We start from the raw sequence: 111,203 nt of genomic DNA, 5'->3' as shown, positions 1-111,203 counted from the left end.
GAGCTTGATCATCGCGCGCCAGGAGTCCACGTACTTGCCGACGCGGGGCAGCGGCCAGTGGATGAGGTAGAGGTCGACGTACTCGACGCCGAGACGCCGCCTCGACGCGTCGAAGGACTTCAGCGTCTCCTCGTAGCCGTGGTCGCGTCCAGGGAGCTTCGTCGTGACGTACAGCTCCTCGCGCGGCAGTCCGCAGGCCGCGATACCGCGTCCGGTACCGGTCTCGTTGCGGTAGTTGACCGCGGTGTCGAAGAGGCGGTAGCCGGAGGCCGCCGCGGTGCGGACCGCGCTCTCGGCTCCGGCGTCGTCCAGCGGGTAGGTGCCGAGGCCGAGCGCGGGCAGGCGGTGGCCGTCGCTCAGGCCGCGCAGCGGGGCGGGGGTGGTCATACGGGCGCGCTCCTCGTGCCGGGGCCCGGCGGGCCCGTTCCCCTCCTCACCTACCACGCGTCCCGGACGCCACACGCGAACGGGGCCGCTCTCCCTCCGAAAGCGGGTGAGCGGCCCCCGGACGGCGCGTCAGCAGACGCTGTCGGCGGGCTTCGGGTTGCCGAGGCCGAAGAGCGGGCGCAGCTTGAGGCCCACGTACGTGCCGAGGAGCGCCACGGCGCCCCAGATCCAGCCGTGCAGGCTGCCCGAGGCGATGCCCGCGAGGTAGGCGCCGATGTTGCAGCCGCCCGCCATGCGCGCGCCGATGCCCATGAGCATGCCGCCGAGCACGCCCGCGAGAGCGGTGCGTGCCGGGATCGACCGGTGCAGGGTCCACACCCCGCCGGCGGCGGCCGCGACGCCCGCGCCGACCATGATGCCGATGTCCGTGAGGCTGTTCTTGTCGGCCAGGATCGGGCCGTGCAGCTGGGCGGCGTTGCCCGCCTGCCGCCAGTACGCCCAGCCCGAGGGGTCGGCCCCGAGGAAGTCGGCGATGCGGCTGCCCCACAGCACGAAAGCGCTCGTGACCCCCCAGGCGCCGCCCGAGACGAGGAGCACTCCCGCGCCGAGGACGGCGAGGACGAGGGCGCCGGCCCACAGCGTCCAGGAGCCGCGCAGCACCCGGACGGCGGTCGTGCGCGCGGAGGGCGGCACACCGATCGGCGGCGGGTTGCGACGGGCCTGGACGCGGCGGGCGACGACGTACACGACGGCGAGGGCGGCGAGCGTCACGGCGAGGGAGCCGCCCCAGCCGCCGAAGTGGTCCGAGAAGAGGAAGGGATCGGCGGCCGGGAGGTCGCGCCACAGCTCCCACTGCCAGGCGGCGAGCGTCGAGCCCGCGACGAAACCGGCGAGTGTGAGGACGATCGTGCTCTGTCCCGAGCCGACCGCGAAGAGCGTCCCTGAGGCGCAGGCGCCGCCGATCTGCATCCCGACGGCGAAGAGGAACGCGCCGATGAGCAGGCCGAGCCCGATCGGTCCCGCGCTCGGTGCCGGCGTGGTGCCGAAGAGGCCGGTCCCGGTGCCGATGACGAGCGCGAAGAGCGCGGCGGTCGCGCCGAGGAGGAGAGTGTGGGCGCGCAGGCCGGTGCCGTTGCCGACGGCGATGAGCTGTCGCCAGGCGGAGGTGAAGCCGAAGCGGGAGTGGAAGAGCGCGACGCCGAGGGCGATGCCGAGCAGGAGCAGTACGGCGGGCTTGGCGCCGTGCTCGGACCAGGTCCAGGCGGTGAGCCCGGCGCCGAGGACGGCGGCGACGGCGAGCGGGACCTTGTTGACGGGCGGCAGGGGCTCGGCGGCAGGGGACGGGACGCTCGTGGGTACGGGGGCGAGCGGTCCCCTGCGGCTTGCCGGGGTGTCCGCCGTGGGAGCGGGGGCGGTGGTCACGGGGGTGCCTTTCGGGCGGGAGAGTGCGGCGCGACGCGGCGGCCGACCGGGGACGGGGCGGCCCGCTGGGTGGACACGACTGTCCGGATGACGGGACGCGTGGGGTGCGGGGGCGTCTCCGGGGGCGCGGGGAAGGGCGGAGGCGGGTGTCAGCGACGACACAGAGCGTCGTCGACGCTCCAGGAAGTGGCGGCGAAGAGCGCCAGGCTGAGAGTGCGTGCCGGTCCGTGCATGCGGACACGATAATCAGACAGATGGCCGACGTCGCCCCCTCGTCTCGCCATGCGGGACGAAAACCGTTGAGGAGTGAGACGACTCACGACGCGCGGCCGAAATCCGCTCGCCGGGGCCCGGGTCAGCCGGTAGACAGTGCGGGTGACGGACTCGAGACGCGCCGCGCCCCGGCTGCGCCCGGCGCGCGAGGCGGACGCCCCCTTCCTGGAGCGGATGCTCCTGGAGGCGTTCAACTGGGACCGGCCCCGCTTCACCCTCGCCGGGCTCCTGGCCCTGCCGCGGGCGGCGCACTACGTGGGCGGCTGGCCGCGGGCCGGGGACTTCGGCGTCGTCGCGGAGGACGCGCGGGGGCGCGAGCTGGGAGCCGCGTGGGCGCTCCGCTTCCCGGCCGGGGGCCCGGGCTACGGGCATGTGGCCCCGCACATACCGGAGTTGACCCTCGCCGTGGACGCCGGTGCGCGGGGCGGGGGCGTGGGCGGCGCGCTGCTCGACGCGCTGATCCCGGCGGCGGAGGAGAGGGGGTGCGCCGGGCTGAGCCTGAGCGTCGAGGACGGGAACCGGGCGCGGGGGCTCTACGAGGGACGCGGATTCGTGCCCGTGGGGCGTACGGGGGAAGCGAACATGATGCTGCTGCGCACCCGTACCCGCCTCAGATCCGCCAGCCCCGCAGCCGGTCCGCCACCGCGTACAGGTCCGCCCGGTCCGTGCTGATCTCCTTGATCAGCTCCGAGAGCGCCCCGTACGGCGGGTCTATGCCCTCGCCGCACTGCCCCATGTACTGGGCGGCGACCTGCGCCGCGTACAGGGAGTTGCGGTGCGGGAGGGGTTCGAGGCGGACGATCGTGTGGAGGAGGGCCGCCGCGCGCCAGGCCGCGTCGGGGTCCGAGGCGGCGAGGGTCGGCATGGTGGTGCGGTGCCGGGAGACGGCGGCGACGAGGGCCGAGTAGTCGGCGACCGAGACGTCCTCGGGTACGGCCTGCTCCTGGACGTCGAGGAGCCAGGCCACGTCCACGAACAGGGCCATCAGGCGACGCTCTTCCCTCCGCCGTGACCGCGCCCGTGCGGCTGCGCGCCCCCGTGGCCGGGTGCGCGCCGCCGCGGGGGTATCTCCGTGGGGAAGGCCGCGTCGAACTCCTCGCGCAGCCGGTCGCCCCAGTCCAGCGCCCCCGAGACGAACTGCTTGCGCTGGTGCTCCCGGACGCCGAGGTCGTGGAGGTACTGCTTGAGGCTCTTGCCCTCGGCCGCCGCGGCGGCCCTGACGCCCTCCAGTTCCTCTTCGGTGAAGGACACGTTGAGTGACGGCATGAGGGCCAGGGTACCTAGTCGGTACCAGCCCGTGAAGGGTAATGAGCCATCAAGTAAACCAGGGCACGGACAAGTTCGGTCCCGACGTGGTGGGATTCCGGTCATGACGGGTGACAGGACGACAGACGGGGCCGCGGACGGAGCGACGGGCCGGGCCGCGGGCGAGCTGATCGGTTCGGGACGCAGCGCCGACGTGTACGCGCTCGGCGAGGAATGGGTGCTGCGCAGGTACCGCTCGGCGCGGGACACCTCGCAGGAGGCGGCCGTGATGCGCCGCGTCGCCTCCTACGGCTATCCGCTCCCCGCCCCGCACCCGGGCCCCTTCGCCGCGAACGAGATGGTCGTGCGGCGGATCGCGGGGCCGACGCTCGCGCGCTCGCTCATGACCGGCGGCACGAGCGCGGCGGAGGGGGCCGCGCTGCTCGCCGGCCTTCTGCGCCGCTTGCACCGCGTCCCGGCACCCGAGGGCGCTCCCGCCGGACACCGGCTCCTCCACCTCGACCTGCACCCGGAGAACGTGCTGCTCTCCCCCACCGGTCCCGTCGTCATCGACTGGGAGTCGGCGGCGGTGGGCCCACCGGGTCTCGACTGGGCGTCCAGCGCTTTGATCCTCGCCGAGGCGAGCCTGCGGCTCGACGTCGCCGCTCTCGTCGAGCTGCTGCTGCCGGACTTCCTCGCGCTCGCCCCGCCGGAACTGGGCACGTACCTGACGGCGGCCAGGGAGCGTCGCGAGGCGATACCGGGGCTCACGGCGGAGGAACGCGCGCTCCCCGGTCGGGCGTTCGCGCTCCTCCCCCCTCTCTGACCGGGTGCGCGTGCTCGCTACGATGCCGAGCGGCAGCCGTAGACCGACCGACGCCCCCAAGACCGTAGGAGAGCCGGTTCGTGCGAGACATCGCCGTCTTCAGTGGTAGTGCCCATCCCGAACTCGCGGCGGAGGTGTGCCGGCACCTGGAAGTGCCGCTCTCGCCCGCGCGGATCAACCGCTTCGCCAACGACTGCCTGGAGGTGCAGCTGGAGGCGAACTGCCGGGAGCGGGACGTGTTCCTGATCCAGCCGCTCGTCGCGCCCGTGCAGGAGCACCTCGTCGAACTGCTCATGATGTGCGACGCGGCGCGTGGTGCCTCGGCGGGGCGGATCACCGTCGTCATGCCGCACTACTCCTACGCCCGTTCCGACAAGAAGGACATGCCGCGCATCTCGCTCGGTGGGCGGCTCGTCGCCGATCTCCTCGTGACGGCCGGTGCGAGCCGGGTCCTGGCGCTGACCCTGCACTCCCCGCAGGTGCACGGCTTCTTCTCGGTCCCCGTCGACCACCTGCACGCGCTGCGCGAACTCGCCACGCACTTCCGCAAGCTGGACCTGTCGAACACGACGGTGGTCTCGCCCGATCTCGGCAACGCGAAGGAGGCGGCGGCCTTCGCGCGGCTGCTCGGCACGCGGGTCGCCGCGGGCGCGAAGCAGCGTTTCGAGGACGACAAGGTGTCGATCAGCGCGGTCATCGGTGACGTCGCCGACCGCGACGTCATCGTCCTGGACGACGAGATCGCGAAGGGCAGCACGGTCATCGAACTGCTGGAGCGGCTGCGGGAGCTGGGGGCGCGTTCGGTGCGGGTCGCGTGTACGCACGGGCTCTTCGCCTCGGGCGCGCTCAAGCGGCTGAGCGAGCAGCCGGAGGTCCTGGAGATCGTGTGCACCAACTCGGTACCGGTCCCCGAGGCCGAGCGCACCGAGAAGCTGACGGTGCTCTCGGTGGCGCCCGCGCTCGCCGAGGCGGTGCGGCGCATCCACAACGGCGAGTCGGTGAGCGCGCTCTTCGACGGGCTGTAGGAGCCGGTCGGGCGGCGTGGCCGCGTCCAACGTCCCAGGTCGCGGCGGGTCACGGGTGGCGGCACGGGATGGTCCGTACGGGGGACGGGGCGAAACCAGGAGGGCGCTGAGCGGTTGTGCAGCGTGCCCCGCTCACGGGGCACCGGCCGCCCGGCCCCCCGGGTCCGCCGGGTGGTCACGCAGTCCGACTCATCAGGAGCACGTTTCATGAAGAAGTACCTCGCCGCCGCCGCGCTGTCCGCGTCCGTCGCCGGTGTCGCGCTGGCCGCGGCCCCCGCGATGGCGCTCGCCGACGACGGCGGCACCACCTCGGCGAGCGGCAACGGTGCCGTCGACGCGGTCGGCAACTCGACGACCGCCGGTGACCAGAGCCCGCAGGCCAGCCTCGTGAGCGACAGCCTCAACAAGCTGTGCCTGGGCGTTCCGGTCAAGGCCAACGCCGGTTCCCTCGTCGGTCTCCTCGTGCCGGTCGCCGTCCAGGACGTCAACGTCCTGTCCTCGCCGCAGAACCAGCAGTGCGCGGACAACTCCACGCAGGCGAAGGGCGACGAGCCCCTCTCGCACCTCGTGGAGGACATCCCGGTCCTGTCGGCGAACGGCGTGCGCAACGGCTGACCGCCCGCGGAGCCCGGTGGCCGGCTCCCTCCCGTACCCACGCCGTACGGGAGGGAGCCGGCCACCGGCGTTTCAGCCCCGCGCCGCCCGCGTCCGCGGCTCCCCCGCGCGTTCCGCGAGCCGCGCCCGCTGGGGCTCCACGACGTAGCGCGGGTCCTCGGTCGAGGCGACTCCGGCGGCGAAGACGCCGAAGCGGGTGCAGGCGGAGCCCGCGAGGAGCGCGAGGCCGCCGAGCGCGGTCCCCCTCCGGCCGAGGCGCGGACCGGCGAGCGCGGCGGCGGCGCCCGCGACGGTGAGCGCCCGGGCGGTACGGAGCAGGGTGCCCGCGCGGCCCTCGCGCCAGGTCGCCGCGACCGGCTCCCCGAGCGCCCGTTCCGCGCGGCGGCTCGCGAGGACGTCCCCGGCTGCGGCGAGGGCGGCGGCGCAGCGCGCGGGGCCGTGCTCGCGCGGGGGGCCCAGGACGAGGGCCGCGCCCGATGCCGCGGCGGTCGCCGAGGCGGCGAAGAGGTAGGGGAGTTCGCGGTGGACGCCGTGCCAGGCGGGCACGGCGGTGTCGGCCGCGAGCACGGCGGTGTACGTGGCGACGGCGGAGCCGGTGAGCGCGGCGCCGAGTGTCGCGGCGGTGCCCAGTGACCTCACGGCGCCGCGCGTCGCGAAGGGGCGCAGGCGCGGCGCACGACCCGCGACGTCGGTGAGCGCGGCGAGGCCCGCGCAGCCCCCGTAGCCGCTCAGGAGCCAGGAGCCGACGCTCATCGGCGAGGTGGGCTTGAGGACGCGCAGCATGTTGACGAAGCGGGCGGGGCGTCCGAGGTCGTGGACGAGGGCGGCGGCCGAGAGCCCGATGGCGCCGAGGGAGGAGAGCTTGAGCGCGCTCGCCGTCGTGTGCCGTCCGGTGAGATGGGCCCCGGCGGCGAGCACGGACCCCGCGCCCGCGAGGCCGCCCAGGAAGAAGTATCCGGCGATGTCGCTCGCGGCCCAGGACGGCCTCTTGAGAATGGGGCGCCCGTAGTACGAGGTGAACTCTGCCTTGGGCACGACGAGTTGTTCGCCGCGCTTGCCCTTGCGGCGGCGGGGACGCTCTGGCCTGCTCTCGGCGGGGGCGGTCATCGGCGGGCCTTCCGGAGTGCGGCGAGGGCTGCGGGCAGGGCGTGGGCCGTGGTCATCGTGGTGAGCAGGCCGAGTGCGGCGAGTCCGGCGTGCTTCCACATCGCGGGCAGGTCTCGGGTGGTGACGACGGGGTCCGGCGGGAGCCCGTAGACCTCGGGTTCGTCGAGGAGGAGGAAGAAAGCGCCGTCGCCGCCGACGCCGTCGTCCGGTTCGTGGCCGTAGAGGCGGGCCTCGGTGACGCCCGCCTCGTGGAGCTGGTCGACCCGCAGTGCCGCCCGTTCGCGGAGTTCGTCGAGCGGCCCGTACTGGATCGACTCCGTGGGGCATGCCTTGGCGCAGGCGGGTTCCTGCCCGGCGCCGAGCCGGTCGTAGCACATCGTGCACTTGAAGGCGCGGCCGTCGCCCTCGCGTTGCTCGATGACGCCGTAGGGGCAGGCGCTGACGCAGTAGCCGCAGCCGTTGCAGATGTCCTGCTGGACGACGACGGTGCCGAACTCGGTGCGGAAGAGGGAGCCGGTGGGGCAGACGTCGAGGCAGGCGGCGTGCGTGCAGTGCTTGCAGACGTCCGAGGACATGAGCCAGCGCACCCCCTGCGCGGGCGGTCCCTGCGCCGGGTCGGCGAGCGGGAGGCTCGTGCGGTCGCCGGGCCCTGGCGGCTCGGTGACCTCGACGGGACGAGCCTGTTCGACGAAGGCGACGTGCCGCCAGGTCGAGGCGCCGAGGCCCTGCGTGTTGTCGTAGGACATGGCGCTCAGGCTCAGTCCGTCCTCGGGGACGGTGTTCCACTCCTTGCACGCCACTTCGCAGGCTTTGCAGCCGATGCACACGGAGGTGTCGGTGAAGAAGCCGACGCGGGCGGGGGCTTGCTCGTAGCCCGCGTCGGCCGCCGGGTCGGGTTCGGGGCCGGAGAGAAGGCGGTCCGTGGTCGTGTCGGTCATCGGGTCTCCTCGGCGTGCGGGCGCTCGGTGCCGGTGCGCGCGGTGATCCCGGCGCGGCGGCGGTAGTCGGCGACGAGGGCGGGCAGCGCGGGCCCGCGGGGGCGGCGGCCCGCGCGGATGTCGGCGGTGAGCGCCTTGTCCTCCTGGATGTGGGCGTCGGCGTCGAGGCTGATCGCCATGAGTTCGTTGGCGGCGTCGCCCGTGACGACACCGTTGGGGCCCCAGTGGAAGGGCATCCCGATCTGGTGGATCGTGCGGCCGTGCACGCGCAGGGGTTTCATGCGCTCGGTGACGAGGACGCGGGCCTCGATGGCGTTGCGGGCGGTGATGAGCGTCGCCCAGCCGCCGTGCGTGAGGCCGCGCTCCGCCGCGAGTTCCGGCGAGAGTTCGCAGAAGAACTCCGGTTGCAGTTCCGCGAGATAGGGCGACCAGCGGCTCATGCCGCCCGCCGTGAAGTGCTCGGTGAGGCGGTGGGTCGTCAGGATGTAGGGGTAGACGTCGCTGCCCGGTTCCTCGCCGCTCGGGTGGTAGCGGTTGCCCTCGTGGGAGAAGACCTTGCGGGCGGGGGCGCGCGAGACGGCGCCGTAGAGGGGGTTGCGGAACGGCGAGTCCTGCGGCTCGTAGTGCGTGGGCAGCGGCCCGTCGTCGAGCCCCGCCGGGGCGTAGAGCCAGCCCTTGCCGTCGGCCTGCATGATGAACGGGTCGTCCCCGGCGAGCGCTTCGACGCCCTCGGCGTCCTCGGGCGGTACGTGCCCGGGGGCGAGGCCCGCGGGGAAGTCGGGCACGTCGTCGCCGGTCCACTCGCCGGCCTCGGCGTCCCACCACACGTACTTCTTGCGTGTGCTCCACGGCGTTCCGTCCGGCGCGGCGGAGGCGCGGTTGTAGAGCATGCGGCGGTTGGCGGGCCAGGCCCAGGCCCACTCCCCCGCGACCGGGCCCTGCTCCGCGGCGGGAGGGCGGCGCGCGGCCTGGTTGACGCCGTCGGCGTAGATGCCGCAGTAGATCCAGCAGCCGCAGGAGGTGGAGCCGTCGTCCTTGAGCTGGGTGTACGCGGACAGCGGCCCGCCGCCGCGCACCTTGCCGTTGATCTCGGCGAGGACCGCCTCCGCCACCGGTTCCTTGAGAGGGCCTTCGACCGGGTAGTCCCAGGTGACGTCCTGGACCGGCTTGTCGCGCGGGTCCGTGGAGGCGGCGAGGCGTTCCTTGACGCGGCGGCCGAGGTGGTACATGAACCACAGGTCGCTGCGGGCGTCGCCCTCGGGTTCGACGGCGGCGTGCCGCCACTGCACCCAGCGGTTGGTGTTGGTGAAGGACCCGGACTTCTCGGTGTGCGCGGCGGCGGGGAAGAAGAAGACCTCGGTGGGGATCTGCTCGGTGCGCAGTTCCCCCGTCTCGATCTCGGGGCCGTCCTGCCACCAGGTGGCGGACTCGATGAGGCTGAAGTCGCGTACGACGAGCCAGTCGAGCTTCGCCATGCCGAGGCGTTGCAGGCGGGTGTTGGCGGAGCCCACGGCGGGGTTCTCGCCCATGAGGAAGTAGCCCTTGCAGGTGCCGTCGAGCTGCGCCATGACGGTCTCGTAGGTGTTGTGCGCGCCGGTGAGCCGCGGCAGGTGGCCGAAGCACCACTCGTTCTCCTCGGTCGCCGCCTCACCGAACCAGGCGGTGAGGAGGCTGACCATGTAGGCGCGCATGTCGGCCCAGTAGCCCTTGTCCGTGCGGGTCGCCTCGATGAACGTGTCGAGTGTCTGGTGCGCGTGGGCGTGCGGCATGGGCAGGTAGCCGGGCAGGAGGTTGAAGAGCGTCGGGATGTCGCTGGAGCCCTGGATGGAGGCGTGGCCGCGCAGCGACATGATGCCGCCGCCGGGGCGGCCGATGTTGCCGAGGAGGAGTTGGAGGATGCTCGCGGCGCGGATGTACTGCGAGCCGACCGTGTGCTGGGTCCAGCCGACCGCGTAGCAGAAGGCGGTGGTGCGCTCGGGGCCCGAGTTGCTCGTGACGGCCTCGCACAGTTCGTCGAAGAGGGCGCGCGGGATGCCGCACGTCTCCTCGACGAGTTCGGGCGTGTAGCGGGCGAAGTGCCGCTTCAGCACCTGGTAGACGCAGCGCGGGTGCTGGAGGGTCTCGTCGCGGGGCGGGCTGCCGGGGGCCTTGGCGCCGCCCGAGCCGTGCGCCTCGGAGCCCGCGTAGTTGCGCGCCCGCTCCTCGTACAGCTCGTCGGCGTCGCCGGCCGGGGCCTGCACCTCGACGCCCTCGTACTGCCAGCTCAGCGGGTCGTACCGCCCGGTGTCCGGGTCGTAGCCGGAGAAGAGCCCGTCGAGGTCCTCGGTGTCGCGGAAGTCCTCGCTCACGAGGCTCGCGGCGTTGGTGTAGTGGACGACGTACTCGCGGAAGTCCTTCTCCTCGGTGAGCACGTGGCTGATGAGCGCGCCGAGCAGGACGATGTCGGTCCCGGCCCGGAGCGGGATGTGGGTGTCGGCGAGGGCGCTCGTGCGGCTGAAGCGCGGGTCGACGTGGATGACCTTCGCGCCGCGCTTCTTCGCCTCCATGACCCACTGGAAGCCGACGGGGTGGGCCTCGGCGAAGTTGGAGCCCTGGATGACGATGCAGTCGCTGTGCCGCAGGTCCTGGAGGAACGTCGTCGCGCCGCCGCGGCCGAAGGACGTGCCGAGCCCGGAGACGGTGGAGCTGTGGCAGACACGGGCCTGGTTCTCGACCTGCACGACGCCGAGCGCGGTCAGGAACTTCTTGATGAGGTAGTTCTCCTCGTTGTCGAGCGTCGCGCCGCCCAGGCTCGCGATGCCCATCGTGCGCGCGGTGCGCACCCCGTCGCGCTCCCACTCCCAGGTCTCCTCGCGGGTGCGGACGACGCGCTCGGCGACCATGTCCATGGCCGTCTCCAGGTCGAGCGGCTCCCAGTCGGTGCCGTACGGCCTGCGGTAGAGGACCTCGTGGCGGCGCGCCGGGCCCGTCGTGAGCTGGAGCGAGGCGGAGCCCTTGGGGCACAGGCGGCCCCGGCTGACGGGCGATTCGGGGTCGCCCTCGATCTGCACGACCTTCTCGCCCTTGACGTAGACCTGCTGGCCGCAGCCGACGGCGCAGTAGGGGCACACCGAGCCGACGACGCGGTCCGCGCTCGCGGTACGGGGCCGCAACCGCTCGCTCGCGGGCGAGCGCGCGGCATGCCCCCGGCCGAGCGGGTCGGTGCCGGTGAGCTGCCGGTAGACCGGCCAGTCGGTGATCCAGGTGCGCAGGCCCATCGCGTACTCCCGTGACGGCGGCTCCGGCCGGGGCCGGACTGTTCCCCTCCCGACCCTCCCCGTGAGCGCGGGGTCCTGCGAGCGGGCGGGCCCCGGGCGGGTGGCGCGGCTTCGACCCGCGCCCGGGGACGGGGTGGCGGGTGCCCGCTCGTGGGGCGCCGAATCCCGGCCGGGACGAATTCGTGGCAGATGCATGAATCCTGGCGGTCGTCAGGCCGAACGGGTGGGGGTCGAGTGTCGCTTTCGCACGCGCGCCCGTGTCACGTTTCGGTTACTTCGCCGTGCCCTTCGTCTGTCCCGCTGGGCATCGCTCGTGTCCGGGGACGCGGCGCAGAGCGGGACGGGACGGGACGGGACGGACGTTTCACCAGGTGAGAGGGGCCTTGCCGGACCCACCGGTCACAGGACGGGAACGGCGACCCCATAGAGTGCCCGTCATGACGGAGGGGATACGCACCGCCCCCGGCGGTGTGCAGGCTCGGGGGCGGCACAAGAAGAAGAGCGGACTCGCACGTTCCTCGCTGCTCATGGCGGCCGGCACGATGGCGTCCCGCGCGACGGGACTGATCCGCCAGGTGCTCCAGGGGGTCGCACTCGGCACGGGTCTGCTCGCGAGCACGTACAACACGGCGAACACGGTTCCCACGAGCTTGTACACGCTGCTCATCGGCGGCGCGCTCAACGCGGTCCTCGTGCCGCAGCTGGTGCGTGCCAGGATGCGGGACGCCGATGGCGGTCTCGCCTACGAGCAGCGACTCGTCACGCTCGTCCTGGTGGTGCTCGGCATCGGCTCGGTGGCGGCGGTGCTCGCGGCGCCGCAGATCGTCAGCGTGTACCTGCCCGACACCCCGGACCAGCACGAGGCGTACCAGCTGACGGTGACGTTCGCGCGGTACCTGTTGCCGCAGATCTTCTTCTACGGGCTGTACGCGATCTACGGGCAGGTGCTCAACGCGCGCGAACGCTTCGGCGCGATGATGTGGACGCCCGTCCTCAACAACTTCGTCCTCATCGCGATGTTCGGCGGCTACCTGACGCTGCTGACGGTGCCCTCGGACGTCGCGGGTGTGACGGCGCTGCACGTGCGCTGGCTCGGGATCGGCACGACGGGGGCGCTCGCCCTGCAGGCGCTCGCGCTCATCCCCTTCGCGCGCGCCGCCGGTTTCCGGTTCCGGCCGCGCTTCGACTGGCGCGGCACTGGTCTGGGCCCGTCGCTCGCCGCGGCGCGGTGGACGCTGCTCTTCGTCCTCGCGAACCTGACGGCGATGACGGTCGTGACGCACTACGCGAACCTCGTCGACACGCAGGCCCCGGACGCGGGCGCGGGGTACTCGGCGTACTCGTACGCGCAGACGATCTGGATTCTGCCGCAGTCGCTCGTGACGGTGTCCGTGGTGACGGCGCTGCTGCCCCGGCTGAGCCGCGCGGCGGCGGCGGGCGAGCTGAGACAGTTGCGCGGGGACCTCGCGCGGGCGCTGCGCATGACGAACGCGTTCATCGTGCCGGCCGCCTTCCTCTTCGCGGCGCTCGGCCCGGAGATCGCCGTGCTGCTCTTCCAGCACGGCGCGGTGAAGACGACGGTGCCGCTCGGTCAGATGCTCCAAGTGCTCGGGCCCGGGCTCATCCCCTTCTCGATGCAGTTCGTGCTCCTGCGTGGTTTCTACGCCTTCGAGGACACGCGGACGCCGTTCTTCATGGCCGCGCTCATCGCGGCGGTGAACATCGTGCTCGCCTACGCGTGCCACGTGCTGCTCCCGGCGAAGTCGGCGGTCGTCGGGATGGCGGCGGCGTACGGCGTGAGCTACCTCGTGGGGCTCGTGGTCACGACCAAGCTGCTGCGCAAGAAGACCCGCAGACGGCTCGGCGGCAAGCTCGTCTCGGCGCACCTGCGCCTCTTCGTCGCCTCGGGCGTGGCCGCGATCGCCGCGGCGGCGGTGGTACGGGTCGCCGAGCGGCCGGGCACGGTGGGCCTCGCGATCGCCCTGGTGGCGGCGCTGCTCGTGGCCGGGATCGTGTACCTGCTGTTCGCGCGGGTCCTCGGCATCCGCGAGCTGGACCGCTTCACTCGCAGGAAGACGGCCTGAGGGGGCGGGGGCGGCCGGCTCCCGCGCCGGGCGCCGGGACCCGCGGTCCGCACCCGCGACCGCCCCGCGCGGAACGCATGGTGCACCCTTCACACGGGGTCGGTTCGGCGGAGCGTCCACGGGGCGCGCTCTCGGTGGGCGTGATCACGGTCACGTCCAGCAGGCAGAGCTGCTACTGACGGAGTTTCGCCAGCAGGTCCCGCGGGCTCGGTGTCCCGGCCATGCGCGTTCCTCTCTGTCTCAGCCGTTCCGGAGGGTGATCTCACTGGTGATCTCGACGCATCCGCCGATGCTGCGGGCGACCGGGCAGTAGCGGGCGTGGACCTCGTGGGCCCGGCGCGCTTTGGCCTCGTCGACGCCCTCGCCGAGCGCCAGCGTGTAGACGACGTGGATCGCCTGAACCCGGATCACGCCCCCGTCGACGACGAGCGAACCCGTTCCCTCGGCGGTGAGTTCGCCGTCGGCGGTGCTCTGCCCCAGCGCACCGAGGCGCCCCCCGAGGGTGCCGGCGAGGCAGGCCACGGTGGCACCGACGAGGTAGTCCAGCGTGGTTGCCATCGGCTCGAACTGACCCTCGGTCAGCTTGTAGTGCGCGGCCACCTCGTCCCGGACACCCATGGGGACCTGCCGCGCGGTCAGCGGCAGGCCGACGAGTTTCGCGCGGCCGGGGGCGCTGGTGACACGGACGATCGAGGTGCCGAGTAGTTCATCGGACGTGGTCACTGCGAGTCCTCCATCGAGGTGGCGGATGCGGGGTCGCCGACGAGCGGAAGCGCTAAAGTACGCCTCGGGGCGTACCTAGGAAGGTACGCATCGACGTGTACCTTGTCCAGGGGATGGAAGTGATGGCGAAAGACGAGTTGGCGCATCCGCCCGTCGAGGAGTTGCGGGTGGGGCCGATCCTCTCGGCGCTGGCCGACGCCAAGCGGCGCCGCGTCGTGGCCGAACTGGCCGAACGGCCGGACGAGGAGCGGCTGTGCGCCTCCTTCGAGCTCACGGTGAGCAAGTCCAGTCGCACCCGGCACTGGCGAGTGCTGCGCGAAGCGGGCCTGGTGTACCAGCGGGACGCCGGTAACGGCCTGTACATCCGGCTGCGCAAGGCGGACCTGGACCGCCGGTTCCCCGGCCTCATCGAGGCGGTGGTCGCGGCCGACTGACGGCGGGCGCAGGCCTTAGGCGGGTGACGCCGTCGAGGTGGCCGAGGCTCGTCGCCGGTGCCGGGTGGCCGGGCGCTGGGCTTAGGCTCGCGCCCATGACCGCTGACGCCGCGCCCGCTCCCGCACTCCCCCGCTATCAGGACGTCGTGGCCGCCGCCGCGCGCATCGCCGGTGTCGCGCACCGCACGCCGGTGCTGCGCTCGCGGCTGCTGGACGAACGCACGGGCGCGGAGGTGCACTTCAAGTGCGAGAACTTCCAGCGGATGGGCGCCTTCAAGTTCCGCGGCGCCTATCACGCGCTGTCCCGGCTCGACGCCGGGCAGCGGGCCGCGGGGGTCGTCGCGTACTCCTCGGGCAATCACGCGCAGGCGGTCGCGCTCGCGGCGCGGCTGCTCGGCATCGAGGCGACGATCGTGATGCCCGAGGACGCCCCGGAGAGCAAGCTCGCGGCGACGCGGGGCTACGGCGGCAAGGTGGTGCTCTACGACAGGTACGCGGGTGACCCCGCCCCCATAGCGGCGGACCTCGCCGCCCGGCACGGGCTCGTCTTCGTGCCGCCCTTCGACCACCCCGACATCATCGCGGGCGCGGGCACGGCGGCCCTGGAGCTGTTCGAGGAGACGGGACCGCTCGACGCGCTCTTCGTGCCGCTCGGCGGGGGCGGACTGCTCTCGGGGACCGGGCTCGTCGCGCGCGAGGTGGCCCCCGGGTGCGCGCTGTTCGGGGTGGAGCCGGAGGCGGGCGACGACGGCAGGCAGTCGCTCGCGCGCGGCGAGATCGTGACGATCGAGCCGCCGCGCACCCTCGCGGACGGGGCGCAGACCCTCGCGCTCGGCCAGCTGACCTTCCCGCTCGTCAGGGAGGCGGTGACGGACATCCTCACGGTTCCCGACGAGGCGCTCGCGCCGTGCGTGCGGGACGTCGCGACGTATCTCAAGCTCGTCGTGGAGCCGACCGGCGTGCTCGGGCTCGCCGCGCTGTACGCGGAGGCGGAGCGGTGGCGCGGGAAGCGGGTCGGGGTGGTGGTGAGCGGCGGGAACGTGGACCTCGCGCGGTACGCGGGGCTGCTCGCGTCGTAGCCTCGAAGGCGCGGGGTGCCACGGGGCACGCCGCGCCCGAGGAAAGGCTTGGAATGACGACGCAGGTGCAGACGCCGGGGGCCACCGGCGGCGACGAGGGAGCGGCGGGGCTGCCGACGCTCGCCGATTTCGCGCTCGACCCGGAGGTGCGCCACCTCAACCACGGTTCCTTCGGTACGGTGCCGCGCCCCGTGCTCGGCCGTCTCGCCGCGCTGCGCGCCGAGATGGAGAGCAACCCGGACGCGTGGTGGCGGACGCTGACCGGGCGGATCGCCGCGGCGCGCGCCGAGGTCGCCGCCTTCCTGCGCACCACGCCCGACGCGCTCGCCTTCGTGCCGAACGCCAGCTCGGGCGCGAGCACGGTCCTCGCCTCACTGCGCTTCCCGCGCGGCGCGCGCATCCTCATGACGGACCACACGTACGGCGCGGTCGCGATGGGCGTGCGCCGCGTCGCCGCGCTGCACGGCGCGGTCGTGGACACCGTGCACGTACCGCTCGACGCGTCCACGGAGCACGTCGAGTCGCTGTTCGCGCGGAAGCTGGCCTCGGGGGCTCCGGTGGCACTCGTCGTCGTGGACCAGATCACCTCGCCGACCGCCCGGCTCTTCCCGCTCCCGGAGATCGTCGCCGCCTCGCACGCGGCGGGGGCGCGGGTCCTGGTCGACGGGGCCCACGCGCCCGGGCTGCTCTCCGATCCGCTGGGGCACGCATCGGGTGCCGACTACTGGACGGGCAATCTGCACAAGTGGACGTGCGGCCCGCGCGGCACGGCCGCGCTCGTGGCCGCCGAGGACGTGGCGCAGGAACTGGTGCCGCTCGTCAACTCGTGGGGCGCCCCGAACCCGTACCCGCACCGCTTCGACGAGCAGGGCACGCAGGACGTCACGGGCTGGCTCGCCGTGCCCGCCTCACTCGCGTTCTTCGCGGAGCGCGGGGGCTGGGACGCGGCGCGCGCGACGATGGACCGCACGATCACCGCGGCGCAGGCCCTGGTCGCGGAGGCGCTGCACGCCGAGCTCTCGGGCGTCAGCGCGCACGAAGCGCCCGCGATGCGCCTGATACCCCTCGCGCCCGTGCTCGCGACGGACCCGGACCGCGCGGCGGCGCTCCAGCGGCGCATCGCCGCGGAGCTCCGCTGCGAGGTCTCCATCACGTCGTGGGACGGTCGTGGATTCCTGCGGCTGTCGGCGCACGTCTACAACCGTCCCGAGGAGTACGAGTACCTCGCCGAGCGACTGCCCGCGCTGCTCGCCGCGGCGGAGCGCGAGGCGGACTGACCCCGGGCGACGGTCACCGCCCGCGCCGGGGAGGGTATCCCGTCCCCGGCGCGGGCCCCACCTCCTTGCCCGTCCCGTCCGTGAGGCGCGCCGCCCCTCCCGCCACGCGCCCGCGGGTCGCCCGTCCCGCCACGTGCCGTACCGCCGCGCCCGTCTCACCGGCCCGCAGGGAGCGCAGGGCGAGGAGGAGGACGCCGATGTCGTCGAGGTAGACGGGGTCGGGAACGAGGTCGGTGGGGAGGACGAGATAGAGGAGCGCGCCCCAGAAGACCCACCGCTTGCCGGCCGGGAGACCGGCCGCGCGCAGCGTCCTGCGGGTGCGCACGAGGCGCACGGCGAGGACGAGGGCGATGGCGAGCACGGCCACCGCGAGCAGGGCCAGCACGATCAGCAGGTCCCGTGTGTCGTCACTCATGCCAGGCTCCCTGCCCGCCCTCGCGAGGACCCGTGCCCCCGCTCCTGGGGACCGTGTACCCGCCGGGCCGGGGGTTGAGCGCGGGCCGTTCAGGTCCTCGCCCCCGCCGCGGGGACGCGTGATCCCGCGTGCGCGCGGACGCCGCGGCAGGGGCGCGGCGGCCGGGGCTCAGTGGGGCAGGTCGACGACCGCGCCCACGGACTTGCCGCCCGGGGTGAGGGCGATGCGGACCTCGCGGCTGAGCGCGCGGACGATCTCCAGTCCGTGGCCGCCCACACGGGCCGGGTCGGGGGTGAGGAAGCTCGGCGCGACGGGGCTCGTGTCGTGGACGGTGACGACGACGTGCGTCGCGTCGCCGGTCAGTTCCAGGGCGTGGAAACCGCCCGCGTGGCGCTCGGCGTTGGTGGCGAGTTCGCTGACGACGAGGTGCAGGTCCCCGGTCGTGCGCTCGGGGACGCGTGCGCACCACTCTGCGCCGAGACGGTGCAGGAAGCGCGTGGTGACGTCGCGTGCGGCGGCGACACTGCCGGGGCTGCCGTCGAAGTGCGCGAGGTGGTGCAGCGGCTGGGCGGGCGCGGCGTGCCCCGCCGCCTCGGCCCCGTCCGCCGCGCAGACGTTCCCCGAGGTGCGGTAAAGCGCCGTCGTCGTGTGCTCGTTCATGGTCTCCAGCCCCCCGTGACGCGTGTGCCACCGGGAAGCGTCGCTGTGCCCGGCTCTCGCCGGATACCCCAGTCCACGGGTCGCACACGTGGCGGCGCGTGTGAGGGGGGTCACAGGGTGGGGCGTGGATAGGCTCGGCGGCGGCCGGTGACGGATGTGCGTACGGAGCCGGTGCCGGGCGCAGGCCGCGGCGCCGGGGCCGTGCGCGGAAGGAAGGTGGGCGGATGCAGGCGCTGGCGATGTCGCTCTTCGATCCCGCGGCCGGGCAGGGGGCCCGTCAGTTCGCCGAGATCGGTCTCGCGCTGCTGCTCTCGACGCTCATCGGGGCCGAGCGGGCGGTGCAGCAGAAGAGCGCGGGCCTGCGCACCCACACGCTGGTGGGGGTGGGCAGCGCCCTGTTCATGGAGGTCTCGCAGCACGGTTTCAACGCGGTGCTCGGGCTGGAGAACGTGTCCTTCGACCCGTCGAGGGTCGCGGCGCAGATCGTCTCGGGGATCGGTTTCATCGGCGGCGGTCTGATCTTCGTACGCCGGGACGCGGTACGGGGCCTGACGACGGCGGCGACCGTGTGGCTGACGTGTGCGATCGGGATGGCCTGCGGGGGCGGGCTGCCGCTGCTCGGCATCGCGGCGACGCTCGTGCACTTCCTCGTCGTGTGGGGCTACCCCTGGCTCACGCGGTGGCTGCCCGCGCTCTCCTCGGTCGAGCAGGCGGGCCTGACGCTGAGCTACCGCTCGGGGAGCGGCGTGCTCTCGCACGTGCTCAAGGAGTGCACGGACATGGGCTTCCGGGTCGTCCAGGTGAGCGTGGAGCGGCCCGCGCGCCCCACCAGGAAGAAGGGCCCCCTGGCCGAGGAGGAGGAACTGGAGACGGGGACGCGGGCGGTGTGGCTGGAGGTCGAGGGCTCGGGGAGCGTGTACGCGCTCGTCGCCTCGCTCTCGGAGTTCGACGGGGTCCTCGACGTCACCTCGGACCGCGCGGAGGCGGCCGAGTGAGCGGCGGTACGGGCGGGGGGCGGCACCCTGCCGGACAGCACCCCGCACACCCGTACCGCGGCGTCCCACCCGGCACACCTGTGCCGCGGACCTCCCGTACCGGTCCTTGGCCCCCGCGGCGTCTCACAGCCTCCGCAGCGCCGGGAGCAGCCGCTCGCGCGCCCAGCGCAGGAAGGGTTCCTGGTGCTCGCCGCCGACCTGGATGAGGGCGATCTCGTCGAAGCCTGCCTCGGCGTAGGCGCGTACCGCTTCGACGAAGGCGTCCACGTCGTCGCCGCAGGGGATCGCGGCGGCGACGTCCTCGCGGGTGACGCTGCTGGTCGCGCCGGCGAAGGAGGCCGGTCCCGGCAGTTCGGCGTTGACCGTCCACGGGCCCAGTGACCAGCGGAACTGCTCGTGGGCGCGGGTGAGCGCGGCCTCGCGGTCGGGGTCGTAGGAGACGGGGAGCTGTCCGACGCGAGGTTTGCCGGTGCCGCCGAAGCGGTCGAAGTCGGCGAGGAGTTCCGCCTTGGGCTCGGTGGCGATGACGAGGTCGGCGAGGCGTCCCGCGAGGGCGCAGGAGCGGGGCCCGGATACGGCGACGCCGATCGGCGGGGCGGTCTCGGGCAGGTCCCAGAGCTTGGCGTCCTGGACGGTGAAGTGCTTGCCGTCGTGGTGGACGCTCTCGCCGTCGAGCAGGGCGCGGATGATGCCGACGGCCTCCTCCAGCATTTCGATGCGGACCGGGGCGGCCGGCCAGCCGCGCCCCACGACGTGCTCGTTGAGGTTCTCGCCCGAGCCGAGGCCGAGGCGGAAGCGCCCCTGGGACAGGAGCTGTACGGTCGCGGCCTTCTGGGCGACGACGACGGGGTGGTAGCGCACGGTCGGGCAGGTCACGTACGTCATGAGCGGCAGGCGCTCCGTGGCCTGCGCGACGGCGCCGAGGACGCTCCACGCGTAGGGGGCGTGGCCCTGTTCCCCCAGCCAGGGGAAGTAGTGGTCGGACATGACCGAGAAGTCGAATCCGGCCTCCTCGGCGCCGACCGCGTGCGCCACCAGCTCGCGGGGGCCTGCCTGTTCGGTCATGAGTGTGTATCCGATGCGGGGCATGGCACTCGATGTGACCGCGCGGAGGGCCCGTCAAACCCCAAACCTGCCGAGCGGGTGTCGGACAAACTTTCAGTCGGCTGCTCGGGCGGGTACGCAGGAGGGTCCTCGGACGGGTACGAGGAAGCGGGCGCGCAGGGCCGCCACGGTCGTCTCCGGGACGCCGTGCGCCGCGACGTAGGCGGCCACTCCGCCGTGGTCGCGGTCGAGGTCGTCGAGGAGGTGGCGGATGACGGCCTCGGGGGCACGCCCGTAGTGCTCCCAGCCGGGGGCGCGGCCCTCGTTGCGCGCGGACCAGTCGGCGCGCAGCCCCGCGGTGGCGTGCTCGGTGAGGGCGAAGTCGGCGGCGACGGTGTCGCGGTCGACGCCGAGGAGCGTGAGGACGAGCGCGGCGATGATGCCGGTGCGGTCCTTGCCGGAGGCGCAGTGGAAGACGGCGGGGCCCTCCTCGCGGGCGAGGACGCCGATGACCTCGGCGATCTCCTCGCCGCCGTCCGCGAGGATCTCGCCGAGTTTGTCCGCGAGGTACCGCCAGGGGTCGGGGAGCGGGCCGGTGGCGGCCTGGTCCCAGGGGCGGTGCTCGATGCTGATGTGGTGGAAGGCGAGTCCCTCGCGCTCGGGGACGCGTCCGCCGCGGGCGATCTCCCAGTCGTAGCGCAGATCGACGACGGTGCGGATGCCGAGCGCGTCGAACCGCTCGCGGTCGGCCGCGGCGGCGGGCTCGTGGAGCTTGGCGAGGTTGTCCGAGCGGTACAGGACGCGGGAGCGGGTGAGCTGTCCTCCGGCGGCGCGATAGCCGCCCAGGTCACGGAAGTTGTGCAGGCGGCCGAAGGCGAGGTGTCTGTCCACGGTCTCGATCCTAGGCACCCGTCCGGGTGAAGGGCCGGGGTAATTCGCTTGCGGGGCGCTCCCGTTCCCCCGCAAGCTTTGCCGGTCCGCGTGGGGCCCTCAGGGGCTCGGCGGGCGTCGTACCCGTATCCGTTCGAGGAGGTCCGCCATGCGCGCTGCCCACTGGTTCGTTCCGCAGGCCATCGCAGTCCCTTCCGACCTCACGGAGCACCTGGGTGCACTCGCACAACCATCTCAACCTCGGCGTTCTCGCCCACGTCGACGCCGGTAAGACCAGCCTGACCGAGCGGCTCCTGCACGCCGCCGGGCTGCTCGACGAGCCCGGCAGCGTCGACGCGGGCACGACCCGTACCGACTCGCTCGACCTGGAGCGGCGGCGCGGGATCACCATCAAGGCGGCTGTCGTCTCCTTCCCGCTCGGCGACCGCACGGTCAATCTCGTGGACACTCCCGGGCACCCCGATTTCATCGCGGAGGTGGAGCGGGTCCTCGCGGTCCTCGACGGGGCCGTCCTCGTCGTCTCCGCGGTCGAGGGGGTGCAGCCGCAGACACGGGTACTGCTGCGCACGCTGCGGCGGCTGCGCATCCCGACGCTGCTCTTCGTCAACAAGATCGACCGGCGCGGGGCGCGCGAGCTGCTCGGTGAGCTGCGGGCCAGGCTCGACCCGGCGGTCGTGCCGTTGGGTGTGCCGTACGGGGCGGGGGCGCCCGGGGCGCGTTTCCTCCCGTACGCCGTGGACGAGCCCGCGTACACCGACGCGCTCGCCGAGGTGCTGACGGCGCGCGACGACGCGCTGCTCGGCGCGTATCTCGACGGCGGCCTCTCGCCTGCCCGCCTGCGCGGCGCGCTGCGGCGCGCGGTCGCGGCGGCGCGGGTCCACCCCGTGCTGTACGGCTCGGCGCTGACGGGTGCGGGGATCGCCGAGCTGCGCGACGCGCTCGCGACGCTGCTGCCCGTCGCGCGGGGCGATGCCGAGGCACCGCTGTCGGCCTCGGTCTTCAAGATCGAGCGGGGGCGGGGCGGCGAGCGCCGCGCGTACGCGCGGCTGCACTCGGGCCGGCTCGCGGTGCGGGAGCGGGTGCTCTACGGGGCGGAGGGGAAGAGCGCCGTACTCACCGGACTCGACGTGTTCGCCGACGGTGGTCCCGTGCCGGCGCGCACGGCGCGGGCCGGGCAGATCGCGCTCGTGCACGGGCTTGCGGGCATCCGCATCGGCGACCGTATCGGCACGGGCACCGGGTCCGGGACGGACGAGTCGGGGACGGCCTTCGCGCCGCCGAGCCTGAGCAGCGTCGTCGTGCCCGAGGGCCGCCGCGACGCGCTCGCGCTGTGGCCGGCGCTCAGCGAGCTCGCCGAGCAGGACCCGCTCATCGGGCTGCGGCGCGACCCGGCGCGCGAGGAGATCTCCGTCTCGCTCTACGGCGAGGTGCAGAAGGAGGTCATCGCGACGACGCTCCTGGAGGAGTACGGGGTGCGGGCCGGGTTCCGGGTCAGCCGCCCGCTGTGCGTGGAACGCGTGCGCGGCGAGGGGGCCGCCGTCGAGGTCGGCGAGCAGGACGGCAATCCCTTCCTCGCCACGATCGGGCTGCGGGTGCGCGCCGCGGCGCCCGGCTCGGGCACGGTCTTCCGGCTCGGCATCGAGCTGGGCTCGCTGCCTCCCGCGTTCCTCAAGGCGATCGAGGAGACGGTGGGCACGGTGCTCGGCGAGGGGCTGCGCGGCTGGCCGGTCGTGGACTGCGAGGTGACGCTCTTCCGCTCCGGCTACTGGCCGCGCCAGAGCCACAGCCACGCGGTCTTCGACAAGTCGATGTCGTCCACGGCGGGCGACTTCCGGCTCCTGACCCCGCTCGTCCTCATGGCGGCGCTGCGCGCGGCGGGGACGGTCGTCGAGGAGCCCGTGCACCGCTTCCGCCTGGAGGTGCCCGCCGAGGTGTACGGGGCGGTGCTGCCCCTGCTGGGCCGGCTCGGCGCCGTCCCCGGCGCCCCGCACGCCGCGGGCGGCACGTACACCGTCGAGGGCGAGATCCCGGCGGCCCACGTCCACGAGCTGGGGCGGCTCCTGCCGGGTCCGAGCCGGGGCGAGGGCGTCCTGGAGACGGAGTTCGCCACGTACCGCCCTGTCCGCGGCGAGGTCCCCGAGCGCTCCCGCACCGACGCCGATCCGCTGCACCGGGAGGAGTACCTGCTGCGCGTCGTGCGCGGGGTGCCGGTGGACGGCAGGCGCTGAGAGGCGGCCGAGGCGGGAAGGGCCCGTACGGGTGCTCCGGGTGTGGCTCCGGGCACCCGTTCGGGCTTGTTAGTCTTGGGCCCGACGAAGGGGAGTAGTCCCGCGATACCGGTATGTCGACATACTGGCCGCGCGTACGCCGGGAGGCGGACGCGGGCCCGGCGACCGGGCCGCCCGGCGCGCCGGGCGGTGGACGAGACCTTCGGCCAGGCAGGACCGTGCCCGCGACCCCGTGGGCGCGTTCGTCGTGCCGTGGCCGAGTGGTCCTTCCCGCCGGGCGGCGCACGGATCGCGGCCGCGGCCCCGTTCACGAAAGACCGGCACCGCTTCGATGTCTCTCGATCCGCTCGCCATCGTCACGGCCTTCGGCCTCATCTTCCTCGCCGAGCTTCCCGACAAGACCATGTTCGCCTCGCTGGCGATGGGGACCCGGATGCGGCCCCTCTACGTGTGGCTCGGCACCTCCAGCGCCTTCCTCGTGCACGTCGTGATCGCGTGCGCGGCGGGCAGCCTCATCGGGCTGCTGCCCACCTGGGTCGTCTCACTCGTCTCCGCGCTCCTCTTCGGCTTCGGCGCCGTGCTCCTCTTCCGCGCCGACGCGGGGGACGACGAGGATGAGGACGCGGCCGCCAGCCGCAAGATCACGGGGTTCTGGCCCGTGTGGACGACCGCGTTCATGGCGGTCTTCATCAGCGAGTGGGGCGACCTGACGCAGATCACGACGGCGAACCTCGCCGCCTCGCGCGGCACGCTCTCGGTCGCGATCGGCTCCTGGGCGGCGCTCATGAGCGTGTCGGCGCTCGCGCTGCTCGCCGGGCGGTTCATCGCGAAGCGCGTGCCGCTGAAGACGGTGCAGCGGGTCGGCGGGGTCTGCATGGCGGGACTGGCGATCTGGTCGCTCGTGGAGATCTTCACCGGGTGACGCCCGGCGCCCCGGCCGGAGCGCCCGTCCGCGGACGGACGGGGTTCAGGCCGGGGTCAGCCGTAGCTGGATCTCCTTCTCCTGGTCACCCGAGGCCGAGCCCAGCACCTCGACCGCGTAGACCTCGTCGAGGGCTTCCTTGAGGTCGGTGACCGCGTGGTAGCCGCCCTGTGCGGTGAGGTCGAGCGCGGCGTCGATGCGCACCGGTGAGGTGCGGCCCCTGCGGTCGGAGGTGTCGAAGGTGGCGCTCCAGACCGTGGGCCGCTCCCCCGGTGTTTCGCTCGGGGTGTCGCTCGCGGCGCGGTCGGTGCCGAAGGCTCCCGCGAGGGCGGTGAGGACGGCGTCGGCGTCGCGCGCCGAGCAGCCCTCCAGCTCCACGACAACCTGTGCGGACTGGTCCTGATCCATGGTGGTGCTCCCTCCCGTCGTCAAGGCGTGACGGTGGCCGTTCCCGCTTCCTGTCCAGCGTGCGCCGCCGGGCGGCGGCGCGCGACCGGGGCCGTCAGCCACTGGGCTCCTGCGGGGCGGGGTCGTTCCCGTGGGCGTCCCCCGTGTGCGGACGGCCCGCCCGCCCCGTACCGCCCTCGTCGGTGTCGGGCAGTTCGTCGCTGCCGTCGCGCGCCGGGGGCGGGGCCACGTCGAGCGGGTCCTCGCCGGGGCCGCGCTGCTGGTCGGGCATGTCTCTGGGCACCAGGGGCCTGCCGTGCTCCCCGGGGGCCTTCGGCGGTTGCTCACCCATGCGCTTCTCCTCAGTCCAGTCCTCGTACGACGTTCCCCGCGGGCCACTCGGGGTCGGGCGGCTGCGGGGCCGCCGCCTCCTCGCCGGCCACCTCGGGCCTGCCGGACAGGTGGGTGCGCACCTCGCCCTCGAGCGGCGGGGGCGGGCTGGGTATCGGGGTGGGGTGCGCTGCGCTGTCGTGCACGGCGGCTCTCCTCTCGCTTCGCGTCCGGTGGGGACCGCGTTCAGGTACCCGCCGGGACGGCGGTCATACGAACGGGGCGGGAAGCGGTCGTCGCGTGACCGGCGCGACGAAACGCGGCCCCGCCGTGCCCTCGGGGGAAGGAGGGCGGCGGGGCCGCTGGCAGCTCGAAGGCCCGGGGGGGGAGGGCCGGTCCGAGCTTGCGTCGAGGTCCTTGTGCCCCACTCATCGTCGCACAATCCTGTGACGCGGGTCACATTTTGCTCGCGGACCCGTTCCGGGGCCCGCCGAGGAGCCCTGTCCCCGCCCGGCGGAGCACGTGGGCCACGGCGTCGGCGGTGGTGGGACGCCCGGTGAGGACGCGCAGGGCGTCGGCCGTCTCTTCGAGGCGGCGGCGTTCACGCAGGTCGGCGGGGGCGCGACGGACCCGGTGCTCCTGCCGGCGGTAGCGGCGGAGGAGGCCGTCGAGCAGCACGTCCTGGGGCAGGGGCATGAGCGGGGCACTCCGGCGAGGGGGCCGCCGCTGGGCACGGCGGGACCCGGGGACGTACTCCCCGGGGCGGATACGGGCTACGGCGCGGGCCCGGCGACCGGCACCGCCGGTCATCCTCTCCCCCACCGGGCGCGCCCGCACCCCGTACCCGCCCGTCCGGGGACCCGGCCGCCGGTGTCGCCTCCGGCGTCCTGCCCCGGCCTTTCCCGGGACGGTCCGGGCACGCGGTCAGGCGCGCGTCCGGTCCGTCCCGGAGCCTTCCGCGGTGGTCCGCGCGGCTCAGCGCCGCAGCCACACCGCCGTGTCCGTCGGGAGCAGGCCGCCCTCGTCGAGCGGGCCGCTCGCGAGCAGGACGCTCTCGTGCGCGGGCAGCGCGACGGACTCGGCGCCCAGGTTCACGAGGCACAGGAGCCCGCCAGGGCGGGCGAAGGCGAGCACACCCGGGGTCTCGGGCAGCCACTCGATCGGTCCGTCGCCGAAGCCCGCCTCGGTGGCGCGCACGCGGATCGCGGCGCGGTAGAGCGAGAGCATCGAACCGGGGTCGGCGGCCTGGACGTCGGCGGCGTAGGCCGACCAGCCCTCGGGCTGCGGAAGCCACGGCTCGGTGGTGGAACCGAAGCCGCTGTAGGGGGCGTCGGCGGTCCAGGGGAGCGGGACCCGGCAGCCGTCACGGCCCGGGTCGACGCCCTCGGAGCGGAAGTACATCGGGTCCTCGACGCGGTCGAGGGGGATGTCCGCCTCGGGCAGGCCCAGTTCCTCGCCCTGGTAGACGTAGACCGAGCCGGGCAGCGCGAGCGAGAGCAGGGCGGCGGCGCGGGCCCTGCGGGTGCCGAGCGCGAGGTCGCTCGGGACGCCGAAGCGCTTGCGCTCGAAGGCGAAGCCGGTGTCCTCGGCGCGGCCGTAGCGGGTCACGGTCCGGGTCACGTCGTGGTTGCAGAGCACCCAGGTCGCGGGGGCGCCGACCGGGGCGTGCTCGGCGAGGGTGCTGTCGATGGCCTCGCGGAGCTGGTCGCGGTCCCAGGGACAGCTCATGAAGTTGAAGTTGAAGGCGGTGTGCAGTTCGTCGGGGCGCAGGTAGCGCGCGAAGCGCTCGGCGTCCGGCATCCACACCTCGCCGACGAAGACCCCGCCGTACTCGTCCGCGACGCGGCGCCAGGAGCGGTAGACGTCGTGCAGCTCGTCGCGGTCGATGTACGGGTTCGGGTCGACACCCTCGACGTAGTCGGGCAGCGCGGGGTCCTTCGCGACGAGGGCCGCGGAGTCGATCCGTACGCCCGCGACGCCGCGCTCGAACCAGAAGCGGAGGACGTCCTCGTGCTCCTTGCGGACGTCGGGGTGGTCCCAGTTGAGGTCGGGCTGCTGCGGCGTGAAGAGGTGGAGGTACCACTCGCCGTCCTCGACCCGGGTCCAGGTGTCCCCCGAGAACTGCGAGGGCCAGTCGTTGGGCGGCAGTTCGCCGTGCTCGCCGCGCCCCGCGCGGAAGTGGAAGCGTTCGCGCTCGGGGCTGCCGGGGCCCGCCTTGAGCGCGGCCCGGAACCAGGCGTGCTGGTCGGAGACGTGGTTGGGGACGATGTCGACGATGGTGCGGATGCCGAGCGTGCGGGCCTCGTCGATGAGTTTCTCGGCCTCGGCAAGGGTGCCGAAGGCCGGGTCGATCGTCCGGTAGTCGGCGACGTCGTAACCGCCGTCGGCGAGCGGCGAGAGGTACCAGGGCGTGAACCAGATGGCGTCGACACCGAGTTCGGCGAGGTACGGCAGCTTGGCGCGGACACCCGCCAGGTCGCCCGTGCCGTCGCCGTTGCCGTCCGCGAAGCTGCGCGGATAGACCTGGTAGATGACGGCGGAACGCCACCAGTCGGGCCCTGTGTGCTCCCGGGAGCTGCCTTCCATCGTTGTATGTCCTTTCGGGCGCCGGCGGGTCGTGCCCGCGGCACCGTGACGTGAGGCGGTGTCATTCCCTGGCCGGCTTAGCGGCGTCGGTACGGCGCCGAGCCGGACGGCGTGGGCTGCGCGCCACCGCCCCCGCAGCGGGGTCGGAAAGGGGGCGGCGGCGCGCAGGGCGGAGGAGGGCTGCGGGCCGGGCCCGCCGCGGGGGGGGGCGCCGGTCCTGCGCGGTCGTCAGCCCTTGGTGGAGCCGGCGGAGATGCCGGCGATGATGTGCCGCTGGAAGACCAGGAAGACCAGGAGCATCGGGATCGACGCGATGACCATGGCCCCGATCTGCGTGGACTGCGAGATGTTCTGCGAGAACTGCACCAGCGCCACGCTGATGGGCTGCTTGTCGGTGTCCGAGAAGACCATGAGCGGCCACAGGAAGTCCTGCCAGACCGCGACCAGGCCGAGGATGGAGACGACGGCGAGCACGGGACGGGACATCGGCAGCAGGATCGACCAGAGCTGCCGGAGCTTTCCGGCCCCGTCGATCTCGGCGGCCTCCAGGACGTCCCGCGGTATCTGGTCGAAGAAGTTCTTCAGCAGGTACAGGTTGAAGGCGTTGGCCACGGCGGGGAGCCAGATGCCGAGCGGGTCGTTGAGCAGGCTCGTGTGGATGAGCGGCAGGTCCGCGACGGTGAGGTACTTGGGGACCAGCATCGCCTGGGCCGGCACCATGAGCGTGGCCAGGATGCCGCCGAGCACGACCTTGCCGAAGGCGGGCTTCAGCTTGGAGAGCGAGTACGCGGCGGCGGTGCAGAAGACGATCTGGAGGGCCCAGGCGCCGAAGGCCTGCACGACCGTGTTCCACAGATGCGTGGGCAGGTCCATCTGGTCCCACGCGTCGGTGTAGTTGGAGAACTGCCAGTGCTCCGGGAAGAGCGTCGGCGGCGTCTGGGTGAGCTCGTCGGCGGGCTTCGCCGCTCCGGTGACCATCCAGTACACGGGGAAGAGGAAGGCGAGCGCGAAGGCGATCACGACGAGCGTGAAGAACGTCCAGTACAGGACCTTACCCTTGGTGCTGGCGAGGGCCAGCGGCGAGACAAGGGTGCGGATGGACGGCCCGTTCTCACGCTTGTCGCGGCGCTTGCGGCGGCGCGTGGGGGGCACGGGGGCCGCTTCGGTGGGCGGCAGGACGGCGGTCATCTGCGCGGTCTCCTCTCAGTCCTTGGTCCGGGTGAGCCACAGGTAAACCGCGGAGAACAGGCTGAGCAGTACGAGGAGCATCGCGCTCAGGGCGCAGGCCCCGCCGAAGTTCTGGTAGCTGAAGGCGTACTTGTAGATCAGGTAGAGCACGGTGGTGGTCGATGCCTCGGGGCCGCCGCCGGTGATGACGAAGGGTTCGGTGAACACCTGCATCGTGGCGATGATCTGGAGGAGCATCAGCATGAGCATCACGAACCGCGTCTGCGGGATCGTGACGTGCCGTACGCGCTGGAAGATGTTCGCGCCGTCCAGCTCGGCGGCCTCGTACAGCTCGCCGGGGATGCCCTGGAGGGCCGCGAGGTAGATGAGGACGGTGCCGCCCATGTTCGCCCAGGTCGAGACGAGGACGAGGGACACGAGGGCGGTGTCGGCGCTGAAGATCCAGTCCGAGGTGGGCAGGTGGAGAAAGCGCAGGACCTCGTTGATCAACCCCGCGTCGGGGTCGTAGAACCACTTCCACAGCAGCGCGCTCACGACCGGGGGGATCATCACCGGGAGGTAGACGACGATCCGGAAGAAGCTCTTCGCGTGGCGCAGCTCGTTGAGCACCAGCGCCATGAGGAAGGGCACGGCGAAGCCGATGACCAGCGCGAACACGGTGAACATCGCCGTGTTCTTCCAGGCGGTCGCGAACTCCGGGTCGTGGAAGACCGCCGTGAAGTTGTCGAAGCCCACCCATTCCGGGTCGGAGCCGGGGATGTACTTCTGGAACGAGATGATGATCGCGCGGATCGCGGGGTACCACGAGAACACCGCGAAACAGACGATGCCCCCGATGAGGAAGGCGTAGGCGCGAAGGTTGTGGACGAGGGTGCGGCGCAGCCGGTCGGCGCGCCCGTGGCCCGCCGGGCGGGCCGCCCCCTTGGTGGTAGGGGGCGGCGCCGCGGCGGACCGCTGAGGTGCCTGAGCAGTCTTCATGGGTGTGGTCAGCCTCGGGCGAGAATGCCGTTGATCTTGGAGTCCGCGTCCTTGAGGAGCTTGTCGACGTCCGCGTCCTTCTTCGTGAGGACGGAGGAGACGACCGCGTCGAGGACGGTGTAGATCTGCTGGGCGTTCGCCGGCTCCAGCTTGGGCTTGACGGTGTCGGCGCCGTCGATGAACGCCTGGTAGTTCTCGACCGGCATGTTGGCGTACTGCTTCTTGAGCGCGAGGTCCTTCTGGTCGCGCTCACCGGTCCACAGGCGCGGCTCGGGCAGACCGACCGGGGCCTTGTTCGCGGCGGCGCGCTTCCAGTTGTTCAGGCCCTCACCGGGGGTGTTGGTCTGGAACTCCAGGAACTTCAGGCCGGCCTTGATCTGCGCGGGGGTGGCCTTCTTGTTGAACATGTAGCCGTCGCCGCCCGCGAGGGTGCCCTTGCCGCCGGGCATCGGGGCGAGGCCGAGGTCCTCGTACTTCGCGCCCTTCTCCTTGACGAGGATCGGGATGTTGTCCGGCGCCGAGAGGTACATGCCGAGCTTGCCGGAGCCCATCATCTGCTGCACGTCGTTGATGATGAGCAATTGCTTGCTGCCCATCGAGTTGTCGCGCCAGCGCATGTCCTTGAGGTTCTGCAGAACGGCCTTGCCCTCGGGGGTGTCGACCGCGGACTTCTTGCCGTCCTCGGTGACGAGGGAGCCGCCCTGCGAGTAGATCTCGGCGCCGAAGTGCCAGCCGCCCTGGTTCTGGGCGCTGTAGTCGGCGTAGCCGACGGTGCCGTTCCCGAGACCGGCGATCTTCTTCGCGGCGGCCTGGACCTCTTCCCACGTGGTCGGGGGCTTCTCAGGGTCGAGTCCGGCCTTCTTGAAGAGCGCCTTGTTGTAGATGAGGCCCATCGAGTAGTTGGTGCGCGGCACCCCGTAGACCTTGCCGTCGACGGTGTAGACGTCGCGCAGTTCCTGCCGTATGTCCTGGTACCACTTGAGGTCCTTGACGTACGGCGTCAGGTCCGCGGCCTGGTTGATGTCCACGACGTGCTTGGCGTCGGTGAAGTACGTGTAGAACACGTCCTCCATCTGGCCGCCGGCGAGCTTGGCGTCGAAGGTCTTGGGGTCCTGGCAGGGGAAGGCATCGTGCGCGGTGACGTCGATGTCCTTGTTGGCCTTCTCGAACGCCGCGATGTCGTCCTCGAAGCTCTTCCGGTCGATCTTGGCGCTCTTCGGCGGCTCGCAGTTGACGGTGATCTTCGTCTTGCCGCCGGCGGAGCTGCCCTTGCTGTCGTCGTCCGAGCCGCAGGCGGCCAGGCTCGTCAGCGCCAGGGCGGACACAACGGCAACGGTACAAGTACGGCGGAACCCGGAGCTTCTCATCGGTGGACCCCTCTAGGGATGGGAAACCCACAGCTGCTTCGCTGTGTGGCGGCGCTCACTCAATCACTCACCACGAATATCCGCAATATGTCGCCGCGATTTCGCAATTATTCGACAGCGGCATGGATGCGACCGCGAGCGGGTAGCCGCAGGGGTTACTCGCACGGAACCGGTGGCGTGCCGCGCACCCGGTCCGCCCGCGGGCACCCCAAGGGGGCCTCTGAGCAGCGGGTTCGGCGGCCGTGACCGCGCCGTGACCTGGCACGGCACCAGCGGAGGGGGCCCTCGGGACAAGGGGACGGCGACCCCCTCAGAGTGCCCCGGAACGTTCCCGCAAGGGGCGTGGAATGCGTCACTCCGCCCCGTTGTACACGGCCGGACAGCCGCTCCCCGGAGTGCGCGCTAGGGAGCGAAGACCTGACGGAGACCGGACGGTGTTCTGAAAGTTATGGACTCCGCGCGATCCGGGGGCTTGACGGCGCGGGCGTCGACGGCGGGCGGTGACGGCGCGGGGACCGGGCGGCGCGGGGACTCGCACGGAAGGACGGGGCGGTACGGGTGCGGGGCGGACGCCGTGCGGGGTGTCCGCCCCGCACCCGTACCGCCCCGCCCGTCCGCCCGTTCCGCTCATCCGCTCAGCCGTGGCGCGGGGCCTGTCCGGTGGAGCCGCGTACGACAAGTTCGGGCTCGAAGAGCAGTTCGCCCGGCGGGACGGTGCGCCCGCCGATCTGGAGGCTGAGGAGTTCCACGGCCGCGCGGCCCATCGCCTCGATGGGCTGGCGCACGGTCGTGAGCGGCGGCTCCGCGCAGTTCATGAAGGCCGAGTCGTCGTAGCCGACGACGGAGACCTGCCCGGGGACGTCGAGGCCGCGCCGGCGGGCGGCGCGCACCGCGCCGAGGGCGAGCGGGTCGCTCGCGCAGATGATCCCCGTGACCCCCTGGTCGAGCAGGCGCGAGGCGGCGGCCTGTCCGCCCTCCAGCGAGAACATCGCGCGCACCACGCGCTCGGGTGGCAGTTCACCCCCGGCCGCACGCGCCACCGCACGGGCCATCACGAGCTTGCGCCGCGAGGGCATGTGCCCCTCGGGGCCGAGCACGAGGCCGATGCGTTCGTGGCCGAGCGAGGCGAGGTGGCGCCACGCCTGTTCGAGCGCCACACCGTCGTCGCAGGAGACGGTGCGGAAACCGAGGGTCTCTATGGCGGCGTTGATGAGCACCACGGGGATCTGCCGGTCGGCGAGTACCCGGTAGTGCTCGTGCGAGGCGTCGGCCTGGGCGTAGGCGCCACCCGCGAACACCACCCCGGACACCTGCTGCTGGAGGAGGAGTTCGATGTAGTCGGCCTCGGAGACCCCGCCCTTCGTCTGGGTGCACAGCACGGGGGTGAGCCCCTGCTGGGCGAGGGTGCCGCCGATCACCTCGGCGAAGGCCGGGAAGATCGGGTTCTGGAGCTCGGGCAGTACGAGCCCGACGAGGCGGGCACGCTCCCCGCGCAGCTGGGTCGGCCGCTCGTAACCGAGGACGTCGAGGGCCGTCAGCACGGACTGCCGGGTGGCCTCGGCGACGCCGGGCCGCCCGTTGAGCACCCGGCTCACCGTTGCTTCGCTGACCCCGACCTTCTTGGCCACCTGAGCAATTCGTCGCGTCATGGCCGCAAGATTAACGCAGGTCTTGCTCGTTATCCGACGTCGTGCGGTGATGCGCTTCCACCGGCCTCCGGCCCGCGACAAGCGCTTCACGGTCAGGACCGGCAGGTCCGTCCGTCCTGGAAGTCCCTCGGAAGAGCGGCACGTCGGGGCGGTGGCGGAAGGGCGCAGCTCCGGGAACGAGCCTGCGAGGCGTGTCCGGGCTTCGAAAACTTCCACTACGTCAGCAAGAATTCGCGAAACCTTGTTGATCCCTTGCTGTGACGCGTACGACACACCTAGGGTGAGGCCCGCCTAGGCCGCCCCACCGTGCCCACGGCGGGCGTCCCTCCCCCCACAGGAAGGCGCACCACTCCATGCGTGCCAGCGAAGAGCGCACAGCCCTCCCGAGTGACATGCCCATGACCAGCACCCCGACGGCGCCCCCGTCCGGAGCCCAGCGGCTGCTCCCCCTCGCGGTCGCCGTCGCCGCCGCGGCCATCACCGCGGCCCTGCTCGCGCCCACCGCGAGCGCCGCTCCCCGCCCCGTCGCACCGCGGCCCTCCGCGGCCGCCGCCGGTGCCTCGCTCCCCTTCACCTCCGTGGAGGCGGAGGACGCCGAGAGCGCGGGCAGCGTCATAGGCCCCGACTACACGCAGGGCACAGTGGCCTCGGAGTCGTCCGGGCGGCGCGCGGTCCGCCTCGGGGCCGGGCAGAGCATCACCTTCACGGCGCCCGCGGCGGCGAACGCCCTCACGGTCGCGTACAACATCGCCGACGGACAGACCGGGGACCTCGCGATAGCCGTCAACGGGAAGGCGAGCGACGCGCGGCTCGCCCTCACCTCGAAGTACTCCTACGTGGACACCCCCTGGATCGTGGGGGCCACGACGCACCACCTGCTCGACAACGCGCGCGTCCTGCTCGGCCAGGATCTCGCGGCGGGTGACACCGTGACGCTCACCGCATCGGCCGAGGTGACGGTGGACGTCGCGGACTTCGAGCAGGTCGCCGCGGCCGCCACCCGGCCCGCCGGCTCGGTGTCGGTCGTCGATCACGGCGCCGATCCGAGCGGCCGGGGCGACTCGACGCAGGCGTTCCGCGAGGCGATCGCCGCTGCCAAGGGCGGCACGGTGTGGATACCGGCGGGGGACTACGCCGTGAACTCCTCGCTGAGCGGCGTCGAGGACGTGACGCTCCAGGGCGCCGGGGAGTGGTACTCCGTCGTGCACTCCTCCAGCTTCATCAACCAGTCGAACGCGGCGGGCGGGGCCCACCTCAAGGACTTCGCCGTCATGGGGGAGGTGACCGAGCGCAACGACTCCAGCCCGGACAACTTCGTGAACGGCTCGCTCGGCCCCGGCTCGTCGGTCTCGGGGATGTGGCTCCAGCACCTCAAGGTCGGCCTGTGGCTGACCGGGAACAACGACGACCTCGTGGTGGAGAACAACCGCATCGTCGACACCACCGCGGACGGCCTCAACCTCAACGGCAGCGCGAAGAACGTCAAGGTGCGCCAGAACTTCCTGCGCAACAACGGCGACGACGCCCTCGCCATGTGGTCGCTCAACGCTCCCGACACCGGCTCGGTCTTCGACTCCAACACCATCTCGCAGCCGAACCTCGCCAACGGCATCGCGATCTACGGCGGCACCGACATCACGGTGAGCGACAACCTGGTCTCCGACACCAACGCACTCGGGAGCGGCATCGCGATCTCCAACCAGAAGTTCGCCGACCCCTTCTTCCCGCTCGCGGGGACCATCACCGTCTCGGGCAACACCCTCGTGCGCACGGGCGCGATCAACCCGAACTGGGGGCACCCCATGGGTGCGCTGCGCGTCGACGCGTACGACAGCGACATCGCGGCGAAGGTGAACATCACGGACACCACCTTCACCGACAGCCCGTACAGCGCCTTCGAGTTCGTCTCGGGCAGCGGCACGGGCAAGGCGGTGCGGAACGTGACCGTCGACGGGGCCACGGTGGACACGGCGGGGACCGTCGTCGTCCAGGCGGAGACACCGGGGCAGGTCGCGATCGGCGGGGTGCACGCGAGCGGCGTCGGCGCGGCGGGTACGTACAACTGCCCCTTCCCCGAGGGCGGCGGGGCGTTCACGCTCGACGACACGGGCGACAACAGCGGCTGGGACACGACGTGGGACGACTGCTCGACGTGGCCGGAGCCGAAGTAGGGGCCCAGTCGGCGGCCCGCTGACGTGGCCCCGTTCCCGTACCTCGGTGGTACGGGAACGGGGCCGCGCCGTCTTCTCGGCCATTTTCGAGACACCGTGCATCGCATGCGTGCTACCTTTCCAGTACACACTGTCTCGAAACTTGCCCGAGAAGGATCTTCCCCGTGACCTCCACCGTGGAACGCCTCACCCTGCCCGTGCGGCGGCAGGGGCAGGTGCTCGCCTGTCTGAGCGTCTGCACCGCCCTCGTCGTCGGCTTCGTCGCCGCGATCAACCTCGCCGTGCCCCGGCTCGCCGCCTCTTCGCTCCATCCGTCCGCCGACCAGCTCCTGTGGATCGTCGACGCCTACGTCGTCGTCTTCGCCTGCCTCGTCATCCCGGCCGGTGCCGCGGGCGACAAGTTCGGGCGCAAGGGCACCCTGCTGACCGGTCTCGCCGTCGTCGCCGCGGGCGCGCTCGTCTCCGCCGCGGCGCCGAACGTCGCGCTCATGCTCTTCGCCCGCGCGCTCACGGGTGTCGGCGCGGCCTGCGTCCTGCCGAACTGCGTCGGGGTCCTCCTCCACGCGACGGCGCCCGAGCGGCGCGGTCACGCCCTCGCGGTCTGGGCCGCGGCCACCGGTGTCGGGGGAGTCGTCGGCAACCTGGGCGGCGGGGCGCTGCTCGGCGGCTCGTGGCGGACGCTCTTCGTCGCCGTCGCCGTCGTCGCCGCGGCCTGCCTGGCCTGGACGGCGGCGGTCGCGCCGCGCAGCCCGCGGCACGCGCGCCGCCTCGACGTACCGGGCACGGTCCTGTTCGTCGCGGCCGTCATCGCACTGCTGCTCGGCATCATCGAGGGCCCCGAGAAGGGCTGGTCCAGCCTTCCTGTCGGCACCGCCTTCGCGGCGTGCCTGGTGCTCGGTGCCGTGTGGGTGCTCCTGGAGGCGCGGGTACGGCAACCGATGCTCGACCCGCGCCTGTTCCGCGACGCGCGGCTGGCCGGGGCCGCGCTCGGCATGGCCATCGCCTTCTTCGGCAGCTTCGGGCTCTTCTACGTCAACGCCTCGCTGCTCCAGTACGGGCGGGGCTGGTCCGTGCTCCGGGCGGGTGTCGGCATCATCCCCGTGACGGTCCCGCTGCTCCTCGGCAGCCGCCACGTTCCCGCGCTCGTCAGGCGCTTCGGAGTACCGGCGACGCTCGCGGCCGCCTTCGCCCTCACGAGCGGCGGGCTCGCCGGGCTCTCCTTCACGACGGAGCTCGCCTACCCCTGGTACGGCGCGTGCCTGTTCGTCGTCGGCCTCGGCATCATGCTCGCCGTGCCCACGCTGACCGCCGAGATCGCGGCCGGTCTGCCGCTGGAACGCGCGGGCATCGCGGGCGGACTCCAGTCCGCGACCCGCGAACTCGGCAGTGCGCTGGGGGTCGCCGTCGTCGGCACGATCCTCACCGCGTCCTTCACCCACCACCTGCCACACGAGCTCGGCCGCTCCGGCCCGGCGCCGCGCACCGTCTCGGAGGCGCTGGGGGCGGCTCCGGGCGAGCACTCCGCGATCACCGCCGCGTTCACGCACGGCGCCGACACCGCCCTGCGCGCCGCCGCGCTGATCACCCTCGTCGCGGGCGTTCTCGTGGTGGGCGGCATCGCACGCGCCCACCGCGGCGCGCGCGCCGCCTCGTGAGGACGGGGAAGTCCCGTACGTCCGAGCAGGACGAGCGGGACGCGATCCGGCGCGGCACCCGGGCGATCGCTACGCTGTCCGCATGACCGGTTCCGCACCCCAGGGACGCCCGCGCAGTGAGACCGCCCGTCTCGCGGTGCTCCATGCCGTCGACGACCTGCTCGTCGAGATCGGCTACGCCGCCATGACCATGAAGGGCATCGCGGAGCGGGCGGGGGTCGGCCGCATGACGGTCTACCGCTGGTGGCCGACGAAGGCGCACCTCCTCGTCGAGGCGTGCGCGGCGGACATCCCCAAGGAGCTGACGGTCCCCGACGTGGCCGATCCGGTGCGGCAGCTCACCGGCTTCCTCACCGCGCTCACGGCCTTCCTGACCGGCTCGGACGCGGGCGCGGCCTACCGCGCCCTGCTCGGCGAGGCACAGCACGACCCGGAGGTGGGCAAGCTCGTGGCGGGCGCCGATCTGCTCGGCGGACCGGCCCGCGAGGTGCTCGCCCGGGTACGCGGGAAGCTCGACGCGGTGCCCGAGGACCCTTTCGCGACGGCCGAGTTGTGCGGGCCCGTGGTGCTCCTCGTCATGTCGGGCTCCCCCGCGCCGGACCCGGCGGCCCTGCGCGCGCACGCGGTCCGGCTCGCGAAGTCCTGGGCGTGAGCCCGGTACGGCGCGCGAGGTTCGAGCCCGCCCGTACGGGCGCGGGCCCGGCGCGCCGGGCTGTGGACGGCGGGCGCTCAGGCGTAGATGCCCGGCCTCGGTGCGAGCCGCACCGGCACTCGCCCGCCCGAGTGGAGCGAGGCGATGCCCGCCTCGGCGACGACGCTCGCGACGTACCCGTCCCACACGCTCGGCCCGCCGGTGGGCCCGCCCGCGCGGACCGCGGCGACCCAGTCCCGTACCTCCGTGTCGTACGCCTGCACGAAACGCGTGAGGTAGTCCTGGGCGATCTCCTGGCCCGCGCCGGCCGCGGAGTGCACGATCATCGCGTGGTCCTCGCCGATGCGCGCGCCTCCGCCCTCGCACACCGCCTCGCAGCGCACCTGGTAGCCGAAGCCGGAGTTGACGTAGATCTCCACGTCGACGAGGACGCCGCCGCTCGTCTCCATGACGACGAACTGCGGGTCCGTGAGCCCCTGCGGGGCGTGCGCCGTGGAGCGGGGGCGCAGCACGGTGACGGCGTCGATCTCCTCGCCGAGCAGCCAGCGCGCCGCGTCGATCTCGTGCGAGACCGAACTGCCGATGAGCATCTCGGAGGTGAAGTGCGGCGGCGAGGAGACGTTGCGGTGGGTGCAGTGCAGCATGAGGGGGCGGCCGAGTTTGCCGCTGTCGAGCAGGTCCTTGAGGGCCTGGTACTCGCGGTCGTAGCGGCGCATGAAGCCGACCCGCGCGAGCCGGGCGCCGCTCGCGGCCTCCGCCTCGGCGAGCCGCAGCGCGCCGCGCGCGTCGGGGGCGAGGGGCTTCTCGCACAGGACGGGCAGGCCGCGCGCGAAGCAGCCGAGGAGTGCCGCCTCGTGCGCCTCGGCTGGCGAGGCGATGAGCACCGCCTCGACCCCGGGCGCGTCGAGCGCGGCCAGCGCGTCGGTGTGCACGGTGCAGTCCGGCAGTCCTGCCGCCGCCGCCCTCGCCCGGTCCGGGTCCGGGTCGGCGACGGCCGCGACGCGCGCACCGCTCACCACCCGGTCGAGACGTCGTACGTGGTCGGCGCCCATGTGCCCGGCGCCGAGCACCGCGACTCCCAGTGCCTCGCCCATCCCTGGCCTCCTGACTGACCCTCGCGTGTCTGCCCGGCGGCCAGCGTAGATCACCACGGGCGGCGCGCGGTGGCCGCCCGCCCGCGGAGGCGCCCCGGGCGCGGGGGCAAAGCGGGGACGGGGGCACGCGCCCGTGCGAGCGCGCCTCCCGTCCGGATGCCGGGCGCCCTTTCTGTGCCGTCGCGGGCTGGAGGAGGATGGGAGGCTGTTCGATCGAGCTTCTTCCTTGGAAGGACAACAGCGCTCTTGAGGCAGAACCCTCCGCCCTCCGCGGTGCGGAAGCCGCCGCTCGACCACGCCTACGTCGGTGAGCATCCGCTGCGCACGCTGGGCTACCTGCTGCGCCCCGACCGGCGCCGGCTGACGCTCGCCGTGCTCGTCTTCGCCGTCAAGCACATACCCGTCTGGCTGCTGCCGCTGGTGACGGCCCGCATCATCGACATCGTCGTGGACCACAAGCCGGTCTCCGCGCTGTGGTGGAACACGGCGGCCGTCCTCGTCGTCCTCCTTCTCAACTACCCGCTGCACATGTACTTCTCGAAGCTGTCGAGCCTCGCGATCCGGCGCACCGGGACGGAACTGCGCGGCGCGCTGTGCCACCGGATGCAGCACCTGTCGATCGGCTACCACTCCCGGGTGAGCGCCGAGGTGCTCCAGACGAAGGTGGTGCGCGATGTGGACGCGCTGGAGACGATGCTCCAGCAGACCGCGCAGAACGGCCTCGGCGCCGTCATGACCCTGCTCGGCGGGCTCGCGGTCATCGGTTTCCAGGCACCGATCGCGCTCCCGCTCTTCATCGTCGTGGTGCCGCTCGCCGCGCTGCTCGTACGGAGCCTGCGCGGCCGCATCCGCGCGGACAACGAGGCCTTCCGGGTGGAGGTGGAACAACTCTCGGCGAGGGTCGGGGAGATGACCACGCTGATACCCATCACGAGGGCCCACGCCCTGGAGCGCACCGCGCTGCGCCGCGTGGACTCCTCGCTCCAGCGGGTCCTGACGGCCGGTTTCCGGCTCGACATGCTGGGCGGCCGCTTCGGCTCGCTGTCGTGGATTCTGCTCAACGTGATGGCGGTGGCCTTCCTGTCGGGCTCCGCGCTCGTCGCGTACTACGGCCTCTTCGGCATCTCCCCCGGTGACGTCGTCATGATCAGCACCTTCTTCACAGGTCTGACTGCCTCGTTGACCGCGCTGCTCAACCTCATGCCGATCGTCTCGCGCGGCCTGGAGTCGGTGCGTTCGGTCGGCGAGGTGCTCCAGGCGCCCGACCTGGAGGTGAACGAGGGCAAGACGGAAGCGGGCGAGGTGACCGGGACCTTCACCTTCGACGAGGTGGGCTTCCGCTACCCGGACGCGGCCGAGCACTCGGTGCGCGATTTCAGCCTGTCGGTGCGGGCCGGTGAGACGGTCGCCCTCGTGGGCGGCTCGGGCGCGGGCAAGTCGACCGTGCTCAACCTCGTCATCGGCTTCATCCGGCCGACCGCGGGCCGCATCCTCCTCGACGGCGAGGACATCGCGGGCCTCGACCTGCGCACGTACCGGAGGTTCCTGTCGGTCGTGCCGCAGGAGTCGATCCTCTTCGAGGGCTCGATCCGCGAGAACGTCTCGTACGGGATGGACGGCGAGGTGCCGGACGAGAAGATCCGCGAGGCGCTGGCCGCGGCGAACGCGCTGGAGTTCGTCGACCGGATGCCGCAGGGTGTCGAGACGGTCGTCGGGGCCAGGGGCGCGCGGCTGTCGGGCGGTCAGAAGCAGCGGCTCGCGATCGCCCGCGCCCTCGTGCGCGACCCGAGGGTCCTCGTCCTGGACGAGGCCACGTCGGCGCTCGACAACCAGTCGGAGGCGCTCGTGCAGGAGGCGCTGGAACGCCTCATGCGGGGGCGGACGGTGTTCGTCGTCGCGCACCGGCTCTCCACGATCCAGGACGCGGACCGCATCGTGGTGATGGACCGCGGGCGGCTCGTGGAGGTGGGCACGCACGAGGAACTGCTCGCCGGTAGGGGTCCGTACGCGACGACGCTCCAGCCGCGCGCGTACAGCCGCTGAGGGCGTCCGCCCGGGACCCCCGTGCGGGCCGGGGCCGGTCGCGTGCGGCCGTACGGGTCCGCTCCCGTCGCCCGGCCGGAGGTTTTCCGGCGGGCGACGGGCGCTCCGGCCCGTGGCGGGGAAGGTGCCCGCCGGGAGCCGGGCGCAGGGCCGGGCCCGTAGCGGCCGGTGCGCGGCGCGGACGAGGAGCGGCATGACCGAGGAGCAGGCCCCGGCAGGGGTGCGGGTACCCGACACCCGTCTCGCGCGCGAGGCGACGGCGCTCGTGCGCGAGGCGACGGACGACCTGATCTACGACCACTCGCGGCGCGTCTACTTCTTCGGCGCGCTCCTGGGGCGGCGCAGGGGGCTGAGCTTCGATCCCGAACTGCTGTACGTGGGAGCGATGTTCCACGACCTGGGGCTGCTCCCCCGCCACCGTGGGAGCGGGCGCCGCTTCGAGGTGGACGGCGCCGAGGAGGCGCGCGCCTTCCTGCGCGCCCACGGCGTCCCCGGGGACAGCGTGCGCCGCGTGTGGACGGCGATCGCGCTGCACACGACGCCCGGCGTCCCGGAGTTCATGGAGCCCGAGGTGGCGCTCGTGACGGCGGGGGTCGAGTACGACGTCCTCGGCATCGGGTACGGGGACCTGACGGGCGAACAGCGCACGGAGGTCGTCGGCCTCCACCCGCGCCCCGGCTTCAAGCGCCGCATCCTGGCGGCCTTCACGGAGGGCATCGCGCCGAAGCCGGGGACGACGTTCGGGAACGTGAAGGCGGATGTCCTGGAACACTTCGTGCCGGGTTTCGAACGCGGCGATTTCGTGACGACGATCGAGGACTCGGAGTGGCCCGAGTGAGGCGGCAGGCGGACCAAGAGGGCGGTGAGTGGTCCGAGCGGGGCGGTAATCGGGGCGCGCGGACTCCCTCGGTGGTCCTACTGTCTCCGCCATGACCACCTTCACGAACCGCCCCGGCACCGCGCTCCTCGTCATCGACATGCAGAACGGCGTGGTGGCGGGCGCCCATCGCCGCGACGAGGTGGTGGCGACGCTCGCGGGCCTGGTCGCGCGGGCGCGCGGCGAGGGGGTGCCGGTGGTGTGGGTGCGGCACCAGGACGCCGCGCTCGTGCCGGGGACCCGAGCGTGGCAGCTCGTGCCCGAACTCGTTCCGCTGCCCGGCGAGTCGGTGCTCGACAAGGAGTACGCGGACGCCTTCGAGGCGACGGAGCTGGAGCCCCTTCTCGCGGGGGCGGGCGTCGGCCGGATCGTGGTCGCGGGTGCCGCGACCGACGTGTGCGTCCGCTCGACGCTCCACAGCGGTTTCGCGCGCGGCTACGACACGGTCCTCGTCTCGGACGCGCACACGACGGAGGACACCGGAGCCGAGGGTGTCCCCGGACCGGCGGCGATCATCGCGCACACGAATCTCTACTGGTCCCAGCAGGTGGCCCCGGGGCGGGTCGGGGGGACGGCCGAGGCGGCGGAAGTGGTCCTCACGGCCGGGTGACGCGTTGCGTGCGCGGGCGGGCGCGGCCAACACTGCCCGGATGTATTCGGACAGCGACGTGGCCGCGCTCTACGACCTGCTCAACCCCTGGGACCCCGGGCTGAACGCCTGCGACCGCTTCTACTACCCGCTCGTCATGGGCGCGGACGCGGTGCTCGACGTCGGGTGCGGCACGGGGGCCATGCTGACGCTCGCGCGGGAGCGGGGGCACCGGGGGCGGCTCGTCGGGCTCGACCCGGACCGGGCGGCCCTGGAGCGGGCTCGGCGGCGGGGCGATGTCGAGTGGGTCGAGGGGCGGGCGGCCGACGCGGCCCCGGGCGCGGGGTTCGCTCTCGCGACCATGACGGGGCACGCCTTCCAGACCCTGCTGACCGACGACGAGGTGCGGGACTCCCTCGCGGCGATCCGCGGCGCGCTGCGCCCCGGCGGTCTGTTCGCCTTCGAGACGCGGCACCCCGCCGCGCGTGCCTGGGAACGGTGGACGCCGGCGAACCCGGACGACGTGACGGAGCTGGTGGACGGCGCGGGGCGGGCGCTGCGGTACTGGCACGGTGTCGACTCCGTCGCCGGGGACGTGGTCACGATCCGGGGGACGCTCGCCGACGCGGAGGGGAGGGTGCTCCGTGTCCTCGGCGAGAGCCTGCGCTTCCTGGGTGCCGCTCGGCTCGACGGCTTCCTCGCGGGGGCGGGTTTCGTGGTCGAGGAGCGGTACGGGGACTGGGACCGGACGGCGGTGGGCGGCACGGGGCCGGAGATCATCACGGTCGCGCGGCGGCCGTGAGCGGGCGCAGGGCGTAGAAGGCCGCGCCCGCGAGGAGGTTCAGGCTCGCGCCCGTGAGGAGCGCCGCCGTCAGGGAGTGGGCCGCCAGGGTGCCCGCGAGGGCGGCCCCGACCGCGCGGGCCGTGATCTTCAGGCTCGCGCCGGTCGTGAAGACCTGACCGCGCAGGCGGGCCGGGGCGTCGCGGTGGCGGATCGCGAGGAGCGCGGTGAGCTGCGGACCCTCGCCCGCGCCGGTGAGCAGGACGGCGGCGAGAAGGGCCCACGGCGAGGGGACGGTGGCGAGGAGGTGCGCGGCGGCGAGGACGACGACGCTCGCGCCGAGCACCGCGTCCGGGGGCAGCGCGGTGGGCCGGCGTGCGAGGACGGCGCCCGCCGCGAGCGCCGACGCTGCGCTCAGCGCGAGGAGGGAGGTGCCATGGGCGGCGCCGCCCAGCAGCCGGGCACCGAGCAGCGGCATACAGGTCACGAAGACGCCGTCCCCCGCGCAGGAGACGGTGCTCACGACGGTGGCGCGGGCAAGGGGCCGGGTGGCGCGGAGGGCGGACACGCCGTCCCGGAGCTGGGCGAGCGGGCGGGACGAGGGGCGGGGCGTGGTGAGCGCGGGGAGCCGGAGCGCCGCCGGGGCCGCGAGGAGCACCAGCGTCACGGCCGCCGCGACGGAGACGGGCGCTCCGGCGAGGCTCGCGCACAGTCCGGCGAGGGCGGGGCCCAGGAGCGAGGCGACGGTGAAGCCGAGGGCGTCGAGGGCGGCGGCGCGCGGGAGCGCGGCGGGCGCGACGAGTGCGGGGACCTGGGAGGTCCAGCCGCCGGAGAGGGCCGGGCCGAGCAGCCCGGTGAGGAAGGCGATCGCGAGGAGGAGGGGGTACGGGGCGCGCCCGAGTCCCAGGAGGAGGAGCGCGAGCCCGGCGGCGTAACCGGCGAGCGCCGCGGCGAGTACGAGGCCGGGGCGCCGCGCCCGGTCGAGCAGCACCCCGAGTACGGGCCCGCCGAGCGCCGCGCTCAGCAGGAGAGCCCCGAACAGGCCGCTCGCGCGGGCCGGACCCCCTGTGACGCCGAGCGCGAGCAGCAGCAGCGCCGGGCCCGCCATGTCGTCCCCCGTCCGGGCGAGAGCGGCGGCGAGGAGGTGGCGGGCGAGCGGGGACGGGCGCGGGAGCATGGCGGGGAGCGTAGAGACGTAACGCTGACATCTGCCAGTAGCGTTACACCCGTACGGCGAGAGGGGTACGGCATGGAGCGGGCCGAGAGGCTGCGGCAGGTCCGGGCGGCGGGGCTGGAGCGGGCGGAGTGGCGGGGAAGGCTCGCGGGCGACCGGGTCGCGGCGCGGACGGTGGCGGTGGTCAACACGCTGCACGGGGGCGCAGCGGGGCCCGCCGAGGTCGCCGCCGTGCTCCTGGAGTACGGGGAGCGGCCCCCGGTACGGCTCACGGAGGCCGATGTCGCGGCGCTGCGGGTGGCCGCCGAGGAGGTGCGGGGCGTGCTGGTCGCGCCGGACACGGAGGCGGCCGTGGCGCGGCTCAACGCGCTGCTGGCACGGTGCGCGGGCCCCCTGCGGCTCACCTCGCACGGCGGCGAGGCGCCGTGGCACCCGCACATCGACTCCAGCGACGACGCACCGTGGGACGAGTGGTTCCGCGCCACCTCCGCGATCGCGCTGCTCTCGGTGGTGTGGGAGCGGCAGGGGCCGCCCGGAGCCGTCTGTGCGGCGCGGGGTTGCGCGCGCGTCCTGATCCCGTACGGGGCGGGACCGCGGCGGCGCCACTGCTCGCGGCGGTGCGCGACGCGGGAGCGTGTGGCGGCGCACCGGGCGCGTACCACCCGGGGCGCCTCACCCTCAGCTTGAGGGTTCGAGTTCCCCCGCCCGGCCCGCCGGGCCCTCCACCGGGCCGCCCCCCAGCTCCCGCGTGGCGCGGTCGAGCGCGGCCGTGAGGCGGCCGAGGCGCTCGCGCAGGTCCTCGACCTCGTCGAGGCCGAGTCCGGTCGCCGCGGCGATGGCGCGCGGGACGCGCAGGGCGGAGGTGCGCAGCTCCGCGCCCTCGGGGGTGAGGCGGACGGCGACGGAGCGCTCGTCGCTCGCGAGGCGTTCGCGCCGGACGAGCCCCGCCGCCTCCAAACGCTTGAGCAGCGGCGAGAGCGTTCCCGAGTCGAGGCGCACGAGCGCGCCGATGCGCTTGACGGGCAGTTCACCGTGCTCCCACAGCACGAGCATCACGAGGTACTGCGGGTAGGTGAGTCCGAGGTCCTTGAGCACGAGCCGGTACACACCATTGAAGGCACGCGAGGCCGCGTTGAGGGAGAAGCAGATCTGGCGGTCGAGGCGCAGGAGGTCCTCCCCGGGCGCTGTCGTGTCTGTCATGACTCCAGCCTAGCGCCACACCCCTTTTTCGGTTGTGCACAACTTAATTGTGTGCTCTACTTCTCGCACGGCAATACACCACACGACCAGCACACCTCACGACAGCGAAGAGGGATGGACTCCATGGACGCGATCTACACGGCGGTGGCCACGGCGAACGGGCGCGAGGGCCGCGCGGTCAGCTCGGACGGTCAGCTCGACCTCGGTCTCGCGATGCCGCCCGCGCTGGGCGGCGACGGCAAGGGCACCAACCCCGAGCAGCTCTTCGCCGCCGGTTACGCGGCCTGCTTCGCGAGCGCCCTCGGCCTCGTCTCGAAGCAGGCGGGCGCCGACACCGGCGACGCCTCCGTCACCGCCGAGGTCGGCATCGGCAAGGACGGCGCGAGCTTCGGCCTCAAGGTGACCCTGCGCGTCGAGCTGCCCGACACGATCGACGCCGAGACGGGCCGCCGGCTCGTCGAGCAGGCGCACCAGGTGTGCCCGTACTCCAAGGCCACGCGCGGCAACATCGACGTGGACCTCGTCGTCGAGTGACCCGCCGTACGGGCGCGTCCTCGCCCCGTACCGACCGTGCTCCCGGGCCCGGCACGCACCCGCGTGCCGGGCCCGGAGTGTTGCGGCGGGCCCCGCCGCGCGCGCGTCCCACCAGGTGGGAACCTTGGTCCGTCCCCGCCACCCTCCGGCCGCGCCCTGCGCGGCCCGCGCCCCTTCGTGGAGCACCCGCTGAGCACCGTCCCCGCCGAGATCCTGTCCGTCGCCGTCCTGCTCGGCGTGCTCTTCTTCGCGGTCGCGCGCCCGCGCGGGCTGCCCGAGGCGGTCGCGGCCGTGCCGGGGGCCGTGCTGCTCGTCGCGGTCGGCGCGGTGTCCTGGCACGCGGCCTGGGAGCAGGTGCGCACGCTGCTCCCGGTCGTCGGTTTCCTCGCCCTGGTCCTGATGCTCGCCCAGCTCTGCGCGGCGGACGGGCTCTTCCACGTGGCCGGGGCCTGGGTGGCGCGCTGGTGCGGGGGCAGCGCACAGCGGATGCTCGGCGGCGTCTTCGCGGTCGCGGCCGTCGTGACGGCGGCACTGAGCCTCGACGCGACGGTCGTCCTGCTCACGCCCGTGGTCTTCGCGACCGCCGCGCACGCCGGGGCCCGCCCGCGCCCGCAGGTGTACGCGACCGCACACCTGGCGAACGCGGCCTCGCTCCTGCTGCCCGTCTCGAACCTCACCAACCTGCTCGCCTTCTCGGCGAGCGGCCTGAGCTTCCTCGGCTTCGCGGGACTCATGGCGGTGCCCTGGCTCGTCGCGATCCTCCTGGAGTACGGGGTCTTCCGGGCGTACTTCCGCGAGGACCTCGCCGCGGGGGTCACCGCCGGGGAGCGGCCGCCCACCCCGCGCACCCCCCGCTTCACCCTGGTCGTGGTCGGGCTCACGCTCGCCGGTTTCTTCCTCACTTCGCTCGCGGGCCTCGAACCGGCCTGGGCCGCGCTCGGCGGGGTCGCCGTACTCGGCGGGCGCGCGCTCACCCGGGGCCGTACGACGCCGCGCCGTCTCGTCGCCTCGGCCGCGCCGCTCTTCTGCCTCTTCGTCCTCGCCCTCGGGGTGGTCGTACAGGCGGTGGTGGGCAACGGGCTGGAGCACGGGCTCGGGCACCTCGTGCCCGCCGGGGACTCCTTCGGCGCACTGCTCGCCGTCGCGGGCCTCGCCGCGCTGCTCGCCAACGTGATCAACAACCTCCCCGCCGTGCTCGCGCTGCTGCCGATCGTGGCCCCGGGCGGGGCCGGGCCCGTCCTCGCCGCGCTCATCGGCGTCAACCTCGGGCCCAACCTGACGTACGCGGGCTCGCTCGCCACCCTGCTGTGGCGCCGCGTCCTGCACGAGCACGGGGAACGCGCCTCGCTCGGCGCCTTCACGCGGCTCGGCCTCCTCACCGTGCCGCTCACGCTCACCGGGGCGACGGCGGCGCTGTGGGCGGGGCTGCGGCTGGGGCTCGGCTGAGCGCCGACCGGCGATCAGTCCGCGACACACCTCATATAAAAACCGGATAAACGTAATCAAATGACTGTGCCCGCTTAATCTGCCGCCGTGAACAGGCAGCACACGAGGACGTACAGAAGACGGACCCGGCTCGGGCTCCCGGCCGCCGCACTCGGCCTCGCCGCGGCGACCGTCGCGGCCGCCTGGCCCCCGGCACAGGCGACATCCCCGCCCACCGCACCCGCGCACGTGGCCGCGCGCGGGGCGCACGCGGAACTCGCGCGTCTCACGCTCACACCGGTCGCCCCGCTCGGCATCGGCCGCTTCCACGGCACGTACGGCGTCGCGGACTCGCGCCGCGCGAACGGCTCCGGGACCGGCGACTTCACCGACCCGGACGGGGTGCTCCCGTACCTGACCCTGACCGGCCCGAAGGCCGTCCGCACCACCGGTACGAGCGCGCGGGCGCTGGTGCCGGGCGCGACCCTGAGGGTCGGCGGGACCGAGTGGGCCACGGTCCGCCCCAGGTCCGGCACGCCCGGCACGTACGCGGAGTGCGCCCCGCCTCCCGCCGCTTCCTCCGCGCGGGCGTACGCGCGGACCGACGCGCACGAGGTGGAGGTCCTCGGGCACCCCGTCCCGCGCGGCACCACGACGCTGCACGTCTCGGGCGCCGAGTTGCAGCGCTCTTCGACGGTCGGCGCCGTCACGCTCACGGTGACCTACGCGGCGTACGAGCAACCGCGGGGCGGGGCCCGGAGCGGAGCGTACGCGGCGCGTGCGGGGCTGCGTCTGCACGTGTCGGGCACGATCAGGAGCACCCGGGGCGACCTCGCCCACCAGGGCGACATCCTGGACCTGCGCCTCGGGGAGGTCGCGGCCGACTGCGCCCCTGCGACGTCGCCCTCACCGGCGCAGGCACCGGCCGAGAGCGCCCCGCCAGGGGCGGCCACCACCGGCTCGGCCTCCCCCACCCCGTCACCCACGCCGTCCCCGAGCGCGAGCGCGAGCCCGTCCCCCGCTCCGGCCGTCCCGCCCGCACCGGGCGCGCCCGGGATGCTCGGCCCCGGGGCCGGTACGTTGCCGGGCGGGCCCGGGATGCTCGCGGGAACCGGGCGCCCCGCCGCGATGTGGCTGATCGGCCTCTCGGCGACGCTGCTCCTCGCGGGCACGGGACTCGTCCTGCGGGCCCGCCGCGACATCCGCTCCTGAGAGCCCCCGACGCGCCGGAGCCCCGCACCGAGGTGGTACGGGGCTCCGGCGGAACGGCTGCCGCGCGGGACCCGCGGCCTCAGCCCTGGCGGGCCTTCTGGCGGGGGTCCTTGCGGTTGAGGACGTAGACACGGCCGCGCCGGCGGACCACCTGGGAACCAGGACGGTTCTTGAGGGCGCGGAGCGAGTTGCGTACCTTCACGGCGCCACCTTTCGCTACGGGGCGGGGCTTCGGAGACACCCAGCCGACGATGTGCATGACAACCACGCCGGGGTCCGGCGCATTCCCCGCCCGTCGGCCCCGTACCGCACCTCACCTCACCTTTCGCCGCCGGTCCGGCACCCCTCACGCCCTCGCCTGTCCGGCGCCCTTCTCGCGGTGCCCGGCGACCACGTCCGCCACCGCGACGAGCAGCGCGGCGATGACGAAACCGACCGAGACGATGAGGCCGTGGTCGTAGGCGTTCGACCAGCCGTCGTCCGCGAGGCGGCCGAAGAAGACGGAACCCACGGCCGCGATGCCGATCGCCGAGCCGACGCGCTGCCCCGTCTGGAGGGCGCCGCCCGCGCTGCCCGCCCTGCGCACCGGTACCTCCGAAAGAGTGAGGGTCTGGTTCGGCGAGATGACAAGACCGCTGCCGAGCCCGGCGAAGAGCAGCGGGGCGATGAGGGCCCAGCCGATGCCCTTGCCGGTCACCTGGTGGACCGCGAAGGCCGTGCCCGCGAGGCCGATCGCCACCATGAGCAGGCCCCCGACGACGAGCGGGCGCCCGAGCCGGTCGACGAGCCTGCCGCCGATCCCGGCCGAGAGCCCGGAGCCGAGCGCGAAGGGCGTGAGCGTGAGCCCCGCCTGGAGCGCCGTGTAGTGCAGCCCGCTCTGGAGGTAGAGCGTGCTCACGAAGAAGATCGACGTGAACCCGGCGAAGTAGAGCAGGCCGAGCGAGGAACCGAGCGAGTACGAGCGCACCCGGTAGAGCGCGAGATCGAGCAGCGGTTCGGCGCCGGAGCGGGTGCAGCGGCGCTCCCACCACGCGAAAGCGGCGAGCAGCGCGGCGGCGACGACGAGCAGCAGGTACTTCTCGTCGCCCGGCCACTGCCGGGACTGCACGAAGGGCAGCAGCAGCGCGACGACCCCGGCCCCGAGCAGCAGCACGCCCAGCGGATCGAGTTCGCGCAGCCGCACGCCGCGGGCGCCCGGCGTGTCCGGGAGCAGGCGGTGGGCGAGGACGAGGCAGAGCACGCCGATCGGGAGGTTCACGTAGAAGACCCAGCGCCAGCCCTCGTCGGCGCCCGCCGCCTGGATGAGCAGGCCGCCGAGCAGGGGCCCGACCGCCGTCGAGATGCCGACGACCGAGCCGAAGGCACCGAACGCCTTGCCCCGCTCCCGGCCCCGGAACATCTGCTGGATGAGCGCCGTGATCTGCGGCGAGACGAGCCCGCCCGCGACACCCTGGACGAGGCGTGAGATGACGAGCCACAGGCTCGACTGCGCGGCCCCGCAGGCGGCGGAGGCGAGCGTGAACAGGACGAGCCCGGCCATGAAGACGCGCCGCCTGCCGCGCGCGTCGCCGAGCCGGCCCGAGGGGACGAGGAAGAGGCCGAAGGCGAGCGCGTACCCGGACAGGACCCACTGGAGGTCGGACTCCGGCGTGTCGAGACCGGTGCGGATCGAGGGCAGCGCGACGTTCACGATCGACACGTCGAGGAGGGTCATGAACCCGGCGACCAGACAGACGGCGAGCGCCTTCCACCGGTTCGGGTCCGGGGTGTACGGCTCCTCCGGGGCCGGGGAAGCCGGTTCCTGCTGGGCCACGTGGACTCCTCTGTGCGTCGGACGGGTGGGGTTCCGTGCGTGGGGGCGGCCGCCGGTCGCGTGGCGGCCTGGCTGCGCGTACCCCGATTCTGGGCCGGTGCGCGCTCTCCCGCCCGCCGGTGGGCGCGCTCCTCGCCCGGTTCGGGACGGGCGCGTGGTGTGCTGGCCGGGCACGGGGCCGCGGGAGGTCCCGCCAAGCGGGTGCGTACTCACCCACCTCGGGACCCAGGGAGCGGAGGACCATGTGAAGGAGCCGCGGAGCGGAAACACCCGCGTCGTCACCCGGCGCGCGGCGCGCGTCCGGGTGTGGCCGCTGCTCGCGCTGAGCCTCGCGTCCGGCGCGGTCGACGCGCTCGCCGTGGTGGCGCTGGGCGGCGCCTTCGCGGGGGTCATGACGGGGAACCTGGTCTTCCTCGGCGCGGCCCTCGGCGGCGCGGGACTGCCGGAGGGTGTCGCCGCCCCGGCGGCCGCCGTCGGCGGGTACGTGCTCGGGACGGTGTGCGCGGCGCCCGTACTGCGGGCCCGGTGGGGCGGCCCGCTGCGGGTGCTCGCCGCCGAGACGGTGGTGCTCGCGGTGGTCGCGGGGGTGTGGGCGGTGGGACGGCCCACGGGGGACGAGCCGTACGCGCTGCTCGCGACGCTCGCCGCGGCGATGGGCGGGCAGGCGTCCGCCGTCCTCGCGCTCGGCCCCGCGGGCGCCCCGACGACGTTCTTCACGAGCACCCTCACGACACTCGTGCTCGACCTCGTACGCGGAGGTGGTGTGCGGCGCGCCGCCGCGCCCCTGGCCCGGCTGTGCGCCCTCGTCCTCGGCGCCGCGCTCGCCGCGCTCCTGCTCCGCACGGCGCGGGTGTGGGCCGCGGCCCTCCCCGCGGCCGTCCTCGCCGCGACGGTGACGGCTCTCGCGCTCGCACGGGCCCGGCGGCCCGGACGCGGACAGGCATCGCCGGGGGACTGACCGGCACCTCCCTTCGCGCCCGTTTTGCGCGTGCGTACGGGTGGCCGCAGCCTGGAGACATGACCCCACGCACCTCCGGCGACACCACGGACACGTATCCCGTACCCGCGCACACCTCGGGCCCGGACGGCACCGTCGTCCGCTACGGCGACGAGGGTGCGGGGCGGGTCCTGAGCGTGTACCTCGATCCGCGCTGCCCGTACTGCAAGCGCATGGAGAACGGGCTCGGCATGGTCATCCAGGAAGCGGCCGACGCGGGCCGCTTCCGCGTCGAGTACCACTTCGCGACCTTCATCGACGACGGGGCGGGAGGCAGCGGCTCGCTGCACGCGCTCGCCGCGCTCGGCGCCGCGCTCGACGAGGGCCCCGAACGGTTCGTGCTCTTCCTGCGGCTCCTCTACGCCGAGCAGCCGCCCGAGGAGGACGACCGCTTCGCCGACGACGACCTGCTCGTCCGGCTCGCGGCCGAGGTGCCGGGGCTCGGCGAGGACGGCTTCGCCGACAAGGTGCGGGCGGGGACGTACCGGCCGTGGGCGCGGTCCGTGTCCCAGGCCTTCGTGGACAGTTCGGTGCACGCGACGCCCACCGTGCTGCTCGACGGCGATCCGGTCGCGGTGCTCGGGCCCGGCGGCTACCCGGTCACGCCGGAGTCCTTCCTCGCGCAGGTGTCCTGAGCGCCCGCGGGATCTCCCCCGGCCCCGCGGGCGCTCGGCGCAGGTGTCCTCGGCCGTGCGGCGGGTAGGCGGCCCGGCACGGCCGGACGCGCCCTCCCGCCGAGTGGCCGGGTGGCGCGGGGCCGACGAAGATTGACGGACAGGGACGCGCGGCTCCCCGCGCCGCGCCGACACCGAGGAGGCCGCAGATGGCAGGCGAGAAGAAGCCGGAGGATCTGCCCCGCGTCGTCACCCCCGACGACGAACTGCACACGGGTGCGGACCAGGAGGTCACGCCCGAGGAACTCGTCCAGGCCACCGGTCGCGACGTGACACCCGAGAACCTGGAATGGGCGCGCAAGAAGCTCGCCGAGGAGGGCCGCGAGGCCATCGAGCGGCTGCTGCCCTGAGCCGGGCGGATACGGGCGAAGGGGCGGCTCCCGGAACGGGAGCCGCCCCTTCGCCCGTATCCGGGCGCGGTCAGCCGCCCGGCGTCGGCCAGGACTGGGCCGCCGCCCAGTCCGCGTAGGAGGTCCAGGGGATCTCGGGGAACGCCGTACGCAGCGCGGGGATGTCGACCTGGTAGCCGACCTCGGCGAGGTACGTGTACATGGCTCCCATGTCGGGGCTCGCGCTCGCCACGGCCTCCAGCGGGATCTGCCGGTAGTCGACCTGCCCGCCCGCCGCGCGGCCGATGTCGCGGGCCATCTCGGCGGGGGTCGGGTCGTCGCCCGCGACTTCGATGCGCTGCCCGCGCCAGCGCACGGGGTCGTCGAGCACGGAGGCGACGAGCCGGCCGAGGTCGGTGCGAGCGACCTGCTGGAGGCGGGTGTCGGGCGGCAGCGGCATCGTGATCTCGCCGTCGGCGACCTCCTGGAGCTCACCGAAGACGTTGTCGTAGAAGTACGTGGGCGCGACGACCGCGGCCGGGAGCCCGGAGGCGGCGAGGATCTTCTCGGTGTGCGCCTTGGTCTCGAAGTGCGGGATGCCGGTGTCGCGGTCGGCGCTCGCGACGGAGGCCATGACGAGGAAGGGCAGCGCGGAGCGGGCGGCGGCGTCGACGATCGCGACACCCTGCGCCTTCTCGGCTTCGAGGCCGTCCTCGAAGGGGGTCGTGACGGCGAAGGCGGCGGCCGCGCCGTCGAAGGCGGCGGCGAGCGAGCCGGTGTCGCGCAGGTCGGCGGCGACCACCTCGACTCCGGAGGCCGCGAGCGCGCGCGCCCTGGCCTCCCCCGGGTCGCGTACGACGGCGCGCACGGGCCGCCCCGCCTCGCGCAGAGCGGTGACCACGGCCCCGCCCTGCCCTCCGGTCGCCCCGAGTACGGCGATCTTCATCGCGCCACCTTCCTGCCGCTCCACACCACCGGAAACCCCCGCCGAGCCGCACCCCGTCCCACCCGAGCCCGCACGCACCCCCACCTTCGCCCCCGAGCACCCGCCGGGGCGAGAGGAACGCGCCGAACGGGCGAGCGCTGAGCCGCCCCGGCCGTACGTCGGGGACGCGCCCCGGCCGGTCCCGCTCCCCCGCGCGGACCGCGCACCGTGGGGGGCACCGCGCCGTCCCCTGTCGCCGCGAGCGGCCGCTCTGCCGGAGGCACACCACTCGCGCCCGGGCTCACGGGGCGGCAAGCTGAGCGGGACCCAGGCCGCGCCCGGCGGCGGGGGCGAGGGAGAGCGATGAGCGAGAAGTCGGCCGCGGCCGAGGTGCGCGACAGCCCCGAGGCGGACCGGTACGAGGCGACGATCGGCGGCGAGGTCGCCGGATTCGCCCAGTACATCCGTACGAAGGACCTCGTCGCCTTCGTGCACACCGTCGTCGAGCCCGCCTTCGAGGGCCGGGGCGTGGGCAGCGCGCTCGTGCGGACCTCGCTCGACGAGGCGCGCGCCGCCGGGGTCTCGGTGCTCGCGGTCTGCCCCTTCTACTCCGGCTGGATCGCCCGTCACCCCGAGTACCAGGACCTCCTGTACGCGGAGCGGAGCAAGGTCACCGACTGAGCCCGCGGGAAGCCACCGCGGCACGCGGCCGATGAGCTGAGCGATGCCGGACGCACGGCCGCGCGGCTGAGGGCCGGTCGGCCCGGTGGGCAGGGCCGGTCGGCCCCGCGTGCGGGGGCGGGTGAGGGGAACGGGGAGGGAGCGGGGTGCGGTGCGGTCATCGCCCCGGCGACCAGCGGTCATGGCCCGCGGGCCATGACCGACAGGTGTCATCAACCGCCGTGCTGAGAGGCTTGCGATGCAGGAATTCACGTACGAGACACCGGCCCCGGTGGCGCCCGAGCTTTCGGACGCGGAGCTGGACGCGCTGCTCGCGCACTGGCGGGCCGCCAACTACCTGGCGGTCGGGCAGGTCTACCTCATGGACAACCCGCTCCTGCGGGAGCCGCTGCGCCCGGAGCACATCAAGCCCCGTCTCCTCGGCCACTGGGGCACCGTCCCCGGCCTGAACCTCGTCTACACGCACGTCAACCGGCTGATCCGGCTGCGCCGGCAGCGGGCGGTGTGCATCTGGGGGCCCGGTCACGGCGGCCCCGGGGTGCTCGCCAACAGCTGGCTGGAGGGCTCGTACTCGGACATCTACCCGGACATCAGCCGCGACGAGCCGGGCATGAGGCGCCTGTTCAAGCAGTTCTCGTTCCCCGGCGGGGTGCCGAGCCACGTCTCGCCCGAGTTGCCCGGCTCGATCCACGAGGGCGGCGAGCTGGGGTACTCGCTGCTGCACGCGTACGGGGCGGCCTTCGACAACCCGGACCTGCTCGTGCCGTGCGTCGTCGGTGACGGCGAGTCGGAGACCGGGCCGCTCGCGGGCTCGTGGCACTCCAACAAGTTCCTCGACCCGGTGCACGACGGCGCGGTGCTGCCGATCCTGCACCTCAACGGCTACAAGATCGCCAATCCGACGATCCTCGCGCGGCTGCCCGAGACCGAGCTGCACGACCTCCTGCGCGGGTACGGGTACCGCCCGATCGAGGTCGCGGGCGACGAGCCCGCGCTCGTGCACCGGCAGATGGCGGGGGCGCTCGCGCAGGCGGTGGGCCGGATCGACGAGATCCAGGCCGAGGCGCGCAGGGGCCGCTCCACGGACCGCGCGCACTGGCCGATGATCATCCTGCGCACGCCGAAGGGCTGGACGGGCCCGGAGATCGTCGACGGGCTGCCGGTCGAGGGCACGTGGCGCGCGCACCAGGTCCCGCTCGCCGAGGTGCGGACCGAGCCCGAGCACCTGCGGCAGCTGGAGGAGTGGATGCGCTCCTACCGGCCCGAGGAGCTCTTCGACGAGCAGGGCAGGCCGCGCGCGCGGGTACTGGAGTGCGTCCCCGACGGGGATCTGCGGCTCGGCTCCAGTCCGCACGCCAACGGCGGCCGGCTCACCGTCTCCCTGCCCGCTCCCCCGCTGGAGGACTTCGCCGTCACGGTCGAACGGCCGGGTACGAGCACGCACGAGCCGACGCGGGTGCTCGGCCAGTACCTCGCGCGGATCATGGAGCTGACGGCGGACCGGCGGGACTTCCGCCTCATGGGGCCGGACGAGACGGCGTCGAACCGGCTGGGCGCCGTGTACGACGTGACGGCGAAGACGTGGCAGGAGGAGATCCTGCCGGTCGACGAGCACCTGACGCGCGACGGGCGCGTCATGGAGGTGCTCTCGGAGCACATGTGCCAGGGCTGGCTGGAGGGGTACACCCTGACCGGCAGGCACGGCATGTTCTCGACGTACGAGGCGTTCGCGCACATCATCGACTCGATGGCCAATCAGCACATCAAGTGGCTGGGCACCGCGCGGAAACTGCCCTGGCGGGCCCCAGTCCCGTCCCTCAACTACCTGCTCTCCTCGCACGTGTGGCGCCAGGACCACAACGGTTTCTCGCACCAGGACCCGGGCTTCATCGACCACGTGCTCAACAAGAGTCCCGAGGTCGTACGGGTCTACCTGCCGCCGGACGCCAACACCGCCCTCTCCACGGCGGAGCACGTCCTCCAGAGCCGCGAGTACGTCAACGTCGTGATGGCCGGCAAGCAGCCCTCGTTCGACTGGCTGACCCTCGACGAGGCGCGGGGGCACTGCGCGCGGGGCGCGGGGATCTGGGAGTGGGCGGGTACGGAGGAGGGGCGCCTGCCCGATGTCGTGCTCGCGTGTGCCGGGGACACCCCGACGCTGGAGATCCTGGCGGCCGCGCAGATCCTGCGGCAACGGCTCCCGGAGCTGGCGGTCAGGGTCGTGAACGTCGTGGACCTCGCGCGGTTGCTCCCGGCGAGCGAGCACCCGCACGGCATGCCGGACGCCGACTTCGACGGTCTCTTCACGAAGGACAAGCCGGTCATCTTCGCCTACCACGGCTATCCGTGGCTGATCCACCGGCTCGCCTACCGCCGTGCCGTGCACCCGCACCTGCACGTGCGCGGGTACAAGGAGCGCGGCACCACGACGACGCCCTTCGACATGGTCGTCCTCAACGACCTGGACCGCTACCGGCTCGTCATGGACGTCATCGACCGGGTACCGGGGCTCGCGCAGCGGCAGGCGGCGCTGCGCCAGGAGATGGCCGACACCCGCACGCGGCACCGGGCGTGGGTGCGGGAGCACGGCGAGGACCTGCCGGAGGTGGCGCAGTGGCACTGGGAGGGCTGAGCCCCTGGCCCCTCGGCGGGGGCGCGTGGTGAGCGCCGCCGCCGCCGGGCCGGCGCCCGGCATCGAGCTGTCCTCGGCGCGCGGGCGCTGGGTGCTCGCGTGCGCGGTGCTCGCCTCGGGGATGTCGATGCTCGACGGGACGGTCGTCAACGTCGCCCTGCCGCGCATCGGGAGCGACCTCGACGTGTCGCTCGCGACGCTCCAGTGGGTCGTCAACGCGTACATGCTGACGCTCTCGGCGCTCCTGCTGCTCGGCGGGGCGCTCGGCGACCGGCTCGGCAGGCGGCGCACGCTGGTCGCGGGGGTGGTGTGGTTCGCGCTCGCCTCGGCGCTGTGCGGCTTCGCGTGGGACGGCGGGCTGCTCATCGCGGCGCGGGCGCTCCAGGGGGTGGGCGGGGCACTGCTCACTCCGGGTTCGCTCGCGCTCGTGCGGGCCTCGTTCCGCGAGGAGGACCAGGCGAAGGCGGTGGGCGCGTGGTCGGGGCTCACCGGGGTCGCGGGGGCGGTGGGGCCCTTCCTCGGCGGGTGGCTCATCGACGGACCGGGCTGGCGGTGGATCTTCTTCATCAACCTGCCGCTCGGCGCGGTCGTCCTCGCGCTCGCGCTGCGGCACGTGCCCGAGAGCCGCGACCCGGCGGCGACGGGCCGTTTCGACTGGGCGGGCGCGGTGCTCGGCGCGGCCTTCCTCGCGGGGATCAGCTACGCGCTCATCACGGCGAAGGGCGCGAGTCCCGGCCGACTGCTTGTCCCGCTCGCGGTGGGGCTCGCGGCGGGTGCGGCGTTCCTCGTGGTGGAGCGGCGGGCGCGGGAGCCGATGCTGCCGCTCGGTCTCTTCTCCTCGCGCCTGTTCAGCGTCACGAACCTCATGACGCTGTGCCTGTACGCGGCGATCGGCGGCGTGCTGTTCCTGCTGCCCGTGCAGTTGCAGAACGGCCTGGGCTACGACGCGCTCGAAGCGGGCGTCGCGAGCCTGCCGATCACGCTGCTCATGCTGGTCCTCTCGGCACCCTCGGGTGATCTGGCGCGGCGGATCGGGCCCCGGGTGCCGTTGACGGTGGGGCCGCTGGTGGCGGCGTGCGGGGCGCTTTTGATGCTGCGGATCGCGCCGGGTGCCTCGTACTTCCCCGACGTGCTCCCGGCGGTCGCGGTGATGGGCCTCGGGATGAGTGTCTTCGTGGCGCCGCTCACGGCGACGGTGCTCGCCTCGGTGGACGCGGAGCGCGCCGGGCTCGCGAGCGGCGTGAACAACACGGCGGCGCGCATCGCGCAGCTTCTCGTCGTCGCGGCGCTGCCGCTCGCCGTCGGTCTCTCGGACAACGCGTACCGCCACGCGCCGCAGGTGAACGCGGCGTTCCACCGCGCGGCCTGGGGAATGGCCGGTCTGCTCGTTCTCGCGGCGGCCCTCGCCCTCTGCTTCGTACGACGCCCCGGCGAACCACCCCGCGACCAGGAGTCCGCCGAACCGCGCTGCCGTACGCACGCGGGCCTCACCGCTCCCCCGCTGGAGCCGGGGGACGGGAAGCGCGACTGAGGGGCCGGGGCGGCGGACGGGGCCCGGGAGCCCCGGGCCGTCTGAGAGCATCCTGATCATGGAATACCCCCAGGAGCAGGACCCGGGCGCCCCGGTGCGCGGCGGAGTGCCCGAGCACGGCCGGGTGCCGAAGTACTACGCGGTGAAGGCGCGGATCTCCGCCCTGCTCGATACGTGGGAGGGCGGCACGCCGCTGCCCACCGAGCGCGAACTCGCGGCGCGGTACGAGGTGGCGCGCGAGACGGTGCGGCAGGCGCTGCGTGAACTGCTGCTCGAAGGGCGGCTGCGGCGGCAGGGCCGTGGGACGGTGGTGGCGGGTCCGAAGCTGGAGCAGCCGTTGTCGCTGGCGAGTTACACGGAGGGGGTGCGCAGACAGGGGCGCAGGCCCGGGCGGTCCCTGATCGGGCTCGACCGGTTTCCGTGCCCGCCCGCGCTCGCGGCGGAGCTGGGACTCGCGCGGGGCGAGGCGGTGTGGCACCTGGAGCGGGTGCTCCTCGCGGACGACGAGCGGGTCGGCCTGGAGAGCACGTACGTGTCGGTGGGGCGGGTGCCCGGCCTCGACCGGGACTTCGACCCCGACTCGTCGTTCTACGCCTATCTGCGGGAACGGCTGGGCATCGTGTTCGGTGCCGCCGAGGAGCGGATCGAGACCGTGCTCGCCTCGCCGCGCGAGGCGCTGCTGATCGGGACACCGCCCGCGCTGCCGATGCTGCTGCTGCACCGCGTCTCCAAGGACGCCGAGGGGCGGCGCCTGGAGCGGGTGCGGACGCTGTACCGGGGGGACCGGTTCTCGTTCACGACCCGGCTGGGCGAGGCGGCGGAGTAGCGGCCGTACCGGGGGGAACCACCTCAGACTCCACCGCTTTAGTCACGAAAGGATAACGGGTCTGGTCCAGGATTGGCGGTCGGTTCATCCGCCGGTCGTCGGCCGGACCGCTGGGCGCCATCCGCCGCCGTGAGTCTCTCCGGCATGAAGGTCATCGTCGTAGGAGCGGGCGTCGTGGGCGCCATGCACGCCTGGCACGCGGTAGCGCGCGGCCACGAGGTCGTGCACATCGAGCGTGAGGCGGAGGCGCGGGGCGCCTCGCTGCGCAACTTCGGGCAGATATGGGTGAGCGGACGGGCCGGCGGCCCGGAGCTGGAAACTGCCCTGCGCGCCCGGGAGTTGTGGGAGGAGATCGGGGCGCGGGTGCCGGGGCTCGGCTTCCGGGCCTGCGGCTCGCTGACCCCCCTGCGCACCCCCTTGGAGCGGAGCGTGGCCGAGGCGGCGCTCGCCCGGCCGGACGCGGGTGAACGCGGCTTCAAGCTGCTCACCGCCGAGGAGGCGCGTGCGGTCAACCCTGCGCTGCGCGGCGATTTCGACGCCGCGCTGTGGTGCGAGCGGGACGCCGCCGTCGAACCGAGGACGGCGCAGCTCGCCCTGAAGGCGGAGTTGCTCGCCTCGGGCCGGTACACGTTCCTCGGCGGGCGCGAGGTGCGCGAGGTGACGGGCCCGGGGGTGGTGCGCGACGACCACGGGGACACGCACGCGGGCGACACGGTGATCCTCGCCACGGGCGCGTGGCTCGGCGGGCTCGTACGGGAACTGGCGGGCCCGGACCTGCCGGTGCGCCGGGTGCGCCTCCAGATGATGCAGACCGATCCGCTGGGCGAGACCCTGACGACCTCGGTCGCCGACCCCGACTCCTTCCGCTACTACCCGGCGTACGCGGGCGAGGCGCTCGACGCGCTCGCGGCGGGACAGCCGCAGGCCCCTGTCGCGGCGGAGCACGCGATGCAACTCCTCATGGTGCAACGGCGCGACGGGGGCCTGACGATCGGCGACACGCACGCGTACGCGCACCCCTTCCCCTTCGACACGGTCGAGGAGCCGTACGAGCACCTGACAGCGGTCGTCGAGTCCTACCTCGGCCGCCCGCTGCCCCGGATCAGGCACCGCTGGGCGGGGGTGTACGCGCAGTGCACCGACCCGTCCCGGGTCGTGCACCGGCAGGAGGTCGCCGACAGCGTGTGGCTCGTGACCGGGCCCGGCGGCCGGGGCATGACGTGCTCGCCCGCGATCGCGGAACGTACCGCAGACCTCATCGGATGGTGACCCCATGACCACAACCCCCTTCCACGCTCTGGTCGTTCTCGACATGGCGGGCACGACGGTGAGCGACGGCGGTCTCGTCGAGAGCGCCTTCACCGCCGCCGCCGAGCGGCTCGGCGTCCGCCCCGGCTCGCCGGAGCACTCCGCTCAGCTCGCGCACGTACGGGCGACGATGGGCGAGTCGAAGATCTCCGTCTTCCGGCACCTGTACGGCGAGGAGGAGCGCGCCCGGCGGGCCAACGCGGCCTTCGAGGAGGCGTACGCGCGGCTCGTCGGCGGTGGCTCCGTCACGGAGGTGCCCGGGGCGCGCGAGTGCGTGGAGCGGCTGCGCGCGGAGGGCCGGACGGTGGTGCTGACCACCGGTTTCGCGCGGCCGACGCAGGACCTCCTGCTCGACGTACTCGGCTGGCAGGCCCTCGCGGACCTGACGCTGTGCCCGGCGGACGCGGGCGGCAGGGGCCGCCCGTACCCGGACCTGGTGCTCGCCGCGCTGCTGCGCACGCACGCCGTGGACTCCGTGGCACGCGTCGCCGTGGCCGGGGACACCGCGTACGACATGCGCCAGGGGGTACGGGCCGGGGCGGGCGTCGTCGCCGGCGTACGGACCGGGGCGCACGAGGAGCCGGCGCTGCGCGCGGCGGGGGCGACGGCGGTGCTCGGCTCGGTCGCCGAACTGCCCGCGCTGCTGCGCGCGGTGGAGGAACGGGAGGCCGCCGCGTGAGCGCCGCCCAGGCGCCCGCGGGCGGCATCCGCTTCGAGCACGTCAGCGTCCGCTACGGCGGCACCACCGTGCTCGACGACTTCGACCTGAACGTCGAGCCCGGCGAGGTCATGGCGCTGCTCGGCCCCTCCGGTTCCGGCAAGACGACGGCGCTGCGCGCGGTCGCCGGTTTCGTCCGGCCCTCGGAGGGGCGGGTGCACCTGGCGGGGCGCGAGGTGACGGACCTGCCGCCGCACCGGCGCGGGCTCGGCATGGTCGTGCAGCAGTACGCGCTCTTCCCGCACCTGCGCGTGCGCGACAACGTGGCCTTCGGGCTCCGGGCCCGGCGCGTCCCGCGCGCGGAGGCGGCCGAACGGGTCGCCGAGGCGCTGGAACTGGTGGGCATGGGGGACTTCGCCGACCGGTACCCGCGCGAGCTGTCCGGCGGGCAGCAACAGCGCGTCGCGCTCGCCCGCGCGCTCGCCATCCGCCCCGGAGTGCTCCTGCTCGACGAACCGCTCTCGGCGCTCGACGCCCGCCTGCGCAGCGGAATGCTCGCCGAACTCGCCCGACTGCACCGCGAGTTCCCCCGTATGTCGATCCTGTACGTGACGCACGACCAGATCGAGGCGCTGACCCTGGCGGACCGCGTCGCGGTCCTCGACCGGGCCAGGCTCCAGGAGTGCGGTACCCCGCGCGCGCTGTACTCCAGGCCGCGCACCGCGTTCACGGCCTCCTTCGTCGGCGAGGCCAACCTCCTCCCGGTCGAGGTGGCGGACGGCGACGGCACCGCGGTCTTCGCCGGGCAGCCGATACGCGTCGCGGGCGCGGCGGCGGGCGGGACGGTCGCGGGCGCGGCCACCCTGCTCGTACGCCCGCACCAACTGCGCCTCGGCGCGGAGGGCGGCCCGGGGGCGGCGCGCGGCCCGAACGCCCTGCGCGGCACCGTCGCCGAGCGGCAGTGGCGGGGTGACGCGCACCGTCTGCACGTCCGCGTCGGGGAGCACCTCCTGCTCGTGGACGTGCCCGGGAGCGCGGAGCCCGCCGGCGTCGGCGAGGACGTGACGGTCGGCTTCGCGCCGGACGACGCGGTGCTCCTCGCGCGCGGGGGTGCCTCATGAGCGGCACCGCGATCGGATCGCCGGTCGACAAGAGCGCGGCCCTCCCCGCGCGCGTGCGCCCCGTACCGCGCTGGGTGTGGCTCCTGCCGCCCCTCGCCGCGCTCGCTTTCGCCTTCCTCTACCCGCTCGTCCTGCTCGTGCGGCAGTCGGTGACGCCGGAGGAGGGCGGGACGTCGTTCGCCGCGTACTCCGGCGTGTTCGCCTCGGGCGCGTTCCGCGAGGCACTGGTCACGACGGTGTACCTGGCGGCGGGGACGACGGCAGGGTGTCTCGCGCTCGGCTTCTTCCTGGCGCTCGTCCTCGCGTTCGTGCCCTTTCCCGGGGCGCGGCTCGTCGCGCGGTGCGTCGAGGTGTTCCTGTCCTTCCCCTCGTTCCTCATCACCCTCGCGCTGCTCTTCGTGTACGGGACGGTGGGGATGGCGAACGGGCTGTGGACGGACGTGACGGGCGCCGCGCACGGGCCCTTCGCGTTCCTCACCACACCGTGGGGCGTCCTGCTCGCGGAGATCATCTACTTCACGCCGTTCGTGATGCGTCCGGTCCTCGCGGCCCTCGCGCAACTCGACACCGCGCAGGTGGAGGTCGCCGCGTCGCTGGGCGCGCGGCCCGCGCGCATCGTGCGGCGCGTCATCCTGCCGGAGGCGCTGCCCGCGCTCGCGGCGGGCGGGAGCCTCGTCCTCGTGCTGTGCCTCAACGAGTTCGGCATCGTCCTGTTCACGGGCGCGAAGGGCGTCACGACCCTGCCGACGCTGATCTACGGCAAGGCGATCCTCGAATCCGACTACCCGGCGGCATGCGCGGTCGCCGTCGTCAACATCGTCGTCTCCGTGGGCCTGTACGGCCTGTACCGGGTGGTGAGCCGTCGTGCTGGTGCGTAGCCGGGCGGGCAGATACGCCGTGTGGGCGCTGTTCCTCGTCCTCTTCCTGCCGCTCTTCGCGCTGCCCCTCGCGGTCATCGTCGCGGCCTCGTTCGCGGGCCGCTGGTCGGGGGCGCTGCCCTCCGCGCCGACGCTCGCGCACTACGCCACGGCGACGCGCGGGGACGCGCTCGACGCGCTGACGACGAGCCTCGTGACGGCGGTCGTGGCGAGCCTGCTCGCGCTGGTCGTCGGTACGTGGGCGGCGCTCGCCGCCGAGGGACTCGGGCCGCGCGGGCGACGTGTCGTGGACGCCCTGTTCGTGCTCCCCGTCGCGGTGCCCTCGGTCGTCGTCGGGCTGTGCCTCCTGGTGGCGTTCAGCCGGCCACCGGTCCTGCTCAACGGGACGCGGTGGATCGTGATCCTCGCGCACACGGTGCTGGTCACGGCGTTCGCCTACCAGTCGGTGAGCGCGGCCACCCGGCGGCTGGACCCGGCGTTCGCGCAGGCCGCGGCGGGGCTCGGCGCCCGCCCGTTCACGGTGCTGTGGCGCGTACGCCTCCCGCTGCTGCTGCCCGCGCTCGGCGCCGCGGCCGGACTCTGCTTCGCGCTGTCGATGGGGGAGCTGAGCGCCACGATGATGCTCTACCCGCCGGACTGGGTCCCGCTGCCCGTTCTCGTCTTCTCGGCCACCGACCGCGGTTCGCTCTTCACGGGCGCGGCGACGGCGGTGGTGCTCCTGGTGACGACGCTCCTCGTACTGCTCGGGCTCTCCCGGGTCCGCACGCGGGCCTCGTACCGCTGAAACAACCTCGTACCGCTGAGGAAACCGCCTCCGCGTACCGCTGGAAAACCCCTCCCCGCCCCGCAGTTCCCTCCCCCCGGAGTACGTACGTCATGCGCACACGCCCTCTCACCCCGCTCGCCGCCCTCGCCTCCTGCGCCGTCCTCGCCGCCACGCTCTCGGCGTGCGGCGGCTCGGCCGCCGCCGACGACAAGACCGTCACCGTGTACAGCGCGGACGGGCTGAAGGGCGAGAACGGCGACGGCTGGTACGACAAGGTCTTCAGGGACTTCGAGAAGAAGACCGGCATCAAGGTCAGGTACGTGGAAGGGGGTTCGGGCGAGATGGTGCAGCGCGCCGTGCGCGAGAAGTCCCACGCGCAGGCCGATGTCCTTGTCACGCTCCCGCCCTTCATCCAGCAGGCCGACGGCAAGGGCCTGCTCCAGAAGTACGCGCCCGAGGGCGCGGACGCCGTCCCCGCGGAGACGAAGTCGGCGGACGGCACGTGGACGACCGTCGTCAACAACTACTTCGGTTTCATCTACAACAAGAAGGAGCTGAAGCGCCCGCCCAAGACGTGGGACGACCTGCTCGACGGGAAGTTCGAGAACCGCCTGCAGTACTCGACGCCGGGCGTCGCGGGCGACGGCACCGCCGTGCTCGTCAAGGCGATGCACGACCTCGGCGGCAAGGACGAGGCGATGGCGTACCTGAAGAAGCTCCAGGCCAACAACGTCGGCCCGTCCGCGTCGACGGGCAAGCTCGCGCCCAAGGTCGACAAGGGCGAACTTCTCGTCGGCAACGGCGACGTGCAGATGAACTACGCGCAGTCCACGAGCATGCCGAACCTCGGCATCTGGTTCCCCGCCGGGGACTCCGGCAGGCCGACGACCTTCGCGCTGCCCTACGCGGCCGGGCTCGTCACCAAGGCCCCCCACTCCGCGAACGGCCGCAAGCTCCTCGACTACCTCCTCTCCCCCACCGCGCAGCGCGAGGTCAGCTCGGTCGGCGGCGGCTTCGCGGCGCGCGCGGACGTCAAGGCGAGCGACGCCCGCGCCACGGACCTCGCGAAGATCATGAACGGCGTCGAGGTCTTCACCCCGGACTGGGACGACCTGAGCGAGCACCTCGACACGTACGTCGACGCCTGGAAGACCGCGACCGGCAACTGACCGGCGGCCGAAGCCCGCGGGGGCCGGACACCGTCTCCGGCCCCCGCGGGCGGCCGCCACTCACAACCCCCTCCACCTCCCACGGAAAACGAGGCCCTGTGATGCCCGCTGACAGCACGACCGGTCCCCTCGCCCCCTCGCGCCGCGCCCTGCTCGGCGGCGTCGGCGCCGCGCTCCTCGGCGCCGCCCTCCCCCTCTCCCCCGCCCGCGCCGCCGACCGCGTCCCGAAGGTGCTGCTCGTCGGCATCGACGGCGCCCTGCTCTCGCGTACCGCCGCGGCCGGCACCCCGCACCTCGACGCCCTGCGCGCCTCCGGCGTCACAGCCACGAGCCTGCTGTACAGCGAACCCCTCGCGCCCACCCTCTCCGGTCCCGGCTGGTCGACGATTCTCACCGGCGTGTGGCCCGACAAACACAAGGTCCGCGACAACGACTTCACCGGCCGCCGCTTCGACCTGTACCCCGACTTCCTCACCCGCGCCGAGCGGTACCGGCCCGGGCTGTCGACGTACGCGGTCGCCTCGTGGAACCCGCTCACGACGACCGTCTTCTCGCCGGAGGTCGACACCCGCGTCTCCACCCCGTCCGTCGAGTACGACACCGGCACGACGGCGCGCGCTGTCGCGGCCCTGCGCGACCAGGACCACGACGCCGTCTTCGTCCACCTCGACAACGTCGACCACGCCGGGCACTCCTACGGCGCGGCGAGCGGCCAGTACCTCCAGGCACTCGCGACCGTCGACACCCAGCTCGGGCAACTCCTCGACGCCGTGCGCGACCGGTCCGCGTACGCGCGGGAGGACTGGCTCGTTCTCGTGACGACCGATCACGGGCACACCGACGCGGGCGGGCACGGCGGCAACACCCTGCCCGAGCGGCAGACCTTCCTCGTCGCCTCGGGCGGCGGCCTGCCCGCCGGGGGTGTGCGCCACGACGTGCGGATGCCGGACGCCGCGGCGACCGCGCTCGCACACCTGGGCGTGCCGATCGACCCGGCGTGGGGGCTCGACGGGCGCCCGCTCGCGCAGGCGTCCACCGACCCCTTCGACACGCTGCGGCCCGCGCTCGGCGGCCGCGTCGACGAGACGGGCGTCCCGGCCGGGACGCTCGGCTTCACGCACACCGCGCCGAGCGGCTGGAGCGTCGAGAACACCGGCATGAGCGGCGGTGTCACCGAGTGGCGCGGCTGGAGCTTCACGACGGACGAGTTCTGGAGCGCCGCCGAACGCGGCCAGGGCCGCGAGAACAACGTCCGCGCGCGGAACGTCTTCGCGGTCGCGGACGGCGACGAGTGGGCCGACCGCGCGTTCACGGGCGGCTTCGACTCGACGCTCGTCAGCCCCGCCTGGCCGGTGTCGGCGGGCGGCGTCCTGCGCTACACCACGTACTACCGGCAGGAGTCGCCCCAGCGCGGCGAGGTGCTGGTGTCGTACGACGGCGCCGCGCCCCTCTCCCTGCGGACGTACACCGCGGACGTCCCCTCGCGCACCGAGACGATCCCGCTCCAGGTCCCGGCGGGAGCGCGCACGGCGCGGTTCCGGTTCCGGTACACGGCGGGCAACAACTGGTACTGGACGGTGGACGACGTGACCCTGGTACCAGGCTGAGGTCCCGTCGGTGCGGGCGGGAGGGCCACGCTCTCCCGCCCGTTCCGGGCCGCCCCGGGGGGAGGTCTACGGCCTCGGCGCGTCCCCCGCCTCCGGAGCCCCGCCGCCGTCCTCGTCCTCCGGGCTCAGCTGCGGGTCGAGGTCGTCGCGGATGAGGTCGTGGGCGACCAGCTGGCGGGTGCGGTAGGCGGAGCGGGCGACGAGGTGGGAGGCGACGGGGGCGGTGAGGAACTGGAAGAAGACGACGAGTGCGAGGGTGCCGTTGTCGATGCCGTTGCGCAGCCGCAGCGCCACGCCCGCGACGATCAGGAGCAGGCCCAGGGTCTGGGGCTTGGTCGCGGAGTGGCTGCGCGCGAGAACGTCGGGCAGCAGGAGCATCCCGAGGACGCCCAGGAGGCACTGGAGGCAGCCGAGGAGGAGGAGCAGGGCCCCGGCGAGATCGGCGGCGCGGGTCCAGGCGCTCATCGGTGGTCTCCCTTGGGGGGCGCGGGGCGCGGGCGGTCGCGTACGGCGATGAAGCGGGCGATGCCGACCGAGCCCGTGAAGCCGAGGAAGGCGAGGACGAGCATCACCGGAATGTAGAAGGGGTCGCGGTCCCAAGCGGCCTTGACGCCGATGCCCGCGGTGATGAGCGCCGCGACGACGTCGAGCGCGACGGCCCGGTCGAGCATCGAGGGGCCGCGCCAGATCCGTACGAGAAGCAGCGCGCCCGCGAGCGGGACCATGGCCCCCGCCGCGAGGATCAGGTCCTTCTCCAGGGTGTCGAGCACGCTCACGTTTCCTCCTCGGGGGGCGGGGCGGCGACGAGGCGGACGTCCTCGGCCGTGCCGAAGGCGCGCGCGGTGAGCCGTTCGGTGTGCCACACGGAGCGGCGGGCGCGTTCGATCTGCTGGGGGTCGTCGGCGTCGAGCACGTGGACGAAGAGCGTCGCCGTCGCCTGCCTGACCTCGATGACGGAGCCCCCGGGCACCGCGGAGACGGCGAGGGCCGTCGCGGTGAGCATGAGGTCGCTGCGGCAGCGCAGCGGCACGGCGACGACGGCGGCGGGGTATGGGCCCGGGGTGAGGATCATGCGGGTGACCCGGACGCTGGAGACGGCCATGTCCCACAGCAGGTAGAGCACGAGGTGGACGATGCCGAGCGGGCGCAGCCGCAGCCCGAGGTCGACGGCGGGCAGCGGGAAGAGGAGGCACACGGCGACTGCGACGACGACGCCGTTGACGAGGTTGGCCCAGGAGAGCGTGCCCCAGAGCAGCACCCAGATGACGGTGAGCCAGGCGATGAGCGGCAGGTCGAGGACGCGCCTGCTCGTGCCACCGCCCAGGGTCCAGCTGTACGGGGAGCGTCTGTTGCCCCGGAAGAGGATGCTCAACGGTGCAGCACCGCCTCGATGTAGGGGGTACGGGCGAGGAGTTCACCGGCGGAGCGGTCGGTGAAGGAGGTGAGCGGACCGCCGAGGACCGTGTACGCGAGGCCGAGCGTGACGGCGGCGGCCGTGGCGAGCGTCATCGTGGGCGGCAGTCTGCTCGTGGTCTTGGTGACGGCGCGCCCCGAGAGCGTCGCGGGGGCCGCGCGCCCGGCCGGTTCGGGACGGGTCGTCTCGTCGTCGCCCTCGTCGTCGTTCTCGCTCTCCTCCAGGACCGCGCCCTCGGCGAGCTGTCCGGGCGGGGCCGCGCGCCAGAACGCGAGGTTCCACACCTTCGCCATGACGTAGAGCGTGAGCAGGCTCGTGGCGACGGACCCGGCGACGAGCGTCCAGGCCCAGCCGCCACCGGACTGGGCGCCCGCGCGCAGGAGTTCGAGCTTGCCGATGAAGCCGGAGAGCGGGGGGACGCCCGCGAGGTTCATCGCCGGGACGAAGAAGAGCACGGCGAGCAGCGGGGCGCCGCGGGCGAGACCGCCGAGCCGGGTCAGCTCGGTGGTACCGCCGCGCCGCTCGATGAGTCCCGCGACGAGGAAGAGGGTCGTCTGCACGGTGATGTGGTGCGCGACGTAGACGATCGCGCCGCCGAGCCCCGAGCGGGTCGCGAGGCCGATCCCGAAGACCATGTAGCCGATGTGGCTGATGAGCGTGAAGGACAGGACGCGTTTCAGGTCGGTCTGCGCGACGGCGCCGAGGATGCCGACGACCATCGAGGCGAGCGCGGCGAGCAGCAGGAGATCGCCGAGGCGGTGCCCGGGGAAGAGCAGCGTCTGGGTGCGCAGCATCGAGTACACGCCGACCTTGGTGAGCAGCCCGGCGAAGACGGCGGTCACGGGCGCGGGCGTCGTCGGGTAGGAGTCGGGCAGCCAGGCGGCGAGCGGGAAGACGGCGGCCTTGATCGAGAAGACCGTCAGGAGCATCGCCTCCAGCAGGGTGCGCGCGCCGAGCGGGATGTCCTGGAGGCGGACGGCGAGCTGACCGAAGTTGACGGTGCCGCAGGCCGCGTACGTCATGGCGATCGCGACGAGGAAGAGCATCGAGGAGAAGAGCGAGATGATCACGTACGTGGCGCCCGCGCGCACGCGGGGCTCGGTGCCGCCGATCGTGAGCAGGACGTAGCTCGCGACGAGCATGATCTCGAAGCCGACGTAGAGGTTGACGAGGTCCCCGGCGAGGAAGGTGCAGGAGACCCCGGCGACGAGGACGAGGTAGGCGGGGTGGAAGACGCCGAGCGGGCTCTCGTCGTCGCGGTCGGCCATGCCCTGCCCGAGCGAGTAGAGCAGGACGAGGAGGGTCACGGCCGAGGAGACGGTGAGCATGAGCCCGGCGAGCCGGTCGGCGACGAGCGTGACGCCGAGCGGCGGGGCGAAGTCGCCGAGGTGCACGACGAGCGGCCCGGTGCGGTCGGCCTCGACCATGAGGATGACCGAGAGCACGAGCACCGCGGTGAGCACGGCGACGCTGATGAGCCGCTGGAAGCGGTGCAGGCGGGCCCCGATGGCGAGCTTGAGCCCGGTGACGAGGAGCGGGAGGACGACGGGGAGCGGGACGAGGGAGTTCACCGGGGCTCTTCGCCTTCCTGTCCTGGGTCGTTGGCGGGACCGGGGTCCTCGGGGGCGGAGGGGTCCTCGGGGGCGGAGGGGTTCTCGGGGGCGGAGGGGTTCTCGGGGGCCGACGGGGCCTCGGCGGGGCGGGGTTCTTCGGCGGTACGGGGGTGGGGGCGGCCCTCCTGGTCGGGGCGCCCCGGACCGCCGCCGTCAGGCCCCGTACCGCCGCCGCCCTCGCCCTGCCCCGTGCCGTCCCCGTCCCCGTCCCCCGTCTCCGCGTACTCCTCCGGGTCCGCGCCGAGGATGTCGTTCCACAGGTCGCCCGAGGCGTCGCGGGCGCGGGCCTGGTAGGCGCGGTCGGCACGCAGGCGGGCGCGGAGTTCCTTGCGTTCGGCGCGGTAGCGGGCGCGGGCGCGCGGGGAGTGGCCGCGGGCGGCGCGGATCTCGCGGTAGCGGGCGCGCAGGGCGCTGCGCTCGTCGAGGACTTCGGCGCGCAGGGCGACGAGCCGGTCCTCGGTGTCGTCGCGCAGTTCGTCCGAGCCCGTGACCTGGTGGGTGCGGTAGGCGAGGGCGAGGAGGAAGGCGGTGGTGGCGAGGGCGATGACGATGGCGGTGAGGGCGACGGCCTGCGGGAGCGGGTCGGTGACGCGGTTGCGGATGATCCGCGGGTACAGGAGCGGGGGTTCGGCGGCCGAGCCCGTGGAGGCGAGGACGAGGAGGTTGGCTCCGTTGCCGAGCACCACGGTGCCGAGCAGGATGCGGGTCAGGGAGCGGGTGAGGACGAGGGCGCCGCCGACGGCGCAGAGCACGACGGCGGAGACGAGCACAGCGAGGCTCAGGGTCACCGGGCACCCCTCTCCTGCTGGGCGGCGCGCAGGGCGGCGAGGCGCTCGATCTGCCGGTCGATCTTCGCGCCGAGGGCGCGGACGAGGTCGAGGACGACACCGAGGACGAGGAGGTAGACGCCGCAGTCGAAGAGGACGGCGGTGGAGAGATGGACCTTGCCGAAGACGGCCCAGTCGCCGTGCCAGGTCCAGCCGTGGAGCACGGTCCCTTCGGCGAGTCCTCCGAGCGCGACGCCGGTGGAGACGAACAGGCCGAGCCCGGTGAGGAGCCCGGGTCCGAAGGGCGCGGCGGCCGCGAGTTCGAAGCGGCCACCGGCGAGGTAGCGGGTGATGAAGGCGACCCCGGCGACGAGTCCCGCGACGAAGCCGCCACCCGGCATGTTCTCGGCGCAGAAGAGCAGGTAGACGGAGAGCACGAGGATCGGGTGGTACACGAGCCGGGCGACGACTTCGAAGATGACGGAGCGGTGTTCGGGCGCGAGGGTCTTGCCGGCCGCGAGCCACGTGCGCTCGGGAGCTGTCTCGTCGCCCTCGGGGAGCCCGGCGAGATCCCGGTTCGGGAGGGTCCACGCGGTCCAGCGGGTCGCGCCCGAGGGACGCCGCTCGCCGGGGCTCGCACCCGTCGTGTGGACGGGGGACGGGCGTTCCCCCGGGGGCCTGGCGGGGAGCGGTTCGTCGCTCTCGGTGCGGCGGTGCAGGTAGATGAGGCTCGTGACGCCGATGGCGGCGGCGGCGAGGACGGCGGACTCGCCCATCGTGTCCCAGGCGCGCAGGTCGACGAGGATCGTCGCGACGACGTCCTTGAGGCCGTGGTGCGCGGTCTCCTCGACCATCGCGCTCCCGGCGGGCGAGGCGGAGCGCGCCCCGGCCATGATCCACACGACGCAGCCGATGGCCGCCGCGCCGAGGAGGGCCACGGGGGCGCGCAGGACGCGGCGCCAGCGCGTGTAGTTCTCCTCGAAGTGGACGGGCATACGGCGCAGGACGAGGACGAACACGACCATCGAGACGGTCTCGACGCAGAACTGGGTGAGCGCCAGGTCCGGGGCGCCCTGCACGACGAAGAGCAGCCCCGTCCCGTACCCGCTGAGCCCGACGAGCACGACGGCCTTCATGCGCCGCCGCGCACCGAGGCACAGCAGCGCCACGACGCACGTCAGGACGGCGACGCCGGCCTGCGCCGGGGTGTCCCACAGCCGGGGCGCCGGCGCGTCGGTCCACGGCTCGTCCACGGCGAGGACGGCGATCTGCCCGGCGAGGACGACGGCGAAGACGGTCGCGAGGTACGCGGAGAGCGAGCCGCGCTGCACGAAGCCCGTGCACTGGAGCGCGAGGCGTTCGAGGGCGAGGAGGAGGCGCCCGAAGACGAGGTCGGCGGAGCGCCAGGCGAGGGCGCGCCCGAGCAGCTCGACGCGGTCGCGGAGGAGGAAGAGCCCGATGCCGGCCGCCCACGCGGCGGCGGAGAGCGCGAGCGCGGTGCCGACGCCGTGCCACAGCGCGAGGTGGTAGGGGTGCGCGGGCCGCCGGAAGGCGGCGGCGTACGTGGCGAAGAGGTCCTCCGTGCCCTGGACGGCGGGGCCGAGGAAGAGGCAGGAGGCGGCGAGGACCGCGGGGGCGAGGAGGAAGCCGGGCGCGACGGCGTGCGGCGCGGTGTCGGGCGCGCCGGGCTTGCGTGCGAAGGCGCCCCACAGGTAGCGCAGGGTGTAGCCCGTCGTGAGGGCCGAGCCGAGGACGCACCCGGCGAGGGCCCAGTGGTCGGCGGCGTCGCCGTTGAGGAGCGCCTGGAAGGCGGCCTCCTTGGCGGCGAAGCCGAGCAGCGGTGGCACCGCGGCCATGGAGAGGCCCGCGACGACGGCGATCGCGGCGAGGACGGGCAGGCGGCGGCCGAGCCCGGACAGGGAGCGCAGGTCGCGCGTCCCCGTCGCGTGGTCGACGACGCCCGTGACGAGGAACAGCGGGGCCTTGAAGAGAGCGTGCGCGAGGATCATCACACCGGCGGCGAGCCCGGTGTCGTACGCACCGGCCCCGGCGAGGACGGTGAGGAACCCGAGCTGGCTGACCGTGCCGTAGGCGAGGACGAGTTTCAGGTCGTGCAGGCGCAGGGCACGCCAGCCGCCGAGGAGCATCGTCGCGGTGCCGAGGACGAGGAGGAGGGGTCGCCAGGGCTCGATGTGCGCGAAGCCGGGCGCGAGCCGGGCGATGAGGTAGACGCCGCCCTTGACCATCGCGGCGGCGTGCAGGTAGGCGCTGACCGGGGTGGGCGCGGCCATCGCGTTGGGCAGCCACAGGCTGAAGGGCCAGATCGCGGATTTCGACAGCGCGCCGCACAGGATCAGGACGAGGGCTGTCGCCACGGTGCCGGAGGCGGGCGGGGGGTGCGCGACCAGCTCCGAGATCCGGTACGTGTGCGTGACGGTGCCGAGGATGACGAAGCCGACGAGCATCGCGAGCCCGCCGCAGGTCGTGACGGTGAGCGCCTGGAGCGCGGAGCGCCGGTTCTGCTTGACGGTACTGCCGTGGCCGATGAGCAGGAAGGAGAAGACGGTGGTCAGTTCCCAGAAGATGTAGAGCAGGATCAGGTCGTCCGCGAGGACGAGGCCGAGCATCGCGCCGGCGAAGGCGAGCAAGGCGCCGCCGAATCGGCCGAGCTGAGGGCTCGTGTCCTCGAAGTACCAGACGCAGTACAGCAGGACGAGGGCCCCGACGCCGCCCGCGAGGAGCACCATCAGCTCGCCGAGCGCGTCGAGCCGCAGCGCGTAGTCCACCCCGTACGCGGGCAGCCACCGCCGCACCGTGACGCTCTCGCGCCCGTGCGAGACGTCCGCCCACGAGGCGAAGCCCCAGCACGCGGCGGCGGCCGGGGGCAGCGCGAGCACGGCGAAGGCCCGCCGCCCGAGCCACCGCACGAGGGCGGGGGCGCACGCGGCGAGCGCGAAGTGGGCGAGGAGCAGCGCGGTCATGCGGCGGGGCGGGCGCGCGGCGGGGGACAGAACACCCGACAGTGATATATCGGGCACACCTTCGGGGTCCGTCCGGCACGCCGCGCGAAAGAAGCCCCTTCGGCGATCGAGGATGCGGAAACGGGCAGACGCACCTCACGACACCCCCTCCCCCTCCACGATGGGAGCCCCCCAATGCATGTCACCCTCGACGGCAGGACCGCGCTCGTCTCCGGATCGACCCAGGGCATCGGCGCGGCGATCGCCGCCGGACTCGCCGAGGCGGGCGCGCGCGTCGCGGTCAACGGCCGCGACGCGTCCCGTACGGAAGCGGCGGCGGCCTCGCTGCGTGAACGCTTCCCCGACGCGGAGATCCTGGCGGCGCCCGGTGATCTCGCGAGCGACGAGGGCCTCACCGAGGTACTCGACCGGCTGCCGCGCACCGACATCCTCGTGAACAACCTCGGCATCTTCGGCGCACGTCCCGCGCTGGAGATCGACGACGCCGAGTGGCGGCGCTACTTCGAGGTCAACGTGCTCAGCGCGGTGCGCCTCATCCGCGCCTACCTGCCGGGCATGATCGAGCGCGGCTGGGGCCGGGTGCAGAACCTGGCGAGCGACTCGGCCGTCGTGATCCCGGCCGAGATGATCCACTACGGCATGACGAAGACCGCGCTGCTCGCGGTGACGCGGGGCTTCGCGAAGGAGGCGGCGGGCAGCGGCGTCACGGTCAACTCGGTGATCGCGGGACCGACGCACACGGGCGGCGTCGAGGACTTCGTCTACGAACTCGTCGACCGTTCTCTGCCCTGGGACGAGGCCCAGCGCGCCTTCATGCGCGAGCACCGGCCGCAGTCGCTGCTCCAGCGCCTCATCGAGCCGGAGGAGATCGCCCACATGGTGGTCTACCTCAGCTCCCCGCTCGCCTCGGCGACGACGGGCGGCGCGCTCCGGGTGGACGGCGGGTACGTGGACGCGATCCTGCCGTAGAGGGCGAGGGCTCTTCCCCGGGGTACGGGCGCGTGCGCTCGGTAGCGGACGGCGGCGCGCCCCGTACCCGATCGGGCGGGCCCGATTCCAGGCGCCACGCCGGGCGCGGGGGCGGCGGGGCATGGCACTTTCGGGGGGAGCGGCCCCATCCGGGTGGGGGTGCGGCGGGGCGCGTGTCATCCGATCGGCGGAATGCGGGGGCCACTTTGCGTAACCGGGGCATCGGCTGAGCACGGCTAGCTCCATGAGGCACCAGAGCTTTTCCGTGCGCCGCGCCCGGCGGGCGCCCGGATTACCCGGGATACCGCTGTTCGGGCGATATGCTCACCCGGTCGGTGCGGGCTCCGGCCCGCGAAAGGGCCGTGGGCTCCGTTCCGTTGACGGCCCGTCCGGCCGTACGTCCCCGCGACCGCCCGGCGCCCCGGTCCCCCTCGGCGCCCCCGTCCCCACCTCTTCCGTACGTCCCCCGAAGGTGCTCGATGCCTCGTCCCCCCGTCTCTCCTCCCGGCCCCGTCCCGGCGCCCGCGTCGCCCGGTCGCGCGACCGGCGTGCTGTGGCCGGCGACGCTGCTCACGCTGTTGTGCGGCTACGGCGGCGCGGTCTCGCTCCTCGCCGCGCAGCGGCTCGCGACCGCCGTCCTGCTCGGCACGCTGATGGTGCTCGCGCTGTGCGGCCTCGAGGCGCTGCGCCGCCAGCACCGCACGGCGGTCGCCGACGGCGAGTCGCTCGCCCTGGAGCTGGCCCGGCGCGCGGCGCAGTCCGAGCGCCGGGACGCGGACTGGCAGTCGTACCTGACCGAGCAGTCGGAGCTGATGCGCCTGGAGCTGGAGCACTTCGTCAAGGAGCGGCTGCCGGCGGCGGTACGGGGCCGGACGGTGCCGCCACCGCGTCCGCAGAGCGCCGAACTGACGCAGGCCGTCGCGGATCTCTTCGAGCGGGTGCTGTGCGAGGTGGCCGAGGAGTGCGAGTACCTGGAGGAGACGCGCCGGCTCGTCCTGGTGGAGCTGGCGGGGCGGGTGCAGAGTTCGGCGCACCGCATCCAGTCGGCGGTCACGGGCCTCTCGGACCGGTACCCGGAGGACGCCGAGTTGCTGGAGACGACGATGCTCGCCGACCACGCGGCGACGCAGCAGGCACGGCACGCGCAGAGCCTGAAGGTGCTGTGCGGGGAGTGGCCCGGGCAGGAGTGGCGGCAGCCCCTGAGCCTCGTGGACGTCGCGCGCGCCGCCTCGGGCCGCATCGTCGCGTACCGCAGGGTCGAAGTGACGGGTGATCCGGCACCCGCCGTACGGGCCGCGCTCGCCGAGCCCCTCATCCACCTCGTCGCCGAACTCCTCGCCAACGCCACGGAGTACTCGCCGCCGCGCACGACGGTCCCCGTCACCGTGCGGGCCGTGCAGAAGGGCGCGGTCGTCGAGGTGCACGACGGTGGTCTCGGTCTCGCGACGGACCGGCTGAACACCGCGCGCGAGATCGCCTCGGGCCGCAGGCCACTCGGCCTGCGCGAGGTCGGCGAGGTCCCGCAGACAGGCCTCGCGGTCGTCGGGCAGTACGCGCGGCGGCACGGTTTCCAGGTCGACCTGGGCCCGTCCCCGTACGGCGGCCTGCGCGCCGTCGTCCTCGTCCCGGCCGCCGCGCTCACGGACGGCGAGCCGGCCGACGAGCCCTTCGACGCCGTTCCCCGGGCCGTACTCGACCAGGCGGAACGCACCGCCGACCTCGTCCCGCACCCGACGGGCACGGCATGAGCGCCCCGGCGGCACTGCGCCCGTACGTCATCACCCGCGGCCGCGCGCGGGCGGCGTACGGCATCGCGCTCGAAGGTCTCCTGACGACGCGCCACTCCGCGCGCCCCCTCCACCTCAACCCGGAGGAGCACACCCTCCTGGACCTGTGCGCCCGCCCCACGGCCCTCGCCGAGGCGGCGGCCAAGCTCGGCATCCCGGTCGGCCTCACCCGCGTCCTCGCCTCGGACCTCGTGGTTCAGGGCCTCCTGACGGTGAGCGAGAGCGTGCCCCCTGAGGTGCGGCTGCTGCGGGACGTGCTGGCGGGGTTGCGGCGGATGACGTGAGCACGCGGGCGGTTTCCCGGCTCCGGCGGGACCGCCCGCCCCCGCGCGGGACGGGGGCTCGCCCCCTACACCTCCTCCCCCGTCCCCTTCCCCAAGTACGTCAGCTCGCCCGCGTCCGGGACCGGGATCTCGTGGAAGCCCAGGCGGGCGTAGAAGGCGTGGGCCGGGGTGTTGGCGGTGACCATGCCGAGGTGGACGCGGGGGGCGCCGTGGGCGGAGAGGGCTGCGAGGTGGGCGCTCATCAGGCGTCGTCCGAAGCCCCGGCGCTGGAAGGCGGGGAGGAGGTCGATGTGGAGGTGCGCGGGATAGTCCTTGAGCGCGGGGACGCGCATCCGCTCGGGGTCGTGGAGCAGGCCCGCCATCACCTCGTCGTTGTCGGCCGCCGGTCCGGCGGGGAGCGGGTAGCGCTCGGCGTGACGCGGCAGCCACTCCGTGCGGAAGCGGTCGACGAAGCGGTCCGTGTCGGCCGTGCCGAGGACGTAGCCCACCGCGCGCCCGCCGTCGTCGAGGACGAAGCACAGCTCCGGCTCGAAGGCCGCGTACGGGTGCGCGAAGAGCACAGGGAGGACGGACGGGTCGCGGTAGTGCGGGCGGGCGTCGCCGCCGAGGTGCGCGGTGCGCACGCAGATCTCGGCGAGCGCCTCGTGGTCGGCGGGTCGGTAGGGCCGTACGTGCGGGGACATGCGTCGTTCCTCTCCGGGCGGCGCGCCTGCCGCCCGCCCCCGCGCGAACCTACGACACGGTGCGGCGTGACGACAGGGGTGCGGGAGAGCGCTCCCATCCGGCCCCCGCCGCGCACCTCCGCCCCGGCCCCGCCGCCCCGGAGCCTTGTCGAGACACCCTGAGGTCGATTAGCTTGCGTGCGGCGCCTGCTGACGGAGAGACGGACTGCCGCCGTCGTCACTCCCCCCACCCCAGCAGGCGTGACGTTCCGTGCGCGGCGGCGCCTCGTGGTGTCCTGCCGCGCCGATGAGGCAGACCGAGAGGCACACCCGCATGAGCATCTCCCGCCGTTCCTTCCTCCTGACCGGTGCGGCCGTCGTCGCGGCAACCGGGACGGGCATCGCCGCGAGCCAGGCAGGCGCGGCCCCCGCGCCGAAGGCAGGGCCCGCCGCCTCGCCCGCCGGTGACGTCGTCGGCAAGGTCACCGTCGGCTACCAGGGCTGGTTCGCCGCGCCCGGCGACGGGGCCCCCATCAACGGGTGGTGGCACTGGAGCCCCGACATGAGCAAGGCCCCGGCCCCGGGCGCGAACAGCGCGAAGTCCTGGCCGGACGTCTCCGAGTACACCCGCACGTATCCGACCGCGATGCCGGACCTCAACGGCGGCGGCAAGGCCGCGCTGTTCTCCTCCTGGGACCAGCAGACCGTGGACACGCACTTCCGGTGGATGCGCGAGTACGGCATCGACACCGCCGCGCTCCAGCGCTTCAACCCCTTCGGCTCCGAGGGCCCCACGCGCGACGGCATGGCCCAGAAGGTGCGGCAGGCCGCCGAGGCCAACGGCCGCAAGTTCTACGTCATGTACGACGTGACGAACTGGGACGGCATGCGCGAGCAGGTCAAGCAGGACTGGACCGAGAAGATGAGCGCACACACCTCCTCCTCCGCGTACGCTCACCAGAACGGCAAGCCTGTGGTGTGCGTGTGGGGCTTCGGCTTCAGCGACGACGCCCGCCCCTTCGGCGCCGAGGAGTGTCTCGACGTCGTGAACTGGCTGAAGGGCCAGGGCTGTTACGTGATCGGCGGGGTGCCGACGCACTGGCGCACGGAGAGCGAGGACTCCCGGCCCGGATTCTCGGAGGTGTACCACGCCTTCGACATGATCTCGCCATGGATGGTCGGCCGGATCGGCTCGGTCGCCGACGCCGACAACTTCTACGCCAACGTCAACACCCCCGACCAGGCGGAGTGCGACGCGCACGGCATCGACTACCAGCCCTGCGTGCTGCCCGGCGATCTCCAGGACGGACAGCGGGCCCACGGTGACTTCATGTGGCGGCAGTTCTACAACATGAAGCGTGTCGGGGTCCAGGGCATCTACATCTCGATGTTCGACGAGTACAACGAGGCCAACCAGATCGCGAAGACCGCGGCGACGGCCGCCGACGTGCCCGCCGGGTCCGGGATCAAGGCGCTCGACGAGGACGGCACGGCCTGCTCATCGGACTACTACCTCCGCCTCACGGGCGACGGCGGCCGGCTCCTGCGGGGCGAGATCCCGCTGACCGAGACGAGGCCCACGCGGCCCGTGGCGTAACGGGGGCTTCGCGCGCGGGGGTGGTGCTCCAGGCGGTACGGGCCCGGAGCACCACCCCCGCGCCAGAGGTCTTGACAACGCGATTGGTCTGGACCATCCTCCGGTCAGACGGTGGCCACCGTTCCGCACCCGCAGTGCCCGCAGTGCCCTGTTCTCCTCCAAGTAACTCCCTTCCGGAGGTAGTTGTGGAACGCGCCCCCTCTTCGACGACCGGCAGACCCGGCCGCACCCGCCCCTCCCCCCGCTCCCGCCTGCGCCGGTTCCTCGGCGCGGGCGCCCTCGTGTCCGCGACCGCGCTGCTGCTGAGCGGGCTCGTCGCGGGGACGGCCCAGGCCGCCGACGTCAACAACGCGCAGAACCCAGGCTTCGAGTCCGGGCTCTCGGGCTGGACGTGCGGCAACGGCAGTGGTGAGGCCGTGGGTTCGCCGGTCCACGCGGGCAGCGCCGCGCTGAAGGCGAGCCCCTCAGCCTCCGACACGGGCCAGTGCGCCCAGACCGTCAAGGTCAAGCCGAACGCCACCTACACGCTCAGCGCCTACGTGCAGGGCTCGTACGTCTACCTCGGCGCGAGCGGCACGGGGACGACGGACGTCTCCACCTGGACCCCCGGCGCCTCCGGCTGGTCGCAGCTGAAGACCACCTTCACGACCGGCGCGAACACCACCTCGGTCCAGGTCTACCTGCACGGCTGGTACGGGCAGCCCGCGTTCTACGCCGACGACGTCTCGGTGCTCGGCCCGGACGGGGGCGGCGGCGGGGGCACCACGCCGAGCGTGCCCGGGGCCCCCGGCGGTCTGAAGGCCGGCGCCGCGGCGGCGACCTCGATCCCGCTGAGCTGGAACCCCGTCACGAACGCGACGAGCTACAACGTCTACCGCGACGGCGCGAAGGTGCAGTCGGTGACCGGCGCCTCGGCGACCGTCACCGGGCTCACCTCGGCCACGACGTACAGCTTCCAGGTCACGGCCGTCAACGCGGCCGGCGAGTCCCCGAAGTCGGCGGCGGTCTCGGCGACCACCACCTCGGGCGGCAACCCCGGGGGCGGCGGCTCCGTCCCGAAGCACGCCGTGACCGGCTACTGGCAGAACTTTGACAACGGCGCGACCGTGCAGACGATCGCTCAGGTCCCGGCGCAGTACGACATCATCGCCGTCGCCTTCGCCGACGCCACCACCACGCCGGGCGCCGTCTCCTTCACGCTCGACTCCGCGGGCCTGAAGGGCTACACCGTCGACCAGTTCAAGGCCGACATACGGGCCAAGCAGGCGGCGGGCAAGAAGGTGATCATCTCGATCGGCGGCCAGAACGGCACGGTGTCCGTCGCCGACAGCACCTCGGCGACGAACTTCGCCAACTCCGTGTACGCGCTCATGCAGACCTACGGCTTCGACGGCGTGGACATCGACCTGGAGAACGGCGTCAACTCCACCTACATGTCCCAGGCCCTGCGTTCCCTCTCCGCGAAGGCGGGCAGCTCGCTCGTCCTCACGATGGCGCCGCAGACGATCGACATGCAGTCCACGTCCGCCGAGTACTTCAAGACGGCACTCAACGTGAAGGACATTCTCACGGTCGTCAACATGCAGTATTACAACAGCGGTTCGATGCTCGGGTGCGATGGCAAGGTCTACAGCCAGGGCTCGGTGGACTTCCTCACCGCGCTCGCCTGCATCCAGCTCCAGGGCGGCCTCGCCCCCTCGCAGGTCGGCCTCGGCCTCCCGGCGTCGACGCGCGGCGCGGGCAGCGGCTACGTGGCGCCGAGCGTCGTGAACAACGCGCTCGACTGCCTCGCGAAGGGCACCAACTGCGGCTCGTTCAAGCCCTCCACGACGTACCCGGCCCTGCGCGGCGCGATGACCTGGTCCACGAACTGGGACGCGACGGCGGGCAACGCCTGGAGCAACGCGGTGGGGCCGCACGTGCACGCGCTGCCCTGACGGGCGGAGCACGACGTACGGAGCACGGGGGCGGTACGGGCGGGTGGCGAGCCACGGTCCCGTACCGCCCCGCCCCGTACGCCCCTTTCAGCCCCCGTGCCGCGGCGTCGGGCCGCCGAAGGCCAGGTGGAGGCGGCGGTGGGCGAGGAGCCAGGTGCCGTCGAGGCGGCGGAAGGTGTCCTCGTAGTGGCCCGCGTTGGCCGGGGGCGGGGGCGGGACGAGGCGGGCGGGGTCGTCGCCGTCGACGCGATAGGTGACGAAGTAACTCGTCGCGTGTGCCGTGCCGGGCGAGTCGACGGTGACGCGGATGTTGGTGGCGAGGCGGCGCGAGAGACGGTCGGCGGGGCGGCCGCCGAAGTAGGCGGCCAGTTCCGCGCGCCCGGCGATCCGGCGACCGCCCGCCGCCCACTCCCAGACCCCGTCCGGGGTGAACAGCTCGGCGACGGAGGCCGGTGCACCCAGGTCGAGCCGGTGGACGAGGTCGAGGACGAGGCGTTCGCAGGCGCGGGCCGCGAGCAGTTCCCGCAGGGGGTCTTCGTGTGCGTCCATGCCCCAGGGGTAGCAGAGCGCCGGACGGCCCCGCCACGGCATTCCGCCGCGGCGGGGCCCCGGGCCCGTGGGTGTGCGGCCCCTCAGACGCGCCCGGTCGTCACGAGCCTCGGCACCTCGCACGTGCTGGCCACCTCACGCGTGACGCCCTCGTGCGCCGAGTCGAGCAGCGTCAGCATCGTGTCGAGCACGTGGTGCGCGAGCCCCGCGGAGGCACGGTGCGCCCGGCCCGTACGGAGCGAGTCGGCCAGGTCGGCGAGACCGATGCCGCGCCCCGCGCCCGGGAACCCGGCGCTGACCGGGAGTTCCTCCCAGCCCTCGCCCCGGTTCAGCTCGACGGGCCCGTCGAAGCCGTTGGGGTCGGGCACCGAGAGGGAGCCCTCGGTCCCGTACACCTCGATGCGCGGCAGCCGCGCCGCCGGGATGTCGAAACTCATCACGAGGGTGCTCAGCGCGCCGCTCGCGTGGTGCAGGACACCGGTCACGTGCGTGTCCACCTCGACGGGGAAGCGGTGGCCCGCGCGCGGGCCACCGCCGATGACGCGCTCCGCGCGCGGAGTGGAGACCGCGCCCGTCACCTTGGCGACCGGGCCGAGGAGGTGGACGAGCGCCGAGAGGTAGTACGGGCCCATGTCGAGCAGCGGGCCGCCCCCGGGCCGGTAGTAGAACTCCGGGTCCGGGTGCCACGCCTCGTGGCCCGCCGTCGTCATGAAGGCCGTCGCGGCGACGGGTGTGCCGATACGGCCGTCCTCGACGGCCCTGCGCGCGGTCTGCGTTCCCGTACCCAGCACGGTGTCGGGGGCGCAGCCGACCCGCAGTCCGCCGGCCTCGGCCGCCGCGAGCACCGCGGCGGCCTCCTCGCGCGTCGCGGCGAGCGGCTTCTCGCCGTAGACGTGCTTGCCCGCGGCGAGCGCGGCGAGGGCGACCTCGGCGTGCACGGCGGGGATCGTCAGGTTCAGTACGGCGTCGACGTCCTCGCGGGCGAGGAGTTCCCCGACCGAGTCGAGCGCGACCGCGTCCCCGGCCCGTCCCGCGGCGCCCTTCGCGCGCGTCAGGTCGAGGTCCGCGACGGCGGTGACCCGCAGCGGGCGGGTGAGGCGGTCCAGGGAGTCGAGGTAGGCGCCGCTGATGGCACCAGCGCCGATGATGCCTATCCTCAGCGGCTCGCCCACAGCAGCCCCCTCTCCGTCAGGACACGCGCCCCGGGCACGTCGAAGTCGTCGGGCTTGTGGCCGATCGTGTTGACGAAGACGCGCCCCGCGCCGTAACGGCGGCTCCACACGGCCGGCATGACGACCTCCTGGCCGTGCTCCTCGCCCGCCGGGAAGACCGTCGTGGCGTGCACCTCGATCGCGGGGTCGGTCGCGACCCAGTACTGCTCCGTGTGGACGTCGAAGTCCTCGATCCCCGCGACCAGTTCGTGCCCTGGAACGATGTGGACACGGTGGTCGTGGTAGCCCTCGGGGTGCATGAGGAACTGCCCCCCGGTGAGCCGCTGGTAGTCCAGATCGCCGCGGAAGGCGTCCACGATGCCGCCGTGCCACCCGGCGAAGCCGGTGCCCGCGCGAACCGCCGCGACAAGGCCCGCGCTCTGACCGGGAGTCACCTGGCCCATCGTCCAGCACTGGACGATCAGGTCGGTGGCGGCGAGGCGCTCGGCGTCGGTGTAGATGTCGAGGGTGTCCGAGGTGTCGACCGCGAATCCGGCGTCCTTGAGGAAGGGCAGGAAGAGGTCGGTGATCTCGACGGGTGAGTGTCCCTCCCACCCGCCGCGGACGACGAGCGCCCTTCGGCTGGGGTTCGTCATGGTCTTGCACGCTCCCATCGGTGCTCACGGCCCCGTACGGCCGGATCGAGGCCGGTGGGAGCCGGTCGGTCGCACCGCGCGGGCCCGGGGGAAGGGCTTCGCGGGCACGGGGTGGTTCACGGTGTCGTCGCGCCGGCGACGCCGCCACCGGCGCGGGTGCTCCGCTCGGCCACACGAACGTACGGAGGGCGCGCCAGGTTTGTCAATCGGCTTGACTAATGGATTCACGGCGGGCGCACAGGGCCCGGACAGCCGAGCTAGAAAACGCTTTCCACCCGGGCATGGGCGGGGTAGCGTGCCCGGAACGCCCGCCGAAGGAGTACGCGTCATGCCGCAGCCAAGCACGCCGGACCCCGCCCGCACAGCCCCCGGTACCGACCCGGCCGCGTGGACCGGCCGGGCCCGTTGGGGGCGGCTCGCCGACGACATGCTGCGCGCGGTGCGCCCGTACGCGAGCGAGCGGCACGCGCTGATCCGGCTGCCGGGCCCCGCGAGCGCGAGCGGCGAGTGGAGCGACGGTCTCGAAGGCTTCGCGCGCACGTTCCTCCTCGCCGCCTTCCGGCTGCGCGGCGAGGAGGGGCAGGACCCGCACGGCTTCGCCGAGTGGTACGCGCGCGGCATCGCAGCGGGTGTCGACCCGGAGAGCCCCGAGCGCTGGCCCACCTTCGCCGAGGCCAACCAGGCGAAGGTCGAGGCCGCGTCGATCGCGCTCGCGCTGCACGAGACGCGCCCGTGGATCTGGGACCGCCTGAGCGAGCGCACCCGCGCCCAACTCCTCGACTGGCTCGGCCTCATGGTCGGCACCGACATGCCGCAGAACAACTGGATCTGGTTCCAGGGCGTCACCGAGGCCTTCGCCCGCACGGTGGGCGGGCGGTGGCGCCAGGAGGACCTGGACCGCACGCTCGCGACGACGGAGGAGTGGTACCAGGGCGGGGGCTGGTACTCGGACGGGCTGACCGGCGGGGCGCACCGCAACCACGACCACTACAACGGCTGGGCGATGCACCTCTACCCGTTGTGGTTCACGCGCATCCTCGGCGAGCAGGCCCCCGAAGGGCTCGCCGAGCGCTACCGCGAGCGGCTGCGGCTCTTCCTCGCCGACTGGCGCCATCTCGTGGGCGGCAACGGGGCCCCGCTCTTCCAGGGCCGCTCGCTCACGTACCGCTGGGCGGCGCTCGCCCCGCTGTGGACGGGCACGCTCTTCGACGCGAGCCCGCTGTCACCGGGCGAGGCGCGGGGCCTCGCGGCGCGCACGCTCTCCTACTTCACGGAGAACGGGGCGCTCACCGGGGACGGGCTGCTGAGCCTGGGCTGGCACCGCCCCTTCCGGGGCCTGCTCCAGGTGTACTCGGGCCCGGCCTCTCCGTACTGGGCGAGCAAGGGCTTCGCGGGACTGCTGCTCCCCGCCTCGCACCCCGTGTGGACCGCGGAGCCCGAGCCGCTCGCGGTCGAGCGCGGCGACTTCACGCGCACGCTGGACGGGCCCGGGTGGCTCGTGACGGGTACCGCGTCGGACGGGGTCGTACGGGTCGTCAACCACGGCGGCGACCACAGCGATCCGGCGCGGCCGTGGCCCGACGACCCGCACTACGCGCGGCTCGGCTACTCCACGCACGCGACGCCCGAGTACCCGGCGGACGCGGGCGCGGGGGCCTGGGAGGCGAGCGCGACGCTCGTCGACGCGACGGGCCGGGCGGCGCACCGCCGGCCGCTGGAACGGCTCTCGGTCGCGAACGGCACGGGCGTCTCGCGCTCGCGCGCGCACTGGCCCCTGGACGCGGCGGGCGCGACCTGGGACCCCTTCGGCGGCCCGCCCGCCGACTTCCGCACCGGGCCCTGGCTCACGGTCGGTTCCGCGGTACGGGGCTCTGTCGAGGTGCGGGTGGCCCGGGTGGACCCGGCCGCCCCCGGTGACGTTCCGGCGGTGCGGGTGCGGTTCGGCGGCTGGGCGCTCCCGGTGGGGACGGAGCCGGTACGGGAGCCGGGAACGGCCCCCGTAGCGTCGGACGGAAACGGTGCGGGGCCACGGGTCGAGGGGGGCACCGGCACCTTCGCCGACGCACCGTCGGGGACTGTCGGCCACGCCGCGGTGACGTCCCCGGAAGGGCTCGTCTCCGCCGTGACCGACCTGGGCGGGCTGCCGCTCGCCTCGGTCCGCTCCGGCACGGGGTGCAGCCCCCTGGCGCTCGACTCGGCCACTCCCCTGCTGACTTCCTCGGCGGAGGTCACCCCCGGCACGCTCTACGCCGCCGCCGTCCACCTCGGCGCGGGAGCCCCGCCGGCCCCGCCCACCGTCCGCACCACGTGGGAGCCCGACGGCACGGCGCGTGCGGAGATCACCTGGCCGGACGGCCACACGCACACCGTCCGGCTCCCGGCGCCGCCGTCGGCGTGAGCCGGGCGGCACCGGGGCGGGCGCGGGGCCCGCGCGTACCGTTCAGACCAGGATGACGCGGCGCCCCCTCGTGTGTCCGGCCTGGCTGTCGCGGTGGGCTCGCGCCGCCTCGGCGAGCGTGTAGGACTCCTCGACCGGGATGTGCAGCCTGCCGCGCGCGATCAGGTCGGCCGCCTCGGCGAGCGCGTCCGGCACGCTCCCCGCCGTACCCGAGAACCGGACCCCGAACTTCGCCGCGTCCGTATCGGCTATGGAGATCACCCGTTCCGGGTCCCCCGTGAGGTCCACGAGTTCGGGGAGGACCCCGGAGCCCGCCAGGTCGAGCGCCGCGTCGACCGCGCCGAGGCGCCGCACACGCGCGGTCCAGCCCTCGTCGTAGGTCGTGGCGAGGGCCCCGAGCCCGCGCACGTACTCCTGGTTCGCGGCCCCCGCCGTACCGATCACCCTGATTCCGCGTTCGCGGGCGATCTGGAGGACGGCGGAGCCGACGCCTCCCGAGGCGCCGCTCACGAGGAGCGTCTGTCCCGGCCGCACCCCGACCTCGCGCAGCACGCGCAGCGCGGTCTCCACGACGGAGGGGTACCCGGCGGCCTCGGCGAACGTCAGCCCCTCGGGCATCGGCGCCCAGGCCGACAGGACGGCCAGTTCGGCGTACGTGCTGGCGCCCTCCCCGAAGACGTGGTCGCCGAGCGCCACGCCTCGCACCCCCGCGCCGATCTCGTCCACCACTCCCGCGGCGTCCAGCCCCACCCCCGCGGGCAGTTCGAGCGGGTGGGCGCCCAGGACCTGCCCCTCGCGAAGTCTCCAGTCAACGGGGTTCACCCCGGCCGCCCGCACGGCGACACGTACCTGTCCGGGGCCGGCGTGCGGCTCCTCGGCGTCTGTCAGGCGCAGGACTTCCGGACCGCCGAATTCGGCGAAGCTCACTTTCTTCATGCCGGGAACGTAGCACTAACGGTTAGCTTTTCGAAACCGTTGTTGTTTCGCACCTGATAGCGTGCGGGCATGACCGTGCCGACCGGGCGTCGTGAGCGCAAGAAGGCCGCGACCCGTCAGAAGATCGCGGACACCGCCATGCGGCTCTTCATGGAACGCGGGTACGAGGCGGTGGGTATCCGCGAGGTGGCGGCCGAGGCCGACGTGGCCGTCACGACGCTGTTCGCGCACTTCTCCTCGAAGGAGGCGCTGGTCTTCGCGCGCGACGAGGACTTCGAGGAGCGTCTCGCCCGCGCGGTCACGGAGCGCGCGCCCGGCGCACCGCTCCTGCCGCCGCTGCGCCTGGAGGTCCACGCCCTCGTGCGGCACTGCACGGCGGAGAGCGCCGTTCCCGTGTGGAGCATGATCAACGCGTCTCCCGCGCTGCGGAAGTACGAGGAGTCGATGCGGGTGCGCCACGCCGAGCGGCTCGCCGCGGCCGTCGCGGCCGACCCCGAGGCGTCCAGGACTGCGACGGCGAGCCGGGCACTCGCCCAATTCGTCGTCGACGCCTACGCCCTGGCCCGCGAGGCGGCCGATCCCGAGGGCGCGGTGGACGAGGTTTTCCGGATGATCGAGGCGGCCTGGGAAGTCACGGCTCCTCGCGAGCCCGCCGCCTGAACGCCTCTTCTCGCGAGCCCCCTGCCTGAACCCCCCTCAGCGTGGGCCCCCGTCCGAACACCTCTCACCGCGGGCCGGCCGCCGGGCCGCCCGGCGCCGTGAGCGTCACCTCGTGGTCCGTGAAGCCGTGCCGGTGGTAGAAGCGGAGCGCCGCCGTGTTGCTCGCGTAGGCGGAGACCTCCGTGCGGAAGGCACCGTGGGCGGCGGCCCAGTCGAGACAGCCGGCGAGGAGGCGGGAGCCGGTGCCCGCGCCGCGCATCGCGGGGCGCACGTAGAGGCTCGCGAGCGTCACCGTGCGGACGGGGAGGAGGGGTTCGGGCGGGCGCAGCATCGCGGTGAGGTGGCCGAGCACCTTGCCGGCGCAGTCCGCGACGAGCAGGAGCCGGGCGGGGTCGTCGAGTCCGGCCGCGAGCGCCGCGCGTCCGTGCCCCCTGAACCAGGCGGGATCGGCGGCCGCGTCGCGCGGCCCGGCGTCCTCGGCGAAGAGCGCGGCCATCGAGGCCAGCAGCCCGTCGAGGTCCAGGTCGGTCGCGGGCCGCACGTGGACCACGGGCTCGGCCGCCGCCGGACCGCGCGGGACAACGGTTCGTTCGGTCATGCCTTCGACGCTAACGGGCGGCACTGACAACGGCTCCGCGTCGCCCGGTCCTCGCGGGACTACTGGCGCGCGGCAGCGGTCGTCGCACCCTGCGACGGTCGCGGACCGGCCGGTGCCGAGCCGTCACCGCCCCCGCCCGCGAGTGCGAGCAGCACGAGCAGCAGCACCACGAAGCCACTCGCCCCCGCCGCCTTGGCCTCGCGCGGACCGAGGGAACGCCGGTGCCCCCGCACCCGGGTGCCGTCGGCGCGGACGTAAGGGTGTACGTACGTGGAGGGACCGGTCCGGGCGGGCAGGGGCGGACGCCCGATGGGCGGACGCCCGATGGGCGGACGAGTCGCGGGCGGACGAGTGGCGACCGCCGGACGCGGGCCTGTCGCGGCGCGGGGCCGCTGACGACGGTAGTGGCCTTTGACGTAGGTCCCGTCGCGGCGGACGTGGGGGCGGACGTAGGTCACGGAACCTCGCTGCGGGAAGGGAGGGGGCGCCCTCGGCACGGGGCCGGGTCGAATCCGGCTCCCGAGGGAAGCTACCGCTCGCCGCCGACATCGAGCAGCCCGTCAAGAGGTCTCGCCGGTAGACGCGTTGACGCGCACCGACCACTTTCCGGCCGACCGGCGCAGCGGCCTCAGCCGTGGCGAACACGGCGTGACGACCAGGTTCTCACTGCTCGGAGCCACCCCGGTGACACCGCCCCGGAGTCGGCGGGCGCGGAACGCGGGGCGGCGCACGGCTGGTTCTGGGCGTCAACCCAGCGCGCCCGTTACGTCCGTTCGCGGGACGACCGTGCACGCTGTCCGTATGCCGTGTACGCCGACCGCGTCACGCTGACCACCACCCCCGCGCCACAGCACGCCCTCTCTCAGACCGTCAGCCCCTCCAGCGCCGAGCGCAGTGCCGCCCGCAGCGCCTCCTCGTGGGTGCGGCGGTCGTCGCCGCCGCGGGCCCAGTGCTCGGCGCCGACGCGCATGGCGCCGTTCATGATGACCGCCTGGACGCGGACCGCGAGGTCGTCGGCGGGGCGGCCGGTGCGGGCCGCGACGAACTCGGCGAAGACCTCCTCGGCCTCGTAGTGCATCTCCAGCCACACGGCGTGCAGCGCCGGTTCCCCGACGGCCATGGCGACGAGCTTCTTCGTGAGTCCCGCCTCCTCGGCCCCGCCGTCAGGCCCCTGCTCGGCCATCGCCTCCGTGAGCGGCCGGTCGGCGGGCCAGTCGCGCAGCTGGGCGATGGCCCGTTCGAGGCCGAGCGCGAGGAGCGGCTTCACACAGTGCTCCTTGGACGGGAAGTACCGCCACAGGGTGCGGGTCGAGATCCCGGCGGCGCGGGCGATGTCGTCCCCGGAGGTCGCGGCGACGCCGCGGGTGCTGAAGAGCCGTACGGCCTCGATCGCGATCTCCCGCCGCGTCGCCGCCTTGCGCCGCTCGGTCAGCGGCGGGCGCCCGGTCCGTGCCGTGCCCCGCCCCTCGCCCGTGGGCACGCCTGCGCCCGTGTCCGTGTCCGTGTCCGTCATCCCGCTCCTCGCCAGCGCGTCACCCATCGGCTCCCCCATTGTCCCTCGTCAGCCTTTTATGTCACCTGACGCCTTTCTGTCACTGCACGACAGAAAGGAGTACGCTCGGCAGCGCCGAACCGGAACCCACTGTTCCGCACCGGCGGTACCGCCTCTGCACAGGGAGTCACCATGAGCACCACAGGTCTTGAGGGTCGCAGCGTCGTCATCACCGGCGCCGGTTCGGGCATCGGGCGCGCCACGGCGCTGAAGTTCGCCGCCGAGGGCGCGCGGGTCGTCGCCGCCGACCTCGACGCCGAGCGCGCGAAGTCCGTCGTCGCCGAGATCGAGCAGGGCGGCGGCAGCGCCTTCGCCGTCGTCGGGGACCTGAGCGAGCAGGCGGTCGTCGACGAGGTCGTGACGCGGACCGTCGAGCGGTTCGACGGTATCGACGTGCTCGTCAACAACGCCGGGATCATGGACCGGATGTCGGCCGCCGGGGAGACCGACGACGCGGAGTGGGAGCGCGTGCTCCGTATCAACCTCACCGCGCCGTTCCTGCTGACCCGCGCCGCGCTCCCCCACCTGTTGGAGAGCGGACACGGCGCGATCGTCTTCACCGCGTCGGAGGCGGGGCTGCGCGGCAGTGCGGCGGGCGCGGCCTACACGACGTCGAAGCACGGCGTCGTCGGCCTCATGAAGTCCCTCGCCGTCATGTACCGGGAGCAGGGCCTGCGCACCAACGCGATAGCCCCCGGCGGCACGGCCACGAACATCTCGGTGAACGCGGCGGACGGCGCGCGGGGTCCGGCGACCATCGGCAAGTACATGGCGAACGTGGGCAAGCCCGCGCAGGCCGAGGAGCAGGCGGCGGCCATCCTCTTCCTGGCCTCGGACGCGGCGAGCAACATCAACGGAGCGCTGCTCCCGGTGGACAACGGCTGGGCTGCTGTTTAATCGCGTCGGCTGAGCCGAAGGGAGCGCGACGGTGTCGAGACGCCCGTCGCGCGCAGGTCGCGAGGAACGAGTGACCGAGCACGTCGGGTGACTCGACACCGGCACGAGCGCTCCCGGAGGCGAAGCCGACGCAATTAAGAGGCGCACCCCACGTGGCCCCACCCCTTGCCCACCTTCGTGATGTCCTCGCCCGCCGCGTAGGACTGCCCGCAGGCGCCGCAGCGGCCGGGGTACTTGGCCTTCAGGGTCGGGGCCTTGCCGCCGGACTTCGCGCCCGTCCTGCCGCCGGTCTTCGCGCGGGTCGCGCCGCTCGTGCGGGCGGGGTCGGTGCGCGAGGCGCTCGGGGCGGGGGGCGCGGGGGCCCCGTACGCCGTCCCGGCCGCCTCCTGGCTGATCGCGCACTCGCTCGCCGCCTGGTCGGCGATCGCGTTGAGCGGGTCGCCGCCGACCCGGTGGGCCGGCACGTACCGGAACTCGACCTCGCGTCCCTGGAGCAGCGCGTCGATGGCCTCCACGAGTTCCTGGTTGGCGACCGGCTTGCCGCCCGCCGTCTTCCAGCCGCGCCGCTTCCAGCCGGGCAGCCACTCCGTGACGGCCTTCATGGCGTACTGGGAGTCCATCCGGACCTCCAGCGGGCGGACCGGGTCCGTGGTCTCCAACAGGCGGAGCAGTGCGGTGAGTTCGGCGACGTTGTTGGTGGCGGTGCCGAGCGGGCCCGCCTCCCAGCGCTCCGGGGTTCCCTCGGCGTCGGCGGCGACCCAGGCCCAGGCGGCACGGCCCGGGTTGCCCTTGGACGCGCCGTCGCAGGCGGCGATGATGCGATCTGACATTCCTCGATCATGCCAGTCGCCGCCGGGTGCCCGGACCACCCCTCACTCCTCCCCCGGGCCCGGCACCCCGTCCTCCGGGTGCAGTCCGCGCCCGTGCCTGCTGCCCGCGAGCGGCGTCGGGGAGAGGCTCGCGCTCTCCTCGCCCGGCTCCAGGAGCGTGTCGGCGGGCCCCACGATGAGCGGATCGGGAATGCCGACGACGCCCGGGTCCTTCGCCGGGTAGTCCAGCCGGGCGAGCAGGCTGCGCATCGCCTCCAGGCGCCCGCGCCGCTTGTCGTTGTTCTTCACGACCGTCCACGGCGCCGCGTCGGTGTCCGTCGCGCGGAACATGTCGACCTTCGCCTCCGTGTACGCGTCCCACAGGTCGAGCGAGGCGATGTCGATGGGCGAGAGCTTCCACTGCCGTACGGGGTCGATCTGCCGGATCGCGAAGCGCGTGCGCTGTTCGGCGCGCGAGACGGAGAACCAGAACTTCACGAGCAGGACGCCGTCATCGGTGAGCATCCGCTCGAAGACGGGGGTCTGGCGCAGGAAGTGGTAGTACTCGGCGGGCGTGCAGAAGTCCATGACCCGCTCCACGCCCGCGCGGTTGTACCAGGAGCGGTCGAAGAAGACGATCTCCCCGGCGGAGGGCAGCTGGCTCACGTACCGCTGGAAGTACCACTGCCCCGCCTCGCGCTCGGTCGGCTTCTCCAGCGCGACGACGCGCGCGCCACGCGGGTTGAGCCGTTCCGTGAAGCGCTGGATCGTGCCGCCCTTGCCCGCCGCGTCGCGGCCCTCGCACAGCACGACGAGGCGCTGGCCGGTGTCCTTGACCCAGCGCTGCATCTTCAGCATCTCGATCTGGAGGACGCGCTTGCGCTTCTCGTACTCGCGGCGGCCCACCTTGTGCGGGTACGGGTAGTTCTCGCGCCAGGTGTCGACGGGTGCGCCCGAGGCGTCGCGGAGCAGCGGGCGCTCGGGGCGGCTGTCGTCGATCGTCAGCCCGTCGAGGAGGGCCGCCCCCGGGTCCTGCGCCGCGCCGGAATCGGAGGGCGGCGGGGCGGGCGAAGGGCTCGGCATGGGGCGGCATCCTCACGGGCGGGGGCGAAAGGCGGCCGGTCACGGCCGCTCTCTCGTCCCTACCCCCGCACCGGGCGGTACGCACTCCGGAAAGTGCGACCGGCGTACGCGCGGGGCGAGCGGGCGGTGGTCCCGCGCCCCGCGCCGGTGGCGGCTCAGCGCCGTACGCGCACGAGCTTCTTGTTGGCGAACTCCTCCATGCCGTACTTGCCCAGCTCGCGCCCGACGCCGGAGCGCTTCACGCCGCCGAAGGGCAGTTCGGCCGCCGAGCCGCTGGCCTCGTTGACGTAGACCATGCCGGTGTCGAGCAGGGCGGCGACGCGCAGGGCGCGCTCGGGGTCGTCGGTGGCGATGGCCGCGCCGAGGCCGTACGGCGTGTTGTTGGCGAGCGCGACGGCCTCGTCCTCGGTCTCGACCTTGTAGATGACGGCGGCCGGGCCGAACAGCTCCTCCTGGAAGGCGCGCATGCCGGGGCCGACGTTCGTGAGGACCGTCGGCTCGAACCAGGCGCCCTCGCGGTCGATGGGCCTGCCGCCCGCGAGGAGGGTCGCGCCGTTCGCGACGGCGTCCTCGATCTGCGCGGCGAGGTTCTCGACGGCCTGGCGCGAGGAGAGCGGGCCCATGAAGGTCCCGTCCTCGGTCGGGTCGCCGGGGGTCACGCCCTTCACGGTCTCGGCGAACTTCCGCGTGAACTCCTCGTACTGATCGGCGAGGACGATGATGCGCTTGGCGGCGTTGCACGCCTGGCCCGCGTTGCCGTACCGGCCGAAGAAGGCGGTCTTGACGGCGCGGTCGAGGTCGGCGGGCTGGAGGACGAGGAAGGGGTCGGAACCGCCCAGCTCCAGGACGACCTTCTTGAGGTGGCGGCCGGCCTGCTCGGCGACGGCCGACCCGGCCCGCTCCGAGCCGGTGAGCGAGACGCCCTGCACCCGCGGGTCGGCGATGATCGTCGAGACCTGCTCGTTGCTCGCGAAGAGGTTGATGTAGGCGCCTTCGGGCAGGCCCTCGTCCTGGAAGATCTTCTCCATGGCGAGCGCGGACTCGGGGCACTGCGGGGCGTGCTTGAGCAGGATCGTGTTGCCGAGCATGAGGTTCGGGGCGGCGAAGCGGGCGACCTGGTAGTACGGGAAGTTCCACGGCATGATCCCGAGCAGCGGGCCCATGCCCTCCTTGCGGACCACGGCGCTGCCGCCCGCGACGACGTCGAGTTCCTCGTCGGCGAGGAAGCCGGGACCGTTCTCGGCGTAGTAGCGGTAGATCGAGGCGGTGAGGTCGATCTCGCCGCGCGCCTGGGTGACGGGCTTGCCCATCTCGCGCGTGATGAGGGAGGCCAGCTCCTCCTTGCGCTCGGCGTACAGCTCGGCGACGCGCTCCAGGACGGCGACGCGGTCCTTGACGTCGCTCGCGCGCCAGGTGCGGAAGGCGCCGGCGGAGCGGTCCAGGGCGTCCTGGATCTCGACGTCCGTGGCTTCGGGGAACTCGCTCTCGGTCTGGCCGGTGGCGGGGTTGACGACCTTGTAGGCGGTCATGGTGTCCCTTCGTGCGGTACGGGGATGGAGTGCGGTGCTGCCTCTTCCCACCGTCTCACCGACCGGCCCGAAACTATCCACGGGGGCACGCGTCTTTTTCCCCCGGCTCCCGCCGTGACCAGGCAGGACGTCTCCGGCGCGGGCTCAGTCGGCGGGCAGCCGGGCGGCCCGGTCGCCGGTGTCCCGCATGAGGAGCGAGAGATCGCCCCGTACGTTCACGAAGGGCCGTACCCGTGTGGTGCCGCCCGCCGGGTGCTCCAGAGCCGTGTACGGCAGTACGGCGACTCTCTTGCGGTCGACGAGGTCGCCGAGCACCCGGCCCAGGGGGACGGGGGCGACGCCCGGCTCGGGGAGCAGCGCGAAGTCCCACACGTCCTGCGGGGCCGCGTGCCCGGCGAGCGGCATGACGTAGGGCAGCCGGAAGCCGAATCGTCCGCGGCCCTGGTCGCGCGCCGCGAGCAGGAAGCTCTCGCTGCCCTCCTCGCGGGCCTTGACGCGGACCATCGCGCCGCGCGGCAGGGAGCGGACGATGCCGTACAGCTGGGCGGTGACGAGGAGCCCGGAGTCGCCGGTCTCCAGGGCGAGGATCTCGGCGTGCGCCGGTCGCCGCCAGGCCCGTACCGCGAGATAGCCGTCCTTCGTGCGGTAGGGAATCCAGTGGGCGAAGCCCGTCCCGTCCTCCAGCGGCGGCAGCCCCAGCAGCGCGCCCTGCTCGACGAGCCCGGCGCGCAGCCTGCGGCGGGTGGTGCCCGCGAGGAGGTACGTGTCCCAGCGGCCCTCGTCGAGGCGGTGCGTGGCGCGGCCGAGGACGGCGGGGCCCGGATCGGGGACCGGGAGGCGCACTTCGCGTGCGGCGGGGTCGTCGCGGAGCGCGAGGAGGAGTTCGTACGGGCCGGGGAAGGGCGCCGCGGGGCGTATCTCGATCGCGCCCGTGGGCGTGACGAGGGCCCGGGCCGCGGTACGGGGGCGGGGGGCCTTGCGCGGGGGGCGGGCGCGGCGGGGCGGGGCGGCGCGGTGGGGTGCGCTGAGGCGGGCGGCGGCCCGGGCGGCCCTGCGGGGGCGGGGGGTGAGCGCGTCGAGTTCGGCGCGGTCGCGGGTCCTGCGGGCGTGGATGTCGTCGAGGATGCGTTCGTACGCCTTCGCGGCGGCCTCGGCCGTGTGGGCGGCGGCGTGGACGCGTGCGGTGCGGCCGAAGCGGTCGCGCGTCTCCTGGTCGTCCATGAGGCGGCCGAGCGCGGCGGCGAAGGCGTCGGTGCCTCCGGCGAGGGGGACGAGCAGCCCGGTGACGCCGTCCGCGACGAGTTGGGCGGGGCCGTGCGGGGCCTCGGTGGCGACGACGGGTACACCTGCCCGCATGGCTTCGAGGATGCCGTGGCCGTAGGGCTCGATGTCCGAGCTGACGGCGGCGATCGCGGCCTTGGCCCACTCCGGTTCCATCGGTGTGACGGCGCCCATGAGGAGGACGTGGTCGTAGAGGCCGAGGCGGTCGACGCGGCGGCGCAGGGCGGCTTGTTCGGGGCCGCGCCCGTAGATGCGCAGAGTCCAGCCGGGGTGCTCGGGGAGCAGCTTGGCGAAGGCGTCGACGAGCCGGTCGTAGCGCTTGGCGGGGACGAGGCGCCCGGCGGCGACGATCGTGCGGGAGGTGCGCGGCGAGGGGGTGAGGCCGAGGTCGGGACTGCCGGGCGGCACGGCGTGGACGCGGTCCGCGGCCTCGGGCACGGCGGCGCGGTAGGCGGCGGCGTCGGCCTCGGTGAGGGTGACGAAGGCGTCGAGGTGGGGCAGGCAGCTGTTCTGGTCGGCGCGCAGTCCCGGCTCGTGCGAGCCGAGGGTGAGGTGTTCCTGGCCGATGCGCAGGTACCGGTCGCTGCCGTGGCGGGCGAGGTAGCCGTTGAGCAGGGGGCGGGTCGCGACGACCACGTCCGCGTCGGTCCAGGCGAGCCATTCGGTGAGCCGCAGGTCGTGCAGGGTGCGGTAGCGCAGGCGGCCGGTCTCGACGGCGGGGTCGGGGAACATGCGGTGGGTGCCGGTGTTGAGGACGTGGTCGCCCTCGTAGCCGGGGGTGTCCTCGCGCATGTCGATGAGGGAGCTGAGCCGCACACGCGGGTCGAAGGGGAGCGCGGGGCTGTCTGCGACGCGGTGGACGCTCATGACCTCGACGTCGTGGCGCTCGGCGAGGGCCGCGGAGAGGTGGGCGGTACCGCGGATGGTCGCTCCGATCCCGTAGGCGTTGTGGATCAGGAATGCGATGCGCATGCGCGGGCCTCCCCCTTGGTCGTGCACAAGTGTCCGGGAGGTCAGACGGTTGTGCGGGTGGGAGGTTGTACGGGTGAGGTGTACGTCACACCGGCGGGTGGCCCTTTCGGCTGGGCCGGCCTCTTGTGGGGCTCCGCCCCACACCCCGCTCCTCAAACGCCGGAGGGGCTGGATTTTTGGGTGCAGGCCGGATTTTGGGTGCCAGGTCGATTTTGGGTGCCAGCTGGATTTTGGGTGCCGGCTGGAAATCCTGGGGCCCCGTCCGTTGGGCGGGGCCCCTCTCAACGCGTTAGTTCTTCCGTTCGTCCATGATCCGCTTGATCTTGCCGACCGAGCGTTCCAGGGTGTCGGGGTCGACGATCTCGATGCCGACGCTGACACCGATCGTGTCCTTGATCTGCTTGAGGACGACGGCGGCGGCCGCCTCGCGGGCCTCGGGGCCCGAGTCCTGGCGGGCCTCGACGCGGACCGTGAGGTGGTCCATACGACCGCGGCGGCCCAGGTGGATCTGGAAGTGCGGGGCGAGCGCGGGGACGCGGAGCAGGATCTCCTCGATCTGGCTCGGGAAGAGGTTCACGCCGCGCAGGATGATCATGTCGTCGCAACGCCCGGTGACCTTCTCCATGCGCCGCATCCCGGGCCTCGCGGTGCCGGGCAGGAGGCGGGTGAGGTCGCGGGTGCGGTAGCGGATGATCGGGAGGGCTTCCTTGGTGAGCGAGGTGAAGACCAGCTCACCGGAGGTGCCGTCGGGCAGCACCTCGTCGGTGATCGGGTCGACGACCTCGGGCAGGAACTGGTCCTCCCAGATGTGCAGGCCGTCCTTCGTCTCGACGCACTCGCTCGCGACACCGGGGCCCATGACCTCGGAGAGACCGTAGATGTCGACCGCGTGGATGCCCATGCGGTCCTCGATCTCGCGGCGCATCTCCTCGGTCCACGGCTCGGCGCCGAAGACGCCCGCGCGCAGCTTCGTGGAGCGCGGGTCGACGCCCTGGCGCTCGAACTCGTCGAGCAGCGTGAGCATGTAGGAGGGCGTGACCATGATGAGGTCGGGCTCGAAGTCCTGGATGAGCTGGACCTGCCGGGCGGTCTGGCCGCCGGAGGCGGGGATGACGGTGCAGCCGGCCCGCTCGACGCCGTAGTGCGCGCCGAGGCCGCCGGTGAAGAGCCCGTAGCCGTAGCTGACGTGCACGCGGTCCCCGGGGCGGGCCCCGGCGGCGCGCAGCGAGCGGGCGACGAGGTCGGCCCAGTTGCTCAGGTCGCTGTCGGTGTAGCCGACGACGGTGGGGCGCCCGGTGGTGCCGCTGGAGGCGTGCAGCCTGCGGACTCTCTCGCGCGGGACGGCGAACATCCCGAAGGGGTACGTCTCGCGCAGGTCCGCCTTCGTCGTGTACGGGAAGCGGGCGATGTCCTCCAGGGTGCGCAGGTCCTCGGGGCGCACCCCCGCCTCGTCGAACTTGCGGCGGTACAGCGGCACGTTCGCGTAGGCGTGGTCGAGGGTCGCGCGCAGCCGCTCCAGCTGGAGGGCGCGGATCTCCTCGCGGCCGAGCTTCTCGGCCGGGTCGCGCAGCTCGCCGGGGAGTGGCTCCCCGAAGCGCGCCGCGCGGGCGCCCGGGGCGGTCTGCGGCTGCTCTTCGGGCCAGGACTCCGTCGTTCCGGCCTCAGTGGTTGTCATGCTCGTTCCTCCACGCCTCGGATCACACGGCTGCGACCGCGGAACTCCACGACGACGGTGCGCTGGGGGTCCTCGCGCTCGACGCGCACGTCGTACAGACCGCTGCGGCCGAACCGGGTGCGCTCTCTCGCCTCGGCGACGAGTACGTCGCCCTCGAACGCCGGTGCCACGAAATCGATGTCGGCGCCGGCCCCCACGGTCACGGGACCGCGGGAGTTGCAGGCGACGGCGAAGGCCGTGTCGGCGAGGGTGAAGAGAAAGCCGCCGTGGGCGACGCCGTGCCCGTTGACCATGGCACCGGTGATCTCCATCCGGACCCTGGCGGTGCCGTCCCCAGAGGACAGCAGCTCCATGCCCAGGCCCTGGGAAGCCTTGTCCCTCGCCCACATGGCGTGTTCCGGACCCGTGCCGCTCCCGGCGGGAACGGTCGGCTCGGCCGCTCCCGCATTGTGCGCTTCGACCGGCTTCGTGTCACTGCCACGTCCCATGTGGCGCTCACCACCCTTGCTGCCCGACCGAACATTCGGTTAGCTTTCGACCGGGTCAGTAATTCAGCATCCGATTCGCCTGTCAAGGGGTCCCATGTCTTCTCCCGCCACTGCCAGGACCGATTTCTTCGCACGTCACGAGGGTCTGCTCCGTGCCGCCGCCGAGGCGATCGCCACGCGCGGTTTCCACTCGGCCTACCCCGAGTCACCGAGCAAGTCCGTCTACGGCGAGGAGGCCCCCGAGGCCGGTGAGCGCGCCTTCCGCGCCCTGCTGGAGCGGCCTTTCGAGCTGCCGGGCCATCCGGGCGAGGCGGGGGCGGTGGGCGGCGAGGTCTCCCCCTACGGGCCGCGGCTGGGCGTCACGTACCCGCGGCTCGACCCGCGTGAGGCGGTGGCCACCGCGAAGGCGGCGGGCCGCGCCTGGCGCCGTACGAGCCCCGACACGCGGGCCGGGGTCGCGGCCGAGATCCTCGCGCGGCTCAACGCGGCGAGCTTCCAGATGGCGCACGCGGTGCACCACACGACCGGGCAGCCCTTCGTCATGGCCTTCCAGGCCGGTGGCGCGAACGCGCAGGACCGCGGGCTCGAAGCCGTCGCGTACGCCTGGGTCGCGCAGCGCCAGGCGCCCGCCGCGGCGACGTGGGCGAAGCCGATGCGCAAGGGCGAGCCGCTGACCCTGGACAAGACGTTCACGCCCGTCGGGCGCGGCGTCTCGCTGCTCATCGCGTGCAACACCTTCCCGACGTGGAACGGCTACCCGGGCCTCTTCGCGAGCCTCGTCACGGGCAACCCCGTCATCGTCAAGCCGCACCCGGCCGCCGTGCTGCCGCTCGCGCTGAGCGTCCGTATCGCCCGCGAGGTGCTCGCCGAGGCCGGCTTCGACCCGAACACGGTGCTCCTCGTCGCCGAGGCCCCCGAGGACCGCGTCGCGGCGACGCTCGCGACCGACCCCGACGTACGGATCGTGGACTTCACCGGCTCGACCGGCTTCGGCGACTGGCTGGAGCAGAACGCCCGCCAGGCCGCCGTGCACACCGAGAAGGCCGGGCTCAACACCGTTGTCCTCGACTCGACCGCCGACTACAAGGGCCTGCTGCGCAACCTGTCGTTCTCGCTGTCCCTCTACAGCGGCCAGATGTGCACGACCCCGCAGAACCTGTACGTGCCGCGCGAGGGCCTCGCCAGCGATCAGGGCGTCAAGACGCCCGAGGTCTTCGCCGCCGACCTCGCCGAGGCCCTCGGCAAGCTGCTCGGCGACCCGCAGCGGGCCGCCGGGACGCTCGGCGCGCTGACCGGTGAGGCCGTGCGCGAGCGGATCGAGAAGGCGCGCGCCCTCGGCGGCACGCGGTTCGGCGGCGAGCCCCTGACCCACCCGGAGTACCCCGAGGCCGTGCTGCGCACCCCCCTCGTGACGGTGCTCGACGCGGAGCGCGACGCGGAGACGTACCGCGCCGAGTGGTTCGGGCCGATCTCCTTCGTCATCGCGACCGAGTCCACCGCGCGGGCGATCGACCTGCTGCGCGAGACGATCTCGGCGCACGGCGCGCTCACCGCGAGCGTGCACTCCACCGACGAGGAGGTGCTGGAGGCGACCCGCGAGGCCGCGCTCGACGCGGGCGTCCACCTCGCGGAGAACTTCACCGGGCAGGTCTTCGTCAACCAGACCGCCGCCTTCAGCGACTACCACGGCTCACAGGCCAACCCCGCCGCGTCGGCGACCCTCAGCGACTGGGCCTTCGTCACCGGGCGTTTCGCGGTGCTCCAGTCCCGCCGTCCGGCGGTCGCGACCGAGGAGGCCAAGGGTGCCTGAGGACGTCTACCTGATCGACGGGGCCCGTACCCCGCAGGGCCGGTACGGCGGCGCGCTCGCCTCGGTCCGTCCCGACGACCTCGCCGCGCTCGTCGTCGGCGAGGCGGTGCGGCGGGCCGGGGTGCCCGCCGAGGCGATCGACGAGGTGATCCTCGGCGCCGCCAACCAGGCCGGCGAGGACAACCGCGACGTGGCCCGCATGGCGGTGCTCCTCGCGGGCCTGCCGCACACCGTGCCCGGCTACACCGTGAACCGCCTGTGCGCCTCCGGGCTCACCGCGGTCGCCTCCGCCGCGCAGGCGGTCCGCGCCGGAGAGGCCGAGATCGCCGTCGCGGGCGGCGTCGAGTCGATGACCCGCGCCCCGTGGGTCATGGCGAAGCCGGGGACGCCGTGGGCGAAGCCCGGCGAGGTCTTCGACACCTCGCTCGGCTGGCGCTTCACCAATCCCCGCTTCAGCGCCGCCGACCGCGCCGCGGGCCCCGGCGAGGTCCGTACGACCCTCAGCATGGGCGAGACGGCAGAGGAGGTCGCGGCGCTCGACGGGACGACCCGCGAGCAGTCCGACGCCTTCGCGCTCCGCAGCCACGAGCGGGCGGTAGCGGCGGCGGAGGCCGGGCGCTTCGACCGCGAGATCGTCGGCGTCCCCGTGAAGGACGGCGTGGTCACGCGGGACGAGGGCCCGCGCCCGGGTTCCTCGATGGAGAAGCTCGGCAAGCTCCGTACCGTCTTCCGCGCCGACGGCATCGTCACCGCGGGGTCCGCCTCGCCGCTCTCGGACGGCGCCTCGGCGCTCGTCGTGGCGAGCGCGGCGGCCGTGGAGCGGTACGGGCTGACGCCGCGCGCCCGGATCGTCGGCTCGGCCTCGGCCGGGGTCGAGCCGCACCTCATGGGCCTCGGCCCGGTCCCGGCGACGCGCAAGGCGCTCGACCGGGCGGGCTGGTCGGTGGGCGACCTCGGGGCAGTCGAGCTGAACGAGGCGTTCGCCGCGCAGGCGATCGGCGTCATCGACCGGCTCGGCCTGGACGACGCGCTCGTCAACGCGGACGGCGGCGCGATCGCCCTCGGCCACCCGCTCGGCTGCTCCGGCTCGCGCATCCTGCTGACCCTCCTGGGCCGCATGGAGCGCGAGGACGCGGCGAAGGGCCTCGCGACGCTGTGCGTGGGCGTCGGCCAGGGCGTCGCGATGCTCGTGGAGCGGGTGTGAGCGCGGTGGACGACCTCTCGTACGAAGACCTCGCGGCGCGTTCCTTCGCGACGCTCGCCGTCGAGGTGCGCGAGGACCGCGTGGTCGTGACGCTCGACCGCCCCGAGGCGCGCAACGCGATCAGCGGGCTCATGATCCGCGAGCTGCACGCGGTGTGCGCCTGGCTGGAGGAGCACCCCCGGATGCTGCTCCTGACCGGGGCCGGGGGCTCCTTCGCGGGCGGTGCCGATATCGCGGAACTGCTCGAACGGGGCAGGGACCAGGCGCTCCAGGGCGTCAACAGCCGGCTCTTCGAGCGGGTGCGCAGGCTGCCCATGCCGACGCTGGCCGCCGTGGACGGCTGGGCGCTCGGCGGGGGCGCCGAGCTGAGTTACGCGTGCGATCTCAGGATCGCCGGGCCGAAGGCCGCCTTCGGGAACCCGGAGCCCGGCCTCGGCATCCTCGCGGCGGCGGGCGCGGCATGGCGGCTGCCCGCGCTGGTCGGCGAGTCGGTCGCCAAGCAGGTGCTCCTCGCCGGGCGCACCCTGGACGCGCGGGCGGCGCTCGCCTGCGGGCTCGTCATGGACGTCGTACCGGCCGAGAAGCTGCTCGACGAGGCGCACGCGGTGCTCGACCGGATGGCGAAGTCCTCCGCGACGGCGCTGCGGCTGACGAAGCTCGTCGTGGACGCGCCCGGGGCCCATCCGGTCGCCGACGACCTCGCGCAGGCCGTGCTGTTCGAGGGGCAGGACAAGAAGGACCGCATGACGAGATTCCTGGACCGCAAGCGGGACCGGGAAGCGAGCGGCGGGAACAACGGCAATGAGGGCCCCGGTACGGCGGGGCACCAGTCCTCCGGCACGCCGGAGGCCGGGAGCGAGCGGACGGAGGGCCGGGCATGAGCGCGGCAGTGCCGAAGCAGGCCGGGGTCATCGGTGGCGGGCGGATGGGCGCGGGCATCGCGCAGTCCTTCGCCACGGCGGGCGCGGCCGTGACGGTCGTCGAGCAGGACGAGGCGGCGGCGGCGAAGGTGCGCGAGCGCATCGCGGGTTCCCTGGAGCGCGCCGCGAAGCGCGGGCTGCTGCCCGCGACCCCGGAGGAGATCCTGGGGCGGCTCGCCTTCGTGGGCGACGTGAGCGGACTCCCCGCCGAAGCGGACGTCGTCGTCGAGGCCGTACCGGAGAACGCGGGCCTCAAGGCGAAGCTGCTCGCGGCGGCCGAGCGGGTCGTCGGCGCGGACACCGTCCTCGCGACCAACACCAGCTCCCTGTCCGTCACCGAGCTGTCGACCGCCCTGACCCGTCCCGGCCGGTTCCTCGGCATGCACTTCTTCAACCCGGTGCCCGCCTCCGCGCTCGTGGAGCTGGTCGTCCCGGAGGCGACGGAGCGGGCCGTCGTGGACCTCGCGCTCGGCTGGACCGCCGGGCTCGGCAAGAAGGACGTCGTCGTCAAGGACTCGCCCGGCTTCGCGAGCAGCCGCCTCGGGGTCGCGCTCGGCCTGGAGGCGATCCGCATGGTCGAGGAGGGGGTCGCCGAGCCGCGGGCCATCGACGACGCCATGACCCTCGGTTACAAGCACCCGATGGGACCGCTGCGCCTGACCGACCTCGTGGGGCTCGATGTGCGGCTCGCGATCGCCGAGTACCTGCACAGCACGCTCGGGGAGCGGTTCGCGCCGCCCGCGCTGCTGCGCGAGAAGGTCGCGCGCGGCGAACTGGGGCGCTCGACCGGGCAGGGCTTCTACACGTGGAACGACTGAACGCGACCGCTGGACCGGCAAGGACACGTACGACAGCTACCGGAAGGAGGGGCGGGCGATGACCGAGACCACCGCGACCCCGCTCGCGCACGAGGACGAGCTGAGCGCCCACTTCGACGCGACGATCGCGCGGGACCAGCGTGTGGAGCCGCGCGACTGGATGCCGGAGGCGTACCGCAAGACGCTCGTGCGCCAGATCGCGCAGCACGCGCACTCCGAGATCATCGGGATGCAGCCGGAGGGCGACTGGATCACGAAGGCGCCCTCGCTGCGCCGCAAGTCCATCCTCTTCGCGAAGGTGCAGGACGAGGCGGGCCACGGCCTGTACCTCTACAGCGCCGCCGAGACGCTGGGCGCCGACCGCGCCGAGCTGACCGAGATGCTGATCGAGGGCCGCCAGAAGTACTCCTCGATCTTCAACTACCCGACGCCGACCTTCGCCGACGTCGGTGTCATCGGCTGGTTCGTGGACGGCGCCGCGATCTGCAACCAGGTGCCGCTGTGCCGGTGCAGCTACGGCCCGTACGCCCGCGCGATGATCCGCGTGTGCAAGGAGGAGTCCTTCCACCAGCGGCAGGGCTACGAACTCCTCATGACGATGACGCGCGGCACCGAGGCGCAGCGCCGCATGGTGCAGGAGGCCGTGGACCGCTGGTGGTGGCCCTCGCTCATGATGTTCGGGCCGCCCGACGGGGACTCGCCGCACTCGGCGAAGTCGATGGCCTGGCGCATCAAGCGGCACTCCAACGACGAACTGCGCCAGCGCTTCGTCGACATGACGGTGCCGCAGGCCGAGCACCTCGGCGTCACGCTCCCCGACCCGGAGCTGCGCTGGAACGAGGAGCGGGGCAGGCACGACTTCGGCACCCCGGACTTCGAGGAGCTGAAGCAGGTCATCTCGGGCAACGGCCCGTGCAACGAGGAGCGGGTCGCGCGGCGCAGGTCCGCGCACGAGAACGGCGCCTGGGTGCGCGAGGCGGCCGCGGCACACGCGGCCCGGCACGCGGGCGACCGCGGGAAGAGCGAGGTCGTGGCATGAGCGGGACGAGCGAGCAGGACACGGCGGCCCCGAGGGACTCCTGGCCGCTGTACGAGATCTTCGTACGGGGCAAGCGGGGCCTGAACCACGTGCACGTCGGCTCGCTGCACGCGGCCGACGACCGGATGGCGCTGACGAACGCGCGTGACCTGTACACGCGGCGCAACGAGGGCGTCTCGATCTGGGCGGTGCGCAGCGAGGACATCGCGGCCTCGGCGCCGGACGAGAAGGACCCCTTCTTCGCGCCGAGCGGCGACAAGGTCTACCGGCATCCGACGTTCTACGACATCCCGGCGGACGTCCCGCACATCTGACGTGCCGCCGCCTCCGGGCGGGGCGCCCCGCTTTCTTCAGGATTTCAAGGAGTAGTGAGCGCAATGAGCGACGATCACCTGTCGCTGGCCGCCGACGCGGCCGAGGGCGACGGTCACTGGGCCTTCGGCACCGGGTTCGAGGACCCGCTGCACGGCGTGGACACGACCGTCCCCGAGGGCGTGGACACGGCGGCGCTCGCGGCGCTGTGCCTCGCCCTCGGTGACGACGCGCTGGTGAGCGCGCAGCGGCTGGGCGAGTGGGTCACGGCGGCACCCGAGCTGGAGATCGAGCTGGCCCTCGCCAATATCGGCCTGGACCTGCTGGGCCAGACGCGGCTGTTGTACGCGCGGGCCGGGCTGCTCGACGGCACGGGCCGCGACGAGGACGCGTACGCGTACTTCCGCGACGCCGACGAGTTCCGCAATCTGCGGATCACGGAGCTGCCCAACGGGGACTTCGCCTACACCGTGCTGCGGCTCCTCGCGCACTCGGCGTGGCGGCTCGCGCTCCTGCGCCGGCTCACCTCCGCGCCGGACCCGGTCCTCGCGGCCATCGCGGCCAAGGGTGTCAAGGAGCTGGCGTACCACCGCCAGTTCGCCGCCGACTGGGCGATCCGGCTCGGTGACGGCACCGAGGAGTCGCACCGCAGGATGACGGAGGCGGCGCGCGCGCTCGCGCCGCTGCTCGCCGAGTTCGGCCGCGACGGGAGCGCCGCCTTCCTCGGAGTCGACGCCGCCGAGGTGGCGGCGGAGGCGCGCGAGGTGTGGGAGCGGGTGCTCGGCGCGGCGACGCTGGAGCTCCCCGAGGCCGTCGCGGAGAGCGCCGACGGGCGGCGGGGCGCGCACACCGAGCACCTGGCCCCGCTCCTGGCGGAACTCCAGGTGGTGGCGCGCGCGCACCCGGGGGCGACGTGGTGAGCGCGGCGGCCCCGGTCACCGACCCCCGCCTGCGGGCCGCCTGGGAGGCGGCCGGGCGGGTGCCCGACCCCGAGCTGCCGATGCTGAGCCTGCACGACCTCGGGGTACTGCGGGATCTCGGGTACGAGGAGGACGGCACGCTCGTCGTGTCGCTCACGCCGACGTACTCGGGCTGCCCGGCGATGGCCGAGATGCGCGCGGCGACGGTACGGGCCCTGAACGAGGCCGGTTTCGGCGCGGTCCGGGTCCGTACGGTGCTCGATCCGCCGTGGACGACGGACTGGATGACGCAGGAGGGCCGCGCGGCCCTCGCCGCCCACCACATCGTCCCGCCGGGCCCCGCGCCGGGTGGCCGCCGCGGCGGCCCGGTCCCCCTCTCCCTCTCCCCCACCCGTCACGCGGGCGAGGCCGAGGCGGTGCGCTGCCCGCAGTGCGGGGCGGACGACGCCGAGGAACTGTCCCGCTTCTCCGCGACGTCCTGCCGCTCCCTGCACCGCTGCCGCACGTGCGGGGAGCCGTTCGAGCGATTCAAGGAGATCTGAGGAGCATGGACCGCCGCGCCCGCGCTGCGAGCGGACGGCGTGCGAAGGGTCAGCCGCGGGCGGTGTCAGGGGCCTTGGGCTGCTCCGGGGCATCGCCGTGGTCCGGTACGGGGAGTTGGGCGCCGCCCGCGAGAGCCGAGCGGTGGGCCACGATGCCGGGCAGTGTGTAGCGGGCCGCCGTCCAGGCGTTGACGGGGGGCTGGGTGCCGCTGAGGCAGGCGGTGACGAAGTCGTCGGCGAGGAACTGGTGCGAGCCCTCGTGGCCGTTGGGCCGGCCGGCGAAGGCGGCCGGGAGCCGGGTGCGGTCGTGGACCTGGGCGAAGCCGCTCACGAAGGCGTCGCGCAGCGCGGGGTCGATGTCGGCGAGCGCCGCGTCGTCGAGGCCCGTGCTGGGCGCGGTGCGCAGCAGTGCCTCGACGCTGACGGCCTTCTCCTTGTCCTGCCAGAGAGATTCCGTGGCGAGTTGTTCGAAGGAGCCCTCGGTGCCGAGGAAGCGGAACCGGGACTCGCGCACGGGCGAGGGGTAGCCGACGCGACGGAACTCGTTGGTGCGTACGACGCCGCCGTCCGCCGTGCGGAAGAGCGCGGTGGCGTTGGAGATGTCGTTGCCGAAGCGGCTCACCTCGCGGTCGAAGACACCGTCGTCGCGCTTGTCGGTGACGCCGAGGCAGGACACCGAGGTGACGTGGGAGCCGGTGACGGCCAGGACCCCGCCGAGAGCGTGGGTCGGGTAGTGCATGGGCGGGAAGCTCGCCGTCTCGCGCCAGCGCTCGCCCCCGCTGTAGCGGTAGGCGTCGTAGAAGCCGAGGTCCATGTCGTGGACGTAGTCGCCCTCGGAGTAGAAGATCTCTCCGAAGGCGCCCTCCGCCCTGCGCGCCCGGCAGTAGACGGCGGCCGGGTTGTAGTAGCTCGTCTCGCCCATCATGTACGTCCGGCCGCCGGCACGGACCGCCGCGATGATCGCGGTGATCTCGTCCTCGGTGAAGGCCATGGGGACGCTGGAGTAGACGTGCTTGCCGGCCTCCAGGGCGGCCACCGCCATCGGGCCGTGGGTCCAGCGCTGGGTGAACAGGGCGAGGGCGTCGACGTCCGAGGCGCACGCCTCCTCGAAGGAGGCGAAGGTGCGTGTGACGCCGTGGCGGGCGGACTCGGCCTCGCGACGCTCCGGGTCGGTTTCGGCGACGGCCACCTCGCGCACGCCCGGGTGGGCCTGGAAGAGGGGGATGAAGGCACGAGCGAACTGGCCCGCGCCGACGACGGCGATGCTGATGCTCAACGGGTGCTCCTGGCGGGGGAGGTGGCTGTCCGGGGGTCGGGGGCGGGGCCCGGCGACGGGCAGTCAGCGCGCCTTGCGGAGAACCCCGCTCGTACGCGGAGCGGAGCTGATCGCCGCCCTCCTCGCGCCGGTCGGCGTGGGCTTCCCTGAGCGCGCTCGGCGGCCTGTCGCCGGTCACGACACCGGTCATGAGGTCGTTGACGAGCTGCTGGCGAGCAGGAGTCTTGCCGATGGCCGCCCGGGAGTACAGACCGTGGGCCGGATCGGTCCGACTCGGCGGCATCGCGTCACGGATGTACTTCCGGCCGTCGGCGGCGACGTTCGCGGGCACGGCGTACCGCGCTCGCCGCCGCGGGGGCGGGGCTGATGCGGGTGGCGGGTGGGAGCGCGGCGGGGGGAAGCGCGGTGGAGCGGGGCGGGTGGGAGCGCGGCGGGAGCGGGGCGTGTGCGGGTGAGGGCCGGAGGGAGGGCGCCGCTCGTCACCCGCTCAGGGCGTCCGCCTCGATGACGGCGTCGGTGAAGGCGTCGGGGCGTTCCTGGGGCACGTTGTGCCCGGCGCCGGGGACCACGTGGTGCTTCCAGGGCCCCGTGAAGTGGGCCGCGTAGCCGCTCCCGTCGGTCCAGGGGATGACACCGTCCGCGTCGCCGTCGAGTGTCACCGAGGGGACCACGATCCTGGGCTGCTCGCGCAGGCGCGCCTCCAGTCCCGCGTACTCGGGCGCGCCCGGCGCCGCGTCGAGACGGTGCCGGTAGCCGTGGATGACCACGTCCACGTAGTCGGGGTTGCCCCACAGCTTCGCCGCCCGCGCGAACTCGGCCTCGGTGAAGCGCCATTGGGGCGAGTTGTACTTCCAGACGACGCGCGCGAGTCCTTCGCGGTCCTCGCTCAGGCCCTTGCGGCCGCGCTCGGTGGAGAAGTAGAAGAAGTACCAGTAGCCGAACTCGGTCGAGGCGGGAAGGGGCTTGCGCGCCACGGCGAGGTCCTGGATCAGGTAGCCGTTGACGGAGACGAGGCCGGTGCAGCGCTCCGGCCACAGCGCCGCCGCGACGTCGGCGGCGCGACCGCCCCAGTCGTACCCCGCGAACAGGGCGCGCGGGATGGCCAGCGCGTCCAGGAACGCGAGGAGGTCGGCGCCCAGCGCGGCCTGTTGGCCCGAGCGGAGGGTGTGCGTGTGGCGGAAACGTGTCTCGCCGTGACCGCGCAGGTAGGGCACGTAGCAGCGGTACCCGCGCCGGGCGAGGGCGGGCGCCACCGCGCCGTACGAACCGACCGGATCGAACGGCCAGCCGTGCAGCAGCACGACGGGCTTGCCGTGCGCGGGGCCGAGGTCGTGGTAGGCGATGTCGAGGACGTCGGTCCGCACGTGCCGCAGGGGTCCCATCGCCTCGCGCGCCGCATCGGTCGTCGTATCCGCCGCCGTCCGCACGTGTCCTCGTCCGTCGTTCACGTGGTTCCTCTCGCTGGTCCCGGGTGATGTGTGTGGTCGTGCTGGTCATACGTGTCGCGGTCGCCCGGGGTCAGCGCCCCAGGCTCGGGCCGCGCCTGCCGCGCCCCGTCAGGCCGCCATGCGCAGCGGGCCCGCGAAGGACTTGCGGAGCGAGGAGGGGCCGACCAGGGGGAGCAGGGCGGCGAGGAGTCTGCCCTTGGCGGTCGCGGGGGTACGGGTGAGCTCCACGTCGATGCGGGAGCCCGCGCCCTGCGGGGTCATCCGGAAGGTCCAGCCGCCGCCCGCGCCGAACAGCTTCGAGTCGAGCGTGGTGATCGTGACCTGTGCCGCCGCCTCGTCCCACTCGTAGCGAGCGCGTTCCCAGGCGGCGGAGGTTCCCTCGGTGACCTCCGCCCAGTCGGCGCCCCGGGCGTGGACCGTGAAGTGCTCCTCGTCGATCGACGGCCACTGCCGGGGCCGCGAGGGCCCGAAGTCGGTGAGGACGGCGAGGGCCTGCGAGGGCGTGAGGGTCGAGTCGAGGTGGAAGCGGACGACAGCCATGGAAGATCCCCCAGGCGCTACGGGAACCGGCCATGAGTAACCGGTTCGACTGGTGATGATCCTGGCACGCACTTCATAACCCGTCAAGACGGTTACTTCCATCGCGTCCCTTCGCCGCCGGTATCCGTCCATACGCCGACAGCACCCTCCACGCCCCCCTCACGCGCGCCGCCGGTTCAGCAGCCACCACGACGTCACCAGGTCCTCTGTGCGTCGCAGGTTCAGGTCCGTCAGCTCCTGGAAGCGGCCGACCCGGTACCGCACGGTGTTCGGGTGCACGGCGAGCCGCCGGGCCACCTCCCGTACGTCCTGGTCGCATTCGAGGTAGACCCGCGTGGTGTGCTCGATCTCGTTGCTGGAGCGCCCCGCGCCGTCGAGTGCCGCCAGGTGCCGGGCGGAGAGGTTGTCCGCGGTGAGCGGGTCCGCGAGGACGAGGGGCCGCGGGCCGAGGCCCGAGAGGCGCACGACGCCGGACATGGCGAACTGCCGCGCGGTCTCCAGCGCGAGCACCGCTTCGCCGAAGCCGGTGCCGAGCCTGTCGAGCGGCAGCGCCGGACCCGCCGCCACCAGGTGTCCCGCGACCGAGTCCGGCGCCCTCGGCGCGATGAAGCCCAGCACGGTGCCGACCTGGGCGAGCAGGAGGCGGTCGGCGGGGAGCCGCAGGGCCCCGGCGACGGCGAAGCGCAGCGCCTCCGCGTCGGCGTCGTTCGCGGCCCGCGCGGCGAGGGCGACGTGGCGCGCCTGAGGCACGAGCCCGAAGAGGCGCGCGTCGTGGCCGATGCGTTCGGCGGGGAGGGTCCCGCCGAGCACGGCCGCCGCGAAGGCGGCGCGGCGTTCGGCGTCGAACTGGACGCGCTCCAGGGCCAGATCACGTTGGACGCGGGTGAAGATCTCGGCCGCCTCGTGGGTGAACTCCCAGGTGCTGTCGTGCGCGGCGAGCAGGAGTGCGGGCGGCAGGCCCACCGCGGCCCCGACCTCGTCCATGAGGGCCAGCATCACCCGGGAGCCCCACTGGTACCCGAGGGCGAGCACGTCGGGCGGCACCCCGTGCGCGGCTCGCTCGCTCGCGAAATCGGCGAGCGTCTCGCGCAGCGCCGCGTCGGGCACGCGCAGCGCGGACAGCTCCGCGAGAACGACGTCCATGAACCGCCGTGCGGAGGAACGGATGTCCTCGGGTCCGAGCACGGCGTAGCCGGGCACGTGCCGGCGGAGCAGCGCGAACACGCGGTCGGCGAAGACCTCCCTCAGCCCGCGCAAGCGCTCCACGGCGGCGGCCACCGCCGCGCGGGCCGGGGGGTCGAGGCCGGCCAGGTCCGGCAGGCCCCGGCGCTCGGGCCATGTGTGGGGTGTCTCGGCTTCGATGGCGACGGCCTCCTCAACCAGGTTCGCTCCAGGAGGGGTTGGGCGCGCCACAGAGGTCGGGCGCTGCCGTCCCCGGGCGGCCCGGCGGACTGTACCACTGCCCAAAGTTGTTTGTGTCGAGAAACATAGACGCGCGCACGAGGTCGACGTTAGAACTACGCAGACGATCGATTGCGTTGTTAATTGGTGGCTTATGTTGGAAAAGTCGGCTGAGCGAGCTTCGTTCCGCCACTCTCAACTCGCCGCCCTGCACAATCACTTAAGCGATGGAGGCACCATGTCGCCTGTCGACCCGTCCAACGGCGTCACGGGTTTCGCCCACACCCGTAGAGGTCTGCTCAAGGGGGTGGGCGCCGCTGGGCTGACAGTGGCCGCGGGAGGGCTCCTGTCGGCCTGCGGGGACGACGACGATTCGAGCGGGGGGAAGAAGTCGTCGGGCCCGGTGGCGGGCAGCACGGTCACCTTCGGCTCGAACTACTCCGACCCGGCGACGAAGAAGGCGTTCGCCGCGCTGACGGCCTCGGCGACGGCGTCGACCAAGGCGAAGATCAAGATCAACACCGTTGACCACAACACCTTCCAGCAGAACATCACGAGTTACCTGCAAGGCACCCCCGACGACCTCTTCACGTGGTTCGCCGGGTACCGCATGCAGTACTTCGCGGCCCAGGGGCTCGCCGCCCAGCTCGACGACGTGTGGGAGAAGATCGGCGGCAACTTCGGCTCCGTCGCCAAGGACCTCTCCACGGGCCTCGACGGCCACCAGTACTTCGTGCCGCTCTACCAGTACCCGTGGGTCGTCTTCTACCGGAAGAGCCTGTTCAAGAAGAACGGCTACACCGTCCCCACCACGTGGGACGCCTACCTGGCGCTGTGCGGGAAGATGAAGAAGGACGGGCTCATCCCCGTCGCCTTCGGCGACAAGGACGGCTGGCCGGCCCTCGGCACCTTCGACATCCTCAACATGCGCATCAACGGGCACGAGTTCCACAGCAAGCTGATGAAGCACGAGATCCCGTGGACGGACCAGGGGGTGCGCACGGTCTTCCAGCACTGGGCCGAGATGATGCCGTACGTGCAGAGCGGCGCCAACGGCCGGATCTGGCAGGACGCGGCCAAGGCGCTGGAGGGCCGCAAGGCCGGGATGATGTTCCAGGGCACCAACCAGGTCGCGGCCCAGTGGGTCAGCGACAAGGAGGACCTGGACGACCTGGACTTCTTCCCCTTCCCCGCGATCAACGCGAAGTGGGGCCAGCAGTTCATGGACGCCCCCGCGGACGGCTTCATGCTCAGCAAGAAGGCGAAGAACCCCTCGGCGGCGAAGGCCGTCCTGGAGTACATCGGCTCGGGCGAGGCGGAGGCCGAGTACCTCAAGAGCGACCAGTGGGACGTGGGCCTCGCGAACGGCCTCAAGGTGCCCTCGTACAACGCGATCCAGAAGAAGTCCGTCGAGGAGATCGCCAAGTGCAAGGCGGTCGGGCAGTTCATGGACCGCGACGCCGACCCGGCGATGGCCACCGCGATGATCTCCGTCATCCAGAAGTTCATCGACGATCCCAGCAGCGGCAACATCACGACGTTGCAGAAGAGCGCCGAATCGCAGGCGAAGGCGATCTACACGGGATGAGCACGCTCACACGTACGCGCCGGGCGCCGACCCCGCCCGGCGCCCCCGCCACCGGGCGCAAGCGGCGGCGGCTGCGACACCTCAGCACCGGCGACCGGGTCGTGGCCGGGCTGCTGCTCGGCATCCCGCTCCTGCTCAGCCTCGCCTTCGTGTGGTTCCCCGCCCTCGGCACCATCGCGCTGTCCTTCTTCCGGTGGAACGGCGTCGGCGATCTGCACACGAAGGCGTGCGACCCGGCACTGCCCACGGTCCTCAACAACGGTTGTGTCACCGGTTTCCAGAACTACCACCAGGCCGCCACGAACTCGCCGGAGTTCTGGCCCGCCGTCCAGCACAACCTGATCTGGCTCGCGGTCTTCGTCGTCATCGCGACGCCGCTCGGAATGCTCTTCGCCGTCGTGATCGACCGGGGCATCGCGGGCAGCCGCATGTACCAGAGCATCCTGTTCCTGCCCGTCATGCTGTCGCTCGCGCTCATCGGCATCA

At 73.4% G+C, this 111,203-nt stretch carries 104 protein-coding genes (2 of these 104 cut by a window edge); 54 read left to right on the top strand and 50 right to left on the bottom strand.

Annotation, left to right across the window (positions count from 1 at the left end; translation table 11 throughout):
* Positions 1–387 carry the 5' portion of an aldo/keto reductase gene (locus ACIP4O_RS17355; protein WP_401575309.1) on the bottom strand. 447 nt of this gene lie to the left of the window's left edge, so only the first 387 of its 834 coding nucleotides appear in the window; the start codon lies at positions 385–387; its stop codon lies off the left edge, out of view.
* Between the two features lie 129 nt (positions 388–516).
* Positions 517–1,809 carry a YeeE/YedE family protein gene (locus tag ACIP4O_RS17350; RefSeq protein WP_401575308.1) on the bottom strand — a complete coding sequence of 431 codons (1,293 nt, stop codon included), beginning with the start codon at positions 1,807–1,809 and terminating at the stop codon, positions 517–519.
* Positions 1,810–2,184: 375 nt separating this feature from the next.
* On the opposite strand from ACIP4O_RS17350, the gene ACIP4O_RS17345 reads away from it, so the two are divergent.
* Entirely contained in the window at positions 2,185–2,754 is a 570-nt protein-coding gene (locus ACIP4O_RS17345; protein WP_401575306.1) for a GNAT family N-acetyltransferase, read from the top strand.
* Here ACIP4O_RS17345 and ACIP4O_RS17340 read toward each other — a convergent pair.
* Both ACIP4O_RS17340 and ACIP4O_RS17335 read right to left on the bottom strand, forming a co-directional pair.
* On the bottom strand, positions 2,693–3,067 hold the full coding sequence (locus ACIP4O_RS17340) for a toxin Doc (RefSeq protein ID WP_361324542.1): 375 nt from the start codon (positions 3,065–3,067) through the stop codon (positions 2,693–2,695). The two genes, ACIP4O_RS17345 and ACIP4O_RS17340, sit on opposite strands and share 62 nt — an antisense overlap.
* Positions 3,067–3,348 carry a hypothetical protein gene (locus ACIP4O_RS17335; protein WP_361324539.1) on the bottom strand — a complete coding sequence of 94 codons (282 nt, stop codon included), beginning with the start codon at positions 3,346–3,348 and terminating at the stop codon, positions 3,067–3,069. The genes ACIP4O_RS17340 and ACIP4O_RS17335 overlap by 1 nt, the downstream gene beginning before the upstream one ends.
* A 103-nt stretch (positions 3,349–3,451) precedes the next feature.
* Between ACIP4O_RS17335 and ACIP4O_RS17330 the strand changes: the two genes are divergently transcribed.
* The 3 genes from ACIP4O_RS17330 to ACIP4O_RS17320 all read left to right on the top strand — a co-directional run bounded on the left by ACIP4O_RS17330 (position 3,452) and on the right by ACIP4O_RS17320 (position 5,793).
* On the top strand, positions 3,452–4,153 hold the full coding sequence (locus ACIP4O_RS17330; RefSeq protein WP_401575305.1) for a phosphotransferase family protein: 702 nt from the start codon (positions 3,452–3,454) through the stop codon (positions 4,151–4,153).
* A gap of 80 nt (positions 4,154–4,233) precedes the next feature.
* Positions 4,234–5,178, top strand: coding sequence for a ribose-phosphate pyrophosphokinase (locus ACIP4O_RS17325; protein WP_164291623.1), 945 nt, complete (start codon positions 4,234–4,236; stop codon positions 5,176–5,178).
* Between the two features lie 207 nt (positions 5,179–5,385).
* Entirely contained in the window at positions 5,386–5,793 is a 408-nt protein-coding gene (locus tag ACIP4O_RS17320; RefSeq protein ID WP_361324532.1) for a rodlin, read from the top strand.
* 72 nt (positions 5,794–5,865) lie between these two features.
* On the opposite strand, the gene nrfD is transcribed toward ACIP4O_RS17320, so the two are convergent.
* The 3 genes from nrfD to fdh all read right to left on the bottom strand — a co-directional run bounded on the left by nrfD (position 5,866) and on the right by fdh (position 11,095).
* The gene (nrfD, locus tag ACIP4O_RS17315) at positions 5,866–6,828 is read right to left on the bottom strand and encodes an NrfD/PsrC family molybdoenzyme membrane anchor subunit (RefSeq protein ID WP_401575504.1); all 963 of its coding nucleotides are present in this window, start codon (positions 6,826–6,828) and stop codon (positions 5,866–5,868) included.
* 68 nt (positions 6,829–6,896) lie between these two features.
* Positions 6,897–7,838 (bottom strand): 4Fe-4S dicluster domain-containing protein, encoded by a 942-nt coding sequence (locus tag ACIP4O_RS17310; RefSeq protein WP_401575304.1) that lies wholly within the window; start codon positions 7,836–7,838, stop codon positions 6,897–6,899.
* Positions 7,835–11,095 (bottom strand): formate dehydrogenase, encoded by a 3,261-nt coding sequence (gene fdh / locus ACIP4O_RS17305; protein WP_401575302.1) that lies wholly within the window; start codon positions 11,093–11,095, stop codon positions 7,835–7,837. Before fdh ends, ACIP4O_RS17310 begins: the two co-directional genes overlap by 4 nt.
* Before the next feature lie 437 nt (positions 11,096–11,532).
* Between fdh and murJ the strand changes: the two genes are divergently transcribed.
* Complete coding sequence (murJ, locus tag ACIP4O_RS17300; protein ID WP_401575301.1) at positions 11,533–13,179, top strand: murein biosynthesis integral membrane protein MurJ; 1,647 nt, start codon at positions 11,533–11,535, stop codon at positions 13,177–13,179.
* 240 nt (positions 13,180–13,419) lie between these two features.
* Here the strand turns inward: murJ and ACIP4O_RS17295 are convergent, their stop codons facing one another.
* Positions 13,420–13,902 (bottom strand): OsmC family protein, encoded by a 483-nt coding sequence (locus ACIP4O_RS17295; protein ID WP_401575300.1) that lies wholly within the window; start codon positions 13,900–13,902, stop codon positions 13,420–13,422.
* Positions 13,903–13,997: 95 nt separating this feature from the next.
* Here ACIP4O_RS17295 and ACIP4O_RS17290 point away from each other — a divergent pair, with 95 nt between their 5' ends.
* The 3 genes from ACIP4O_RS17290 to ACIP4O_RS17280 all read left to right on the top strand — a co-directional run bounded on the left by ACIP4O_RS17290 (position 13,998) and on the right by ACIP4O_RS17280 (position 16,692).
* Positions 13,998–14,336 carry an ArsR/SmtB family transcription factor gene (locus ACIP4O_RS17290; RefSeq protein WP_401575299.1) on the top strand — a complete coding sequence of 113 codons (339 nt, stop codon included), beginning with the start codon at positions 13,998–14,000 and terminating at the stop codon, positions 14,334–14,336.
* A 95-nt stretch (positions 14,337–14,431) separates the two neighbouring features.
* A complete protein-coding gene (locus tag ACIP4O_RS17285; RefSeq protein WP_401575298.1) occupies positions 14,432–15,415 on the top strand; it encodes a threo-3-hydroxy-L-aspartate ammonia-lyase in 984 nt (327 codons plus the stop codon).
* Between the two features lie 53 nt (positions 15,416–15,468).
* On the top strand, positions 15,469–16,692 hold the full coding sequence (locus ACIP4O_RS17280; protein ID WP_401575296.1) for an aminotransferase class V-fold PLP-dependent enzyme: 1,224 nt from the start codon (positions 15,469–15,471) through the stop codon (positions 16,690–16,692).
* Between the two features lie 13 nt (positions 16,693–16,705).
* On the opposite strand, the gene ACIP4O_RS17275 is transcribed toward ACIP4O_RS17280, so the two are convergent.
* A complete protein-coding gene (locus ACIP4O_RS17275; protein WP_401575295.1) occupies positions 16,706–17,107 on the bottom strand; it encodes a DUF1232 domain-containing protein in 402 nt (133 codons plus the stop codon).
* Positions 17,108–17,275: 168 nt separating this feature from the next.
* A complete protein-coding gene (locus ACIP4O_RS17270; RefSeq protein WP_401575294.1) occupies positions 17,276–17,767 on the bottom strand; it encodes an ATP-binding protein in 492 nt (163 codons plus the stop codon).
* Positions 17,768–17,991: 224 nt separating this feature from the next.
* Here ACIP4O_RS17270 and ACIP4O_RS17265 point away from each other — a divergent pair, with 224 nt between their 5' ends.
* A complete protein-coding gene (locus ACIP4O_RS17265; protein ID WP_361324499.1) occupies positions 17,992–18,762 on the top strand; it encodes an MgtC/SapB family protein in 771 nt (256 codons plus the stop codon).
* 123 nt (positions 18,763–18,885) lie between these two features.
* On the opposite strand, the gene ACIP4O_RS17260 is transcribed toward ACIP4O_RS17265, so the two are convergent.
* The gene (locus tag ACIP4O_RS17260; RefSeq protein WP_401575293.1) at positions 18,886–19,851 is read right to left on the bottom strand and encodes an LLM class F420-dependent oxidoreductase; all 966 of its coding nucleotides are present in this window, start codon (positions 19,849–19,851) and stop codon (positions 18,886–18,888) included.
* Positions 19,852–19,920: 69 nt separating this feature from the next.
* A complete protein-coding gene (locus ACIP4O_RS17255; RefSeq protein WP_401575292.1) occupies positions 19,921–20,697 on the bottom strand; it encodes a tyrosine-protein phosphatase in 777 nt (258 codons plus the stop codon).
* A 215-nt stretch (positions 20,698–20,912) separates the two neighbouring features.
* On the opposite strand from ACIP4O_RS17255, the gene ACIP4O_RS17250 reads away from it, so the two are divergent.
* Both ACIP4O_RS17250 and ACIP4O_RS17245 read left to right on the top strand, forming a co-directional pair.
* Entirely contained in the window at positions 20,913–22,925 is a 2,013-nt protein-coding gene (locus tag ACIP4O_RS17250; protein ID WP_401575291.1) for a GTP-binding protein, read from the top strand.
* 331 nt (positions 22,926–23,256) lie between these two features.
* A complete protein-coding gene (locus tag ACIP4O_RS17245; protein ID WP_401575289.1) occupies positions 23,257–23,847 on the top strand; it encodes a TMEM165/GDT1 family protein in 591 nt (196 codons plus the stop codon).
* Between the two features lie 45 nt (positions 23,848–23,892).
* Here ACIP4O_RS17245 and ACIP4O_RS17240 read toward each other — a convergent pair whose 3' ends face one another.
* From ACIP4O_RS17240 to ACIP4O_RS17200, 9 genes are all read right to left on the bottom strand, one after another.
* On the bottom strand, positions 23,893–24,255 hold the full coding sequence (locus ACIP4O_RS17240) for a hypothetical protein (RefSeq protein ID WP_401575288.1): 363 nt from the start codon (positions 24,253–24,255) through the stop codon (positions 23,893–23,895).
* A gap of 94 nt (positions 24,256–24,349) precedes the next feature.
* Positions 24,350–24,586 (bottom strand): hypothetical protein, encoded by a 237-nt coding sequence (locus ACIP4O_RS17235; RefSeq protein ID WP_401575287.1) that lies wholly within the window; start codon positions 24,584–24,586, stop codon positions 24,350–24,352.
* A gap of 10 nt (positions 24,587–24,596) precedes the next feature.
* On the bottom strand, positions 24,597–24,770 hold the full coding sequence (locus ACIP4O_RS17230; RefSeq protein WP_401575286.1) for a hypothetical protein: 174 nt from the start codon (positions 24,768–24,770) through the stop codon (positions 24,597–24,599).
* A gap of 250 nt (positions 24,771–25,020) precedes the next feature.
* On the bottom strand, positions 25,021–25,260 hold the full coding sequence (locus ACIP4O_RS17225) for a DUF5133 domain-containing protein (RefSeq protein WP_401575285.1): 240 nt from the start codon (positions 25,258–25,260) through the stop codon (positions 25,021–25,023).
* A gap of 279 nt (positions 25,261–25,539) precedes the next feature.
* Complete coding sequence (locus ACIP4O_RS17220; protein ID WP_401575284.1) at positions 25,540–27,150, bottom strand: glycoside hydrolase family 13 protein; 1,611 nt, start codon at positions 27,148–27,150, stop codon at positions 25,540–25,542.
* A gap of 228 nt (positions 27,151–27,378) precedes the next feature.
* Positions 27,379–28,338 carry a carbohydrate ABC transporter permease gene (locus ACIP4O_RS17215; protein ID WP_361324469.1) on the bottom strand — a complete coding sequence of 320 codons (960 nt, stop codon included), beginning with the start codon at positions 28,336–28,338 and terminating at the stop codon, positions 27,379–27,381.
* Positions 28,339–28,353: 15 nt separating this feature from the next.
* Positions 28,354–29,316 carry a carbohydrate ABC transporter permease gene (locus tag ACIP4O_RS17210; protein WP_401575283.1) on the bottom strand — a complete coding sequence of 321 codons (963 nt, stop codon included), beginning with the start codon at positions 29,314–29,316 and terminating at the stop codon, positions 28,354–28,356.
* 8 nt (positions 29,317–29,324) lie between these two features.
* Complete coding sequence (locus ACIP4O_RS17205; RefSeq protein WP_401575282.1) at positions 29,325–30,683, bottom strand: extracellular solute-binding protein; 1,359 nt, start codon at positions 30,681–30,683, stop codon at positions 29,325–29,327.
* 635 nt (positions 30,684–31,318) lie between these two features.
* Positions 31,319–32,332, bottom strand: coding sequence for a LacI family DNA-binding transcriptional regulator (locus ACIP4O_RS17200; RefSeq protein WP_361324460.1), 1,014 nt, complete (start codon positions 32,330–32,332; stop codon positions 31,319–31,321).
* Between the two features lie 398 nt (positions 32,333–32,730).
* On the opposite strand from ACIP4O_RS17200, the gene ACIP4O_RS17195 reads away from it, so the two are divergent.
* From ACIP4O_RS17195 to ACIP4O_RS17185, 3 genes are all read left to right on the top strand, one after another.
* Complete coding sequence (locus ACIP4O_RS17195) at positions 32,731–34,503, top strand: glycosyl hydrolase family 28-related protein (RefSeq protein WP_401575281.1); 1,773 nt, start codon at positions 32,731–32,733, stop codon at positions 34,501–34,503.
* A 164-nt stretch (positions 34,504–34,667) separates the two neighbouring features.
* Positions 34,668–36,158, top strand: a complete 1,491-nt coding sequence (locus ACIP4O_RS17190) for an MFS transporter (RefSeq protein ID WP_401575279.1) — start codon at positions 34,668–34,670, stop codon at positions 36,156–36,158.
* Positions 36,159–36,240: 82 nt separating this feature from the next.
* Positions 36,241–36,810 (top strand): TetR/AcrR family transcriptional regulator, encoded by a 570-nt coding sequence (locus ACIP4O_RS17185; protein WP_401575278.1) that lies wholly within the window; start codon positions 36,241–36,243, stop codon positions 36,808–36,810.
* A gap of 77 nt (positions 36,811–36,887) precedes the next feature.
* Here the strand turns inward: ACIP4O_RS17185 and ACIP4O_RS17180 are convergent, their stop codons facing one another.
* Entirely contained in the window at positions 36,888–37,904 is a 1,017-nt protein-coding gene (locus ACIP4O_RS17180) for a Gfo/Idh/MocA family protein (protein ID WP_401575277.1), read from the bottom strand.
* Between the two features lie 246 nt (positions 37,905–38,150).
* Between ACIP4O_RS17180 and ACIP4O_RS17175 the strand changes: the two genes are divergently transcribed.
* The 4 genes from ACIP4O_RS17175 (at position 38,151) to ACIP4O_RS17160 (ending at position 42,215) form a co-directional block, all read left to right on the top strand.
* Positions 38,151–39,947: an ABC transporter ATP-binding protein gene (locus tag ACIP4O_RS17175; RefSeq protein WP_401575276.1), complete on the top strand. Its 1,797-nt coding sequence runs from the start codon at positions 38,151–38,153 to the stop codon at positions 39,945–39,947.
* Between the two features lie 193 nt (positions 39,948–40,140).
* On the top strand, positions 40,141–40,785 hold the full coding sequence (locus ACIP4O_RS17170) for an HD domain-containing protein (RefSeq protein ID WP_401575275.1): 645 nt from the start codon (positions 40,141–40,143) through the stop codon (positions 40,783–40,785).
* 91 nt (positions 40,786–40,876) lie between these two features.
* A complete protein-coding gene (locus tag ACIP4O_RS17165) occupies positions 40,877–41,434 on the top strand; it encodes a cysteine hydrolase family protein (protein ID WP_401575274.1) in 558 nt (185 codons plus the stop codon).
* A gap of 40 nt (positions 41,435–41,474) precedes the next feature.
* Positions 41,475–42,215 (top strand): class I SAM-dependent methyltransferase, encoded by a 741-nt coding sequence (locus ACIP4O_RS17160; RefSeq protein WP_401575273.1) that lies wholly within the window; start codon positions 41,475–41,477, stop codon positions 42,213–42,215.
* On the opposite strand, the gene ACIP4O_RS17155 is transcribed toward ACIP4O_RS17160, so the two are convergent.
* Positions 42,193–43,371, bottom strand: a complete 1,179-nt coding sequence (locus tag ACIP4O_RS17155; protein ID WP_401575272.1) for an MFS transporter — start codon at positions 43,369–43,371, stop codon at positions 42,193–42,195. The two genes, ACIP4O_RS17160 and ACIP4O_RS17155, sit on opposite strands and share 23 nt — an antisense overlap.
* Before the next feature lie 72 nt (positions 43,372–43,443).
* On the opposite strand from ACIP4O_RS17155, the gene ACIP4O_RS17150 reads away from it, so the two are divergent.
* Positions 43,444–44,055 (top strand): CGNR zinc finger domain-containing protein, encoded by a 612-nt coding sequence (locus ACIP4O_RS17150; protein WP_401575271.1) that lies wholly within the window; start codon positions 43,444–43,446, stop codon positions 44,053–44,055.
* Here ACIP4O_RS17150 and ACIP4O_RS17145 read toward each other — a convergent pair.
* Entirely contained in the window at positions 44,047–44,568 is a 522-nt protein-coding gene (locus ACIP4O_RS17145) for a MarR family winged helix-turn-helix transcriptional regulator (RefSeq protein WP_401575269.1), read from the bottom strand. The genes ACIP4O_RS17150 and ACIP4O_RS17145 overlap by 9 nt on opposite strands.
* A gap of 123 nt (positions 44,569–44,691) precedes the next feature.
* On the opposite strand from ACIP4O_RS17145, the gene ACIP4O_RS17140 reads away from it, so the two are divergent.
* From ACIP4O_RS17140 to ACIP4O_RS17130, 3 genes are all read left to right on the top strand, one after another.
* Positions 44,692–45,102 carry an organic hydroperoxide resistance protein gene (locus ACIP4O_RS17140; RefSeq protein WP_401575268.1) on the top strand — a complete coding sequence of 137 codons (411 nt, stop codon included), beginning with the start codon at positions 44,692–44,694 and terminating at the stop codon, positions 45,100–45,102.
* A gap of 177 nt (positions 45,103–45,279) precedes the next feature.
* The gene (locus ACIP4O_RS17135) at positions 45,280–46,548 is read left to right on the top strand and encodes an SLC13 family permease (RefSeq protein ID WP_401575267.1); all 1,269 of its coding nucleotides are present in this window, start codon (positions 45,280–45,282) and stop codon (positions 46,546–46,548) included.
* An 87-nt stretch (positions 46,549–46,635) separates the two neighbouring features.
* Complete coding sequence (locus ACIP4O_RS17130; RefSeq protein ID WP_401575266.1) at positions 46,636–47,739, top strand: hypothetical protein; 1,104 nt, start codon at positions 46,636–46,638, stop codon at positions 47,737–47,739.
* 79 nt (positions 47,740–47,818) lie between these two features.
* Here ACIP4O_RS17130 and ykgO read toward each other — a convergent pair whose 3' ends face one another.
* Positions 47,819–47,941: a type B 50S ribosomal protein L36 gene (gene ykgO, locus ACIP4O_RS17125; RefSeq protein ID WP_010276268.1), complete on the bottom strand. Its 123-nt coding sequence runs from the start codon at positions 47,939–47,941 to the stop codon at positions 47,819–47,821.
* 144 nt (positions 47,942–48,085) lie between these two features.
* Positions 48,086–49,552, bottom strand: coding sequence for an MFS transporter (locus ACIP4O_RS17120; RefSeq protein ID WP_401575264.1), 1,467 nt, complete (start codon positions 49,550–49,552; stop codon positions 48,086–48,088).
* A gap of 244 nt (positions 49,553–49,796) precedes the next feature.
* Between ACIP4O_RS17120 and ACIP4O_RS17115 the strand changes: the two genes are divergently transcribed.
* The 3 genes from ACIP4O_RS17115 to ACIP4O_RS17105 all read left to right on the top strand — a co-directional run bounded on the left by ACIP4O_RS17115 (position 49,797) and on the right by ACIP4O_RS17105 (position 51,573).
* A complete protein-coding gene (locus ACIP4O_RS17115) occupies positions 49,797–50,510 on the top strand; it encodes a DUF1275 family protein (protein ID WP_401575263.1) in 714 nt (237 codons plus the stop codon).
* Between the two features lie 59 nt (positions 50,511–50,569).
* Entirely contained in the window at positions 50,570–51,184 is a 615-nt protein-coding gene (locus ACIP4O_RS17110; RefSeq protein ID WP_401575261.1) for a DsbA family protein, read from the top strand.
* A gap of 188 nt (positions 51,185–51,372) precedes the next feature.
* The gene (locus tag ACIP4O_RS17105) at positions 51,373–51,573 is read left to right on the top strand and encodes a hypothetical protein (RefSeq protein ID WP_361324405.1); all 201 of its coding nucleotides are present in this window, start codon (positions 51,373–51,375) and stop codon (positions 51,571–51,573) included.
* Between the two features lie 70 nt (positions 51,574–51,643).
* Here the strand turns inward: ACIP4O_RS17105 and ACIP4O_RS17100 are convergent, their stop codons facing one another.
* On the bottom strand, positions 51,644–52,498 hold the full coding sequence (locus tag ACIP4O_RS17100; RefSeq protein WP_401575260.1) for an NmrA family NAD(P)-binding protein: 855 nt from the start codon (positions 52,496–52,498) through the stop codon (positions 51,644–51,646).
* Between the two features lie 342 nt (positions 52,499–52,840).
* Here ACIP4O_RS17100 and ACIP4O_RS17095 point away from each other — a divergent pair, with 342 nt between their 5' ends.
* The 11 genes from ACIP4O_RS17095 to ACIP4O_RS17045 all read left to right on the top strand — a co-directional run bounded on the left by ACIP4O_RS17095 (position 52,841) and on the right by ACIP4O_RS17045 (position 65,654).
* Positions 52,841–53,158, top strand: coding sequence for a GNAT family N-acetyltransferase (locus ACIP4O_RS17095; protein WP_401575259.1), 318 nt, complete (start codon positions 52,841–52,843; stop codon positions 53,156–53,158).
* Between the two features lie 238 nt (positions 53,159–53,396).
* Complete coding sequence (locus tag ACIP4O_RS17090) at positions 53,397–55,790, top strand: phosphoketolase (protein WP_401575258.1); 2,394 nt, start codon at positions 53,397–53,399, stop codon at positions 55,788–55,790.
* Between the two features lie 28 nt (positions 55,791–55,818).
* Complete coding sequence (locus ACIP4O_RS17085; protein WP_401575257.1) at positions 55,819–57,321, top strand: MFS transporter; 1,503 nt, start codon at positions 55,819–55,821, stop codon at positions 57,319–57,321.
* 58 nt (positions 57,322–57,379) lie between these two features.
* Positions 57,380–58,147 carry a GntR family transcriptional regulator gene (locus ACIP4O_RS17080; protein WP_401575256.1) on the top strand — a complete coding sequence of 256 codons (768 nt, stop codon included), beginning with the start codon at positions 57,380–57,382 and terminating at the stop codon, positions 58,145–58,147.
* 144 nt (positions 58,148–58,291) lie between these two features.
* Positions 58,292–59,416 carry a TIGR03364 family FAD-dependent oxidoreductase gene (locus ACIP4O_RS17075; RefSeq protein ID WP_401575255.1) on the top strand — a complete coding sequence of 375 codons (1,125 nt, stop codon included), beginning with the start codon at positions 58,292–58,294 and terminating at the stop codon, positions 59,414–59,416.
* A gap of 4 nt (positions 59,417–59,420) precedes the next feature.
* Positions 59,421–60,134 carry a phosphonatase-like hydrolase gene (locus ACIP4O_RS17070; RefSeq protein WP_401575254.1) on the top strand — a complete coding sequence of 238 codons (714 nt, stop codon included), beginning with the start codon at positions 59,421–59,423 and terminating at the stop codon, positions 60,132–60,134.
* Complete coding sequence (locus ACIP4O_RS17065) at positions 60,131–61,234, top strand: ABC transporter ATP-binding protein (RefSeq protein ID WP_401575253.1); 1,104 nt, start codon at positions 60,131–60,133, stop codon at positions 61,232–61,234. Before ACIP4O_RS17070 ends, ACIP4O_RS17065 begins: the two co-directional genes overlap by 4 nt.
* On the top strand, positions 61,231–62,112 hold the full coding sequence (locus ACIP4O_RS17060; RefSeq protein ID WP_401575252.1) for a 2-aminoethylphosphonate ABC transporter permease subunit: 882 nt from the start codon (positions 61,231–61,233) through the stop codon (positions 62,110–62,112). The genes ACIP4O_RS17065 and ACIP4O_RS17060 overlap by 4 nt, the downstream gene beginning before the upstream one ends.
* Positions 62,099–62,896, top strand: coding sequence for an ABC transporter permease (locus ACIP4O_RS17055; protein ID WP_401575251.1), 798 nt, complete (start codon positions 62,099–62,101; stop codon positions 62,894–62,896). Before ACIP4O_RS17060 ends, ACIP4O_RS17055 begins: the two co-directional genes overlap by 14 nt.
* A gap of 92 nt (positions 62,897–62,988) precedes the next feature.
* The gene (locus tag ACIP4O_RS17050) at positions 62,989–64,047 is read left to right on the top strand and encodes a 2-aminoethylphosphonate ABC transporter substrate-binding protein (protein WP_401575250.1); all 1,059 of its coding nucleotides are present in this window, start codon (positions 62,989–62,991) and stop codon (positions 64,045–64,047) included.
* A 101-nt stretch (positions 64,048–64,148) separates the two neighbouring features.
* On the top strand, positions 64,149–65,654 hold the full coding sequence (locus ACIP4O_RS17045) for an alkaline phosphatase family protein (RefSeq protein WP_401575249.1): 1,506 nt from the start codon (positions 64,149–64,151) through the stop codon (positions 65,652–65,654).
* Positions 65,655–65,720: 66 nt separating this feature from the next.
* Here ACIP4O_RS17045 and mnhG read toward each other — a convergent pair whose 3' ends face one another.
* Genes mnhG through ACIP4O_RS17015 form a run of 6 tightly spaced genes read right to left on the bottom strand, consistent with a single transcriptional unit; the run spans position 65,721 to position 72,429 of the window.
* Positions 65,721–66,119 carry a monovalent cation/H(+) antiporter subunit G gene (gene mnhG / locus ACIP4O_RS17040; RefSeq protein ID WP_401575248.1) on the bottom strand — a complete coding sequence of 133 codons (399 nt, stop codon included), beginning with the start codon at positions 66,117–66,119 and terminating at the stop codon, positions 65,721–65,723.
* On the bottom strand, positions 66,116–66,430 hold the full coding sequence (locus tag ACIP4O_RS17035) for a monovalent cation/H+ antiporter complex subunit F (RefSeq protein ID WP_361324366.1): 315 nt from the start codon (positions 66,428–66,430) through the stop codon (positions 66,116–66,118). Before ACIP4O_RS17035 ends, mnhG begins: the two co-directional genes overlap by 4 nt.
* Positions 66,427–67,026, bottom strand: coding sequence for a Na+/H+ antiporter subunit E (locus ACIP4O_RS17030; protein ID WP_361324363.1), 600 nt, complete (start codon positions 67,024–67,026; stop codon positions 66,427–66,429). Before ACIP4O_RS17030 ends, ACIP4O_RS17035 begins: the two co-directional genes overlap by 4 nt.
* A complete protein-coding gene (locus ACIP4O_RS17025; RefSeq protein ID WP_401575247.1) occupies positions 67,023–68,639 on the bottom strand; it encodes a Na+/H+ antiporter subunit D in 1,617 nt (538 codons plus the stop codon). Before ACIP4O_RS17025 ends, ACIP4O_RS17030 begins: the two co-directional genes overlap by 4 nt.
* Complete coding sequence (locus ACIP4O_RS17020) at positions 68,636–69,469, bottom strand: Na(+)/H(+) antiporter subunit C (RefSeq protein WP_401575246.1); 834 nt, start codon at positions 69,467–69,469, stop codon at positions 68,636–68,638. The genes ACIP4O_RS17025 and ACIP4O_RS17020 overlap by 4 nt, the downstream gene beginning before the upstream one ends.
* Positions 69,466–72,429 (bottom strand): Na+/H+ antiporter subunit A, encoded by a 2,964-nt coding sequence (locus ACIP4O_RS17015; RefSeq protein ID WP_401575502.1) that lies wholly within the window; start codon positions 72,427–72,429, stop codon positions 69,466–69,468. Before ACIP4O_RS17015 ends, ACIP4O_RS17020 begins: the two co-directional genes overlap by 4 nt.
* A gap of 174 nt (positions 72,430–72,603) precedes the next feature.
* Here ACIP4O_RS17015 and ACIP4O_RS17010 point away from each other — a divergent pair, with 174 nt between their 5' ends.
* The 3 genes from ACIP4O_RS17010 to ACIP4O_RS17000 all read left to right on the top strand — a co-directional run bounded on the left by ACIP4O_RS17010 (position 72,604) and on the right by ACIP4O_RS17000 (position 75,469).
* Positions 72,604–73,398 carry an SDR family NAD(P)-dependent oxidoreductase gene (locus tag ACIP4O_RS17010; protein WP_401575245.1) on the top strand — a complete coding sequence of 265 codons (795 nt, stop codon included), beginning with the start codon at positions 72,604–72,606 and terminating at the stop codon, positions 73,396–73,398.
* 479 nt (positions 73,399–73,877) lie between these two features.
* Positions 73,878–75,146: an ATP-binding protein gene (locus ACIP4O_RS17005; RefSeq protein ID WP_401575243.1), complete on the top strand. Its 1,269-nt coding sequence runs from the start codon at positions 73,878–73,880 to the stop codon at positions 75,144–75,146.
* Positions 75,143–75,469: a DUF742 domain-containing protein gene (locus tag ACIP4O_RS17000; RefSeq protein ID WP_401575242.1), complete on the top strand. Its 327-nt coding sequence runs from the start codon at positions 75,143–75,145 to the stop codon at positions 75,467–75,469. The genes ACIP4O_RS17005 and ACIP4O_RS17000 overlap by 4 nt, the downstream gene beginning before the upstream one ends.
* A 65-nt stretch (positions 75,470–75,534) precedes the next feature.
* Here ACIP4O_RS17000 and ACIP4O_RS16995 read toward each other — a convergent pair whose 3' ends face one another.
* Positions 75,535–76,152: a GNAT family N-acetyltransferase gene (locus tag ACIP4O_RS16995; RefSeq protein ID WP_401575241.1), complete on the bottom strand. Its 618-nt coding sequence runs from the start codon at positions 76,150–76,152 to the stop codon at positions 75,535–75,537.
* 313 nt (positions 76,153–76,465) lie between these two features.
* Between ACIP4O_RS16995 and ACIP4O_RS16990 the strand changes: the two genes are divergently transcribed.
* Both ACIP4O_RS16990 and ACIP4O_RS16985 read left to right on the top strand, forming a co-directional pair.
* The gene (locus tag ACIP4O_RS16990; RefSeq protein WP_401575239.1) at positions 76,466–77,728 is read left to right on the top strand and encodes a xylosidase; all 1,263 of its coding nucleotides are present in this window, start codon (positions 76,466–76,468) and stop codon (positions 77,726–77,728) included.
* 185 nt (positions 77,729–77,913) lie between these two features.
* Positions 77,914–79,665: a chitinase gene (locus tag ACIP4O_RS16985; protein WP_401575238.1), complete on the top strand. Its 1,752-nt coding sequence runs from the start codon at positions 77,914–77,916 to the stop codon at positions 79,663–79,665.
* Between the two features lie 87 nt (positions 79,666–79,752).
* Here ACIP4O_RS16985 and ACIP4O_RS16980 read toward each other — a convergent pair whose 3' ends face one another.
* The 3 genes from ACIP4O_RS16980 to ACIP4O_RS16970 all read right to left on the bottom strand — a co-directional run bounded on the left by ACIP4O_RS16980 (position 79,753) and on the right by ACIP4O_RS16970 (position 82,039).
* Positions 79,753–80,214 (bottom strand): nuclear transport factor 2 family protein, encoded by a 462-nt coding sequence (locus tag ACIP4O_RS16980; protein WP_401575237.1) that lies wholly within the window; start codon positions 80,212–80,214, stop codon positions 79,753–79,755.
* A gap of 83 nt (positions 80,215–80,297) precedes the next feature.
* Complete coding sequence (locus ACIP4O_RS16975) at positions 80,298–81,386, bottom strand: Gfo/Idh/MocA family protein (RefSeq protein ID WP_401575235.1); 1,089 nt, start codon at positions 81,384–81,386, stop codon at positions 80,298–80,300.
* Entirely contained in the window at positions 81,371–82,039 is a 669-nt protein-coding gene (locus ACIP4O_RS16970) for a ThuA domain-containing protein (protein ID WP_361324334.1), read from the bottom strand. Before ACIP4O_RS16970 ends, ACIP4O_RS16975 begins: the two co-directional genes overlap by 16 nt.
* A gap of 310 nt (positions 82,040–82,349) precedes the next feature.
* Here ACIP4O_RS16970 and ACIP4O_RS16965 point away from each other — a divergent pair, with 310 nt between their 5' ends.
* Positions 82,350–84,419 (top strand): DUF2264 domain-containing protein, encoded by a 2,070-nt coding sequence (locus ACIP4O_RS16965; RefSeq protein WP_401575233.1) that lies wholly within the window; start codon positions 82,350–82,352, stop codon positions 84,417–84,419.
* A 42-nt stretch (positions 84,420–84,461) separates the two neighbouring features.
* On the opposite strand, the gene ACIP4O_RS16960 is transcribed toward ACIP4O_RS16965, so the two are convergent.
* Positions 84,462–85,355 carry an NADP-dependent oxidoreductase gene (locus tag ACIP4O_RS16960; RefSeq protein WP_401575232.1) on the bottom strand — a complete coding sequence of 298 codons (894 nt, stop codon included), beginning with the start codon at positions 85,353–85,355 and terminating at the stop codon, positions 84,462–84,464.
* Positions 85,356–85,424: 69 nt separating this feature from the next.
* Here ACIP4O_RS16960 and ACIP4O_RS16955 point away from each other — a divergent pair, with 69 nt between their 5' ends.
* Complete coding sequence (locus ACIP4O_RS16955; RefSeq protein WP_401575230.1) at positions 85,425–86,015, top strand: TetR/AcrR family transcriptional regulator; 591 nt, start codon at positions 85,425–85,427, stop codon at positions 86,013–86,015.
* A 64-nt stretch (positions 86,016–86,079) separates the two neighbouring features.
* Here the strand turns inward: ACIP4O_RS16955 and ACIP4O_RS16950 are convergent, their stop codons facing one another.
* On the bottom strand, positions 86,080–86,613 hold the full coding sequence (locus tag ACIP4O_RS16950; RefSeq protein ID WP_401575228.1) for a GNAT family N-acetyltransferase: 534 nt from the start codon (positions 86,611–86,613) through the stop codon (positions 86,080–86,082).
* Between the two features lie 862 nt (positions 86,614–87,475).
* Positions 87,476–88,126: a TetR/AcrR family transcriptional regulator gene (locus tag ACIP4O_RS16945; RefSeq protein ID WP_401575226.1), complete on the bottom strand. Its 651-nt coding sequence runs from the start codon at positions 88,124–88,126 to the stop codon at positions 87,476–87,478.
* A gap of 171 nt (positions 88,127–88,297) precedes the next feature.
* Between ACIP4O_RS16945 and ACIP4O_RS16940 the strand changes: the two genes are divergently transcribed.
* Complete coding sequence (locus tag ACIP4O_RS16940; RefSeq protein WP_401575225.1) at positions 88,298–89,062, top strand: SDR family NAD(P)-dependent oxidoreductase; 765 nt, start codon at positions 88,298–88,300, stop codon at positions 89,060–89,062.
* Positions 89,063–89,196: 134 nt separating this feature from the next.
* Here the strand turns inward: ACIP4O_RS16940 and ACIP4O_RS16935 are convergent, their stop codons facing one another.
* From ACIP4O_RS16935 to paaI, 6 genes are all read right to left on the bottom strand, one after another.
* Entirely contained in the window at positions 89,197–89,892 is a 696-nt protein-coding gene (locus ACIP4O_RS16935) for a ribonuclease H (RefSeq protein ID WP_401575224.1), read from the bottom strand.
* A 42-nt stretch (positions 89,893–89,934) separates the two neighbouring features.
* Complete coding sequence (gene ppk2, locus ACIP4O_RS16930; protein ID WP_361324307.1) at positions 89,935–90,954, bottom strand: polyphosphate kinase 2; 1,020 nt, start codon at positions 90,952–90,954, stop codon at positions 89,935–89,937.
* 155 nt (positions 90,955–91,109) lie between these two features.
* Positions 91,110–92,483: an NAD-dependent succinate-semialdehyde dehydrogenase gene (locus tag ACIP4O_RS16925; RefSeq protein ID WP_401575223.1), complete on the bottom strand. Its 1,374-nt coding sequence runs from the start codon at positions 92,481–92,483 to the stop codon at positions 91,110–91,112.
* Between the two features lie 144 nt (positions 92,484–92,627).
* Positions 92,628–94,736, bottom strand: coding sequence for a glycosyltransferase (locus ACIP4O_RS16920; protein WP_401575222.1), 2,109 nt, complete (start codon positions 94,734–94,736; stop codon positions 92,628–92,630).
* A 289-nt stretch (positions 94,737–95,025) separates the two neighbouring features.
* The gene (paaK, locus tag ACIP4O_RS16915; protein ID WP_401575221.1) at positions 95,026–96,411 is read right to left on the bottom strand and encodes a phenylacetate--CoA ligase PaaK; all 1,386 of its coding nucleotides are present in this window, start codon (positions 96,409–96,411) and stop codon (positions 95,026–95,028) included.
* Positions 96,408–96,899, bottom strand: a complete 492-nt coding sequence (gene paaI / locus ACIP4O_RS16910; protein ID WP_401575219.1) for a hydroxyphenylacetyl-CoA thioesterase PaaI — start codon at positions 96,897–96,899, stop codon at positions 96,408–96,410. The genes paaK and paaI overlap by 4 nt, the downstream gene beginning before the upstream one ends.
* Positions 96,900–96,993: 94 nt before the next feature.
* Here paaI and paaN point away from each other — a divergent pair, with 94 nt between their 5' ends.
* The 8 genes from paaN (at position 96,994) to paaD (ending at position 104,464) form a co-directional block, all read left to right on the top strand.
* Positions 96,994–98,709, top strand: a complete 1,716-nt coding sequence (paaN, locus tag ACIP4O_RS16905) for a phenylacetic acid degradation protein PaaN (protein ID WP_401575218.1) — start codon at positions 96,994–96,996, stop codon at positions 98,707–98,709.
* Complete coding sequence (locus ACIP4O_RS16900; protein ID WP_401575217.1) at positions 98,702–99,913, top strand: thiolase family protein; 1,212 nt, start codon at positions 98,702–98,704, stop codon at positions 99,911–99,913. Before paaN ends, ACIP4O_RS16900 begins: the two co-directional genes overlap by 8 nt.
* A gap of 5 nt (positions 99,914–99,918) precedes the next feature.
* Positions 99,919–100,794 carry an enoyl-CoA hydratase/isomerase family protein gene (locus ACIP4O_RS16895; protein ID WP_401575501.1) on the top strand — a complete coding sequence of 292 codons (876 nt, stop codon included), beginning with the start codon at positions 99,919–99,921 and terminating at the stop codon, positions 100,792–100,794.
* The gene (locus ACIP4O_RS16890) at positions 100,791–101,651 is read left to right on the top strand and encodes a 3-hydroxyacyl-CoA dehydrogenase family protein (RefSeq protein WP_401575216.1); all 861 of its coding nucleotides are present in this window, start codon (positions 100,791–100,793) and stop codon (positions 101,649–101,651) included. The genes ACIP4O_RS16895 and ACIP4O_RS16890 overlap by 4 nt, the downstream gene beginning before the upstream one ends.
* A gap of 58 nt (positions 101,652–101,709) precedes the next feature.
* Positions 101,710–102,690, top strand: a complete 981-nt coding sequence (gene paaA / locus ACIP4O_RS16885; protein ID WP_401575215.1) for a 1,2-phenylacetyl-CoA epoxidase subunit PaaA — start codon at positions 101,710–101,712, stop codon at positions 102,688–102,690.
* On the top strand, positions 102,687–103,004 hold the full coding sequence (gene paaB / locus ACIP4O_RS16880; RefSeq protein WP_361324281.1) for a 1,2-phenylacetyl-CoA epoxidase subunit PaaB: 318 nt from the start codon (positions 102,687–102,689) through the stop codon (positions 103,002–103,004). The genes paaA and paaB overlap by 4 nt, the downstream gene beginning before the upstream one ends.
* 63 nt (positions 103,005–103,067) lie before the next feature.
* A complete protein-coding gene (gene paaC, locus ACIP4O_RS16875) occupies positions 103,068–103,922 on the top strand; it encodes a 1,2-phenylacetyl-CoA epoxidase subunit PaaC (RefSeq protein WP_401575214.1) in 855 nt (284 codons plus the stop codon).
* On the top strand, positions 103,916–104,464 hold the full coding sequence (paaD, locus tag ACIP4O_RS16870) for a 1,2-phenylacetyl-CoA epoxidase subunit PaaD (protein WP_401575213.1): 549 nt from the start codon (positions 103,916–103,918) through the stop codon (positions 104,462–104,464). The genes paaC and paaD overlap by 7 nt, the downstream gene beginning before the upstream one ends.
* A 49-nt stretch (positions 104,465–104,513) precedes the next feature.
* Here paaD and ACIP4O_RS16865 read toward each other — a convergent pair whose 3' ends face one another.
* The 4 genes from ACIP4O_RS16865 to ACIP4O_RS16850 form a co-directional block, all read right to left on the bottom strand.
* Entirely contained in the window at positions 104,514–105,740 is a 1,227-nt protein-coding gene (locus ACIP4O_RS16865) for a Gfo/Idh/MocA family protein (protein ID WP_401575212.1), read from the bottom strand.
* 479 nt (positions 105,741–106,219) lie between these two features.
* Positions 106,220–107,188 (bottom strand): alpha/beta fold hydrolase, encoded by a 969-nt coding sequence (locus tag ACIP4O_RS16860; RefSeq protein ID WP_401575211.1) that lies wholly within the window; start codon positions 107,186–107,188, stop codon positions 106,220–106,222.
* A 108-nt stretch (positions 107,189–107,296) separates the two neighbouring features.
* Positions 107,297–107,728 (bottom strand): hypothetical protein, encoded by a 432-nt coding sequence (locus ACIP4O_RS16855; RefSeq protein ID WP_401575210.1) that lies wholly within the window; start codon positions 107,726–107,728, stop codon positions 107,297–107,299.
* 159 nt (positions 107,729–107,887) lie between these two features.
* Entirely contained in the window at positions 107,888–108,994 is a 1,107-nt protein-coding gene (locus ACIP4O_RS16850; protein WP_401575209.1) for a PucR family transcriptional regulator, read from the bottom strand.
* Positions 108,995–109,457: 463 nt separating this feature from the next.
* On the opposite strand from ACIP4O_RS16850, the gene ACIP4O_RS16845 reads away from it, so the two are divergent.
* Together ACIP4O_RS16845 and ACIP4O_RS16840 are read left to right on the top strand one after the other, a co-directional pair.
* Positions 109,458–110,717 (top strand): ABC transporter substrate-binding protein, encoded by a 1,260-nt coding sequence (locus ACIP4O_RS16845; protein ID WP_401575499.1) that lies wholly within the window; start codon positions 109,458–109,460, stop codon positions 110,715–110,717.
* On the top strand, positions 110,714–111,203 hold the 5' portion of the coding sequence (locus ACIP4O_RS16840; protein ID WP_401575208.1) for a carbohydrate ABC transporter permease. It continues 515 nt past the right edge of the window; 490 of the gene's 1,005 nt are visible here — the first part of the coding sequence; its start codon is at positions 110,714–110,716; the stop codon falls past the right edge of the window. Before ACIP4O_RS16845 ends, ACIP4O_RS16840 begins: the two co-directional genes overlap by 4 nt.

Source organism: Streptomyces sp. NPDC088923, assembly GCF_044749745.1.
Taxonomy (GTDB): domain Bacteria; phylum Actinomycetota; class Actinomycetes; order Streptomycetales; family Streptomycetaceae; genus Streptomyces.
This window is presented reverse-complemented; position numbering and strand designations above follow the sequence as displayed.

Coding starts and splice junctions, on each gene's coding strand:
- ACIP4O_RS17340 (WP_361324542.1), bottom strand. CDS start 3,067: ATGGCCCTGTTCGTGGACGTGGCCTGGCTCCTCGACGTCCAGGAGCAG.
- ACIP4O_RS17335 (WP_361324539.1), bottom strand. CDS start 3,348: ATGCCGTCACTCAACGTGTCCTTCACCGAAGAGGAACTGGAGGGCGTC.
- ACIP4O_RS17330 (WP_401575305.1), top strand. CDS start 3,452: ATGACGGGTGACAGGACGACAGACGGGGCCGCGGACGGAGCGACGGGC.
- ACIP4O_RS17320 (WP_361324532.1), top strand. CDS start 5,386: ATGAAGAAGTACCTCGCCGCCGCCGCGCTGTCCGCGTCCGTCGCCGGT.
- ACIP4O_RS17310 (WP_401575304.1), bottom strand. CDS start 7,838: ATGACCGACACGACCACGGACCGCCTTCTCTCCGGCCCCGAACCCGAC.
- fdh (WP_401575302.1), bottom strand. CDS start 11,095: ATGGGCCTGCGCACCTGGATCACCGACTGGCCGGTCTACCGGCAGCTC.
- murJ (WP_401575301.1), top strand. CDS start 11,533: ATGACGGAGGGGATACGCACCGCCCCCGGCGGTGTGCAGGCTCGGGGG.
- ACIP4O_RS17285 (WP_401575298.1), top strand. CDS start 14,432: ATGACCGCTGACGCCGCGCCCGCTCCCGCACTCCCCCGCTATCAGGAC.
- ACIP4O_RS17280 (WP_401575296.1), top strand. CDS start 15,469: ATGACGACGCAGGTGCAGACGCCGGGGGCCACCGGCGGCGACGAGGGA.
- ACIP4O_RS17275 (WP_401575295.1), bottom strand. CDS start 17,107: ATGAGTGACGACACACGGGACCTGCTGATCGTGCTGGCCCTGCTCGCG.
- ACIP4O_RS17270 (WP_401575294.1), bottom strand. CDS start 17,767: ATGAACGAGCACACGACGACGGCGCTTTACCGCACCTCGGGGAACGTC.
- ACIP4O_RS17265 (WP_361324499.1), top strand. CDS start 17,992: ATGCAGGCGCTGGCGATGTCGCTCTTCGATCCCGCGGCCGGGCAGGGG.
- ACIP4O_RS17260 (WP_401575293.1), bottom strand. CDS start 19,851: ATGCCCCGCATCGGATACACACTCATGACCGAACAGGCAGGCCCCCGC.
- ACIP4O_RS17245 (WP_401575289.1), top strand. CDS start 23,257: ATGTCTCTCGATCCGCTCGCCATCGTCACGGCCTTCGGCCTCATCTTC.
- ACIP4O_RS17240 (WP_401575288.1), bottom strand. CDS start 24,255: ATGGATCAGGACCAGTCCGCACAGGTTGTCGTGGAGCTGGAGGGCTGC.
- ACIP4O_RS17235 (WP_401575287.1), bottom strand. CDS start 24,586: ATGGGTGAGCAACCGCCGAAGGCCCCCGGGGAGCACGGCAGGCCCCTG.
- ACIP4O_RS17225 (WP_401575285.1), bottom strand. CDS start 25,260: ATGCCCCTGCCCCAGGACGTGCTGCTCGACGGCCTCCTCCGCCGCTAC.
- ACIP4O_RS17220 (WP_401575284.1), bottom strand. CDS start 27,150: ATGGAAGGCAGCTCCCGGGAGCACACAGGGCCCGACTGGTGGCGTTCC.
- ACIP4O_RS17215 (WP_361324469.1), bottom strand. CDS start 28,338: ATGACCGCCGTCCTGCCGCCCACCGAAGCGGCCCCCGTGCCCCCCACG.
- ACIP4O_RS17210 (WP_401575283.1), bottom strand. CDS start 29,316: ATGAAGACTGCTCAGGCACCTCAGCGGTCCGCCGCGGCGCCGCCCCCT.
- ACIP4O_RS17205 (WP_401575282.1), bottom strand. CDS start 30,683: ATGAGAAGCTCCGGGTTCCGCCGTACTTGTACCGTTGCCGTTGTGTCC.
- ACIP4O_RS17200 (WP_361324460.1), bottom strand. CDS start 32,332: ATGACGCGACGAATTGCTCAGGTGGCCAAGAAGGTCGGGGTCAGCGAA.
- ACIP4O_RS17195 (WP_401575281.1), top strand. CDS start 32,731: ATGACCAGCACCCCGACGGCGCCCCCGTCCGGAGCCCAGCGGCTGCTC.
- ACIP4O_RS17185 (WP_401575278.1), top strand. CDS start 36,241: ATGACCGGTTCCGCACCCCAGGGACGCCCGCGCAGTGAGACCGCCCGT.
- ACIP4O_RS17180 (WP_401575277.1), bottom strand. CDS start 37,904: ATGGGCGAGGCACTGGGAGTCGCGGTGCTCGGCGCCGGGCACATGGGC.
- ACIP4O_RS17170 (WP_401575275.1), top strand. CDS start 40,141: ATGACCGAGGAGCAGGCCCCGGCAGGGGTGCGGGTACCCGACACCCGT.
- ACIP4O_RS17165 (WP_401575274.1), top strand. CDS start 40,877: ATGACCACCTTCACGAACCGCCCCGGCACCGCGCTCCTCGTCATCGAC.
- ACIP4O_RS17160 (WP_401575273.1), top strand. CDS start 41,475: ATGTATTCGGACAGCGACGTGGCCGCGCTCTACGACCTGCTCAACCCC.
- ACIP4O_RS17155 (WP_401575272.1), bottom strand. CDS start 43,371: ATGCTCCCGCGCCCGTCCCCGCTCGCCCGCCACCTCCTCGCCGCCGCT.
- ACIP4O_RS17150 (WP_401575271.1), top strand. CDS start 43,444: ATGGAGCGGGCCGAGAGGCTGCGGCAGGTCCGGGCGGCGGGGCTGGAG.
- ACIP4O_RS17145 (WP_401575269.1), bottom strand. CDS start 44,568: ATGACAGACACGACAGCGCCCGGGGAGGACCTCCTGCGCCTCGACCGC.
- ACIP4O_RS17140 (WP_401575268.1), top strand. CDS start 44,692: ATGGACGCGATCTACACGGCGGTGGCCACGGCGAACGGGCGCGAGGGC.
- ACIP4O_RS17110 (WP_401575261.1), top strand. CDS start 50,570: ATGACCCCACGCACCTCCGGCGACACCACGGACACGTATCCCGTACCC.
- ACIP4O_RS17105 (WP_361324405.1), top strand. CDS start 51,373: ATGGCAGGCGAGAAGAAGCCGGAGGATCTGCCCCGCGTCGTCACCCCC.
- ACIP4O_RS17100 (WP_401575260.1), bottom strand. CDS start 52,498: ATGAAGATCGCCGTACTCGGGGCGACCGGAGGGCAGGGCGGGGCCGTG.
- ACIP4O_RS17095 (WP_401575259.1), top strand. CDS start 52,841: ATGAGCGAGAAGTCGGCCGCGGCCGAGGTGCGCGACAGCCCCGAGGCG.
- ACIP4O_RS17090 (WP_401575258.1), top strand. CDS start 53,397: ATGCAGGAATTCACGTACGAGACACCGGCCCCGGTGGCGCCCGAGCTT.
- ACIP4O_RS17080 (WP_401575256.1), top strand. CDS start 57,380: ATGGAATACCCCCAGGAGCAGGACCCGGGCGCCCCGGTGCGCGGCGGA.
- ACIP4O_RS17075 (WP_401575255.1), top strand. CDS start 58,292: ATGAAGGTCATCGTCGTAGGAGCGGGCGTCGTGGGCGCCATGCACGCC.
- ACIP4O_RS17070 (WP_401575254.1), top strand. CDS start 59,421: ATGACCACAACCCCCTTCCACGCTCTGGTCGTTCTCGACATGGCGGGC.
- ACIP4O_RS17060 (WP_401575252.1), top strand. CDS start 61,231: ATGAGCGGCACCGCGATCGGATCGCCGGTCGACAAGAGCGCGGCCCTC.
- ACIP4O_RS17050 (WP_401575250.1), top strand. CDS start 62,989: ATGCGCACACGCCCTCTCACCCCGCTCGCCGCCCTCGCCTCCTGCGCC.
- ACIP4O_RS17045 (WP_401575249.1), top strand. CDS start 64,149: ATGCCCGCTGACAGCACGACCGGTCCCCTCGCCCCCTCGCGCCGCGCC.
- mnhG (WP_401575248.1), bottom strand. CDS start 66,119: ATGAGCGCCTGGACCCGCGCCGCCGATCTCGCCGGGGCCCTGCTCCTC.
- ACIP4O_RS17015 (WP_401575502.1), bottom strand. CDS start 72,429: ATGACCGCGCTGCTCCTCGCCCACTTCGCGCTCGCCGCGTGCGCCCCC.
- ACIP4O_RS17010 (WP_401575245.1), top strand. CDS start 72,604: ATGCATGTCACCCTCGACGGCAGGACCGCGCTCGTCTCCGGATCGACC.
- ACIP4O_RS17005 (WP_401575243.1), top strand. CDS start 73,878: ATGCCTCGTCCCCCCGTCTCTCCTCCCGGCCCCGTCCCGGCGCCCGCG.
- ACIP4O_RS17000 (WP_401575242.1), top strand. CDS start 75,143: ATGAGCGCCCCGGCGGCACTGCGCCCGTACGTCATCACCCGCGGCCGC.
- ACIP4O_RS16995 (WP_401575241.1), bottom strand. CDS start 76,152: ATGTCCCCGCACGTACGGCCCTACCGACCCGCCGACCACGAGGCGCTC.
- ACIP4O_RS16990 (WP_401575239.1), top strand. CDS start 76,466: ATGAGCATCTCCCGCCGTTCCTTCCTCCTGACCGGTGCGGCCGTCGTC.
- ACIP4O_RS16980 (WP_401575237.1), bottom strand. CDS start 80,214: ATGGACGCACACGAAGACCCCCTGCGGGAACTGCTCGCGGCCCGCGCC.
- ACIP4O_RS16970 (WP_361324334.1), bottom strand. CDS start 82,039: ATGGGAGCGTGCAAGACCATGACGAACCCCAGCCGAAGGGCGCTCGTC.
- ACIP4O_RS16965 (WP_401575233.1), top strand. CDS start 82,350: ATGCCGCAGCCAAGCACGCCGGACCCCGCCCGCACAGCCCCCGGTACC.
- ACIP4O_RS16960 (WP_401575232.1), bottom strand. CDS start 85,355: ATGAAGAAAGTGAGCTTCGCCGAATTCGGCGGTCCGGAAGTCCTGCGC.
- ACIP4O_RS16955 (WP_401575230.1), top strand. CDS start 85,425: ATGACCGTGCCGACCGGGCGTCGTGAGCGCAAGAAGGCCGCGACCCGT.
- ACIP4O_RS16950 (WP_401575228.1), bottom strand. CDS start 86,613: ATGACCGAACGAACCGTTGTCCCGCGCGGTCCGGCGGCGGCCGAGCCC.
- ACIP4O_RS16945 (WP_401575226.1), bottom strand. CDS start 88,126: ATGACGGACACGGACACGGACACGGGCGCAGGCGTGCCCACGGGCGAG.
- ACIP4O_RS16940 (WP_401575225.1), top strand. CDS start 88,298: ATGAGCACCACAGGTCTTGAGGGTCGCAGCGTCGTCATCACCGGCGCC.
- ACIP4O_RS16935 (WP_401575224.1), bottom strand. CDS start 89,892: ATGTCAGATCGCATCATCGCCGCCTGCGACGGCGCGTCCAAGGGCAAC.
- ppk2 (WP_361324307.1), bottom strand. CDS start 90,954: ATGCCGAGCCCTTCGCCCGCCCCGCCGCCCTCCGATTCCGGCGCGGCG.
- ACIP4O_RS16925 (WP_401575223.1), bottom strand. CDS start 92,483: ATGACCGCCTACAAGGTCGTCAACCCCGCCACCGGCCAGACCGAGAGC.
- ACIP4O_RS16920 (WP_401575222.1), bottom strand. CDS start 94,736: ATGCGCATCGCATTCCTGATCCACAACGCCTACGGGATCGGAGCGACC.
- paaK (WP_401575221.1), bottom strand. CDS start 96,411: ATGACAACCACTGAGGCCGGAACGACGGAGTCCTGGCCCGAAGAGCAG.
- paaI (WP_401575219.1), bottom strand. CDS start 96,899: ATGGGACGTGGCAGTGACACGAAGCCGGTCGAAGCGCACAATGCGGGA.
- paaN (WP_401575218.1), top strand. CDS start 96,994: ATGTCTTCTCCCGCCACTGCCAGGACCGATTTCTTCGCACGTCACGAG.
- ACIP4O_RS16890 (WP_401575216.1), top strand. CDS start 100,791: ATGAGCGCGGCAGTGCCGAAGCAGGCCGGGGTCATCGGTGGCGGGCGG.
- paaA (WP_401575215.1), top strand. CDS start 101,710: ATGACCGAGACCACCGCGACCCCGCTCGCGCACGAGGACGAGCTGAGC.
- paaB (WP_361324281.1), top strand. CDS start 102,687: ATGAGCGGGACGAGCGAGCAGGACACGGCGGCCCCGAGGGACTCCTGG.
- paaC (WP_401575214.1), top strand. CDS start 103,068: ATGAGCGACGATCACCTGTCGCTGGCCGCCGACGCGGCCGAGGGCGAC.
- ACIP4O_RS16855 (WP_401575210.1), bottom strand. CDS start 107,728: ATGGCTGTCGTCCGCTTCCACCTCGACTCGACCCTCACGCCCTCGCAG.